The sequence below is a fragment of the Acidobacteriota bacterium genome, assembly GCA_029861955.1.
Classification (GTDB): domain Bacteria; phylum Acidobacteriota; class Polarisedimenticolia; order Polarisedimenticolales; family Polarisedimenticolaceae; genus JAOTYK01.
Genome location: JAOTYK010000005.1, coordinates 1 through 115,343, shown reverse-complemented (window position 1 = coordinate 115,343; position 115,343 = coordinate 1). Strand labels below are relative to the sequence as shown.

The window sequence follows — 115,343 nt, the reverse complement described above, 5'->3', positions numbered from 1 at the left end:
ACCGCTATTTCGCAGGCATTGACCTCTTTCTTTGTGTACCTGCCCAACCTGATCGCCGCGCTGTTGTTGATCGTGATCGGCAGCGCCGCAGGTCAGTTTGTAGGAGAAATGATTGCCCGGGCAGGCGAGGAGGCCGGTCTGGAATTTGGGCGTCAACTGGGACGGTTGGTCTCCGCCCTGATCATCTTCATCGTGGGCATCATGGCTCTCGGCCAGCTCAAGATGGAAACGGAGATGATTCACCTGGTGGCCAGCATCGTGCTGGGTGGGATCGTCATCGCCTTCGCCCTGTCCTTTGGGCTTGGTGCACGGGACGTAACGCGCAACCTACTTGCGGGCTTTTACGCGCGTAAGGTGTTGCAAGTGGGCAACCAGCTTGAGATCTCCGGCCAGCGCGGTGTGCTCAAGGCTGTCACTCCCACACATACGTTGATCGAGAATGGGAACCGCACGATCAGTGTGTCCAACACTCGATTCATCGACGAGATTATGACCCAGGAGCCGCCCGACTCCTGATATTCGCAACGTCACTCGCCGACGCGAGGTGCCTAAAACTCGTGGCGGGCCGTGTCGGTCCCGTAGACCGTTGGTTCGCGACGAACGTCACATCGGGGGTTCTAGCCAATCTGGATGTGACTTTGGCGGCCGTTCCTTGTCCATAAAAACGGGAGCGGTGTGATTGACGCAGCCCCATTCGATAGAAAAACCACCCTCGCCCAGGCGTGGGGAACCTTAAGGAGGGGTACTGGTATGAAGAACGGAAAGCTCTTGATCGCGGCGATAGCCATAAGCGTGCTTGTCGCCAGCGGCTGCAGCACTCGAAAAGACGTCAGTTCGACGGCGGACCTTCAGCAGCAACTTGAGATGCGAGAGGTTGAAATCAAGGATCTGCAGTCCTCGATGGGCAAGATGGAAGCCGACCTCGACGAGAAGGACGCTCAGATTCAGGCCAAGCTCGTGGCGGCCGAAGAGGCGAAGCGCATGGCCAACGATGCCGAGGCGCGTGCCCGCGCGGCGGAGCAGTCCGGCTCAACGCCTTCCTCGGCGGCGGCCAGTGTTGCGGGTACCGAGCTACTACCACCCAACGCAAAGGCCGGTGAGTGCTACGCGCGGGTTTTCCTCCCGCCGACCTATAGCACCAAAACCGAGAGAGTTCTCGAGCGCGAGGCCTCCGAGCGGATCGAGGTGATCCCGGCGAAGCACCAGATAGTCGAGGAAACCGTCGAGACGAAAGCCGCGTCCGAACGAGCCGAAATCGTACCCGCCGAGTACAAATGGGTCGAGGAGAAGGTCCTCGTCAAGGAGGCCAGCAGCCGCATGGAAGCTGTCGCCGCTGAGTACAAATGGGTCGAGGAAAAGATCCTCGTCAAGCAGGCTCACACGACCTGGAAGGAGGGTCGCGGACCGGTCGAGAAGGTGGACAACGCAACCGGCGAGATCATGTGCCTGGTTGAAGTGCCTGCGCAGTACGAGACGGTGAAGAAAAAGACGCTCGTGAAACCGGCGACGACCCGTCAGGTGGACATTCCCGCCGAGTACAAGACCGTAAAGCGCCGCGTGATGACCAAAGCTCCGACCGTCAGGACGATCGCGATCCCGGCCGAGTACACGACCGTCAAGGTCGACAAGCAGGTCTCGCCGCCGCAAGAGAGGCGAATCGAAATCCCCGCTGAGTACAAGACCGTGCCGAGGACCGAGAAGTTAACCGACGGTGAGATCGCATGGCGCGAGGTTCTGTGCGAGACGAACATGACCCGCACGACGGTCACCGACATCCAGCGAGCTTTGCAGCGAGCCGGTCACAATCCCGGGCCGATCGATGGAGTCTACGGTACACGCACCAACGCGGCCGTCCGCTCGTTCCAGAGAGCAAACTCGATCCCGACGGGTGGGCTGACGATCAAGACGATCGAGAAGCTCGGTGTCGACCTCTAGAAATCTCTCTGTCGTCATCGTTTTCGTCTGTTAGAAGGTCCCGTCGCGGTTCTGCGACGGGGCCTTTCTTCGTGCCCGATCCGTCGCGGTGGCCGCCGCCTTGACAGGCGGCTCAGCGATCTTAAAGATGGTTCAAGACCCGGAAAGGGGGCGAACTGGATTCGACGGGGAGTGTATTGGCGGGAGTAGCACGTCGAGTTCCGTTAACTCGTTAAACAAGCGGAACACTTTAGTTGACAACAACAACTACGCACTCGCAGCTTAATTGACTGTGACGTCTACCAGGTGGCCCGCCCGAGGCGATTTGGATAGGCGCTATTAATTCGGGATAGTCCGGTGACGATGCCTGTGGTCACCGGGCGAAAATTACAGGCTGGCGCCATGTAGCCTGAAACTCGGCGACGGACGCGTGAGATTAAACGAGTTATCTAAACGTGTAGAAGCTTTCGTACTTTCCTTCTCGGACGCGGGTTCGATTCCCGCCGCCTCCACCAAAAGGGGACAGATCTATTTTTCTGTTCCCCGAAAATCGGCCACGGTCTACCGGATTGTTACTTTGCAGGAGTAAGCGGTCTGTACCTCAGGACTACCCCTGAGGAGACCGTCATGACGATCCGCGCCCTGATCCTGATTCTGCTGCTGACCCCCGTCGCTTTTTCCGCAGACGACGGAATCGAACTCGAGATGACCGCCACCGGCAGCATCTTAGGTGGCAGCGGCGCCAACCTGACCTGGACCGGCGGCAGCCCGCAGTACGAGGTGCGGCGCTCCGCTGATCCGAACACACTCGGCGCGATCTCCTCCCTGCAGTCGCTGACCTACGGCCAACAGTGGAACGACTTCCAGGTCGGCACCGGCGACCTGGTGTTCTACAACGTCGTCAGCCGCTCCAACTGCTTCGACGCCACCGCCGACGCCTACGTCAGCGCCTTCTACCCCAACGACAACTTCGGCAACGAGGATGCCCTCGAGCTGGACGGATCGCCGACGAAGATCAGCTACGTCCAGTTCCCGGTGCGGGATGCCCTGCCGCCGCGTGCGGTCATCAACTCGGCGACGCTGCGCATGGGCGAGCTCTACGCGACCGACGACTCGGAGATCCAGGTGCGACGGGTCGGAGAACCCTGGAGCGAGGATACGATCACCTTCAACAACCGGCCATTCACCACCGCCAACTACGGGATCGTGCTGCACACCGGCAACCCCGACTGGCGCACCTGGAACGTGACCAATCTCGTCAGAGATTGGATCGGCGGCACGCAGCCCACGTTCGGGATCGAGTTGTATCCGTACGGCGAGGACGACTTCGTCGGTTACGCGGCGCGTGAAGATGTCCCGCCGCAGCTCTGTATCGACTGGGAAAGCCCGTTCAACGATGCCTGGTTCCAGTTGCAGGCGGCCTCGGCCACGCCACCGACGATCGAATCCGAGAACGGCGTGATGCTGTCGCTGACCGCCGACGTTTCGGTGGTCCGCTTCGATCCGGTCTCCGCGGCACTCGCGTTTCTCGACAGCTACAAGGCGCTGTTCGCCCTCGACGACGTCTGGGCCCAGACCTGGCTCGATCGCATCGTCACCGACGACGTCGGCATCACCAGCGTCACCTTCGGACTGCGCAAGGACGGCATCCGCTACCGCTCGGACCGCGTCTCGGTTCGCATCGCGCCGGGCACCCCGCCGTTCGTCCCGTATCGGGTGGTCAGCGCGTCCAACTGGCATCGCGACCACGGCTTCGAGCAGAACACCGACATCGTGGTGACCGAGCAGATCGCACGGCTGATCGCCGACGCCGAATTCGGCGAGACGGGAGTGAGGATTCTGGGCGAGCCGTACCTGCAGTGGCACAACCCGAACCCATGGATCGAGCAGACCGACCCTCATCGTCCCGTCTGGCGTGTGGCCGCACAGGTTCAGGATGCCGGCAGCGGAGTCTGGAACGACTGGCTGATCCACATCGATGCCGAGGATGGATCGATCGAATCGAACACCGTCACCGACGAGACGGTTGGCGATCGACCGGGGGAAGAGATCCGGGTCTATTCGGTCAACCTGACGCGAGAAGGCAACTGCTGGGACGACTCGCCGAACCGGGATCTGTGGTTCACCACGCTGGGATTCACGACGGAGTACGCCAACCTGCCGGCCGGGTCGGACACGTTTGCTGACGGTATCGATGCCTGGAATGGATACCACGGCACCTACCACTACTTTTACGACGTATTTAGTCGCGAGAGCATGGATGGCTCCGGCGTCCTACTCGAGACGCTGGTCGATGTCGCGTCGCGAACGGGGAACGCCGACTGGAACAACGCGTCGTTCAACCGCAACTGCAATCACATGCGCTTCGGTGACGGCTGGGCCGTCCCGGACATCATCGCCCACGAGTTCACCCACGGCGTCGATCGCTTCAGCAACCAGCTGATCTACGCCAATCAGTCGGGAGCCCTGGACGAGAGCTATGCCGATTACTTCGCAGCGATGGTCGACGGCAACTGGACGATCGGCGAGGCGCGGGAAGACGGAACACGCAATCCGATCCGCGACATGTCCAATCCTCCGATGCGCGGCGACCCCGATCACCGTGATCCGGCACGTAGTGGCGACGGGACCGGTCTGCGACCCGCCGTCGCTGTCCCGGCGGGCGGAACCGGTGGCAACGACTGGGGGGCGGTGCACACCAACAGTGGTATCCCGAACAAGGTCGGTTTCCTGATCACCGATGGCGGCCAGCACAACGGCTTGACGATCGCCGGTCTGGAACAGGCCAAGGCCGAGCGACTGCAGTACATGGTCTTCACGACCAAGCTGACCAGCTCGTCCAACTTCCAGCACGCCCGCGACATGACCGTCGAACACGCGCAGACGTACGTGTCGGGCGGCCATCACGACTTCACGTCGCTGGACGTCTGCGACGTGATCAACGCCTGGGCGTCGGTGGGCTACGGCGATCCGGATCTCGACTGCAACGGCGTCGTGGATTCCCCGGGCGGCGACGCCGACTTCGACGGCATCCCCAACGATCGCGACAACTGCCCGCTGGCCCGCAACATCGGCCAGCGCGATCTGGACGGCGACCTGACCGGCGACGACTGCGATCCGGACGTCGACGGCGACCTGTTCTTCGACACGGAGGACAACTGCCCGCGTACGGCCAATCCCAACCAGGCCGACACCGACGCCGACGGCTTCGGCGATCTCTGCGACGACGACGACGGCGACGGCGTGCTCGACCTGAACGACAACTGCCCGCTAACGCCCAACGAGGACCAGCGTGACCGCGACGGTGATTCGCAGGGCGATGTCTGCGACAACGATGCCGACAACGACGGCCTGGACAACAACGTCGACAACTGCCCGCTGGACGCCAACGCCAGCCAGTACGATCCCGACAGCGACGGCGTCGGCTTCCAGTGCGACAACTGCCAGTTCGACCCCAACCCCGGCCAGGAGAACCTGGACGGCGACGGCCAGGGCGACGTCTGCGACAGCGACGACGACGGCGACGACTTCGAGGACGGCAGCGACAACTGTCCGCTGTACTACAACCCGCGCCAGATCGACAACGACGGCAACGGGACGGGCCTGTACTGCGACGCCGGCGAGAAGTTTCAGTTGACCGCCTTCGCCGACCTGGTCGAGCTGGACATCTTCGTACAGAACACCGACCTGACGAAGCCGGTCGTGTTCCCGCTCTACCCCTGCGGCCAGGACACGACCTGTCCCAACTTCCTACCCGAGGGCTTCATGATGACCGTCGAGGTCGACACCGTACCGGCCTACCGGGCGCGTATCGTCGATGACCGCGGTTGGGGCGTGACCACGGCACTCGACGACCCGTCGGGCAGCTACACGATGCAGTTCGAGGTCGACGCCGAGTACTTCTATGGCGACAACGTCCAGACGCCGGAGTTCCGTGGTCGCAAGTACTTCCTCGAGTTGATGCCGGCCGCCGGCGCGTCGCCGGGAACGCTCAGCGGGGCGATCCGCGTCAGTGCGGAAGTGCCGGCGCCGTAACAATCCGGCGGGAGGTCGATCGCAAAGACCAACAGATTCAACAAACAGGTGTGCGCTACTCCGCTATCCGCCCTAGCCCGTACAGGTGACTACGCGTACGGACGTAGATCGTATCTTCGACGATCGCCGGCGTGGCGTCGATGACGCCGTCCAGTTTGTTGACGGCCAGCACCTTCATCTCGGCGCCTTGTTCGAACACGACAGCGGTGCCGTCGCGATCGAACACGTAGACGCGCCCAGCCGCGCCGACCGGCGAAGCCCAGATCGACCCCAGCGCCTCCAGCCGCTCGGGCGGCCGCCGCGGCTTGCCGCTGTCGGCATCGAGCACCGACAAGATGTTCTTGAAATGCTTGATGAAATACAGCGTGTCGTCGTACAGCAACAACGAGGGCACGTACGGTGTATCCCGGTCGTGCACCCAGCGCAGCGCGTCGCTCTCCTCCAATTCGCCCGAAGCCTGCGCCAGGTCAACCGCCTGCAGCATGGTGCCGCGATAGCCGCTGGCGAGATAGACCAGCCCGTTTCGGTGCACCGCCGTCGGGATCGTGTTGACCGTCATGCCCGAGATGCTCCAAAGCTCGCGACCCGTGGCGAGATCGTAGCCGCGGCTGCGGCCGGTTGCCGGAATCACGATCTGTGGTTTGCCGTCGTGCTCGACGATCAACGGTGTGGCCCATGACGTGACCTCGTCGGGCCGCGCTGTGCGCCAGCGCTCCTTGCCGGTCGCGGCGTCCAGCGCTACCAGAAATGAGTCGCCCTCGTGGTCCCAATTGATCACCAGGGTGTCTTTGTGCAGAGCCGGCGAGCTTCCCTCGCCGAAACCACGGCGCGTCGTCATGTCGCCGAGGTCGATCTGCCACAGCAACTGGCCGTTCATGTCGTACGCATAGGTCCCGTTGGACCCGAAGTGCGCATAGACGCGTTTGCCGTCGGTGACCGGTGAAGCGCAGGACCATGCCGAGTCGATGTAGTGGCTTTCGTGGGGCACCTGCTGCACGGCTGCGCGCTGCCAGATCAGCGTCCCGTCCACGCGCGAGTAGGCCATCACGAGAAAACGCTGTTCGACCGGTGGGACCTCGGGAGGCCACTCGTTACGCTCCAGCACCTCTGCGGCCGCCTTTTGCGATGCGGCGTAGGCTGCCGAATCAATCGACATCGAGCTCATCACGAAGATTCGGTCGCCCCAGACCACCGGGGACGACAGCGCGCGGCCAGGTACCTCGACCTTGAACCGGACGTTCCGGGTCTCGCTCCACTCAACCGGCGGATCTCCGTCGGGGCTGACTCCAGAGTGCAGCGGCCCACGCCAGTTGGGCCAGTTCGTCGGTTCATCTGCCTGGGCGGGTAGCCCTGAGACGACAACGAAGACCAGCAAGGCCGAAACGACGAAGTCGACGGTATGGATTCGGGGAGTCATGATCATCACCGAAGTATATCGCGGACGGATCTTCGTCAGCAGCAAAGTGGAAACCTTAGCCGGCGAGGTGTCAGGACAGGACTAGACCCCTTGCTACGGGCGTTCGTCGTAGCGCTTCGAGAACTCGGCACACTGTTCGCTGCCGCCTTCCGCATCGGCCCACGCTGCAATCCGCTCGATGTCGATCGGCTGGGAACGCGCGACGAGAAGCGCTTGCTCGAGGGATTCCGTGTCACTCCAATGGATGTAGGCCGCCATCCGGTCCAGCACGCAGTCCGTTGGATGCAGCAATCGTAGAAGGCCGAAGCGAGTCTTCCTCTCGGCGAAGTCGGTCACGAGCATCTCGCCGATCTGAACGGGGCCTGCGGGAAACTCGACCTTTAGGTCCGCACAACAGACTTAACCCAGAGCCACACCCCATGCGACGATGAGGATTCCAGCGGCTAACCCGAGGGCGACGAGTTGCAGTGCAGTGTTTTCCAGTTGTTCTCTGGGTATAAACCCGCACCCCACACCCACCACGAGGCCGGAGACCAGTCCCATCACATGGGCCAGAACATCGGTCCGCTCTCCACCCATGCCGGTCCATGCCAACAACAGCGCACCCGCTACGAGCGGTCCCAGCTTCCACGCACCTATCCTGCGGTGGCGCGCGTGCAAGAGGGCCAGGGTGACAAGCAAGCCGAGGGCGGCGAAGACGGCTGTCGAGGCACCCACTGACGAGTGCGTCGCGGGTTGCAGCAGCGCGTTTGCAATGTTGCCCAGAATCCCACCGACCAGAATGGCCAACCAGGTCACGCCCACACCCAGAGCCTGGGTTGCCAACAGTCCCAGTATCGATCCGAAGAGGACATTTCCAAGCAAGTGCCTGGCATCTATATGTAGCGTGAGAGCGGTGACGGCCCGCCACCCCTCACCCGAAAGCATCGAACCGGCCTGCGTTCGACCCCGATCAAACCAGTCGGCACCCAGTGCGTGTCGTTCGGCGAGGTACGCCACGGCAACGAGAAACGCCGAGTAGGCGAGGACTCCGATCCATCCTCCTGGCAACGGCGGCGGGATGGATTCCACCCGGGTTGAAACGGATTCCAACCGGTATTCGTCCAGTTCGCTAATTGCTCGCTCGCGATCGCTCTCCTCCACCAGTAGAACGAATTCCCCCGATCGGCTGCGAACCTCCGCAGGTATTCCGGCGGCGTCAAGGACTGCCCATAACTCCTGACTGCGCACACGATTCCGCGTCTGAAGCAGGACGATGCGAGTCTCGGTGGCGATAAGAAGTCTTCCTTTAGAGTTCGGGAACTCCCGGGTGCCGTAAGCTTACGCTCAGGAGGATCGCGATGGAACCCACTCCCGTTGAGACGCGGGTTCGATTCCCGCCGCCTCCACCAGTCTGCGACAAGCGCCAAGCGAGGGAGAGCTCTCCTGCTCACTCGAAGGCCGTCAGGTCTTCGCCCGGTTTGACGCCGCTGCGGGAGCGGGTAAGAAGAACAAAGGCTCTTTTGGGAAACCCAGGGAGTACGGTAGAGGGCAGGGTCCGATAATCTGCCCTTACGTGAACCTGTCGCGCAAGCGCTACACGGTTCGCACCTTCGAGGAAGAGCGCGAACGGATCCGCAGTTACGTCGGCGAGGCGAAGATCGCCACCGACGAGACGTTCGTACCCGCGGTGGACTACGTCGCCGGACAAGCTGCGTCACAAGATCGGTCGTGCGACGCGCAACGTGACCGACAAGGTGTTCCAGAAGCGTGCGGAGCGGCGCGACGAGAAGAACGCGTCAGAAGGCCGAGGGACGTACGCTCGTCTTCCGTTCCACGACCGAGGTCGTCCGTGTCGCGTCGTCGGCGCAGGGGCTGACGCGGCTGGCAGGGTACAAAGAAAAGTAGGGCCTTCTTGCGTCATAGAGAACCCATTATTCTTTGAATTCCCGTTGACATTTGCGACTGGAAGACTGCGAAAAGCGTTTTGAAACGCTGACCGATTCGCTCCGTGCTGGGTATATTGCGTGCATACCCGATCAGGAGAAATACGATGCCCGCACGCACCCTCGTTTCATTATTGTGTCTTGCTCTGCTGATCACGGCGACCGTCGCCGTCGCCGGCTCGACGACTCGTACTCTCGATCGCCGTCTGCCGCTGCAGGCGTGCGTGTTCCCACGGGTCGACTGCGCCGAACGGACGCCGATCTGTAGCGACGACTGTACCGTAACGGTACCGACGTGCGGCAGCGAAGAACCGGATGAACTGTGTTGTATCGCCTACGGCGATTCGATCCTCGGTAACGAGGCGATGGGGGAGGACTGCGCGACCGCGGAGTCGACCGACCTGACGTTCGATCTCTCCGATACGGTCGTGATCGAGATCTCACGCAATCCCGACGCGGACGAGGTCGTCGCGCGGCAAGAGCTGGGCTATCTGCTCATGGTCCGCGAGTCGGACTACCAGGCCGCGTTCGCCACGGAGCTGGCCCACGATAATTTCGGCGCGGAGATCGCCGCCGCCGACGCTTGCGACACCGATGGCGCCACCTGTTGCGCCCGCGAGGTCGAGGACGGCTGTTACGTCGGCGACGGACGACCGACGCTGCCGCTGGACGGCGATCTGATCGCGATGGCCGGCGGGAATCACGGCTTCGAAGAGCGCTTCGGTGCCGCCGCCGGGGCCGAGGGTGCCTGTTACTTCACGATTTCTGAAGATCCGCTGGCGCCGCGTTCGGCGACCTGGGAATTCGAAGGCGGTGCGGAGATCGAGACCTCCGAGAATTTCGCCGACCTGCTCGGCGAGCCGGTCATGCGTCAGGTGCTGGCGTTCCCGGAGGGTGCCAACGATGCGGTCGCCCGCCTGATCGTGCGCGGCGTCGATGCCGATCGTTACGTCCTGCACGGCTACTGGTTCAGTGCCTCCGGCGAGGAGTCGCCGGACCCGCTGGCCGACAGTTCCGGTGCGATCGACGTCACGGTGATCTACGGCGACGAGGCCGAGGCGTTTGACGCCGACGTCGACGGAATCCTCGACGGCTGCGACAACTGCCCCGACGTTCCCAACGGCAACTGCGACCAGGATCTGTCCTTCTGCGACTGGAACGGCGACGGCATGCTGAACGACGTCGAGACTTCGCGCGGCTTCCAGGCCGACTCGGACGGCGACGGTGAGGGCGATGCCTGCGAGGATCGCACCCCGCCGGTGACCACCGCGATCGCCGATCCCGCGGCCAACGAAAACGGCTGGAACAATACCGACGTCCTCGTCACGCTCTCCGCGCTGGACGAGGAAGGCGGCACCGGCGTGGTCGCGTTGACCTACGAACTGGTCGGCGCCCAGATCGAGGGTCCGACGACGGTCGACTCGGACATGGCGATGGTCACTATCGTCGAAGAGGGCGAGACCACCGTCCTGTTCTACGCCGCCGACTTCGCGGGCAACGTCGAGGAGACCCAGGAGTTGGTGATTCGTATTGACAAGACGGCGCCGGAGCTGACCTGCTCGGTGACGCCGGAGCAGATCTGGCCGCCGAACGGCAAGATGGTTGACGTCGTCGCCACGGTCGAAGCGACCGACGACGGCGCGGGTACTCCGGGCTTCGTGCTGGACTGGGTCTCGATGGACGAGTCGCTGCGGATGACGATGCGCTCGGACAACCGACCCTACATGGACGGTTGGGAACTGGGGACGGCCGACACCGAAGGCCAGGTGCGCGCCCGTCGTTCCGGTCGCGCCAAGTCCGGTCGTGTCTACGCGCTGGACTACTCCGCCACCGACCTGGCCGGCAACGTCGGCAGCTGCACCCTCGAGGTGCTGGTGCCCCACGACCAGCGACCCGGCGGTGACGAGGTGCGTGGGCGCTCGGTGCGCGGCATGCAGGGCAATGGGCGAGGCGAGGAGATGCGGCGGCGCCGGTAAGAAGAACAAAGGCCCTTTTGGGAAACCCAGGGAGTACGGTAGAGGGCAGGGTCCGATAATAGGCCCTTACGTCAACACCGAGAACTCACCAGGGGGCTGAAATCGGCCCGCGGCGCCCCCAGAGGGCGTTACCAGGTTGTTCGGCGTCACGGCCTTGCCCGCATCGATCTGCAACAGGCCGAAAGCGAGCTGGAGGTCGCGCGTCACCGACTGGCCACCAGCTGGGGCGGCAGCATTCCGCACTTCGACGCGGTGCAGGGCGACCTGGAGAGCTGTGGCTCGCTCCCCGAACTGGAGCAGGTGACGAGCGACGCGAAGCAGGGTCCGCTGGCCGCGCTCTACCGCGCTCAGTTGCAGGCGGAGGACGGCGCGCTGCGTTTGGCGCGCGCCAGCCGCGTCCCGGACTTCACCTACGGAGTCGGAACGCGACGCCACGAGTTGCAGCGCGGGGACGCGCGTTTTCGTTGCCCGGATCGCTCCGGCCCGGGTCGGACATCCGGTTCCTTTCACCCACAAGTTGCGTTAGTCTCAAGAGGTCTCTCATGCCCAGCCGATCCCATCAACACGGGCCCGACCCGTTCCCGGACGCCCGTCGCAAGGTCCACGCGCCATGACGGCGTCTCCGGATCGCCTGCTTCCGGTGCATCGCGCCGTCTATCTCTCTTCTTTCTCGCTGTCGTTGGCGTTGGTCGCGCTCGTGCTACCGAGCGACGTTCGCTGGGGATGGCTGCTCCTGCCGCTGCTGGGCGTCTCCGTCGTCGGCACGGTCTGGATGGGCCGGCGCCACCGACGTGGACGCAGCGTCGGACCGTTCCTGATGCTGGCCATGCTCAACCTGATGCTGGTGGTCCCCGAGCTGGCACTACGGGTCGGCGGGTTTCGCTACGAGTCCGGAATCCAGTTCGGTTACCCGCGCCCCACAGACATGGTGCGCCTGCTTCCCGACAAGCGATTGTTCTGGAGACTGCCCAGCACGCGTTCCGACGTCAACTCGCTCGGTTTCCCAGGAGACGAACCTCGCATTCCGAAGCCGGAAGGGGCGTTTCGCATCGTGTTTCTCGGCGACTCGTGCACCTACCAGGGCTATCCGACCTTCGTGGGAGGGTTGCTCAACGAGCGTCGCCTCGGCGATCTGGAGATCGACATCGTCAACCTCTCCGTCTCCGGCTACTCGTCGCACCAGGGCCGGATCCTGGCAGACACGCTGGTACCGCGGCTCGAGCCGGACCTCGTGTTCGTCTACTACGGCTGGAACGACCACTGGCGGGCCTACGGCGACATCGACGCGGACAAGGTCGTCGATGTTCCACGCGGCCTGCGTGCGACACGGGGCTACCGAAAACTCTCGAACCTGCGACTGGCGCAATTCATCCGTTGGCTCGGCGCCACGCTACGGAGTCGACCGGACGCGTCTGCGGGCCGGGTTCGTGTTCCTGCGGATCACTACCGTGCCAACCTGACCGCGATCGCGAACGCGATGGCTGAGCTGGGCACGCCGACGGTGTTCGTCACGGCCCCGACGACGCACTACCGGCTCGGCGTTCCGCAGCCGCTGATCGACCGCGGCTTCGGCAGCGACGCCGACTCGATCGTGGATCTGCATCGCCGCTACAACGACATCGTGCGTACCGTGACCGACCGCGAGGGGGTTGCGCTGTTCGACCTCGAGCGACGGGTCATCGACTCGCCCGAACTCGACCGGCACTTCCTACGGGACGGGATCCACTTCTCGGATCCCGGAATGCAAGCGATGGCCGTTCTGTTCGCCGACCGGATCGAGGAGCTCGTTTCGGTCGGCGCGCGGCTAGCTGAACCCGAGTAGCCGGCCGCCCTGATAGACGACGAAGCTCATCACCCAGGCGAGGGTCGTCATGTAGGCCAGCAGGAATTCAGGCATCCTCCAGCTGCGGGTAAGCGGAACAAGCGCCCTTTTTCGAAACTCACGGAGTACGGGCACAGCGCCAGAGTCCGATAATAGGCCCTTACGTCAACACCGAGAACTCACCAGGGGGCTGAAATCGGCCCGCGGCGCCCCCAGAGGCGGGGCAGATAAGCGCGGTGCACAGGCGGCGGACACAACTCCCCGTGCGCGCCAACTAAAACGGCCGGAAGTGCCGTGTTGCCGGTACATTGTAAGGGCCTGTCGGCTCGGCTGACGGGAACCATGAGACTATCGATGATCCTGATCTTGGGACTGCTGGTTCTTGGCCCGGTCTGGGCGGGCACCCCGGATGGTTCGACACCACCAAACGAAGGCGTCTGCGATGTTCTCGCATACCACACGCCCGGCTTGTACGGCCTGTGCATTGCCTACTGCGAAGCCCACGATGCGGATCTTATTTCGCCCAATGGCGACCTCGAAAACCTCAACGTGCCGAACCGCAAGATTCTAGAAAACTATCGCAAGAAGATGAAAACGGGCGATCCGGACATGCCATGCGTCCAGACCCCGTGTCCCTGCTGGTCCGCCGAGGAATTAGCCGGGTTGCGCAGGCCGTCGAAGACCGACTCGGTTTTTTTCCAGAAGGATGCTGAGGCGCCGAATAATCTAACGAACATAGATGGATGGAAAATACAGTCTACGGAAGACTATCTTACGCGGGTTATTAGTGTCGGAGCCTTCGTCTCCCAACCAGCCTGTCAACTCCGAGATATTTGCGCCGACGGGAATTGTTTGAACGTCATTCGTTTGTTTTCGATCACACCAGAAGAGTTTGAGACGTGCGAATCCCAGGTCGCTTCATCGGCAGCCGATCGAGGGCTTGATCTAACCCAGCCAGATTGCGGGATTTAGTTCGACAAGCCCCATTACTAACCGTCCAGTCTGTCACGGCCCCGGCGGGCGATTTACGAGTCATGAGATCCCGGAGCTATGTCACCCGCGGCGCCCCTCGGGCGGGTGGATCGTGGCCAGCACCCGCATCGGCCCCTGGCACGCCGGGCATTCAAGCGCGTCCACCGCGAACATTCGCCGCGTCAACTCGGCCCAGGAGTAATTGCGGGTTCGATCCCCGCCGCCTCCACCAACGGTCGCCCTAGGGCTGCGGCAACTCACCACCCTCCAGCCACGGCGCGCCTGCGTCGACCAGCGCGCGGCCGAAGGCTTCGACGTCACGGGCGACCTGCTCGACCTCGCCGTGTAACTCACCGATCTCCCGTTGTGCGATCTCGAGGCTCTTGCGGATCGTCGGCGTCGGACCGTAGGTCGAGCGTTCGACGCCCAGTTGGACACTGAACAGCCGTGCGTTGATCGTCGGTTTCACCTTTTCGCCGGGCTCCTGTCGTGCGCGACTCCCGTTGAGGCGCGCGTCGAGGGTGTGCAGGCGCCCGCGTAGCTCGTGGTAGCGCATCTCGAGTTGAGGGTTCGCCTGGGACCACGCCAGCACGTCGGCCATGCGCTTGGTCTTCGCGAGCTGCCCTTTTAGATCGACCTGCATCGCCGTGAACAGGCGATAGCCCGACTCGAGCTCGCGCCAGAACTGGGCGACCTGCTGCGGGTCGGCTCCCTTCAGAGCCCCCTCGCGCAGCGGAACCACTTCAAACGTACGAGGCTCCGAAAGTTCGGTGACCTCACCGCCGACCTGGCGGGTCAATGTGACCGTGAAGGTGCCGGGCGCCACCATCAGGCCCCGCGGCGGCAGGCCCCACATCGGCGGCGGCGGCTCGACTTGCAGCATCGCTTTGGGACGCGGGTAGCGCAGATCCCAGGCCACACGATGGAAACCCTTCTTGGTCGGACCTTCGACACGTCGCACGATCTCGCCGGCAGCGTCGCGCACCGTGAGCCAGATCTTCGGCTGCGGCTCCCGGTGTTCGGCCTCGACCGCGTCCCAGCCCGGGAACGCCACGGCCGTCTTCTCCTCGACGGCGGTCTTCTCTGTCTCCTGGCGGGTAGCCTTCGCCGTCTTCAGATCTTCTTTCAGGTAGTAGGTGAACACGGAACCAAACGGCGGGTTCGGCGCGAGAAAGTGCGAGGCGCCCTGGTCGCCCTTGCCGGGGTCGAAACCGAGTGCCGAGCGAGGCACGTACCACCATGCCTTGCGGGTGCCGAACAACGTCGCCGGTTGCTCGAGCTGTTCGACCGAGACCTCTCGCAGCGGCGCGATGTCGTCGAGCACGTAGAATCCGCGGCCGAAGGAAGCGCCGACCAGGTCGTCTTCCCGGCGCTGGATGGCCAGGTCGCGGAACGAGATCGTCGGCACCCCGCCCTTGAGGCGCAGCCAACGAGTACCGCCGTCGACGGTGAAGTAGATGCCGAACTCCGTCCCCGCGAACAGCAACTCCCTGCGCTCGTGGTCCTGCACCACACGCCAGACCAGCGTGCGGTCGGGTAGATCGCCGCGAATCGACTTCCAGCTCTTGCCGTTGTCCGTCGACTTCAGCAGGTACGGCGTGTAGTCGCCGTACTTGTGGTTGTCCAGGGCCACAAACACCGTCTGCGCTTCGTAAAGCGAGGCCTTGATGTCGTTGACGAACGCCGTGTCGGGAACGCCCGGAAGGTCGCCGGCCTCGATCAGGCGCCAGTTCTCACCGCCGTCGGTCGTCACGTGGAGCCGGCCGTCGTCGGTGCCGGCCCACAGCAGACCCTCTTGCATCGGCGACTCGGCCAACGATGTGATCGTGTTGTAGTTCGACATCGCCAGGACGTCCCAGGCGTTGTCCCAGCTCTGCGTCGCGCCCATGATCGGCAACTCGAAGCGATCCTGGTCGCGCGTCAGGTCGCCCGACACCGCGCGCCACGAGTCCCCGCGGTCGTCGCTGCGCCACACACGCTGGGAAGCGAAGTACAACCGCGTCGGCTTGTGCGGACTGACCAGGATCGGCGCATCCCAGTTGAAACGCTCGTGATCCTCGCCTTCACCAGCCTGCGGCTGGACGTGCACGACCTCACCCGTGGTCAGGTCGACCCGCGAGAGGAAGCCTTCCTGGCGTTCGGCGTAAAGGATGTCCGGGTTGCCCGGCTCGGTGGCGGGCTGGTGGCCGTCCCAATCGAGCACGACCCGCCAGTCGGAGTTCTGGATGCCTTGCACGTTGTCGGTGCGCGATGGGCCGCCCTCGGTGCTGTTGTCCTGCGTGCCGCCGTAGATGTTGTAGAACGGCTCCGCGTCATCGAGGGCCAGCTTGTAGAACTGGGTTACCGGCAGGTTCTCCATGAACCGCCAGTTCTCAGCGAGGTCGAAACTCTCGTACAGCCCGCCGTCGCTTCCCATCAGCAAGTAGTCCGGATCGCTCGGTCGGAACGCCAGGGCGTGATTGTCTGAGTGCTTGTAGACCTCCTTGACGCGACGGAACGTCTTGCCGCCGTCGTCCGACACCTGCATGCGCACGCCTGCCAGGTAGAGGCGGTCGAAAGCGTGCGGCGAGGCGTAGAGTTCCTGGTAGTAATGCGGGCCCGTACCGCCGGCGACGGCCTCGGACATCTTGCTCCAGGTCGAACCGCGATCCGCCGAGCGGTAGACCGCACCCTTGCGACGGTCGAGCTCGATCGCCGCATACAGCACGTCGGGCTGCTGGGGCGAGATCGCCAGGCCGATCTTGCCCATGCGAGACTCCGGCAGGCCCTCGCTGAGAAGCTCCCAGGTCTCGCCGCCGTCGACGCTGCGGTGCAACCCCGTTCCCGGGCCGCCGCCCATGTAGCTGGCCACCGTGCGGTGACGCTGCCAGCTTGCGGCGTACAGGCGGTTCGGGTCGCGGGGGTCGATCACGATCTCGGTCGCTCCGACCCACGCGTCGTCACCGAGGGTGCGCTTCCAGCTCTCACCGCCGTCGGTCGTCTTGTAGACGCCGCGTTCGCCGCCCTTCGACCACAGCGGGCCCTGGGCGGCGACCCAGACCACGTCGGGATTCTCCGGGTGCACGACGATGCGCGAGATGTGTTCGGATTCCTTCAGGCCCTTGTTGGCCCAGTTCTTTCCACCGTCATGGCTGACGTAGATGCCGTCGCCGTAACCCACGTGTCGGCCGCCGACATTCTCACCCGTGCCGACCCACACGCGGTGCGGGTTCGACGGGTCGACCGTCACGCAGCCGATCGAGTACGACGACTGATCGTCGAACACCGGCGTGAACGTCACGCCCGCATTGACCGTCTTCCACACGCCGCCGGAACCGACGGCGACGTACCACAGGTTCTCGTCTTCGGGGTGGATCGCGACGTCCGCGATCCGTCCCGACATGAAGCCTGGCCCGAGGCTGCGAAGTTCGAGTCCCTCGAATGTTTTGGTCGACCAGACCGCGTCCTTCTTCGCCTCCGCGGCGAAACTCGTCACGAACGACGCGGCGACGAACGCCAGCACCAAGCCCAGTCTTACTTTTCGCTTCATATCGTTGAGTCTCCCGTTCGTAGATCAGGGAGTATAGCGAACCGCTGCCGACCGAAGTGTGAAGCGTGACGATCTACATCGATGGAGCGTTCTCCTCGTCTCCGGATCACGCCGGCGCCACGAGGCCGAAACGGCACCTGAAGTTCCGCGCCCGCCTCGCCGCACGCGCGCGACGGGGCGGAAATGGCGCCGTTATCAGCGCCGAGGTCTAGGACTTGCAGCGGCGGATCCGGCGACCGATGTTGTCCGAATGGGTCGCGTCATCATCGCCTGCTTCTTCGGTCTCGTGCTGCTCGCGGGCGGCCTCGTCGTCCGGCACTACCACGACTCGTATACGCCGACCCTGCGCCCTCGCGCCGAGGGCTGGCCACACATGCCGGCGCGGCATTACGAAGAGGAGCTGGGCGAGGCGGCCACCATGGTCCGCGACTACGTCTACTTCGGCGCACGACCGGGTGTGTCGGCCTCGGTGTTGACCGAGACCGATCCGCTCTTCTCGAAGCTGACGGCGACCCAGTTCCGCGACGTCTACAAGCAAACGATGACCGAGGCCTTCCCGGGCTCGAAGTTCGGCGACTGCCACGACGTCGAGACCGAGGACATCTTCTGGACCTGCATGGAACTCAACGACCACTCGGTCGACCCGGGCCGCAGGCAGCGGGCGTACTTCACTCGGCGCGGCAACAGCAACGTCCTGGTGCTGTTCACGTCGACGCCGCCGCAGAATTTCCGCTCGTTCGGCAGTACGAAGCGCTGGCTGGAAGACCTGGAGTGGAACGGGCCGGGGCTGACGCACGCATTCTGAGCGCCTGACGCGCTACAACGGACGGCCAAGCAATTCTATCCGCAACTCCAAGACTTCGCGATGAGGCTGAATTGGGCCCCGGGCGGTGCACTCGGCGGAATCGTCGGCCACGCCGTCAGTTGTGCTGTCCATAGCCCCCCGGCAGTCGAGCACCACTCGTTCGGGCGTTGTGGAGCTTCGGGACGGTCGATGTGATTACATCGTGCCGATCAAGTTAATGAACGCCCCATTGTGATCATAGTCGAGGTCGGTCAAATCGTCCGAGAAGTCGGTGAAGTTGTAGCCGGCCCCGACCTTGAAATGCTTGCCGAACGAACGGTAGATCGCCCCCAGCGCGCCGCTGCGCTGCTGGTCGATGTCCGGAAGGCTCAACGAGCGCAGCTCGAAAAGCGTCTCCCACTTCTCCAGGAAAGCGAAGTCGGCCCGCAGGACGATTAGCTGAGCGGAGTTGTCGAAGAACTCGCGGTTCACGCGGTCGAGGCTGACCTGGCCCAGCCGGTACGCGACCTTGCCGCCGAGTGACCAGCGCGCCGTCAGATCGTAGGTCACGTCGAGCGCGGCGATGTGACTTTTCTGGATGTACTCGACCGAAGTGCTGGAGAATGTCACCTGGTCCGACGTCGGAACGTTGTAGAAGTAGGTGTACTTGGCCAGCGCGCTCAGCCGGTCGTTCGCGACGGGCCGGTAGGCCCAGCCGAACACGAACTCGGTGTAACCGCCGTCGAAGAACGAGCCCTCGGAGCTGTCGCTCGTCGAGTGGTCGAGCTTGCCGAGCAGACGCCAGTCGTCGGATACTTGGTACTTGACGTTGTTGCGGAACAGCCAGACCGAACGCTCGGTCAGCGTCGCGTCGGGCCGTTGTGCCTCGTCGTTGCGGTACTCGACGGTGCTCGCGAATTGCACGTTCTCGAGTCCGTAGCCGACGCGGATGCCGGCTGCGTGGCGCTCGGTCTCGGCGGCGGTGCGTGCATCGAACAGCGAGCCGACCTCGGCATTCGCGCCAAGCGTCCAGCGCTCGGTCGCGCCGTAGCGGATCCCCGCCGCGTGCGTCAGGCCGGTCAGGGTCCCGCCGTTACGGTAGCGTTGCTCGACGTAAACGCTCGAGCTGTCGGAAAGACGGTTCTTCACGCCCGAGACCAGCGTGCCGCGACGGGCGCGACGCCCGTTGTCGGTCCGCTCGTTCTCGAGCGAGTAGTTCAGGTAGAGGCGAGTCGCTTCGGTGTAGAGCAAGCCCGTGCCGACCCGAATCCCGGGGCCAAGGTCGCCGCCGGACAGTTCGCCGTCGATCTTGAGACGATCGCTTAAGCGGTACGTGCCGCCCACGCCGACGCGGTTGTTGTCCTCGCGTCCGCCCTCGGCGTCGAGAGTGCCCTGCGCGAAGCCATAGACGCGCCACGTCGCCTGCGGGTCGTAGCTCAATTGCACGACCGCATCGGTTCGCTCGCCGAGTTCCTGGGTCGCGACGGGGATGGGCGAGGCATCCTCGCGCAGGTCGTTGCGAATGCCGCCGCGCAGTTTCCACGCGTCGCTCAGGTCGAAGCCGAGGTTCACCTCTACCGCGCGGGTTTCGACACCCTCCGTCTCCGTACGCCGGTCCGCCTTGGCCGCCAGGCTCAGTCGGTCCGAGATTCGCATGCCGAACGTGCCGCCGATCTGCTCGGTATCGCGTAGCGCGGCTTGTCCGGGGGCGGAGTACCCGGCGTCCATGGTCTGCGCATAAAGCGTGAGGCGGCCGTTTGCGTTCTCGAAAACTTCGCCGAGTCCGATGCTGACGTCGGCGCGATACGCGGTCGCGTCGGCGTCGACGAACGTGGTGTCGGCCGGGCCAGCGAACTCGAATCCGCCGTCGTTCGAGTCGAGCAGGCGAGTGACGAGACCCTCGCTGCGGCTCGCCTGGAGCTTCAGCCAGCTATCGGTGCTCGCCCGCACGATCAGATCGGCTGCGCCGAGGTTACTGTCGGCGTCGTCCTCCTCGTTGACGTTCGCCGTCGCGCCGAGTCGGACGTGGTCGTTGAACCAATAGTGCGCCTGGCCACCGACGGCGACCGCGTCGAGCTCATCGAAGCCGGGGGTGTACTCGTAGCGCGCAACGAGGTGCGCCTCGTCTCCGCTCAGGCCGCTTGCGCGGACGAGCAGATTGTCCTCGGCAGTCGACGAGAGTGGCTCGGTCAGTAGCACGCGGCCCTGGAGGTAGTCGATGTCGTAGTCGGTGCCGGGACGCAGATCGACGACGCCGTTGACGAGTCCCGATGCCTTGTCGCGTAGCTCGATGCGCAGGCGCTCCGAGCCCACCAGGATATCTTGATGGCGCAGCCAGTACAGCGACCCTCCGGTTCCGCGGAAGCGCTCGTGGCTACCGATCGTCCCCGGTTCGGCCGCGAACGCGTCAACGGCCAGTGTCTTCTCTCCGAAGCTCGTCGTTGTGTCGGACTCGTAGTGACCGTTCGCTCCGTAGAGCCCGCGATCGACGTGGGCCAGTTCGTTGCCGAGGTAGTCGACCTCGAAGTTGCCCCAGACGCCGTAGTTCTCGCCGCGGCTCATCTTGACGTAGAGCTTGCCCTGTGTAGGTGCGGTCTCCTCGACGACGCTGTCGTCGCCAAAGGTCGGGTAGTGGTCTTCCGGGTCGAGGCGTCGGAACAGCGCGTCAGGCGACTTGTCGAGGAAGTTGCTGAACAGCTCATCGACCGGTCCCTCGCGCGTGTCTGCGCTTGCCGTCAGGCGCCAGCGGTTCTTTAGCTCGCCGTCGACATAGAACGCCAGGCGGCCGTCGAAGGACGAATCGGCCGGTTGGGTTGCGTTATTGCCTTCGAGCAGTTCGGCGGGGCCGCTCGAGCTCGACGCGGACAGCGTGAGATCCGCCATCCCGACCATGAACAAGTCGCGACCGCCGAACTCGAGGTCGCGCAGGTAGAGACTGCCGTTCCCGTCAGCGTCGAGCACCGCAACTTCGACCGTGTGGGCACCGGGCGGGAGGATCTCCTCGGCAATGAACGCGCCGCTGTCATCAACCGGTACTTGACGGCCCGCGACCCAGACTGTGTGGCCCGCGGGGATCGCGCCACCGCGCACGGTGACGGTGCCGCCTTCGACCGGAATCTTCCCACGAACCAGTGCGGACTCGCCGTAGGCGGTCGAATCCGAGGCCGGGTTCGGCATCGCCTCGGCCCCCGCGTAGAGCCACAGCGGGCGGGGCTCCGTTTCGTCGTACCGACCCCTGGAGTCGTATACGCGCAGAACGTAACGCAACTCGCGCACGGGTCCCGCGGTCGGCTCGAGGGACACCGGCCACTCGGCGCGACCCGTTTCGTCAACGACGGCGATCGCAATCGGCGACGCACTCGGAGACTGTCCCGGCTCGAGGATGCGTACTTCGGCACGCTCGATGAAGCTGGAGTAGTTGTCGTACGCGCGGAATCGAACGACCGGGGCATACGCACCGTGAAACGCGATCGACGACGGCGTCGCCGCGACGGCCAGCCGGCGACGCGATTCGAGGTTGTCGAAGCGGAAGCTTATGTCAACCGAGTCGAGTGCCACGTCGGTGCAGCGCTGAACATCGGACGAGCTGCGTTGGGGATCGTCGATCGGGTCGCCGTCGACCGTGATTCGCATGACGTTCAGTTCGTAGGGACTCTTCGGAGTCAGTTCGCGCGTTATCGGCGTCACGTCCACGCCATCCCAGTCGTCGATCGGTTGCGGCTCGTCGTAAACGACCTGGACACGTACGAACGAACTCTCGCCCTGGATGAAGCCGGCGTTGACGACATCGTCAGACTGCACGTAGCCACGACCCTCGTGCTCGCCGTTCGCGCCGGTCAGAAGCGGGTGTTGCATCACGATCTCGCGTGCACGTCGTGCTCGGGCCGCGGACAGGCCGATATCGTCACCGTAGACCGACGCCGTGCGCCGGTCGAGGTGCGCGTTCTCCGTGTAACCGACGAATCGCACCCGCGGATTGTCGCGGTCGGCGACATCCCCCAGCGCACGCTGGAGGGTCGACGCGAGCCCGACAGGCACCGTCGGTTGACCGTTCTCGAGCTCGAGCGTATCGATCCGGCCCCACGGCGGATCGTAGACCCTCGTGACGAACTCGTCACCGGAGTCATCGGGGCAGGGGCCGGGTTCTTCGGGCAACTCCTGGAGCGGGTCGTCGTACCAGAACTCCACTTCTACGCGGCGGTTGAGCGCTTGCCCGTGGGCAGTCGCGTTCGACGCGATCGGGCGTGCCGCTCCTCGACCGTCGCTTTCGACCCTGGCACTCGGAAGCGCCAACGCCTCTTGCATCGCAAGTGCGACGCGGAGAGCCCGCGACTTCGATAGCGACAGGTGATCGCCGTAGATGCGTTCCACGCGGCCCGTAAGCGGGGCATCGTCGGTGTAACCGATAAAGCGCGCGGCAACATTCGTCTTGCCACGGAGGTTGTCGAGCACCTGGCTGACCTGGCGGACAAACTCTGTGGGGATCGGCGTGCTTTCGTCGACGAAGCGGAGCGGGACCACGAGATTGCGAACCCGCGCTCGTCGCGCGTGGCCTTCGAGGTAGCGCAACTTACAGACGGTCTCCATCCGGCAGACCTTGACGCGCCGTATATCGTCCGAGACGACGATCTCCTCGTCTCGCTTTGCATCGCGGGCCTCGTCGTACCAGAGTTCGACCTCGACGCGACGATTCTGCGCGCGGCCCGACTCGTTCAGATTGGACGCGATCGGATCCGTGTCGCCCAACCACTCGTAGCTGATGGCTTCGGGGGCCAGATCGAGGATGTTCTTGAAGTGCTCGGCGACCTCTCCTGCGCGTTCGCGCGACAGGCCCGCATTGTCTCCGAACACACGCACGAGCGAGTCCGAAAGCGGTTGCGAATCGGCGTGGCCGACGAAGTGCACCCGCACGTTGCGGCGGTGGCGCATGCCGTCGAGCAGGCGATTCAGCTTGTCCACGTAGTTCGGGGGGATGTCGGCGACGCCGGACTCGAACCGGATCGGCGGCATCACGTTCTTCAGCTTGACTGTCTCGAACGCTTCTGCATCGACCTGCCGGGTCTCGAGCCGGTCACCGCGCTCGACATCTAGCAGAGTGGGATCGTGAGACCAACGGCGGAACGTCTGATCGACCGACAGATGGCGTTCGACGGATTCGCCCGGCGACGCCGTATCGACAGACTCCGCGAACGCAGGCATCACAGCGGCGAGAATAGCGAGCAACAGGAACGGCGAGGTGTACTTCATGTCGTCACCTCCCGCCCTTCGAACGCACGACAGACCGTTCGGGTGGCCCGCCGAGGCGCCAGAAGATTTCGGGCTCGATCGTCAGCGGGTACGGTGTCCCGGACGCCTCCCAGGCCTCGGTGACGCGGCGGTGAATCGCCTCCATCCGCCGCTCGACAAGCCTGAGTTCTTCCGTGTCTGCGACGTACGACAGGCGCAACAGCGACGGCGCCTTTCGCAACTCGTCGAGCAGCCGTTCGATGCGCGGCCGCCACTGGACGCGTACCTCGGTCGCATCGGGCTCGAACGCGGCGTCCGATAGGTCGATGCCGACCACACGATGGATCGTCGCGCCGAATGCGATGCGCAGCGCCTTGCCGCGTGTCGCGCGCTTTACCTGTACCGCATCGGTAGTTAAGCGGAATCCGCTCGGCAGCGTGCGATCGTCCAGCTTGAGAACGAATGTGCTGCCGCGGTTCTCGTTGGGCACGATCGCGCAGGTTATATGGTAGCGGCCGTGCTCGTCCGTCGTCGCGCGCAGTCCACGCGGGGTGACGACGCGCACGCCGGCAATACCGAGCTCGCCTTCGTCCTGAATCCCGTTGCGATCGACATCGTCGAAGACGCGGCCGATCACATCGGTGCAATCGAACGTCGGGTCCGGAACGACCCGCACGGTCGCGGTCGCCTCGCCCGAGATCTGGGTGCCGCTGAAGGCGTTGACGACGGTCACACGGTTGACGAACGATCCGTCGCCGACGCCGGCGCCGACCGTCAGCAATAGGTCGAAGGTGCGCGTCTCGAGACCCGCGATCGTCAGGCCGTTCCAGCGCAGTTCGCGTCCAAGCACCGTCGGCTCGGCCGGAACGCCGTCCAGTAGCGCCGAGCCCTCGACGTAGACGAAGCCCGGAGGGATCGTATCGACGACATCGGCGTCGGTCAGTAGTGAGCCGGAGAGGTTGTTCAAGACGATGCGATACGGCACTTGCTGGCCGCGTGTCACGGTTCGCAGCGGTGAGGTCTTCGTCAGCGCCAGCGTCCCGCCCAGCACCGGATCGACCGGCACGTGATTGTTGAAGATCTGGCTGGATCCCGGTGCACGTGTGCCGTCGAACATCAGGCGCAGGTGATAGTTCGTCCCGGTCGTTCGCGGCGGCACCGCGGCACCGGGCGCAAACTCGGACGGCTGCACCTCGCAGAACTGGGCGGTCGCCGGAACCGTATCGTCGATGGAGCCCGGGCAGGTCGGCACCACGAACGCCGCAGTCGCCGCTCCACTCGTCGGCGGGATGATCTGCGAGGCTCCCACGAACGTCCCGGAGCTCGCCGGCGCCCGAACATCGAGGAGGTATTCCGCGCCGCTCGGGCAGGCCGAGTCGCCGAAGTTGAGGTCGAACTTGTAGTACCCGTCCGGCAGCGTCACTTGTCCCTGCTGCGCGGGGTCGTCGAAGCAGGCGCCGGGCAGCGGGGTCCCGCTGCCGGCATCGAGCAGCGTCAAGGTGACGCCGGGGACCGGCACCCGCGAGAGTGAGTTGTAGACCACGCCGTTGGGATCGATCGGCAGGTTCAGACCCTGCAGTGTGGCGTCGGGCGGGACGACGATGTCGGATATGCGGTGCATCCCGTCGGTAAACGCCGAGTCGGCGTCGCCCAACGCTGCCGAGGACGGTCCAGCGCCGGGCGCCAGGAAGCGAACCTCGTAGGCGATCCCGGTACCCTGATTCGGATCGAGGCCGACGATTCGCCAATCGCCGTCGACATCGGTCGGTACCGTCAGAACTCGCACGCCGTCGCGGTAGAGCTCGACAGACCAGCCGCCGAGACGTCGCTCGCCGGCGTCGCGGACATCGTCGAAGTTGGCGTCGTGCCACACGCTGCCGTTGACGGTCGATACTCCCGGAATGCCGCCGACGACGAACGAGACGCTCGCACTGGCGTTGCGGATCGGGTTGTTCCAGGTGACGACACCGGTATTCGTCACGGTCGTGCCCTGCACGAGACCCGGGTCGAGAATCGTCCGGAAGCGGAGGGTTACCACCTCGCCCGGCGCCAGCTCGCCACGGGCCGACGCGTAATCGGCCGTGATCGTCGAGCCGCTGAAGCTCACACCCGCTGTCGCTCCGTTCATGGTCGCGCTGCCCGGTACGTAGGCAAGCTGTCCCGGTTGTGGAGCGTCGAGGTCGTCGGTGATCACAACGCCTAATGCCGGGACCGCGCCGATATTGGTGACGCGTACGAGATATTCGAGTTCTGCGCCCGGGACGGCCGGCCCGCCGCCGACCACTGCGACCTGTTTCGTGATGGCCAATTGCTGCACGTCGCCGACCACCACGACCGTCGGCTCGGGGCCGGTGGTCGGGTCGCCGTCGCCGTCGGTGAGCACGTCGGGAAGCTCGGTGCTCGAGACCGTCGCCTGGTTGCTGATCACGGTCCCGGTCGGCGTGCCCGCGGCGACCCGTAGGTCGAACTGCACGGTGGCGGCCGAGTTCGCGGCGAGCGTGCCGATCGACACCCCGGCAATAAGCGGGAAGACCCCACCGTCCGGTTGGCCGTACGGCGTGCCGTCGAGCAATGTCGTGTCGGCGACGTAGGACGTGTCCGCAGGCACGTTGTCGGTGAGCACGATGCCGGTCGCGTCGATCGCCGCAGAGTTCTGAACGACGATCGTGTAGCGCAGCACGTCTCCGGGGTCAACGATTCCCGGTGTGCCGAGATCGCCGAACAGCTGGACACTCTTCTCGGCATAGATCAGCGGCAGGTTGCCGACGACGTCTTGCGTCGGGTCGTCGGCGATCGGGGTCGTTGGATCATCCGACGGCTGGTCGACGACACCACCTTGCACGGCGCTGACGAATCCCTGGTTCGAGATGATCGTGCCGTCCAGGACTCCGGGGTCGACGATCACGTCGAACGTGATCGTGGCGACCGCAGCCGGGTCGGCCGGCATCGTTCCCGGCGTCGGGTCGGCCGGTGTGTTGATCGGCATCCCGTTGACCAGCGGCGACAGGCCGCCGATGTCGGCAACCGGCGCTCCGTTCAATGTTGTGCTGCCCGGGACGTAGGACGTGTTGACCGGCACCGCGTCACGCAGCACGGCATCCACGGCTTCGGCGTCGCCGACGTTGCGGACGGTGATCGTGTACCGCAGCGTCTCGCCGGCCAGCAGGACCGCGGGATCGCCGGTGAGATCCGCCGAGATCTTCTGCACCTCGAACGCCGGAGACGACACGATCGTGATCCGCGTCGGGTCCTCGTCTCCCGCAACGTCCGGTGACGCCGCGCCGTTGACGAACGGGTCGTCGCTGGGCGCGACGAGCGAGCCGCCCGAGTCGAATAGCGACGCCTGGTTCGTTGCGATCGTTCCGTCGGGAATCGTCGCGGCCAGTGTGATGTCGAACTCGATGACCACCTCGCCGCCCGTCGGCGTCGACAGGTTTCGGACGTCGATCACGCCGGTCCCTGCGGCGCCACCGATGGCGGAGGTGCCGCTGGTGTCGGCGCCCGCGGGGACGGTGACGAGCGACAGCGTGCCGGGGACGAACACCGGCGATACGTTGAGCGCGTCGGGTTCGTCGACGATCGAGAAGTTCGTAAGCGAGTCGTCGGTCGTGCGGAAGCGCAGCGTGTAGCGCAGTGTGTCGCCGGGCGCGGCGGTCGTGGCGGGGTTGGCCCCCGACGCGAGGTTGGCAACCGTCTTCTCGAAGAAGAAGCCGGTCAGGTCGGCGTTGACGGTGTGCGCGTCCTGGTGATCCGCCGTCCCGACGGTGCCGTCAGTCAGCACGCGGTCGTAGACGATGCGGTCGCTGACCCCGTCGTCGCCATTGAACCAGCGGATGGCGCCGGCGACGTTGGTCAGCGGGACGCCGTCCTGGGTGTCGCCGTCGAGTTGAGTACGGTAGCGGATGACCATTCGCTCGTCCGCTTCGATGGAGGCATTCGCGGTCGTCGTGACGATCTCGAGTCGGCAGGTGGGGGCGCCCGCCCAGGTCACTGTGTAGTCCGCACCCTCGACGAGCGGTCCCTTGCCCGGGACCGGGGTGACGCCGTCGGCGGCGAACACACGCGCGCTCAGGATCTCCGGCGCGAGATCGCACATCCCGCCGGTCGGACCGTCGGGCAGCAGGTCGCGCAGGGTGGTGTCCCAGGCTTCGGACAGCCCGGCATTGTGGACATCGAGCACGAACTCGCCCCACTCGGCGAGGTTCATCGTGGCGGGGCCGGTCTTGGTGACGACCAACTCGGGTGCGGCGATCGTCAGCGGCTCGGAGATGCCCCATTCGCCGGGGAGCGGCTCGTAGAAGATGCCCTCGATCAGGCGGCCGAAGCTCCAGCGTGCGGTGTTGACGAACTGCGTGCCGGATGCGTTGGTCGGCGTGTCTTCAAGGACCACCGTCAGTTCGACGACGAACTGCCGCCCGGCATCGACGATGGGGATGTTGTCGAAGGTCAGCACGCCGCCGACGTTCGAGAACGTGAGGGGCACGGGCGTGTTGTCGTCAAGCCAGTAGGCGACATGGCCGAGATAGGTCAGATCGACACCGGTTTCGTTCAGGTCGTCGACGACCGTGATGCCGTGGAGGTCGTTGGGCGATCCGTCGAGCTGGATGACTGTTTCGGTCGCGGGGTCGAACAGGACCGGGATCGTAAGCGTCCATGTGAAGGGGACGCCAACGGAGACAACCGGCGGCCCCGGCGGATTGTCCTTCTCGATCTTTTCGACGGGGATCAGGAGGTTTTGACAGTCCTCCTGGATCGTCGTTGACGAGCCGTTCGTAAACCAGATCTTGTGGCCCAACACCGAGTTGCAGGACATCTGGCCGGTGTGGACGACGTTGTCGAAGACGATCAGCCAGCGTTCCTGGGTCTGGCCGGGCTGCGTGAAGAAGCTGAAGTTGGTCGTCAGCGGGTTGGAGGCCGGGAAGTTTCGGATCGTGCAGTTGCCGTCGATCTGGACCTGGGACGGAGGGATCGGGTCGACGAAGCCGTCGATCACTCCGCCGAATGCCTGGCACGCAGAGACGTCGAGCGACGAACCCGCCATGACGGCGAAGAGCGCCAGCGACAGGAGAATCGCTCTCCTGCCGTCCCATCTCCTTCGATCATGAACACTGCTAGTCATTGATGTCCTCGAGCCGCTCGCCGCGCGATGGGATCGCCGGGACACGACACCGAGGCATCCAGGACGCTCGGTGGCTGATTCCGGCGGTCCCGCTGTCCTAAGGCCTGCTCGAGGCCCGTTAGACCGGTGACTTTGCGTCCCCGCCTTTCGACGGGTTTGCCCTTGTCAAAATCGCTCGCTTGTCAGCGGATCAGATAGTCCTCTCCATCGTTGGTTTGTTCTCGCTTCATGCTTTCGGCAAGAAATCGATCGGGTAGACGATTGTCATTGCATCGACGCCTTCCTTCGCGCCGAAGTTGATCATTCGGACGCGGTTCACGACCTGCGTGGCCAGGTCCGATGCGTTGATCGTGGTGGACTCGAGATCGCACATCGAAACGCTGCCGTCGGGCTCGATCGTCAATCGCAGAACCATCTGTCCTCGCAGCGTCGGGTCGTTCCGCAGCTCGCGATTGTAAAGACGATAGAATGCTGCCTTGTAGCGGTCGAAGACTATCTGGATCTCCTCGTCGGTGCGGGTCGAGCCATGGCCGCCACCCGCACGCGGACGGTCGCCGCCCCCTCCGCCGATCGAATCGATCGAACTGCTCTGTCGCCCGATCTGCACACCGTGCATGCCGCCGCCGCCTCCCGGGCCACCACCACCCCCACCGCCGACATTCCGACTGAGGGACGAAATGTTGATCCCGCCACTCGACCCGGGCGCGTTCGTCGTCAACATCGAACGCGACGGCGCCTCCGCGGCGCTCGAATCGCTGGCGATGCCGTAGCGTGCATCGGCGCCGAGTTTCGGTGCGACCTTGTCCTTCGCGAGGCCCGCAAACTTGTCTTTGAAGGCGAGGATGCCTGCCGTTCGCACCTGCGTCCGGGGGCCCGGCGCAGCGACGGACGGCTTGGCTGGCGCCAGCTCGTCGGTCTTCGTCGACGGTTCCGGCAGCGCCTGCGCGATCGCGTCGGGTTCGTTGGGTTGCTCGCTCGGCTCGGGTGGCTCTTCCGGTTTCGGTTTCTCGGCCTCGTCGCGTTGCTCCGGCTTATCGATCGGCGCCGGCGGCGGCGGCGCGAGGCGCGCCTTCTCCTCGCGGACGAGTTGCGCGAGCCGCCGAGGGATGTCCTCGGGCACGAATCTCTCCGGGATCGGCAGCGGGATCCACGGGAGCAGCGCCCCGAGCAGCATGCTGGTCATCAGCGCACCGCCGAGCGAGCGGCGGAAGCGCCGGTCGTCTTCGCCGCCCCGGGCCCACGGCATCCGCGACTTGCGGGCCGGCAGTGGATTTACTTCACGTTCGATGACCCATTCGTTCTTACGCCGCTCTTCCTCTTTCCGGAGGTAGTAGAGATCCGCGCCGAGCATCTCGAGGTCCTGCTCTTCGCCGGCGATTCCGTCGAGGATCTCGCGGCGCTGGTCGTCCAGCGCGTCGACCCGTTCGCGGAACGCAGCGATGCGGCCGCGGGCCTCGCGCAATCGGTTGGATACGCCGTCGCGGTCGAAGTCTTCGCCCCAGAACAGGGCGGCCACCCCACAATCGCCTAGTTTCTCAAGGGACGAGCACGCCTTTTCCAGCAGCTCGTGGTGCATCCGTTGCGGCGCGAGTGCATCGACGTTCTCGTCGACGACGCGCAGGTCGTCGGTCAGCGTCTGCACCCGGCTGCGAACTTCTTCGGCGCGTGCGCGTAACTCGTGATGGTCGTTAGAGTTCATCAATTACACCTGATCGGAGGGGCCCGTCGGGGGTTCCTCGGACTTCTGCGTCACGGCCAGCGAAACGCGTGTGTAACCCTCGGCCGTGCAAGTAGCCATGATCTTCTTCAGCACACGGAACGGAATCGTCCGATCCGCGAGCACCGTCACCTCCTGACTCTCGGCAACGGCCCGGGTGCTCAGCCCGATCACGCTCTCGCTCAGTTCCGCAAGTCGGGCACGGATCGGCTCGACGCCGGCACCGGTGTCCGAATCGATTTCGGCGACGAGCGCGACGGGATCTCCCTGCACCAAGACGGTCTCGGTGCCGACGAAGATCACCACCGTCTCTCGCGGCTTGGCATCGACGATCGACTCCGGCAGGGTGATCTGCTTTGGTTGTTGCAGTGTCTCGACGGACGCTGAGTTGATCATCAGGAAGAACACGAGGACCGTGAAAACGTCCATCAATGAAGTCAGGTTCAACTTCGGCAGGCCGCGCTTGTTGCGCTTCATCCGTCTGAGGCGTCGTGAGCTCTTCACGGTGCGTCTCCTATGGAAATGGCCGTGAACAGTTCCGCGCGGACGGGGTGTTCGCTGTCCTCCAGCTCGACGGTGCGCACGACATCCATCACCTGAATCAGGTGGTCGTACTCGATGTCGGGCTCGAGAAGAACTGAGGCGTCTTCTTTATCGGGATACTGGCGCTTGATCTCGACGAGATAGTCGGAGAGCGTCGGCAGATCGTAGCGGTCGCCAATGTTGGGAATCGCGGCGATGACCTGCATTCCGTCCATGATCTCGAGTCCCTCGTGGCGAACGACAACCTCGACCCGAAAGGTCGGTGCGGAGGCGTCGTTACTCTTCGCGCTGGGAAGGTCGAGCTCGACGATTGTGATCCGCGAGAAGACCGCTGTGATCAGCAAGAACGGCACGAGCACGACCATCAGGTTCATGAACGTCGTCATGTCGAGCTCGGGCACCTCTTTCTGGCGCCGCCGGTAGTGGTGTGCTCTAGCCATGTCGTTACGCCGTGGCCTGACGCTTGGCCATCGACGTGATGACGTTCAGCGCCTTGATGGAAGCCATTTCGAGGCTGTCGACAATCTCGCTGGTCTTGGTCGTCAGTACGGTGTGTACGACCAGCAGCGGAATCGCGGTGATCAGCCCGAACGCCGTCGTGTTCATCGCGACCGAGATGCTGGCCGACAACAGGTCCGCCTTTTCGGCCGGGTTGGCACCGGCCACCGCCGTGAAGGCATGGATCAAGCCGATAATCGTGCCGAGCAAACCGAGTAGCGTTGCGATGCTGGCGCCGAGTGCGACGTAGGCCGTTCGCTTCTCGAGCTGAGGGATGATCTCCATCATTCCCTCCTCCATCGCGATCTCGATGTCCTCACGGTGACGGACGGCGCCCTGTCTTGCCAGGCCCAACGACAGGAGGCGCGAGACGGTGGAATCGTCCTTGCTCGTCATCTCGCGCGCCTTGTCGAACTCACCCTTCGCCAGGGCCGGTTGCAGGCGGCTCCACATGCCGGCATTGCGCTTCTTGATGCCATTGAGCGTGATGAAACGCTCGACTGCGATCGCGACGCCGACCGAGAACACGATCAGGATGGGGTACATAAACGGTCCCCCGGAAACGAAAAATCTCACCACGGAGTACAAGCCATCCATCGTCACACCTCCTGCAGTACGCCGGTCACCGGCTGTCGGAATTAGTAGTCTCGGTACGAATCTCGTAGTAGCTAAGGGCACGTAGGAAAACGTCGCGGTCGACCGGTCGCCGCGAGTCGTCGAGCAGCGTCGAGATGCCGATCGCAGTGCCTGGGGCGGAGCTCTGCCACGGCACGATCACCAGCGACTTCGGCGCCTCCTGGTTGCCCAGGATTGACATGCCGGACAGCGCCTTCGGGGCTCCGTCAGCCGCGGCGGGCTTCGAGGTCGGCGTTTCCGTGGACGACGCGTCCGTCAGCGGCTCTTCGGCCGCGGCGGTCGTCGCCACGAGCAGCAATATCGCCGTCCTGGCGAATCTCTTCATGGGGTCTCCTTGACCGCGATGCGATTGCGCAGGTCCGCGATCCATTTGTCGACCTCGGCGTCCTCCGGCACGACACGGCGGTACGCCTTGTAGTGCTCGAGAGCGCACGCTGCGTCGCCGAGGTACAGGTCGCAGAGGATCGCCAGGTTCCGGTGCGCATGATGGAAGTCCGCGAACTTCGACAGCGCCGCCTCGTAGCTCGCGCGCGAGTCTGCGAATTCGCCCTTTCGCCGCTGCACGAGTCCCAACTCGGTGAGCGCCGCAGGGTGATCCGGGTTGCGCTCGAGCGCAGTCAACAGGCTGACCTCCGCGCTCTCCAGGTCGTCCGTGCGAGCGTATGCAACGCCCAGCGCGAGGTGCGCTGCCGTTGCGTCGGGGGACTCCTCGGTTACCACCTTCAGGCGATCGATAGCGCCCGTGTAATTCCCTTGCTCCATCAGCTCGATGGCCGCGTCGAAGCTCGCTCGCACGTCGTCGCTCGCGGCGACCGGCTGGGAGATCGTGAAGCCTGAGGGATCCCGATCGACCGCGACGTTCGTCGCCTTCGAACCGCCGGGCACCGTCTTGGGTCCTGCCTTCCGCGCCCCGTCCGTTGCGCAGCCAGCCGCGAGTAACAGGGCAGCGCAGGACGCCACGATACGGATCGCTTTACGGCATCGCACGGGTCACCTCCTCGTCTTCCGCGGCAGGCGGGGCGGCCACGGGCGTCTCGAACGTCCCCTGGCGTGGGCCGACGAACCGGGAAGCCGGCGACCGATAGACGTAGCGATCGAGGGTGTCCGGATCTTCGGGGATCGACTCACTCTTGGCGTAGCGGCCCGGCACCATCTCGCCGAGCTTGCGGAGGCTGTTCTCCGTCCAGTCATTGAACACGCCGGCCTGGAGCAGCTCGAGATTCTCCTCGTGCAACTCGATGGCGCGTTCCTCGAACGGAAATGCCTCTTCCTCGAGCACCAGTTCGTACTCTGCGAGTTCGGTGGGCTCCAGGTCGGTCGGCCGCTCCGATTCGAATAGCGCGCGACTGAACTCGAGGTAGGTCTCGGCCATGTAGAAGGTGGCGGCCGCAGTGACGTCCGCAATCTCGTAGCTCACCAGGTTCTCCATCGCGCCGATAACCTCGTCCATCCGCCGCTGTTTCTCGGCGAGACTTTCCTCGAACGGCTGCAGCAGCTCGATCGCCTCGAAGCCGTCGTAGAGCGGTTCGGTCAGCACCAGCGCGGCTCGTGCGGCAAGAGTGCGTGTCCGGGGAGTGCGCGCATCGCCCGCCTCGGCGTCGGCGCGCACGATGTCGGAGAGAGTTTCGCGGTACAGCACGCTGCGGCCCGCGGTCTTGTGGATCCGCGCAATCTTCTGGCGCACTTCGACGGCGGGCTCGACAGGGCGCGGAAAGAGACCGACGTAGCGCGCGTAGACCTCGAGGGCTCGGTCGAACGCGTCGGTACTCTCCCACAGGTCACCCGCGACGAGTAGGGCCTCGCCCTGCAATTGCGGGTCGTCGGCCTCGGCGGCGACACGTTCGTACTCGACGGCCGCACGCGACGGGTCGTCGCTCTCGCGGTAAGCATTCGCGATCTGTTGGGTCGCCTCGTGGCGCAACTCGTGATCAGGGTAAGTGTTGCGAAAGTCCTCGAGCACACCGGCAGCTTCGGTCCAGGCCTCGAGCCTTTGCAGCGCCACGCCCGCGTCGTATTCTGCGGTGGGACGCAGCGTCGACGTCGGCGCCGAGAGACGAACCCGAAGGAAGTGATCGGCCGCCGCTCGATAGTCCTCGGCGGCGTTGGCCAACTCGCCCTGCTTGTAGATCGACGCCGCGAGGTTATCGACGAAGTTCGCGTGCGTCTCGTCGCTCTGAGGCGTCATCGTCAGTACCTGTGTGTAGGCGATCTCGGCGTCGGGGTAGCTCTCGAGGTCGAACGAGCCGTGTGCGACGACGGTCCAAGCGGAGCGCCGGATGCTGTCCTCGGCCTCCGCATAGCCGTCAAGGAGCTGGCGCGCAGTAGCGATGGCAACCCCGTGCGCGCCGAGTTCGTACAGGTCGTCTGCCGCCGCTCCCAGGACAGGCGCTGCGTGTTCGTGGTCGGGAAAGGCGTCGGAGAAGCGCAAAGAACTGTCCACCGTCGCACGGGTCACCACATCTCGATCGGACGCGTCGTCGGCCAGCGCGTCGAGTTGTCGTCGGTATGCATAGACCGCCGCGTAGCCTGCCGCAGCGGACTGTTCGTGTGGCGGGTAGTCGTAGGCTGTGCTCTCGTACGCAAGCGCGGCCTCGCCGTGGTTTCCGTGCTCGAGCAAGAGATCAGCCAGGCGGTAGTGGACGGCCGGCGTGTTCGGGTCGGTGGGGAACGCGGTAAGGTAGTCGCCGTACCAACGACTCGCCTCCCGGAATCCGATCGCACGGTCCTCGTTGTCGTCGACCTCCTCGGCGTTCTGGAACAAGGCGTGGTAGTGCGTTGCAAGGTCCTCGAGGTTCGACTTGAGGTAGGCCACCACCTCCGGAGAATCGGTGGGGTCGAACCGCGTCCAGTACTCGGCTTGCAGACCGTAGCGCGAGGCGAAATCGCGTTTCGACTCGAGGACAAGCTGCGGGAAACTGCCGGCGGTGAACGTCTCGATGACGCGCATGTTGAACTGCGGCGCCGACCGGTGGAAGGGGTACAGATCGACGAACGCGTTCAAGCTCTGCGCCGCGTCGGCGTAGCGCAGTTTCTCGAGGTAGTGCTCGCCCAGGTTGCGGTAGACACGGTCCTCGTAGTCACGATGGCCGAATGCCGCAAAATATTCGGGAGCCGCGGTCGGTCCGCCGAGATTGTTCAGGCTGAGACTTACGACGCGGAATGTGTCCTCGACCCGGCGCGCTTCGTCCTCCGCGTGCTCTCCGTCGAAGTCGTAACCGGTCGAGACCTTGTGGTCCAGGAGCGCGATATAGCGGTGGAGCGCCTGTTCATAGAACTCTTGCTTGTACAACGTCCACCCGAGCTTGTACAAAGCGAGTTCGTAGTACGTAGAGGCGTCGCCGAGATCGATGACGGCGCCGTAGGCCTGTTCGGCATCACGGAACTGTCGCCGGGTGAAGAAGTATTCGCCGCGGCGGAACTGGATCTCGTCAACGTGCACGGAGTGCGGATTCGTCTGTATCAGGCCATCCATGGTGGCGATCGCGTCGTCTGTGCGGCCGAGTTCGTCGTAGGCTCGCGCCTTCTGGTAGAGCACTTTGTCACGGTGCTCGTAGTTCGGGTACTCTGCGAGCAACTCGTCGTAAAGGGCGATCGCTTCGAGCGGGCCCTCGGCATCGACCTCGTCGAGCGTGTCGCTCGCCAGAACGTCCGCCGCGGTGGTCGTGCGCTGCTCGAACTCGCGTTCCGATTCGACCGACCCCGGAAGGTCAGTGGGCAGCAGCGCGGCCTCCGTTGACTCGGGAGTGGGTCCGGGCTTCGGCGCCTCGAACGGCTTCGGCGCGGCGAGGTCCGTGCGCACCCCGAATTGCGTCTCGAGCTGGAGATCCGCGAGGCGCCGCATCGCCTCGGGACGCATCGTCGTCTCGGGCGACTCTTCGAGGAACTCCCGGTAGTGCTGCATCGCCTGTTCAAGTCCGTGCTCGACGTCGATCTCTTCGATGTCGGGTTCCACCTCGCGCAGCTCGGCGAGGGTCCCCATCGTCGACTCGTTCTGACGGGAGGCACACCCGACGAGGACCATCGATGCGACCGTCATCGCAATGGCAGCGGGACGCGTCATGGCTGATCGCCCTCCACCTGCGACTCGGCCTGCAATTCGGTCGCCAACGCTGCCGACGGTCCGGCGCGCAGCCCTGCGGCGCGGTCGTAACTGTCGGCGACGGCGTACCGTGCTTCGGTCTGCTGGGCGACCAGTCGCTCACGGCGAGCATTCAGGCGGGCGATGGCGACGGTCTCGATCATGCGGCCCTGGCGCGTCATCAGCATGTCGATGCGCTCGGTCGCCTCGCGCACGCGAGTGCTCAGGCGGTCGATTTGCGTGTCGTAGCCGACGAAGCTGTGTGCCGCCGCCTGTCGCGTGCGCACGAATGCGTCGTAGCGCACCCGCAGCGAAGCGACATCGACATTCAGTGCGATTAGCCGTTCGTGCGCGCGTGTGAGGCGCTCGTGGTACTCGGTTTCAAGCGTCCAGGTCAACACGCCGCGCAGGCGTTTGGCTCGCTGGCGGGTCGCGTCGTCCAGGCTGCTCTCCATTGCGTCGAGCCGCTCGAGCGCGATTCGCTCGTCGGTGTCGGCAAGGTGTTCGGGGCGTGGTGCCGTCAGCATCGCCTGGAGTTTGTCGGCGACGTGCTCCCGTTGCTCGAGACGCAGGCGGATGCGCGAGTCCAGCTCGCGAAAATCGGCGTCAAGGTCCGGTAACAGTGGCTCGTAGTTTGAGCCGCGGAGACCGATGAGATCCTCGAAAGCAACCAGACTCGTCGCCGATGCGTCGAGCGTCGCCCGCAGATCCTCGAGATCGAGGTAGTTGGCCAGCGCGGTCTGGAACTCGTGCGAAGCCATCAGCTGTATCAGGTAGAACGTCTCCGGTGTCGCCGGGAGGTCACGCAGCCGGATGACCCAGCCGTCGTCCTGGCGGCTTTCCTCCCGGATCAGCGCCTCGAGAAAACCCCCTTGACGGATGCTCTCGATCGAGTCGTCGATGCGGTCGATCTGCAGGCTGAACTGCTCCAGCGCCCGTCCGTAAAGAACCGCAGCGCGGCCGTGCAGCTCGAGATTGGCGTAAGCGTTCGGTGCCGCCAGCAAGACTTCTTGCACGGCGGTGTCGGTGGGGTCGCGAGAAGCCAGTACGTTCCACGGAACCAGCGCGCGGTTGTGCCGCCCGGCCGTCGCCTCGGCCCATCCCGCGCGCAACAGTGCCTGGTTCGAGAAGGGGCCATCGAGCCGCACTCGTTCGAGCGTGTTGCGAGCACGGTCGAAATCGGATGCCTCGAACAACAGAGTGCCCAGCACCAGGTTGGCCTTGTCGCGGATCGCGAAATCGGCTCCGTTCCCAGCAGGAAGCCGTCCGGCGCTGTCGAGTTGTTCGATCGCTCTCGACTCTTGCCCGTCCTGCATCAGCGCAATGCCGAGGTTGTAGGCGGCGAATCCTGCGAGGTCGGGCCCCGCCGTGACCTGGTCGAGAGTCTCGATGGCCTCGCCCGGACGGCCGGTGGCCATGAAGATGGTTGCCCGAAGGAATTCGACGTCGTCGCGGATATCGACCGGGATGTCTCCCTCGATTCGCGAGAGAGCGTGCAGTGCTTCGTCGAGCTGGTTCTTCTGAAAATGAATGCGTGCGAGTCGATAGGCGGCTTCGTTGCGAACCGTCTCGTCGACCGCGCCCTCGAGCACCGCACGGATCGCGCGACCCGCTCGATGATGCATGCGATAGTGCAGCTCGAAATCGCCTACCGAGAATTCAGCGTCGTCAATGTGAGCGTGCAGCGTGTCCAGAGCTGGCTCGTCCAGCCCGTGGTACTGCGCCAGCTCGCCATCGAGCCGACACAGCGCGTCGAAGAACCGACCCTGGTGGGCATAAAACAGCGCCTCGCCGAAATACAGGTCCTTCAGCTCAGAAGCCGACGCGGGCGCGCCTGCCAGGCAGAGCGCCAACAGGACTCCGAGTACGGGACGCGGAACACGCATCGAACTACCAGTCCTCTAATCGGATCGCAGGATCGCGGGCACCTGGCGCCGCGAGCGCCATCCCGACCAGTTTCGGGCCTACACCCTTATCGACCGTGAAGCGTTGAGTGCTGTTGAAGTCCTCGCCATCCGTCAGTTTCCCGTCAACGACGATCTCGATGTCGTGCGTGCCGGTGGCGACGTTGCCGACCCAGAGGCGCTGCACGCCGCCCTTGCGCATCGCCTCGAGTTCGCGGGCGCTGTAGAGGTAATGGGCGACAAGTCGACCGTCGACCTGCAGTCGGACCGCATCGACCCGCGCCGTGTTGTCCTCGGTCAGCCGGACGAAGAACGCGACCTGCGTTCCCGACGGGTAGAGCAGCTTCTCCTCGAGTCGCGACAGTTCCTCGGTGATCTCGAGGACGTCGGACTTGATCTCCTGTACTTGCTCGTCGAGACCCTTCATCTGCCGGCGTTCTTCTGACGCAGGATCGGCCTGGACGCCGCCCACGATCAACAGCGTCGCCGAGACGACAACCCAGGAAAGCAAGCGGGAGATCGCCGATTGCGCGTGTTCCGACATGTACCCCTCCGTTCGTCGGCCTCATGACCGAACGCGCCGCGAACGCCCCAACACCGCGTTCGGCGTGGCGTTTCGGTCGCCGGCAGCCGGGAGGGCTGCAAACGGGATGCCATGGAAAGTCGTGGGACTTTCCGGAATGTCGGCCCTGTTGGCGTTACGATATCGTCACGCCGAGTACGATTCCGTCGTGGACCCCTGCGTTACGGACTACTCCGCTCGAGTCAGTCGCAACAACGCGATCGGGCCGGCGGCAGGCTCGAAATCCCCGGGCGTCTTCCGCGCTTTCCCGATCACTGCACCGGGGGCCGGGTGGCCTCGTCACAATGCCTCATTTTGTAGGGTGCTCGGTTTCGCCGGGATCCCCAACCCGTTGTTCGCGATGGAAAACACGATGATGTCTTTCTCCGACGGCAAGGCCGCCGTGCAGGACAGGATCAACGCGGTGAAGGAGAATGAGTAACCTCCGCACGAGGCATCAAACAGCAGCGTCCGTGAGTGAGTCCTTCCAGGTCGCGAAAGCCCGCTTCCAGTCCGACCCGGTGGCGAGGAACTGCACTCCCATCCCGTACTCCAGGAACTCTGTCTGGTGCTCCGAAACCTGGATCGCCCACATCACCTCGCCGGTCAGGTGGATCTCCTTACCGCCTAGTTCGAGCGCGAGTTGGATCCGGGTACCGGTTTTGAGCACATCATTCGTTTGGATGCACAGGCCGCCGTCGGAGAGGTTCGCGACGGGCGACTGCCGGTCGAGACCCCGCTCCCCGAAACGAACCTGGAGTTGTGTCGCGTAGCGGACGCTCTCGCGACGTTCATCGTGAGGCGGGTGCCTGGGTGTGTGCGAATCCACGTTCAGGTTAATCTCGCGCCCCGAGACCGGAAGGGCAAGCAGCGAACGAAATCCCTGGGCGATGTTCGAATAATTCAGTGCTGCGAGGGTCTTCGCACCTCGGAGCTTAACCCCTCAGGGCTCAAACCGCAGCGGAAATCACGAATTCGGATTCCAGACGATCACAGCTGAATTGGGCCCCGGGCGGTGCCCTTGAAGGTAGGCCAAGGCAGTCCAGAATGGCGCGGGTCGCCTAGGGTGGGTGAATCGCGGCAACCGGGATAGTGGACATCGGAACGTCGCGACCTATCTTTGCAAAAATGCCCACTCCCAGGAGGTAACCCCGATGAGCAAGCCCAAGAGCGGCGTCTTCGCGATCGTCCTGTCGGCGTTCTGGACCGGTCTCGGTCAACTGTACGTCGGGCGGGCCGCGCGGGGTGTCTTGATGATGCTCGCCACGCCGGTGCTGTGGATGATCTCGTTCGGCGCCGCGTTCGTTACCGCCTTCATGTTCGCCGGTGTACGCAACGGCGTCACGCCCATCGATCCTGCGAGTCACCCGACGAGCAGCGGGTCGATCGCAGTCTCGGTCCTCTCGGTAGTACTCTACTTGCTACCGATCGTCTGGTGGGTCTGGGGCATGGGCGACGCGAAGCGGCAGTGCGACGCCATGAATCGACTTCAGGCGTAGAACTCTCTGGACGCCATTACGAGCGACGCGTCGGGGCAAATCAACGATCAGCCCTTGGTCAACCGCAGCACCCACTCCTTGTGTTGACCTTATTGCCCCAGTTTAGAGACCGTTAGTGCCGTGTCACGATCCTGAATGTGATGGTTCGTTGTTCGTGGAGAGTAACTGGGGGAGTCGTCCTAAATTGAGATAGAATGACCGCAACGGCAAGGAGGAACCCATGAAAAAGATGATTTTCGGCGGAATGATGATCCTCGCCCTCGCGGTGATGGTGATCCTCGGGACGGTGGCCCTGTCCACGAGTCCGGTCGAGGCGAAGGGAGGCTGGATCGCCTGTCCGAGCCCGCCCTGCGCGGCGCCCTGCGTGCTCGGAGGCGAGCCGACGGTGCTGTGCAAATCACGCGGCAGCGCTCCGCAGGCGACGACCTACGCCTGCTGTTGTTGCGGAGGCTCTGGCAATCGGTACAAACCACTCTGAACGGAGCCCTTACGGCGACGCCAGTTGGCACGATGTAGCGACCGTCTCTCGACGGCGTACTACGAGAAGTGAAGGGGACAGATCCATTCTAAAAATAGATCTGTCCCCATTAGGGTCGCGCTCGTGGACTAGATGTCGAGTTCGAATTCATCGCGCCGGACGACGCCGTCGCGGAGCGTTGCAGCAAGCATCGTGTACTCCGGCACCTCAAGCCACGTGGCTCGGTCCTCCGACAGCGGCTCCGATGACACGATGATCGAGGATGCGTCGGACGGTCCGCCGATCATCTTCCATTCGCCATCGTGCAGCCCGTAATTTCGCCCGCAGGTGTACCACAGACTCATGAAGTTCAGCATCGCCTCGCTGATCGCGCCCCCTTCCGTGGAGTAGCAGCCGAAGTCGAACGCGAAGCGTACCGCCACGATCGCGACTCCATCGGAGATGAACAGGTTGATCGGGGAATAGGTCGTGATTCCGAGACGAGCGCGGGTCGCGCGGAGGATGCGTAACGTTCCCTCGACGGCTCGGGCGATCTCGTCCGGAGTCGCGCGTGCCGAAGGATCCCCGAGCTGCGACAGGAACAGCGCGTAGATCCACTCGGAATCGCTGTTGCCCAGAATCTGCTGGCGCCACACGGGCCGGATGTGCTCGACGAGGTCGTAGCGCATCTCGTCGAACTGCTCCAGTTGCCCGTTGTGAGCCATCGCCAGCCGTGTGCCCTCGTACTGGAACGGGTGCAGATTCTGTTCATTGACGGTTACGTGTGTGTGATACGGAACACCGCGCACGTGGGCAAGGAACGCCCCAGGACGGAGCTTCTCTGCCAGCCGCTCGAGGTTTCGATCAAAAACGGGCACGGCGGTCGTCCGGTAGGTGAATGGGACGGAAGGGTTATGCGAGTCGCTGTCCCAGGCAATCAGGCCGAAACCCGCCAGGTTCAACATGGCCGCCATGCGCGGCGCATACGTCTGTTGGATCAGCGAGCTGTCGGGTCGGAACAACAGTTGGTCGAGTACGACCGGTTCACCGAGGTAGGCGAGGACACGACACATACGGGCTAGCCCTCGCTCTTGCCGTCGGGGATTCGCATCGCGCCCAGGTCGGTCTCGACCTCGTTTGGCAACACGAACCAGCGCAGCCGCTCGAACTCCGGCGCGACCTGGATTTCGGGGATCGGACCGGCGGCGGCGGCCAGGTCGGCCGCATCGGCGAAGATCCGTCGAGCCTTGTCCAGGTATGACGGAAGGACGGACTCAGGCTCGGTCGGGCGGTGTGCCCGGTAATGCATGTGGCCGTGGGTGTAGGACACGTCGTGCAGGCTGAGGATCGAAGGCGCTAGACCGTCGCGGTGCTTCCACAGCCCGGAATGCGGGCTGAAATCGTACAGCGGCAACAGCTTCCATCCCTCGTCGGCGACCATGTGCACCGCCTGCACGATGTAATCGAACGCCGTCTCGCTGATGAAGTAGTTGAAGTTGATCCGGAACCAGCCGGGCTTGAGCCCCTCGTACCCTGCGACCGTCTGCGTCTCGAAAAGGCACGACTGTTCCTCGCCGATGGCGAACAGCGAGTGGCCGTACGGCCCGGCGCAGGAGCAGCCGCCGCGGGCCTGGATCCCGAACAGATCGTTGAGCAATGCGACGACGAAGTTCCAGTGAAGGAACCGCTCGCCACGTCGAATGCACATCGAGATGATCGACAATCGATCCAACTCGGGGTTCCCCAGGATCCAGATCCTCGGGTTCGCCTTCCACGACGCGGTGGCCCTCTCGGTGAAGCGGTCCTCGTGGGCCCGAATCGTCTCTACACCGACCGAAGCCTTGAGCTGAAACACCAGGCCGGCGCGGATCGATCCGATGATGCCCGGAGTGCCGCCTTCCTCTCGTTGCACCGGATCGTCGAGGTACCGCACTTTCCACGGGCTGACGTACGACACGGTGCCGCCGCCGGGCACTACCGGCACGGTGTTATCGAACAATGTGCGCTTGGCGACGAGCACGCCCGGCGTGTCCGGGCCACCGATGAACTTGTGCGGCGACAGGAACACCGCGTCCTTCCGCGCGAGGGCCGGGTCGCACCCCTCGTCCGTCGGGTTCATCCTCACGTCGAGATATGGCCCGGCCGCGGCGAAGTCCCAGAAGGACAAAGCCCCGTGCCGATGAAGCAGCGTCGTGATCGCGATGTCGTCGGAGATGATTCCGGTGACGTTCGAGGCCGCCGAGAAGCTGCCTATCTTCAGCGTCCGATCGCGATACTGCACGAGCTTGGCTTCGAGGTCGGCCAGATCGATGCGGCCGTCGTCGTCTTCCTGGATCATCACCACTTCGGCGATCGTCTCGCGCCACTGCACGTCGTTGGAATGATGCTCGTAGGGTCCGACGAACACGACGGGGCGCTCTTCGGCCGGGATGTGCTCCAGTAATCCATAACGTCCGTCAAGGTCGTTCGGAATCCGCAAGTTCATGACGTGGATCAGTCGGTCGATGGCGCCGGTAGCCCCCGTGCCGACGAAGATGACCAGATCGTCGTCGTCGCCCCCCACGGCGTCGTGGATGATGCACCTCGCATCCTCACGGAGCCGCGATGTCTGCAGCCCCGTGCCTGACGACTCGGTGTGCGTATTCGCGTAGAGCGGCAGGACCTCGTCCCGGATGAAGTCCTCGATGATGCGCAGCGACCGGCCCGACGCCGTGTAGTCGGCATACACCACCCGTCGGGGACCGAACGGGGCCTCGACGACAACGTCGTCGCCGACGATCGAGTCACGGATCCGCTCCAGAAGCGCCTCCGTGTCGTGATCCCGGCGACGCCGTGCCTGTTCTTCGGACACGCGGGGGGCCGCCGCCAGACCCGTCAGCTCGTCGACGGCCTGGAATGGCGCCTCATCGCCGGGCTCACCGGCGTCCGCAGCCATCCGGGCGGACGATCGTCGGATCGCGGTGATCAGCGAGCGGTTGATCGCCATGAGCAGTTTCATCCCGACCGCGGAACGCTCGTCCATCAGACGGGTGAACGTCGTGGCATCCAGCTCGAGCAGGATCGCGTTTTCACGCGCGGTGCAAGTGGCACTGCGTGGCACGCCGTCGAGCAGAGCGACCTCGCCGAAGACCCGACCCGGGCCGACCACCGCCAACCGATGGCGACGCGCGCCGACCTGCATCGCGACCTCTATCGCTCCGCGGACGAGGACGTAGCACGAATCGCCGGGGGCGCCCTGAGAGAACACCGTCCGTCCGCGGGGGACTGTCCATTCGCGCATCGTACCCGCGATCTGTGTCACCTCGTCGTCGGTGAACTCACTGAAGAACGGAAGCATGCCGACGACCCGGCACGTCTCGGCAGACGGCGGAGCCGGTGGCTTGGCCGCATCGGGCCGCAGGACTGTCTGCGACTCCGGAATTTTCACCGAGCTGTCGACCGTCAGCCGCTCCGCGTCGGCGCGGTTCAGCGCACGGAGCTTGCGGCACAGTTGCTGTGCGACCGTGCGCAGGAGGTCGAATGCTGCGCCGTGGGCAAGTAACACCATTCCGTTGAACTCGGACGTGTCGAGTCGGTAACCGCGAACCTCGTCAATTGCGATCGCCGACGCGGCGCGTGGGTGACCGCTGACCATGCCGAACTCGCCGAACACCGACGCTGGGCCTACTCGCTCCAGCACGACCCGCCGGTCGCCGAGGCTCTGCTGTACCAGCTCGATCGAGCCCGATTCGATGATGAACGTCGCGGTCGGAGAGTCACCCTGCCGGAAGAGGCACGCTCCGGCCTCGACCACGAATGGCTTCAGCCGAAGCGCGATCTCCCGCGTTTCCTCTTCGGTGAGCGAGCCGAAGGCACCCGTGCGTGCCAGCAGATGGTGAAGCGGATTCACGTGGACTCCCGTTCGATCGTGACGATGCCGACACCCGTGTCAACGGACCCCTGCAGACTCACTCTACAATACGTGAACTGAGCAAGAGTCGGAGGTGGTTTTTGACCTTCAGATCGATCGGTGCCTTCTAGCCGATTCCAATCTCGGGCTGTATTCTCTTTCGTGGGGGCGGTGTACTTCGGGGGGGCGGCCCCAGAGGCCAAGAAGACGCGGATCGAGAAGATCATAAATCTGGTCGACTGCATCCTGCCCGCGCTCTTCGTCGCCACGACACATCATTAGTAGTTTGCAGCGGCCCTCGTTCGGTCTAATCTTCCCACGATGGCTTCATCCGGAAAGTTCAAGACCACTCGCTGGACGGTGATCCGCGCCGCCCGCGCCAAGGGCGAGCCCGGCTCGGCCGAGGCGCTGGCCGGTCTGTGCGAGGCCTACTGGTATCCGCTTTACGTCTTTGTGCGCCGCAGTGGACACGCTGTTGATGCCGCCCGCGATCTGACGCAGGGTTACTTTCTGAAGCTGCTGGAAAAGGACTACCTGGATGACGTGCGGCCCGAGGCGGGCAAGTTTCGTTCGTTCCTGCTGGTGTCGATGAAGCACTTTCTGGCCAACACGAGACGCGACGCGGCGGCTCTCAAGCGCGGTGGCGGACAACCGATAGTGCCGCTCGACATCGACATGGCCGAGGGGCGTTACCGTCACGAGCCGGTGGACGACGGGAGTCCCGAGCGCGCCTATGAACGACAGTGGGCCCAGGCCGTGATCGAGCGCGCGCGCGTGCGGCTTCGCAGCGAGTTTGAACAGGCGGGGAAGCTTCGAGCCTACGAATTCCTTTCAGGACACCTGACCGGGGCGGGGCGGGCCAAGCCGTACCGGGAGATCGCAGCGGAACTCGAAACCAGCGAGGCCGCGGTCAAGATGAGCGTCTCGCGCATGCGCCGCCAGTTCGGCAAGGCACTGCGCGAGGAGGTCGGCGATACGATCGACGAACCCGCAGACGTGGACGTCGAGGTCAAGTACCTGCTGACGATTCTCTGATCAGACCCAGCAGGCGTTCGAGTTCACGCTTCATCAATGCGCTTGTTTCGTGGTCGGACCCCAGCGAAGCCTCTGTCACACGAAGCCCCTCGCGCAGTAGCGCCTCGGCCTCGTCGAGTCGTCCGAGATCCGTCAGCACGTAGGCCAGCTCGGCCTTGGAATCGCCGACGTCCGGGTGCTCCTCGCCGTGGATGTCGGTGGAAATGTCGATTGCCTCCAGCAGGTTTTTCTCCGCCTCGGCCGCCCGCCCGGTCAGGCGCTGTAACTTGCCGAGGTTGTGCAGCGCAGTCGCGGTCACGCCGTGCTCGCGACCGAAGGCCTTCATGTTGATCTCGAGCACGCGCAACAGCAGGGGTTCGGCCTCGCTATACCGTTTCTGCTCTCGGCGGACGAGAGCCAGGTTGGCCATGACGATCCCGGTGTCGGCGTTGTCCGGACCGACCGCGACCATGGCGATGTCCAGTGCACGCTGGATCACGGCCGCCGCGTCGTCATGCCGGCCGGCGGCCAGGTAGGCCAGGCCAAGGTTGTCCAGCGTCCAGGCCAGCATCGGATGGTTCTCGGGCAGCGACGCTTCGCGGATCGCGATCGCCGTGCGGTACTGCTCGATTGCCTCGTCGTGACGACCCATGCGCTTGTACACAAGTCCGAGATTATTGAAAGCGAACGCCCGTGTCGGGTTGTCTTCCGCGTAGATGCGCGATTCGAGATCCTGGATATCGAGAAACATCGTCTCCGCTTCCTCGTACCGCGCCGCGTGCCGATAAAGCTCGGCCAGGTTCAGCTTGGTCTTCGCGATGGCCGGATGCTCCTCGTCATAGAAGACCTCTTGAATGTCGACAACCCTCTTGTAGAGGTCTTCGGCCTCGTCGATGCGGTCCATCGCCATGTTGACGGTAGCCAGGGAACGGATCGCGACCGCCGCTTCCTCGCTGACTTCCCCGTGGGCCGCAATGGACGCATCCACCAACCGTTGGGCGATCGGTAGCGACTGATCGTAGTCGCGTAACAACCAGTACAGCGTTTGCAGGACATGCAAGGGCCCCAGTGAGGCCCGCGTGGGGTCATCGGCCCGTTGCGCAATCGCCAGCGCCCGACGCGCGTTCTCTTCGGCCTCCTCGTACCTGGCCAACGTGGTCTGGGTCCCGGCGAACGTCGCCAGGCTCTCGGCCACCGTTTCGTGATCCGGTCCAAACAGCGCTTCCCGCCGCTCGACCGAGTTTTGCATCAACTCGAGCGCCTGATCGAGCAAGCCCAGGCTGCGGTACACACGACCCATCGTGAGCATCAGCGTGGCCTGAACTTCGGGTTCGTCGGCGAGATCGCCTCCGATACGGTCCGCGGCGTTGTCGAGGAGTTCCCGCGCGGTCGCCTCGTTCCCGCGCGCCTCGCTCGGATCGGAGACCTGGAATACACCGACCAGGAAATCGGAAACCTGCTGCGCCTCGGACTCCGCCTGCACGGCACGTTGCAGGTTGATCTGGGCGTTGCGGTACAAGAGCCCCATCCCGATCACGGTAGCGACCGCCGCAACGAAGATGCCGATGATCAGGGCAGCCGGCAGCTTGTTCCGCGAGATCAGCTTGCTCAACTGATACGCGGCACTCGGCGGTCGAGCCAGTACCGGCTCGTTGGCCAGGTGGCGCCGAATGTCGTCGGCCAGTTCGACCGGCGAGCTGTAGCGCCGGTCGCGTTCCTTTTCCAGCGCCTTCATCGTGATCAGGTCGAGATCGCCGGACAACCGCCGTGTCAACGTCGAGATATCCGCGCGGCGGGACTGCGCCAGGGCGCCGGCCCGCTTGCCGAGCTCGCTGATGCGCGTACTCGGCCTGGAAGGACGCACCTCCTTGATCTGGCGGCGGACCTCGTCGAACGCGGCCTTGCGTAAAGCACCCGCGTCGTACGGTAGCGCACCGGTGAGCAACTCGTACAGCACCACGCCCAGCGAGTACACGTCGGTGCGTGTATCGACATCGAGTGGGTTCAGATCGGCCTGTTCCGGGCTCATGTACTCGGGGGTTCCGAGCAGCACGCCCAGTGCGGTCATCGCGGAGTGGTCGGTGAGCGACTGTTCGGTCGCCTTGGCCACGCCGAAGTCGATGATCTTGGGCTGCGAGCCGGCATCGGAATCCGTGACCAGGATGTTGGAGGGCTTGATGTCGCGGTGGATGATCCCGCGCTGGTGCGCGTGCTGTAGGCCTTCGCAGATCCGTGTGAACAACTCGAGTCGACCGGCGGTATCCAGCCGCTGCCGGTCGCAGAATGCGGTGACCGGTTCGCCGTCGATGAACTCCATCGCAAAGTACGGCCGGCCGGCATCGGTTTCGCCGGCTTCATACACACGCGCGATCGACGCATGGTCCATCAGCGCCAGCGCCTGGCGCTCGGCCTCGAAGCGCTTGACCACCCGGCGCGTGTCCATCCCGTGTTTGACGACCTTCAGGGCGACGCGGCGTTTGAGCGGCTCGCTCTGCTCGGCCAGGTAGACCACACCCATCCCCCCCTCACCCAGTTCACGCACGATCGTGTACGGACCGACCCGCGAACCCACGGTTAGCCGATGGCGGTCGTCGCCGGCCCCATCGTGGGGCGTTTCGTGATCGTCCCCGGCGGACGTCTCCAGTGCCAGGTTGAGCAGGCATCCGGGGCAGTCGGAGCCGTCCACGGGCAGGGGTTTCCCACAATTCGGGCAAGGCATGGCTTCGGGCATCGAATCCTCCTGGTTCTTTCTTACCCGTCTGCTTGGCGGGTTAACAAGTGTCCTGCAAAAAAAAGGCACCAGGCTCGTTACCTTCCTCTGATCTCTGTTCTAGAACCCCTGAAACCGGCCAATTCGGGTCCTAGGGAGTTCCGCCATGAGTCAGTCCAGCTACCGATCGATCCTGCTTTTCACCCTATTGAGTCTCCTCGCCGGGCCACCGGCTATCGCTCAGTCGCCGGAAATCGCCCCGGTGGTCGACCGTGACTCGGAGGTCGAGCCGGGCGAACGGGCGATCAACGGCACCGGAACGTCCGACGCGGTGATCCACCTGGAGCAGTCCCTGGCGACGTTCCAGAACACGATCACGACGGAAACGGGCAACGGCAACCAGCTCGTCGACATCGAGGTGCTGACCAGCGCCGGGCCGATTACCAACTTCAGCGGCGTGTTCTACCCGGTGGCGGGAACCGTGTACACGTTGATCCACGAAGACGAACTGGTCTGGGACGCGTTCCTCGCCAGCATGAACCTACTCGACGGCCGCTGGCTGGATATCGAGGTCGGGTTCCACGGCGGGGCGTCGCGCAAGTACTCGGCGATCTTCCTGGAGGACGGCAACGACCACAATTACCTGATCGACACCGATATGTCCGAAACAACGCTTCAGGCGACCCTGGAGGCGCAGCTTCGAGCGGGCTTCGCCCTGGTCGATTTCGAAGCCCACACCAACCCCACCTCCGGCGAAACGCGGTTCGATGCGATCTGGACCAAGGACGAACGACAACCGATGACGCATCTCTACTATGACCTGGAGAGCGCCGACGTGACCGACCTGCTCAACCCGCTGGCCGGTCGGGTGATCGATCTCGAGCGTTACCACAGCTCGTTCTTCGGCGAGGAGCGCTTCGCCATCGTCTTGGCCAACTACCCGGGCGGTAACTGGAGTTTCGATCGATACATGGACCAACCCGACCTCCTCTCGCTCAACGGGAGTTACTCGGACAGCGATACGCATCTGATCGACCTCGACGTGTTCCTTGATTCCAGCAGTAACGTCCGCTTCAGCGGCGTCTGGGGCGACAATTGGAAATCGCTCAACGAAGTCGCCGAGATCCCGACCGACGGCAACCCGGTCGCGTTGACGACCGGGTTGAACAACCTGATCAACGCGTTCGAGGTCACCAAGCCCAACGGTGTGGAAGGGATCGTCGGGTTTCACGCCCGGAATCTACGCACGAATCAGACCGTAAGTTACCGCGCGGACGAGCCGTTCTACGTGGCCAGCGCGGCCAAGCTCGCCCCGCACATCCGTTTCTGGATGCAGGTGGAGGCTGGGCACTTCGCCCCACTCAACGAGGGCACGATGCTGGCCTACAGCAACAACAGCCAGACCGGTGCGCCGTGGTACGTCGATGACCGGGACAACCCCGGGTTTTCCAGCGGAAGTCCGGGACAAGAAAACAATCTTGGGGACTCCTTCACCCTTGACCGATTCGACGAAGGCATGATGAGCGAAAGCGACAACGCCGCGACTTCGGCGTTGATCGACGATGCCGGAATCGGCCTGGCACACGACACGACCAACCTCAACGAGTGGCTCTCCGGGATCGACGGCGTGGGCAAGGGCTGGGGCATCGTCACCAGCATCCACGACGTCGATCGCTTGATCTTCTGGAACGGCCAACACACCGACGACAAGAAAACCGATCCGTCCTATTTCCTGGCGCCGGGGCACACCTTTGGGCCGCGGCGACGCGGCAACGCCTACAACGCCTGTGTGGTCGGGGGCGCGGAACCCGCGACCTGCGTGCCCGACACCACGTGCGACCGCTGCAACGATGTCTCGGACTGTGACACCGGTGAGACGTGCCAGCGGATAGAGGACCCCTGGGGCGACCTACGCATCTTCTTCGGTTTGTCGAGCACTGAAGACATACCGGACTTCGACCGCATCGGTTACGCGCGTGCCTTCGCCGCGGGACCCAACTCGGCTACTCCGCGCGCCTATGCCAACCTGCTGGAGAAGTTCTGGGACGGCGAGTTTCTTACCACCAAACAGACGAATGCGTTGGACAACATGAACGAGGGTACGAGGCTGGACGACAACCTGTGTCGCGCCGACTTCGACAATGATGGCTGCAAGAACGGCGAGGGCTACAACATCTGGACGAAGGGCGGCTCCAAGGGCTCGAGTTCGATGTCCTCCGTCGCGTGTACGTCGACGGCGATCCTCCAGATGACGGATCCACAGAGTAGCCTTGCGGAAGACGAGGTCTTCGTCTTGACGTGGTTCACGCGAGACAACGGGCGAAGCTGCAGCAATCCGACGAACCCGCCTTCCATCGGTATCGGAAACCTCTACACGGCCGCCTTCGCGACCGAGATCCTGCAAGCGGTAGCGGTGGACCTGGCATTTGACAACGGGAGCTTCACACCCACGACGCTGATCGAGGACGGCGAGCTGCGGGTCGATGTCAGCCTCGACAACCTGGGAGGCGCGTTCACCAACACTCAGTTCACCGTCGAACTGTGGGCGTCGACGAACCTCATTCTCGATACCACCAGCGGGCTGGACATCCAGATCGCCTCGCTGAACCTCAACGGGATTTCCAGCTTCGGTGGAGCCGGTGTCGGCAACTACCCGGTGCAAACGAGCCTGGCACCGCTCCCGCCCGACACCTACAACATCTTCTACATCATCGACCCGGCGACGGGTCCGGAACCCTCCGGTCAGATCCCCGAACTGGACGAGTCCGACGCATCCAACCGCGGTCTCTTGACGACCCAGCAACTGACGATCCTGCCACCGTGCCCCGACGTCGACGCCGACGGCTACGCCGATTGCGACCCCGGCTGCCTGCCCGGCGCGTTGCTCTGCGACGACTGCGACGACGCGGTCGACACCACGTATCCCGGCGCGATCGAGCAGTGCAACGGCGTGGACGACGACTGCGACCTGGTGATCGACAACGACATCCCCACCCCGACCTACGCGCGGCGCGTGCAGCACGAGGACCCGCAGGCGGCGGACCGTTTTGGCAGCGATGTGGCCAACGTGGGCGACGTCGACGGCGACGGATTCGACGACCTGGCCATTGGCATGCGCGGCGAAAATCTCGCCTCGGGGGTCAACCTCGGTTTGGTGCGGGTCGTGTCCAGCGCGGACTTCAGCACGATCTGCGAGGCGACGCTTCCCACGCCAACAAGCCAGGACAATCTCGGCTGGTCGGTTGCCGCCGCAAACGGCGATCTGAACGGCAACGCCACCGACGACTTCGTGGTCGGGATTCCGTACTACAACAATCCGCCATTCAGCAACAGTGGTGCGGTCGCGGCGTTTAACCTACCTGACTGCGCGTTCATTCGCCTGATGGTCGACCCGCTGCTGGACAGCTCCGACCAGCTAGGGGTCAGCATTGCCTCGCTCGGTGACGTTAACAACGACAGCGTCCCGGACATCGCCGCCGGTTCGACACGCGCTAGCCTCTCCGGAGGATTCACCGGCGGGATCAGCGTGTTCTCGGGGGCCGACGGGAGCAAGCTCTACAACGCCTTCGATCCCGCCGGTGTGGCCGAGGGACTCGGCACGTCGCTTGCCGGGCCCGGCGACCTGACCGGCGACAGCATCCCGGACATCGTTTCCGGCGCTCCCGATACGGATACCGTCCACGGCGGCTATCGAGGCGCGGTGTACGTCTTCTCCGGGGCCGACGGTTCGTTCCACGCGCAGTGGGTCGATGCGGATGGCGATGGTTTCGATGACTTCGGCATTTCGGTCGCCGCGATCGGCGATATCACCGCCGACGGAGTCTCCGAAATCGCGGTGGGATCCCCCGACGACGTCATCGGAGGCTTCCGCATCGGGTCGGTGCCGATCCTCGACGGGGCGACCGGAGTGATCCTTCGCCGCCTGATTGACCCCACCGCAACCACCAATACAGGTTTCGGAAACAGCGTGGCCGCGATCGAGGACCTCAGCGGCGACGGCCTGCCCGATGTGATCGTCGGTGCGGACCTCGCCGACAATGTCGGAATGGACACCGGTGCGGTGTTCCTGTTCGATTCCAGCAACACCGCGGTTTTGCATCACTTGTTCGATACGAATCCGCGCGACGGTGACGAACTGGGGAGCCGCGTCGTCTCGCTGGGCGATCTGTCCGGCGACGGGGTTTCCGAGTTTGCGGCCAGCGCGATGGAAGCCGACGACCTGGAAGGAGCCCAGGCCGGCCACGTGATCGTGTTCTCTATCGAAGAAGACTGCGACGCCGACGGCATCAGTCCCTATGAGGGGGACTGCGACGATGCCGAGACCGCGATCTCCCCCGACGCGATGGAACTGTGCGACGGAGTCGACAACAACTGCAACGGCGTCAACAATGAGGACGTCGACGGCGACGGCTTCGGCGTTTGTGCCGACTGCAACGACCAGGATCCCCGCGTCAACCCGGACGCCGTGGAGATCTGCAACGGCGTCGATGACGACTGCGTGGGTGGCATCGATTTCACGCCCGGCATGACCGACAGCGACGGCGACGGCGTCGACCCGCCGTGCGATTGTGACGACACCAACGCCCTGATCGAGCCGGGCAACCCCGAGACCTGCGATCACATCGACAACGACTGCAGCGGCATCCCCGACGACGGCTTTACGATGCTGGTCTCGGAGCGCGTCTCCGAGCTGACGGACGGCGTCTACCAGGACACACTCGCCACAAGCATCGCCTCGCTCGGCGACGTCAACTTCGACGGCATCGACGATTACGCGGCGGGCGTTCCCGGGAGCGACCTGGTCGGCAACGGTAGCGGCGCGGCTACGGTGTTCGACGGTGCGACCGGACTGGTGCACTGCGTGGCCACGCCGACGAGCGAGAATTTTGCCGCTGCGGGCACTTCGGTCGCCGGGATCGGCGACGTCAACGCCGACGGCGCAGGCGACCTGGCGATTGGCGCTCCGTTCAACGACACCACCGCGAGCGATGCGGGGTCCGTGTTTGTCGTCTCTGGCGCCGATTGCTCGACCATTCGCGAGCTGAACGACAGCACTGGCGCTGCGGGCGATCGACTCGGCACGAGTGTGGCCGCGATCGGCGACCTGACCGGTGACGGGATCGGCGAGATCGCCGCCGGTGCCTCACAGGTCGACACCGCCCAGGATAACAGCGCGGGTGCGGTGATGGTCTGGGACGGTGCCACCGGGGCTGAGCTCTTCAGAATGATGGACGATGTCTCCGGCGGCAGCCGTGTCGGCGAGTCCGTCGCGGGCATCGACGACGTCAACGCCGACGGCGTCCCCGACATCCTCGCCGGCGCCCCGTTCGACGACGGGCTGCTCGGCTCGGACATCGGTAGCGTGCTCGTGTTCTCCGGCGCCGACGGCTCGGTGATCCGCAAGATCTTCGATCCGGCCGGCACCGGCGGCGATGACCTGGGCACCTCTGTGGCGGGCATCGGCGACCTGAACGGCGACGGTATCCCCGAGATCCTCGCCGGCGCACCCGACGAGGATACCGGCGGTAGCAACAACGGCGCGGTGCTGGTGTTCTCGGGCGCGGACGGCTCATTGATCCTGCGTGTCCCGCTGGCCGACACCTCGCTGAATCGCAGCTTCGGAACGTCCGTCACAGCGTTGCCCGACCTGAACGGCGACGGGTTCCCCGAGTTTGCGGGCGGCGCCCCGGACGACGACGACGTAATCACCAACGGCGGGCGCGTATTGATCATCAGCGGCGCGACGTTTGCGGTGCTGCACGACATCAGCGTCGCGGATAGCTCCGAGGGCTCCAATCTGGGCGCCTCCCTGGCGGCGATCGGAGATCTCTCGGGCGACGGCTACCCGGAGATCCTCATCGGGCAACCGGGACAGAACACGGGACAGGACAACGACGTCGGCCGCATCGTGGTTGTCGGATTCGAGAGCGACTGCGACGCGGATGGTGTCGGCCTTCTCGAAGACGACTGCGACGATCAGGACGGCCTGCGTGCGCCGGGCATGCTCGAGGTCTGCGACGGTGTCGACAACGATTGCGACACGGCGATCGACGAGGACGAGGACGGCGACGGTGCGGATGCCTGTGCCGATTGCGCGCCGGCTGTGCCGACGATCTTTCCCGGTATGTTCGAGGTGTGTAACGCGATCGACGACAACTGCAACATGCAGGTCGATGAGGGTGTGGACGTCGACGGCGACACGTACACCACGCCCTGCGACTGCGACGACACCGACATGAGCGTCAACGCGGGGATCATCGAGGCCTGTAACGCGATCGACGACAACTGCGACGGCCAGGTCGACGAGGGCTTCGGCTCGCCGCTGGATCAGGTGCGCATCGAGGATCCCGAAGCCGCGGCGAACTACGGCCTGGGGACCTCGTTGGCCAGCGTCGGCGACGTCAACAATGACGGCTTCGTCGACCTTGTCGCCGGAGTTCCCGGGGACGGCACGGGCGCGCCGAGCGGTGGTGCGGCGCTGCTGATCTCCGGTGCATCGCGCACGGTGATCTGCCGCATGATCGATCCGTCGGCGGCAAGCTCGAATCAAATGGGCGGCGCCGTGGCAGGGATCGGCGACGTCACCGGGGACGGTATCCCGGATGTTGCCGTCGGTGCGGAGTTCGACAATCCCGCGGGCAACGCGAGCGGTTCCGTGCAGGTGTTCTCAGGTGCCGATTGCGCCTGGGTGCGGGAGTTGCTCGATCCGACCGGTGCCACTCAGGACCGGTTCGGCGCCTCGATCGCCGGCATCGGCGATGTCAACGACGACGGGATCGGCGAGATCGGCGTCGGCGTACCGCGGGACGACGAGAACGGGTTGAACGATACCGGAAGCGTTGTGGTCTTTGACGGGGCTTCCGGCGCCTGGCTCTATACGGCCGTCGATCTGCACGCGCGAGCCTCGGACTGGTTGGGCACCTCGGTGTCGGCACTCGGCGACGTGGACTTCGACGGTGTGCCCGACTTCGCCTCCGGCGCAACCGAGAACGCGATCGGTAGTTCCCATAATGCCGGCGCGGTCAGCGTGTTTAGCGGCGTGGACGGCCAGTGGATCCGCAGCTTCACTCATCCGTCGGCGGCGAGCTCCGACGAGATGGGGCGGTCAATTTTCGCGGCCGGTGACATGAACGGTGACGGCGTGCCCGATCTACTCGCTGGAGTCGAAAACGATGACGGCCCCACCAACTCCGGTTCCGTGCTGGCGTTCTCCGGCGCCGACGGCAGCCTGATCCGCACGTTCCAGGACAGCGCTCCGCTCAGCAACGCCAACCTGGGCTACTCCGTGGCTGCGGCCGGGGACCTCAACGGCGACGGCGTCACCGAGGTAGTTGCAGGCGCGCACGATTCATCACGCAGCGGCACCAGCGCGGGCGAAGTTGTGTTGTTCGACGGCGCGACGGGTGGGGTGTTGCACCGCTTCGTCGACCTGAACCCTGCGTCCGACGACGACCTGGGCGCGACGGTGCTGGTCGCCGGGGACCTGACCGGCGGTGGCGGGTTCGAAATTCTCGCCGGCGCCCCGAAGGCGGATCCGGGCGGCCAGAGCAGCGCGGGTTACATCGCGGTGTTCTCGATCGAGCCCGACTGCGATGGCGACGGGCTGTCGCCGCTGTTCGACTGCGACGACGCCGACATCGATAGCCAGGGCGGACCGGGACCGATCCAGTCGCTGGTGTTCGACTCGAATTCCGCGATGAGCTGGACGCCCCCGGGCAACCCCGGCGGATCGCCGGCAACACTGTCCTACGACGTCGTGCGCTCGGACAACGCCGCGGACTTCACCACGGCAACCCTCTGCGTCGAGTCGGATGACGATACGGACACCGCGGCGACGGACAGCGGCGAACCGATGCCGGGCAACATCTACGTGTACCTGGTGCGTGTACAGAACCGCTGCGGCGATGCTGTGGAGGACAGCACGAGCGGCTCGCGCACGGTGGCCGAGTGTCCTTGAGCGATCGGTAAGCGGTTGCGAAGTCGGCGCGGGTCACGCGCAAGACAAAGAAAAACGTGGCGACTACCTAATCACTCCCGCGGGCCTTTGTTCCGACGACGTAGATGTCGGAGCACAGCGTGGGTCGGATGCGCAGCGGGAGGTCTGAGATTTTACTGGCCAAGCGAATCACCGGGTTCAGCGAAGCAAGCCCAACCCAGTTACGACCGAACACTCGGCAATCCTCTAGCCCCATATCCTGAGTAATGTAAAGCAAGTCGTCCACGTCAGGTTCGCGAACATGACCTCGGAATCGCTCCGCTTCATACCAATCCTCAAGTTTGCTCCACTTTCCGTAACCCATTGGGACGGTAATACGCTTTCGCATGTTTACGCAGTTGGGCGTACCAAGCACAAACTGTCCACCAGGCGTAATGCGGTCATACACCTGTTGAAACAATCGCTTGGGGGAAGCGTGCCAATGTTCCATGCTGTCAAATGACGTTACGACATCGAAGTCACCATCGACCGCCCCATCAATTCCGCTACCAACAACATCTAGAGAGACGACTTCGACACCTTGACCCCGATGTAGATCGAGGGCTGATTCACCGAGCTGCGAGTTGATCGAATCACTGAAATCGTCGACGAGGACGACGCGTTTGAAACCGACCGCCTTACACCCAACAGAGAACAACCCCAATCCGCCGCCGAGATCGCAAACACTCAAATCCGCAGGATCGTTTTCACCCATCGCAAGACTGATATGAAAAGCAATGCGCTCTACATCCGCCAACTGATCGGCCACGAGCTCCGCTGGATATGTGTTTGCCACGCGTACTAGCGAGTTCGCAATCTGCTTGAGGTCCAAGTACATCATCGCCCGCTCCATCGTAACCAAAGGGGAAGAGTCTACCGGTTCGTGAATCGCATCGTCAACTTCACGCCCTATATCACCGAGTCGACAAAACCCACAGCTTGTCGAAGTAAGATACGGCGAGCCGGAGGCGAGCCCTGGTTCGTTCGTGCGTCATTCTTTACATACCTGTTTTATCGAGCCGCCGAAAAGTTGTTGCCGCAGCGGTTGAACAGAATGCTCAGAAAAGAAACGATCTCGAAAGCGGTATGTTTTGTGGATAGGTGCTTATGTAAACTACCTCTGCTGAGACAGAACCAGATTCGTCTGATTTGGGGATTCACGAAGCATCCCTAACGCCGAGTCCGCACCAGGCAGGTGCGAGACCCGGGCGGGAAATGCGAAGCTTAATGCCAGAATGTTGTGGAGCCGGTCACTTGGCAGATAGCATAGATGGCGGCATTGGAGAAGGCTCCGTCGCCGGCACGCCATGACATTCATTCGAACCAAACGCGAGGCTTTCGGCCACCCCGGCATCAAGCCGAAGTGGACCCGCGGCGGCAAGGACGCCGTTGGGACAGCCTACACCCGGGCCAGTCGCGTCTGGTATACGAGCGCCGCGGGTGTTCTCACCGAGGCCTACTTCCCGACGATCGACCAGCCGCAGATCCGCGACCTTCAGTTTCTGGTCAGCGACGGCAGCACGTTCTTCCACGACGAACGCCGGGACATGGACTACACGATCGAACGCACGTCCGAGAGTTCGGCTGGTATCCGTCTGGTCAACGAAGACCGTCAAGGGCGTTATCGGATCGTCAAGAAGATTATTTCCAATCCTGTCGAGCCGGTCATTCTGATCGAGACGACTTTCGAAGTGCTGGAGGCGTCCCTCGCTGACAAGCTGCGCCTGTACGTCCTCCTCGCCCCGCATCTCGCTGACGCGGGCCGCAGCAACACGGCGAACATCGCCGAGATCGACGGGCGCAACGTCCTGACGGCAAATCGTCACGGAACCTGGCTCTCCTGTGCCGCGACTGTCCCGTTTCTCAAGGCCTCGTGCGGCTTTGTCGGTAAGTCCGACGGCTGGACCGATCTCAATGCGCATCACGAGATGACGTGGGAGTTCGACGTCGCCGCGGAGGGGAATGTAGCGCTGACCGCAGAGCTCGACCTTTCGCAAACACGACGCTTTACCCTGGGGCTGGCGTTCGGCAATCACCTCCACGACGCCGCGACGTCCTTGTTTCACAGCCTCGGGGTTCCGTTTGCGGAGCACGAGACCGTTTTCAACGAACAGTGGGACGTCGAAACCCAACGAACATTGCCCCTCGAAGGCGTCTCGCACGATCGCGGGGAGTTGTACCGCAGTAGCCATCTGGTCTTGCGTGCTCACGAAGACAAGATCTACTCGGGTGCGATGATTGCGTCGCTCAGCATCCCGTGGGGCGACCAGAAGGGCGAGGAAGACCTGGGCGGCTACCACCTCGTCTGGCCGCGAGACATGGTCAACACAACGACGGCCCTGTTGTCCGCGGGCGACAAGACCACACCGCTGCGCGCCCTGATCTACCTGGCCGTCGCGCAGCGAGCGGACGGTGGCTTCTACCAGAACTTCTGGCTTGACGGTCGACCCTACTGGCAAGGAGTACAACTCGACGAGGTGGCGTTTCCGATCCTGCTGGCCTGGAAACTGCATCGTCAGGGCGCGTTGGCCGACTACGACCCGTACCCGATGGTGCGCGATGCGGCGGGCTACCTGGTTCGGCATGGACCGGCGACCCAACAAGAGCGCTGGGAGGAAAACTCCGGCTACTCGCCGTCGACGTTGGCGGTCAATATCGCCGCGCTGGTCTGCGCGGCGCTGTTCGCGCGTGAGCGTGGCGAGCACGAAACCTCGCAGTACCTCTTGGACTACGCCGATTTTCTGGAATGCCACGTCGAGCAGTGGACGGTGACCCAGCAGGGAACGCTGCATCCCGACGTACCGCGGCACTACATCCGGATCCATCCCGCCGACCTCGCCGACCCGGTTCCCAATGAAAATCCCGAGTACGGGGAACTGGTGATCAAGAATCGAATGCCCGGAGAGCGTTATCGGTTCCCCGCGAGAGAGATCGTCGATGCGGGGTTCCTCGAACTCGTGCGTTACGGGGTTCGCGCCGCGAACGATCCGTTGATCGAAGACTCCCTGCGGGTTGTCGATGCCCAGCTGAAGGTGGACACGCCTTCCGGACCGGTCTGGCGGCGCTACAATCACGACGGCTACGGCGAGGATGCACAGGGCCGGGCTTATCAAGGGTCGGGGGTCGGGCGCGCGTGGCCCTTGCTGACCGGCGAGCGCGGTCACTACGAACTGGCCGCCGGTCGTGACCCGGGGCCGTACATCCGCACGCTCGAGAACTTTGCCTCCGGATGCGGGCTGTTACCCGAGCAGGTCTGGGACCAACCGGACATCCCGGAGAAATTCCTGGTCTTCGGCAAGGCCACCGGCGCGGTGAGGCCGTTGTGCTGGGCCCACGCGGAGTACATCAAGCTGCTGCGTTCCACAAGGGACGGCCGCATCTTCGACCGCGTGCAGGCGGTGGAGGATCGCTATATCGGATCGCGTCCCGACTGCAGCAAGCTCGAAGTCTGGAAGTTCAATCGCCAGGTCGCGACCGTCCGCGCCGGCTTCACCTTGCGTGTGCAGGCGCCTATGCCGTTTACGTTGAAGTGGACCCGTGGTGAATGGGACAAGGCAACTCTGAGCGACGCGAAGGCAACGGCAATCGGCATCCACTTCTTCGACATCGCCGTGACCGACTCCGTCGCACCGCTACGCTTCGTATTTCATCGATCCGGGGCCTGGGAAGATCGCGAATACCAGGTCGAGGTAGTTTGACATGACAGCCAGATCCAAGATCCCGCGTGTGTTGGTCATCGATGTCGGCGGCACGAGCATCAAGTCGCTCGTCGTCAACCACACCGAACGCTCGCGGCTGCCCTCCGGTTCCGACCTGACCCCCGGCGAGATGGCCGAACGGGTTCGCGCCGTGACCGCCGACGCGGACTATGACGTCGTCTCGATCGGTTATCCGGGACCGGTCGAGGGGAATCAGATCCTGGCCGAGCCCAAGAACCTCGGCGTCGGTTGGGTCGGGTTCGACTTTGCTCAAGCCTTCGGCAAACCGGTAAAGATCGTCAACGATGCAGCCATGCAGGCGATCGGTAGCTATGCAGGCGATGAGATGCTGTTTCTCGGCCTCGGTACCGGGCTCGGCTCGGCCTTGATCAGCCACGGCACCTTGCAGCCACTCGAACTCGCGCACCTTCCGTACAACAAGGGCCGAACCTACGAGGACTATCTCGGCAAACGCGGACTGAAGAAACGCGGTAAGAAGGCGTGGCGCAAGAAGGTGTTCGAGATCGTTCCCGCGCTTCGCGTGGCGTTCCAGGTCGACTACGTCGTGCTCGGCGGTGGCAACGCGAAGCTACTCGACGAACTACCCGAACACGCCCGTCGCGGCGCCAACGACCTCGCGTTCGCCGGCGGTCAGCGATTATGGGATCAGGATTCGCCGATCCGTGTTGATTAAGAAAAGGGGACAGATTTATTTTCTGATCGCCGATCAGAAAATAAATCTGTCCCCTTTTCTCCTTTCCTCAATCGAGGGTGGACTCGTTGGCGCAGACATCGACCGTCGTCACCCGATAGGAAAACGACTCGGTCGCGGACACCGCCCCGGTATGGACGAATGACTTCGTGTCGCTCGTTCCGATGGCGATCGCGTCGGCAAACGTCGGACCACTGAGTCTGTATACGACGTAGCGCGTCCCTGAAACAGGATCCGCAGACCAATCGAGGACCACGTCGTCACCACTTCGATCGACCGAAATCGTTCCCACGATCTGAACCGGCAGCGAGCAGCCGCCGCAGCCCTGCCCCCGGTCGACGAGTTCGAAGTCGTCGATTCCTGCCTCAACGAGGGACCCACCGACGCCAAGATCGCTCGCCGTGAAGCGGAACAGGACTTGCGAGCCGGGAGCAATGAAGCCGGAGAGGGGAGTCGCCACGTCGGTCCACGCGGTCGGGCCACCGGTAGCCCGGTCGATGGTTGTCCAGCCCGTGCCGTCGTTCACGTCGACGTCGAGGAAGTCTTCACCCGGATTACCACCCTGGTCGTTGGTGAACCAACGGGCGTAGCGCAATTCGGGATCGACGGCCGTCGCGAGGTTGTACGATCTCGAAAGTAGCGTGGTGGTCCCGCCGTCAACGTCGTTGTTGCCACCGCCGACGCTGGCGAGGATCCCGGTGACCCAGGCATTGACCCCGGGGGCAGCCGTGTTGTCGTCTTCGGGGTTGGCGGCGTCCCCCTCGGGATCGCCCCATTCCCAGTTGCCCGACGTCGCGTCGTTGGGCGCGATCACGGTCCAGCCCCCATCGGAGGCCTCGAAGTCGCCCGAGAAGAGTGTCAGATCGAGTAGACCGGCGTCGGCGGTCAGCCGCACATCGTTGCTGTCCTCATTCCCTTGCTGGTCAACCGCGCGAACGACATAGGTGAGGCTCTCTCCCGGAGCCAATGCCGCATCCGTGAACTCATCGCTCAGCGTCGAGCCGACCAGCGTCGCTGCCCCCGGGATGAAGAGCGGATCGTTCGAGCGATAGACGTTGAAGGCGACGGGTCCGCTACAGCTCTCCTGAGCCATCGACCAATCGAGCACCGTCTCGCCGCACTCGCTTCCGGTTATCAGCGTTTCAAGACCGGCAAAAATCGGCGGACTGTCATCCGGCGCCGTCTGGACCGTTGCGGCGAGTTCGATCGTGTTGCCGTCTTCGCCGGAACGCGAATCGAAGGCACGCACCACGTAGTGATAGCTGGCTCCGGGGACCAGTTGCACGTCTCCGAAATTCGTCGCGGTCATGCCGCCGGCCAGCAACGTCGCCGGGCCCGGTACGAACCCGGGCGTCGTGGAGCGATAGACGTTGTAGCTCAGTGTCGCGTTGGTGCAGTTGGACGTCGCCGCCGACCAACTCAGATCGACCTCTCCGCAAGACGAACCGGCGGTGGCCGTCTGGAGGCCCGCAAAGGTCGGCTCGACAAAACATGCGGGTGTCGCGTCACAGACCGGTTCGTCGATCCGAAACTCGTCCACGGCGGCCTCGATCAGGTTTCCGGTGGCGATCCCGTCGGCAACCTGGAATCGAATCTGGACGGTGGTGGTGAGGGCGATCGCGTCGTGCAAAGCGAATTCACGGCGAACCCAGGCCGCCGCACTCTGGTTCGAGCCGAGGGTTTCGAGGTTGACCCATCCGGTCCCATCGTTAACGTCGACGGCGAAGAAGTCGCCGGCGTCCTCGCCCAGGTCGCGATTGGCAAACCAGCGGTAGTAAGAGAAGATCGCTTTGGACTGCCCCGAGAGATCGAACACGGGAGATACCAGGATCGACACGCCGTTGTCGACATCGTCGACACCGATTCCGCCGAGGTTGGGCGCAGTGAACCATGCTTGCGTCCCCGCCACGGTCACATCGTCTTCGGGCTGAAACGTCGTCCCGTCGGGGTCACCGAGAGTCCAGGTTCCCGAAGTTGCCGTCGAGTTGACCGCGTCGTGCATCCAACCCAGATCGGCCTCGAAATCGTCCTGCAACGTGATGACTCGGTCGCCGAGGGACAGTTCGAAGAACGACGTCTCGGAGACGCAGAGCGACGCGTCGCTTGGAGAAACCTCGAAGGAGACCGTGTCACCGCACTCGAGTAGTTGGTCGTCGGTCTCGAATCGCAGCACGCCGGTATTGTCGGCCTGTGCACCCACAGCGATGGCCGGCCATCCGTCGGCCCCCTCGAGAATCGTCACACCGGGTGTGCTCGAAACGAGGCTTCCTGCGATCGATGTCGAGCCCACAGCCCCCACGTTATTAAGCGTCACGATCAGGTCGACCGCCTCGCCGGGGTCGGCAAAACCGGAGCGGTTGCCCTGGGGTTCGTCTGTCGCGACGACCGAGGTCACATCGAGAACCGGTTGGCCGATCAACTCCGCGAGTACGGGACTCTCGATCGTCGACTCGCAACCGTCGGGGTTCGTCGACATCACGACATAGTGGTAATCGATACCTGGTGCGACTTCCGTGTCAACGTACGTCGTCTCCAACGAAGTCAGATCGGCCACGTGGTAGAACGAGCGATCGACCAGCAGCTCACTCCTGAATACGGTGTACCCAGAGATTCCGGCGATCGCATCCCAGGACAGATCGACCTGGTCGCAGGAAGGGGTCGCGATCACGTTTGGCTGTGCCGGACGGACACAGGCCGCAGACCCACCGACGGGTGCACCGGCGATCCCATGATCATTGAAAGCACCAAAGATCGCGACGCCGTTTGGCGTCCCGTTGGCCAGGTTGCCGTCATCGTCATCGGCGTTCACATAGGCGTCGTAGATCGGAAAGCTTCCGGTCGCGAGCTGGGATCCCGCATCCGGGAGTCCATTGAAGAAGATCCGTTCCGACTCGCGCCAGCCCGTGTGCTGGCCGTATCGCGCGACGAGGGACTGAGAAAGATCCCACGCGGCTTGACCGTAGATCTCGCCCTCACAGTGGACCTCGTAGCCCAGCGGACCGAGACTGCCGATCACGGGGCACTTCGTCGAGATGTTGGCGACCGACAGGAGACCCTTGGATGTCGTGAACTGGTTGATGTCCCGAACCGGCGAGCCATTCGTCCGAAAATGCGGCCCGATCAACGAGCTATGCGTGATGTGGATCGAAACCACATCGGCCGTCGCCTCTCCACTGGCGCCGTCCCCACCGCGGGTGTTGCCATCCAGCCCATGCCCCCACTCGTGGTACATGACATCGCTCACTTCACCGGTGTTGTTGCAACCTCCACCCGAACGGAAGAAGTTCGCCGCACCGGTCCATACCGCGTTGCAGGTGTCCTGGATGTTGACGTTGACCGTGATGTTCGAATCAAGCCAGCCGATGTTGAGCCATTTCTTCGCAACGCGACGTGCCTGGTTCAGGTGATAGAACGCGTTTCGTTCCGCGGTCGTCGAAAACCCGTTGGCGATCTCATCAACGCCGCCAAGACCGAAATCGAGTCGGCCGCTCCCGAGCCCGACGGTGGAGAACGCCTGGGACGGTCCGGAACACGCCTCGCAGCTGGTGCTGAAAAACGGTCCATCCAGACCTGACGAGATGGATCCGCCGGTGTAGCTGAACGCACCCGAGTTGTCGGTCGTCGCAGAGACATCTCCGTCGATGCTGACCTGTGGCATCGGCACGCTGACTTCGGCGTCGATCACGGTTCGCGGGTAGACCCCACCGGTGGCGCGACCGTATTGGTTGGTGTCGCGGAACGCAACGACCTGGCCGCTTTGGGCGTCGATGCGGCCTTCCCACGTCTGAATCTGTCCGGGAACCGTGTAGGTCACGATCCATACCAGACGGTAGGTAAGACGGTCGTCGTCCTCCTCCGGTTGGATCGTCAGACGCGGCTGTTCCTTGAGACGGGCGATCTCCTCGTCGCCGGACCATTTCAGAAGCCGGCTCTTGGCTTGAAGCCCGGTGAGGTTCGGTTCGGGATCGACGTCGGCGAAGCCAACCAGTGGCGCACCGAACTGGGTGATGTTGCCGTTGTTGATCCGGACGAAGACACGCGCTTCGTCGACGGGTACGTCACCGATCCACCACGAGAAGTACAGGCTGTGAAGTCGTCCCTTTTGCCGCGAGACACTCGTCTCGACGTCGAGCTCGAGACGACCGTTTCGTGGAGTGAGCAAGCTCGGATGAGTGTCGATGAACTCCCGCACCAGCGGCTCGAGGGCGGCGATGTCGATATCGCCATCCGGCTGCGCCAACCGTGTCATCGACTCGCCGTTCAGCGTGTTTCCCGTTCCCGGGATGAGCGGGATGCCGGATCCCTGCACCAGGGTCGCCAGACCGGTTCGCGGGTCCACGTCGAAACGCCAGTCTCCTCCACGGAGATCGAGGAACTGTTGTGCCGCAAATCGTTCCGGTGTCGCCCTCTCCGGATCGATCCGTTCCGACTTCGCGCTGGCGGAAACAGGCGCGATCGTTCGCGGGTCCAACGCCCCGGGGCGATCGACGGCGTGGGCCGAGAATGCCAACAAAGCGATCGCGACACAACTGACCCAGAAACGACCTGCGAACATGAATGCCCCTCCCCGGTAACGACCGGTATCGTGAGTCGTGATTTACGTCTATTCCGGAGGTCAGGCCAGCCCCAATGGGGCCGTTCGCTGCTCGATATCCGTCCCGAGGGGGCAGTTCCGAGGGGCGGACGCCGAGGCGGGTTCGAGGGTCCGTCGATCAATCCCGCTTCGAAGTAGCCTCAAGGGCGTCCAGCCGTCGTTCGATGCTCTGCAGCAGGTGGATGATATAGACGTGGGTCTTCTTGGCGTCGATTCCGACGGGACTGTCGTCACTGTTGATTAGGTCCGCGATCCGGTCGTATTCCTGACGATCGATCTTCATGAGACGCTCCTTCATCCTGCTTGCCGGTTGCCTATAATCCGGGAGGATAGCTCGCACGCTCGGGATCAGCGAGAGCGAAGTTCCTGTTGCAAGGTGGCCAGCCCATCGGCAGCCGCGACGTTCTCCTGCAGCAGGTACTGGGCGACGAGCCAATCCAGACGTTCGGCCAATGCTCGATCCAGCGGCACAAATCCCACGGCGAACACACGCCACGGTGCTTCTTCGAGTTCGGTGGTCGTGATCCGGCCTCGGATCCGTTCATGGATCCAGCCCAACCGGGTGGTGTAGGCACCGATACCGGAGCGGCAGTCCTCACGGATCACCGCATGGTTCGTCTCGTCGAGTTCCCGCAACGGTTCGCCCTGGGGGCCGGTGGCCAGCAACATCTCCGCGATGGCGGCCCCTTCCATCCGTTCGGCCAGTTCGAAGTCCTTCAACTCGAAGGCGATTCGACCCAACTCGTCCAGCGTCTCCGCGAAGCGCCAGTCCCGAGCATCGAACCTGCGCGCGGCCTGCAGCGCCTGGCACATCGCGATCTCGGCGGCGTGGTAGTCACCGCCCTCGATCGCCAGGAGCGCCTTGCGGTAGGCGCTATTCCAGTCGCCGTCGACGGCCGGTTGCGATCCGCAATGCACAGGCGCCCAGCGCTGGGGAGTCCCCGCAGCGGCGCCAGGACCGAAAAGGGAGAGGAGAGCCAGGGTAAGGATCGAAATTCGCATACCTACTAATATAGGTCCGCGATCGCTGCGGTGCGCGATTCGACGGAAATGACCTTATCGGAACATTTGTACGTTTCCACTCGGACGCGGGTTCAGGGTCCGATATCATGCCCTTCCGTTAACCCCAGGACTTGCCGAAGGGGCTGGATTAGGCATTGGCGAGAGCCAGCGAGGGAGAGTTCCATGAGCGTTCGGGTCGCGATCAACGGGTTCGGTCGTATCGGCCGCAATGTGTTCCGTGCCATCTACCTACGAGACGACATCGATGTTGTCGCGATCAATGACATCGCCGATCCCCAGGCGATGGAATACCTGCTTCGCTTCGACTCGATCCATGGTCCTTTTAATGAGTCGGCCCGTCTGATGGAAGGGCACTTGTTCTGCAAGGGTCGCAAGATTCCCGTGCTCCATGGCCGCGAGCCGGGTGACGTTCCGTGGTACGACCACGGTGTCGACGTCGTGGTCGAGGCCACCGGAATCTACCGCAGTCGTCGGCAGCTCCAATCCCACCTGGACGCAGGCGCGGATCGGGTCGTCTTGACGGTGCCGCCCGCCGATGAGATCGACGCCGTCCACTTACCGGGGATCACCGAACAGCCCCTCGATCGGCGCCATCGCATCATTTCCTGTGGGACCAGCACGGCGAACTGCACGGCCGCGATGATCCGGGTCCTGAACGACGCCTTCGGCGTCGAAAGCGGCTTCTTCACCTCCGTCCACGCATACACCACAGAGCAGAGCCTGATTGACACGCCCAGCGAGTTGGATCTGCGGCTGTCCCGGGCTGCGGTCGAGAACATCGTGCCGGTGCGTAGCTGGACCCAGCACGCGATCGAGGCCGAGTTTCCCCACCTGGAGGGCCGTTTCGGCGGTCACAAGGTCAACGTCCCGGTTCCCGACGTCTCCTGTGTCGATCTGGTCACGACCCACCCGGTCCAGGTCTCCGTCGCGGACGTGCAAGAGGTGTTTCGCAGCGCCGCGGCCAGCACGCTGAAAGGCGTGTTGCGGTTCATCGAGGAGCCGATCGTTTCCTCGGACATCGCCGGAAGCACGGCTTCCTGCTGTTTCGACTCGCTGGCGGCGATGGTCGTCGGCGAGCAGATGGTCAAGACCCTCGGCTGGTACGAGCAGGGAGGGGGGCTGACCCACCGCATTATCGAAGTAATCGCGCAGATGCAGCGCAAGGCGGCACGATGATCAAGATTGCCATCAATGGATTCGGTCGGATCGGCCGAGCCGTGTTTCGTATCCTGGCCGACCACCCGGAGATGCAGGTCGTCGGCATCAACGACATCTCGCCGGCCAAGTCGCTGGTTTACCTGCTGAAGTACGACACGGTCATGGGTCGCTTCGCGCAAGACGTCGCTCTGGACGGCGACCAAGTGACCTGCGACGGAAAGGCAACCCGCATCAGCCAGATCCGCTCGCCGGCGGAACTGCCGTGGGGTGAACTGGGAGTCGACATCGTCATCGAGGCCACCGGGCGCTTCCGTCAGCGTCAGGAGATCGAGCAGCATCTGAAGGCAGGCGCACAGCGGGTTATCCTGACGGTGCCGGCCAAGGATCGCCTGGACGCGACCATCGTACTGGGAGTCAACGACGACGAGTTGAAGCCGGAGCACCGCCTTCTGTCCAACGCCTCCTGTACGACAAATTGCCTGGCGCCGTTGGCCAAGGTGCTCGATGACCGGTTCGGTATCGAAAAGGGCCTGATCACGACGGTCCATGCCTATACCAACGATCAACGGCTGGCCGACTGGTACCACGCGGATCCGCGCCGCTCCCGCGCCGCAGGCGAAAACACGATTCCCACGACGACGGGCGCTGCCCGGGCCGTGGGCCAGGTGTTGCCACAGTTGGCCGGCAAGCTCGACGGCATGGCGATGCGGGTCCCGGTACCCGACGGGTCGATCGTCGATCTGGTCGTTCAGCTACGAAAACCTGCCGACTCCGAGACGGTCAATGCCGCGCTTCGGGAAGCCGCGGACGGCCCGATGCAGGGGATCCTTCAGTATTCGACCGAGGCACTCGTGTCGACGGATATCGTCGGCAACCCACACTCCTGCATCTTCGATGCGCCGCTGACCCAGGCGCTGTCCAACGGAATGCTCAAGGTGTTCGCCTGGTACGACAACGAATGGGGCTACGCCAATCGAGTCGTCGATCTGGCCCAGCGAGCCGCGACTCTCTGAGGCGGTTATTGCGATTGCAGCGTCCATCCGGCACGCCGACGTTGCTCGCGTGGCTTTGCGTACTTGCCGCCTGCACTCCGGGTGGGCCGGCGCCGGTGGAGGTCGACCTCAGAGGGACCAGTGCCGAAGCGGCTGCGCTGATTCGCGACCTGCGGCGTACTGCCGTGGCCGAACCGCAGGACGCCGACAAGCGCGGTGAATTCGGTTTCGCGCTCGAGGCCAACGGGATGCCCAGGGCCGCGGTTCAGACCTACCTCCAGGCGGAAGATCTGGCGACGACAGACCCGCAATGGAGCTACCTCGCAGCGGTTGTCCTGGCGCAACTCGGCCAGCTCGACACCGCCCTTGCCGCGCTCGATCGGTCGGTGGCGATCGACCCCTCTTACGTGTCCGCCTACCTCTACCGCGGCGCGTGGCTGCTCGACCTGGGGCGGGTCGACGAGGCGCAGGCGGCGTACGAGCATGCAACCCGATTGCAGACGGATAACACGGCCGCCTGGTACGGACGGGCTCGCGCCCACCTACGCCGGCACGAAGGCGCCGAGGCGCTGGCGATCCTCGAACGACTCGCGATCGGACGCGAACAGGTTCCCTACCTGCAACAGTTGCTCGGCTTGGCCTACCGCGAGACCGGCGATCTCGACCGGGCGCGCGAGGCGCTGGCGGTTGGCCGGGGAGGCTTGCAGCCTCCGTTGTGGCCCGATCCGCGGCGTCGGCCGCTCTCCGGCTACGCGCGGGGCTACGCGGCCGAGAAGCGACGCGGCGATGCGTTCATCGAGGTTGAACGCTGGCAGGACGCCGCGGCAACGCTGGAGCCGCTGCGCGAGCGCAACCCGACGGACCCCGACCTTCTGACGAATCTTGCGCTCGCGTACCGCAATCTGGGACGCGTCGATGATTCGGTTCGTCTGCTCGAGTTCGGTCTGGAGCATCACCCGGATCACGTTCACTTGCACGTCAACCTCGGCGTAGCTTACGAGCAGCGCGGCGAGTTCGAGCAGGCGCTGCAGCAGTTCGATCGGGCGATCGAGCTCAACCCGAAGCTGGGTTTCGTCTACCAGCGCAAGGGCCTGATTCTACTGTTCCGGCTGCGTCGCATCGACGAGTCGGTGACCGCTTTCGAGCAGGCTGTCACCTACGACTCTCAAGATCTGAGCGCACACGTCTATCTCGGGTTTGCACTCGTCGAGGCGAAACGTTGGAGTGAGGCCGCCGAGCGGCTGGCGCTGGCGCTGTCGCTCGACCCAACGAGCCGCGATGCGATGCTGGCGCTGGCGATCGCCCGCAGCGAGCTCGGGGAACTCGATCGCGCCGAGGCCTTACTGGCGCGCATCGAGCAGCTCTCTCCCGGCTCGCCGCAGGTCTCCCGCCTGCGTGAGCGGCTTGAGCAGAAACGGGAGGAAACCCGATGACCCGGCACGATCCACGCCACGGCCCTCGCAGCTCGTGGTGGGCGCTAGTCGCCGGCATCGTCCTGCTGGCGTCTGCGAGCTGCGCATCGCCTCCCGACAAGCCGCCCACCGGACCGCCCTGGTTCGAGGAGGTGGCGCGGGAGCGCGGCCTCCGGTTCGAGCACCGCTCGGGGCACGCCGAGCGTCACATCTTCCCCGAGATCATCGGAGGCGGCGCTGCGCTGTTCGACATGGACGGCGACGGAGATCTGGACGCCTACCTGGTGCAGAGCGGAAACCTCATCGATCCCGGGGCGCAGGGCGGCGTCAACCGCCTCTTCGAAAACGACGGTGCGGGACACTTTCGCGACGTCACCGAGGGCAGCGGGGCCGACGATGACGGCTATGGCATGGGGGTCGCCGCCGGCGACTACGACGACGACGGCGATGTGGACCTCTACGTCACAAACTATGGGCCGAACGTTCTGCTGCGCAATGAGGGGGGCGGTCGATTCGCGGACGTCACGGTGGCCGCAGGCGTCGGTCACCGGGGCTGGGGCACGAGCGCCGCGTTCGTTGATTACGATGCTGACGGCGATCTGGACCTGTTCTTCACGAACTACGTCAACTGGTCGCTCACCGACGAACGGGACTGTTACAACACGGCGTGGCAGCTCGACTACTGCTTACCGACGAATTACAAATCACCGGCCACCGACGTGCTCTACCGAAACGACGGCGTCGGACGCTTCACCGACGTAACGGTCGAGTCCAATCTGAACACCAGCTTCGGCAATGGTCTGGGGGTCGTCTGCGCCGACTACGACGGCGATGGCGCCATCGACATCTTCGTCGCCAACGACGCGATGCTCAACCAACTCTGGCTGAACAGACAGGACGGCACCTTCGTCGACGAGTCGTTGCTGCGCGGCTGCGCGCTGGATGAGCACGGCATGACGAAGTCCGGCATGGGCGTTGCCGCAGAGGACTACGACGACGACGGCGACCCGGACCTGATCGTCGTCAATCTCGAGACCCAGACCGATTCGTTTTTCCTCAACGAGGACGGTTTCTTCCGCGACCACACCGGCGAAGTCGGGCTTGGCGCGACGAGTCGGGTGCACACGCGCTTCGGGATCGGGTTGGTTGACTTCGATAACGATGGGTTTCTCGACCTGTACCACGCCAACGGCAGGGTGACGAAAACCGCCGAGCCGCTAACCGGCGATCCGTACGCGGAGCCGAACATGCTGTTCGCCGGCGCCGATAACGGCCGCTTCGAACCGGTCAGTCCGCAAGGCGGCACGCTCGAGACGTTGGTGGCCACCAGCCGTGCGGCGGCTTTTGGCGACGTCGACGGTGACGGAGGCCTGGACGTCGTGGTGGTCAATCGAGACGCGGCGGCCTACCTGCTCATCAACGTCGTGCCGAATCGCGGTCACTGGATCCGATTCCGTGTGCTCGGGCCCAGTGGGCGAGACGCGATCGGATCGACCGTCCAGGTGGTGTTCGACGGGCGGACCAAGACGCGCGGCGTGCGTAGCGCCTACAGCTACAACTCGGCAAGTGAGTCGGTCGCGCACTTCGGTTTGGGCGACGCGACGCGCGTCGACCAGGTGACCGTACTCTGGCCCGACGGGACGCGTGAGATCTTCGGCGAACTCGAGGCCGACCAGTCCGTGACCCTGCGCCGCGGCGCAGGCAGCCAGGCCGTCGCCGGGAGGCGCGACTAAGGAGCCCGTTGGCTCCTACAGTTGAACCCGCACGGTTTGAAGTGAGTTCGCCGGAAGCATGACCTCCGCGTAGCGGCCGGAGATCTGCAGCTTGAAGGGGATCGGCTCCTTCGTCGTATTCAGCAGTTGGACGCTCAAGAGCTTGTCTTCGTTGATCGTCGCAGAGGCATGCAGGGCGTCGGAGTCCAGCCCGTCGAGTGAACGCTGGGTTCGTACGGCCTTGTCGCCGGGACGGATGGTCCGACTGAACTGCGCGAGGACGTAGTAGATCGGCGTGTAATAGACCTGCCGCGTCGTCGTGTCGATCATGATCGGTGCGCCGCAATAATTCCCCACGTGGTTGGGTCCGCCTTCCTGGTCCAGGACGACGTTCCAGTCCACCCAGCCGCTGACCCAATGATCCAGGCTGACGATGATGTTGCGTGCATAGCGATGCACGGGGGTGTAGACGGGATGATCTGCAGACGCCTTCCCCGCCCAGGTAGCACTGTAGGCCCAGTCCGTCGCGTTGGCGTTCCACCAGAACGAATCGTTGTCGAACCAGCCCGATTCCTTGAAGCCCTCGGGATCCTCGATCCCGCCGGGCGCGTCGATTCCCAGATTATCGATGCACCCCTCTGTATGCACGATGCTGCAATCCGGGAACTTGGCGTGCACTCGATCGAACGTGTCTTCGTAGACCTTGAAAGTACTCGAGTACCAATGAACGGCTGCGCCGTAAACATGTTTCGCAGATTCCGGATCCCCGAAGATCACGTCGGTCCACTCTTCGAGGCCATCCCGATTCTGATCGTAGATGAGCAGTCGGGTCGCCGCATGCGAACTCGCTTGTAGACGAGGCCCCAGGTGCTGCTTGATGAAATCGTTCTGCGACTCCGGAGAGAAGTGCATGCTCTCCCACTGCCCGCCGTTGCCGTGCGGTTCGTTGACCGGCGTCAGACCCCACATTTCTACGCCTGCGCTCTTGTAGGCGTCGAGGTATTTGACGAGGTAGTCGGCGTAAGTCGAAAGGTACTTCGGCTCAAGCCAACCGCCGTCGCCCTGCCAGTCGTTCTCCGCGGAAAGTGGGATGTACCAGGTATCGATCGTCTTCATCCACGGCGGTGCAGTCCAGGCGGAGGCGATAATGCGCAGGTCTTGGTCCTGTTGTCCGCGTTTGATCTCGAGCGCCTCCTGGATCATGGGCAGTAGGTCGTAATCGGGATCCCGGATGCCCGGATAGTTCGCGGGGTCGAATCCCTCTAAGTCCGGTGCGATGCTGAACGCCGTCAATTCCGTGTCATCGGCTTTCTCCGCGTAGGAGTACTTGCCCTCCACGCTGAAATCGCAGGATCCGATATGCGTGCGGGTCAGCGTGAAGTCGGCACCGGACTCGCCGTAGATGCGCCGCATGACCTCCCGGCGCCGCTCCGGTTCCAGGTGCGCCAGCACAAAAGCGGAGGATTCCGTAAACGAAGAGCCGATTCCGTCGATGGTCTGTTTGGTCTCGTCCGGATACACGGAGATGACCGTGCCGTCTGCCCGGCCCGGTCGGAAGGGGACCCCGTCCATTGAGGCCAGTTTGTGTCCCGACTCCGAGGTGAGCAGGATCTCGACCATGCGGATCGCTGATGTGCCCGATTCATTCGTACCCGTGCAGGCCACGGTCGCAAGGGCGATCCAGGCCACGAGCAGTCGGTGATGCGATATCCGGATCTTCATCGGCACCAGTCTAGACCGGAGCGGCCCGAGTGACCGCTCCCGGGTGTCGCGTCTCGCGACGACGTGTCGGATTCTCCGACCGGCTTGATCCCCCTGATTCCGTGGGTTCGTTGGGGTCTTCCCAACAGTCCCCAGAACGTGTCGCGAATCGCGACACGGATTACAGATTCCAGTTCTTGGCTCTTGTGGCTGTAAGCCCTTGCAATTAAGTGAGTTGGATCGATTGAGATCTGCGGCGTGGATCTTGCAAACCAGGGTGCAGGTATTCCAATCCGGAGGCACCCATGAATGTGAAAAGAATGAGATGGCTCGTCTGGCTGTTTGCCGTCGCGCTCATCACCGGCGGCGCGCTCGCCGCACCCGGTCCCAATACGGGAACGGAGAAGAACAAGGAAAAGGTCGATGTGATCTTGACCTTCGACCGAGCGGTCGGTCCCGACGATCTGGACAAGAGTCTCGAGGCGAAGGTCAATCGTCGCTTCGATAACTTGCCGATGATCGCCATCAACATCCCGGCCCATCGACTCGAGCAAGCCGCTCGTGGCAACGGAGTTCGGTTCATGGCTCTCGACGCGCCGATCGAGGCCGCGTCCAGCGCCGGTCGCTCCACCGCCAACACGCCGGCCCTCGGGTCGTACTACGACAACGTCTACAACGGCGCCGGTCTCAGCGTGGCGGTGATCGACTCGGGTGTCGCACCCCATCCGGACCTGTGGATCCGAACCCAGCGGGACTTCGTCGACAACGTTTCGCACTTTCCCAACGACCCCTACGGTCATGGCACCCATGTCGCCGGCATCATCGCCGGTGTAGGCTCGGCTTCCGGCTTCGTGCACTGGGGACAGGCATGGAACGCGGGAATCGTCTCGCTGCGGGTCCTGGACGAGGGTGGCGCAGGCCAGGTCTCGGGCCTGCTGGCCGCCATCGACTGGCTGTTGACCCACGGGGACACTTACTCCGTCAAGGTTGTCAACCTGTCCGTCGGAAAATCGATCCAGGAGAAAGCCGCCAACGACCCGCTGGTCCTGGCGGTTGAGTTGTTGTGGGATGCCGGCTACACCGTCGTCTGTTCTTCGGGCAACTTCGGCACCTCCGGCTACGGAACGATCACCAGCCCCGGTAACTCGCCCAAGGTGATCACCGTCGGTTCGTGGACCGACAAGGGCACCGCGGGGATGCGCGACGACTTCCTGTCGACGTTTTCCTCCAAGGGCCCCACGCTGTTCGACTACTTCGTCAAACCGGATCTCGTGGCCCCGGGCAACCGGGTGGTCTCGACGATGGGCGCCTCTTCGGCGATGAAAACCCAAATGTCCGACAGGGTCGCCGACTGTGGTCTGGCGGCCTGCAACGCCGACTATCTCGAGCTCTCCGGTACCAGCATGGCGGCCCCGATGGTCGCCGGTGCTGCGATCCGCATGATCGGCCGGGAGCCGACCCTCAACCCGGCTTCCGTGAAGGCGCGATTGATGTCGTCTGCACGCTCGCTCCCCGGCGAGGCCCTCGCCGTCGGCGCCGGTCTCCTCGATGTCAGAGCGGCGCTGGATGCCACCGGCATCGCCACCGTGGCTCCCTCGCCTCGTATTGGCATGATCGAGAGCAACAGCAAGGTCGTCATCGAGAACGTCGCGTCCACGTGGGGCAGCCCCTGGACGTCCGCCGTCCTGTGGGACGACGCGGTCATGTGGTCCGATGCGGTCCTGTGGGACGACGCCGTGATGTGGTCCGACGCCGTGATGTGGTCCGACGCCGTGATGTGGTCCGACGCCGTGATGTGGTCCGACGCGGTCTTATGGTCCGACGCCGTGATGTGGTCCGACGCGGTCTTATGGTCCGACGCCGTTCTCTGGAGCGATGTCGTACCCAGTTCCAATAAAGGTGTGCTGAGCGATTCCGCCGATGCCATGTCTTGTTCCGACGACGCCGGAAGTAGCGCCCCTGCTGCTCCATCTGCCGATCGCTGATCTCTTAACTCTACCTGACTAACTGGAGCATCGGATGTCCACACTCACTCAACGGGAAAACGAAGCACGCGCAAGCGCTGCTCCGTCTAGCCGCGGAGCGGGATTGGTAGTGTTTTCAGGTACGGTCGTGTTGGCGGTTGCCACGATTTGTGGATTCCTTCCACCCACGGGCGTCCGGACGGAGTGGCCTGTGTTGCTGACCCTCATTGGACTGGCGGCCTTCGTGGGCTCCCGCTCGGTGAAGGTGCCGGCGTTAAAAATCGAAGTCACTGCTGGTGACGCGTTCACGTTCCTTGGGTTGCTGGCGGTCGGACCGCTGGCTGCACCGATCGTCGCCCTGGCGGGCACGGCAAGTGCGGTCATCGCCTCTGATCATTTCAAGCGGCGACGTCTTAAGGCCATCTTCAATATGGCCTCTGTGACGCTCTCCGCAGCAGCCTCGGCATGGGCGCATCAAGCGATACTGGCCGGCGAACAACTCGGCAGCTACACGTATGCTGTCGCAGTCGTCGTCGCCGGTGTCACGTTTGGCCTCGTCAACACCCTATTGGTGGCGCTGGTCATGCGTATTGCAACAGGAACGTCTGTCGTTTCGAACTGGTTAGGTTTCGGTCCCTGGGCCGTGGGCTCCTCCATGGGTAGCCTCCTGATCGCCCTCGGTTTGCTCTCGCTCATTCCCTCGGTGGGATTTGCAGGGCTGGTCCTTGGACTCTTTGGGACCCGACTCGTCACCACTTCGATCCAGGCTTTCCGCGACAGTACAGGAGATGTTTCCGATCTCACCGTGAGTTGATCAGTTACTATTTCCCACACGGGCCCGGCGGATAGCCAGCCGCCGGGCCTTTTTCTTTTCTCGGCATCGAGAACCTGCGCGTCACTGCGGTCCCGAATTGTCATCCACCGTCCGGCCGCCGGACCTCGATGAATTGATCGACGTCGACGTCCGCCAGCGTCGTCTGTTGTCCGTCGGGCCAGTCGACCACCAGTCGCTCGACCCTGGTCGCGTCTCCGAGCCCGACATGCAAGCGCGGGTCGTGGGACGAGAGATAGGAATCGCCGCTGGCGAGATCGCGGATGAACGTGCGCCCCGACGCCTGCACGCTCAGTCGGGCGCCGATCTCCGGCCCGTCACCGGGACTGGAAGGCAGGATGACGGTGAGCCAGTGCCCCTGGGCCGACTCGTTGCGCAATAACGACGGAGGACGATCGAGGTGGGTGAACAGCAGGTCCAGGTCACCATCGTCATCGTAGTCGCCGACAGCCAGCCCGCGGCTGGAGCGTTGCAGCGCGAAACCGGGCCCCGCTGATTCGGTCACCTCGCGAAAGGTACCGTCACCGAGATTCTCGAGCAGCTGGTTCCGCTGCTCGTAGCGCATACCGAACTCCGGATGCTCGTCGACCTGCGGGTAGATGTGACCGTTGGCGATCACAAGATCCAGGTCTCCGTCACTATCCAGATCCGCCAGCGCGGTGCCCCACGAAAGCGGCAAACGGGTCGCGGCGCCGACCCCGGAAGCATCGCTGGCGTCGCTGAACAGGCCGGTTCCATCCCCGAGGTACAGCGTGCTGAAGTCCTCGGAGAAGTTCGTCACCACGAGGTCGATCGTACCGTTCCCGTCGACATCCCCGGCCGCAACGCCCATGCCTGCCTGGGCCGCACCACCGACGTCGAACGCGGCTCCGGACCACAGCCCGGTCTCGCGGAACACTCCCTCGCCTTCATTGCGGTACAGGAAGTTGGCATCGGAATCGTTGGCCACATACATATCGATGTCGCCGTCGTCATCCACGTCAATGGCGCGGGTTCCCAGACCATAGCCTAGGGCGTGGTCGGTCAGACCGGCGCTGCCGGTGGCAACATCGAATCGGCCCTCGCCGCGGTTCAGCAGGAAGTGATCCGGAGCGCCGGGCATGCCGAACGGACCTGCCGCGACGGTGTCGACACCCTTCCAGTCCAGCGTGCGACGCGCCACCAGCACTTCGTCCAATGACTGCTCAATGTAGGCCGCGATGTACAGGTCGAGATCGCCGTCGCCGTCGGCGTCAAAGAAGCTGGCGCCGCTGTTCCAACCGGGGATCTCGACGCCGGCCTCCTTGCTCACATCCTTGAAGCCCCCGTCTCCGCGGTTGTGGTAGAGGACGTTGGCGCCGAAGTTGGTGACGAGCAGGTCTGGCCTGCCGTCGTCGTCGTAGTCCGCGACGGCCACGCCACAACCCCAGTGCTCGGCGTCCGCGACACCCGCCCGGTCGGTCACGTCCTCGAATCGGCCGTCGCCGAGTCCACGGTACAGCGCGTTGCGCCCATGTTCGGCGATACGGCCGTCTTCGATGCGATGCGCGTTGACCAGATACAGGTCAAGCCGACCGTCCCCGTCGAAGTCCAGCCAGGCGGCTCCGCTGCCCGCACTGTCCAGCAGGTGATCTTTCCCCGGTCGCCCGGCGTGGATCACGCGGTCCAGGCCCGCATCGGCTGCGACGTCGACGAACTGAAAGCCAGCGCGTAGCTTCGACGCCGCGCGATCCGCCTCACCGCCCCCGCAGCCGACCGCCGCCCAGGACAGAACAACAACGCCGATCCACTCGACGATGCGGGTCAGTGCTGCACGCCGTCGTGGAGCGAACCGAACGCGGACTGAACGGTCTTCCACTGGGCTTCCAGCGCGGCAGCATCCTTGCCGCGGGCCAGTCCACCGATGGCCTTCGCCGCGTCGAGCAACGTCTTCTTGGTGGCGCGGTCGATGATCACGAAGCCCGGGTCGTACTTGCCGTCGTCGCCGTCGTCGGCGTGATGGTGGTGTCCGCCGTCGATCAGACGCTTGCGCACCGCAGCCACTGCCGCGTCTCCCTCGTTGCCGAGCTGCGCCACCAGGGTTGCCAGGTTTTCGATTTCGCTCCGCGCGTCTTCACCGTCTGCGAGCTTGGCCTGTGCCTTGGCGTGCACCCCCTCGGCATGTCCGAAGGTCGTGGCCAGGATCGAGTGCACCAGGTTCCATTCCGTCTGCTTGGCTCCCAGGATCACATCGGCCAGGCTGGAATACGAGTCGACGATCGGTCGCGGTGTTGCGGTAGCGTCGTGCTTCGGCATCTGCGCGAAGACCGGAGAGATCAGCGTGGCACAAACGAGCACGGATAGCATGACAAATATTCGGCGTTCCATGAGGTTCTCCATTTTCTTGTGCCGAACGGACCGGCGTCGGTGGCAGCCGCGGCATGACGCCGGGGCACAGGGATGGTAGCGACTGATGGCCGGGGTCACGGGGGGGCTATGGGACCCGAACGGTCCATATAACGACAAGATCAGACGGCACGATCCGCCCGTTGACGGTAACTTCCGACCATGTGGCGCCTAATATTGATCGGATTGTTACTCCTGCCCTGGCCGGCGAGCGCCGGCGAGGTCGTGCGCATCGAGGCCGACCGCGACGCGACGCTGATCGAGTCGGCGGACGGGTCGCTGGCAAACGGGTCCGGCCCGTCCGTGTTCATCGGCCGCACGTCCCAGAGTGTCGATTCTCGCCGACGTGCGCTCCTGCGTTTCGACGTCGCCGGCACGCTACCGCGGGATGCGGTGATCGACTCGGTGACGCTAACCGTGTTCGTCAACCCCAGCAATTCGCAGCCGTCCACGGTGACCGTGCATCGTCTGCTGTCGGACTGGAGCGAGGGCCCGAGTAGCGCCAGCGGCGGCGGCGGTCGCCCGGCCGAGCCGGGTGACGTGACCTGGATCCATACGGACTACGATGACGCGCGCTGGCCGCGGCCGGGTGGCCACTTCGTCCCGCACGCGAGCGCGAGCGCGACGCTGAGCATCGCCGCACTCTATTCGTTTCAGACTCACGAACTGGCCCGGGACGTTCGTCGCTGGCTGGTGGCACCGCACCGCAACTTCGGCTGGTTGCTGATCGGCGACGAATCCCAACCGCAGACCGCGAAGAACCTGGCCAGCCGCGAGTCCGCCGATCCATCGCGGCGGCCGGTTCTCGAGATCCGTTACAGAGTGGCTGCCGCTACGGACAGGCGCTGATCCCTCCATCCCGGTTCGCGCTACCGTAACTGCCGCCGTCGGTCCGAAGGAGGTACCAGTGTCCCTCGCCCGGCGTCGGAGTGACGACGCGGATGTCGAGGTAAGTCTCGGTCTCGTTGTTCGCCACGCAGATCTGGGTTCCCCCGACGAACCCTCCCATGGCCTGCAGATTGGAGAGCGTGCCACGGGCGACGTCGTAACCACCGCCGGCCGCCTCGACGTTGCCCCACCATAACTGGGTGCGATTGACGGCCAGTTGCAAGACGTCGCTCAGGCCCCCGTCGCGGATGTCGACACTCTCGATGTCGCCGGTCGTCACCAGTCGGTCACCGACCACCGTGGCGCTAATCCCGAGCGACTGCAGAGTCGAGTCCGCATTAATCGCCGCCGCCAGCGCCTGCACGATCTGGGCTGCCGTCATGCCGGTGGTATTGCTGGCCCGGATCAACTGCCCGTTGACGATCAGGTCGACGCGGCCGCCGCCCTGACCGGTACCGACCCCGCTCAACTCGAAGTACTCCTCGATCGAATCGCAGTCCGCGGCGCAGCCGTCCAGATCCTGCCCCAGTCCGTCGTCGCACGACTCGGCGGGCGCGTCGAGTTCGCCGTCGCCGCAACGCACCGTCTGGAACTGGCGCATCATCTCGTGATCCTCGTGCTCGAGGATATGGCAGTGATAGGCGTACTTGCCTTTGTAGTCCTCGAAACGCGCGATCACCCGCAGGATCTCGTTTGGACCGACCATCGCCGTGTCCTTCCAACCGCTCTCCTCGGGTAGCGGCGGCTGTGGGTTGCCGTCGGGGATGATCTCTCCGCCCGCCCCGGTCGTGAAGCCGTCCCGGTCGAGGATCTGAAAGAACACCAGATGCATGTGCATCGGATGGGAGACGCCGGAATCGTTGATGAAGCGCCAGATCTCGGTGGTATCGAGTTCCGGGTACTCCGTGATGTCGTCCCAATGCAGGTCGTTGATCTCCCAGATCGAACGGCCGCAATCGTCCACACCCGAACGCTTGAGGTTGAAGTCGCGGCTCAGGATCGCTTCCCCCTCCGGGATGCGATCGATCGGTCGTAGCGTGGGAGGAACCGGGTCGGTGTCGCCAATCGAACTGCCGACCACGAACTTCATTACGTCGCTGATGTCGTTCGCCCCGTTCGGGAAGGGGGCAGCGGCGCTGTTCTCCAGCAGGATCTCGTCGCCGGCGTTGTAGCCGGCGAAATCGACGATCACGTCATAGCGTTCGCCGGGACCGATCGTCAGTTGACCGACCCCGGGCACCGGAGTCTCAAGCAACCCGCCCTCGTTGCCGATCACGGTGAACGTCAGCAGCCCGCTGGGCGGATTCAGCGAAAGCGTATAGACCCGCGATCCGGAGCCGCCAAGCAGGCGCAGTCGGTACTTGCCCTGATCGACGTCGAGGTACGGCCAGACCTTGCCGTTGACCATCACCTTGTCGCCGAAGAACATGTCCTGCCATTCGGATGGGTAGTAGTAGGTTCCGTCGGGATTGAACATCCGGTCCTGGATCACCACGGGCACTTCATAGGGCCCGGTGGGGATGTTGATCGCGTCCTCGACCGCGTCGCGCATCAGGTAGGCGCCGGCCAGACCCATGTAGACGTTGAGCCGGGTGATGCCGAGGGCGTGGTCGTGGAACCAGAGGGGGGCCGCCTGCTGACCGTTCGGGTAGACGTAGGTGACCGGAGGGGCCCCGGGTAGGAACGTATCCTCGGGGTAGCCGTCGACCGCAGCCGGAACGTGTCCACCGTGCAGATGGACGACCGTCTTGGCGACGTCCTCCGCGCCATGGATACAGACGTTGCCGAATCCGTCATCCTGGATGTCGACGTCGAGATAATGGTTGTCGGTCCGCAGGATGTTCGTGTCGAAGTCACGGATGTCGTTAATCCAGTTGACGGTGACCGGCATATTCTCCCGCGCGATGATGATCGGTCCGGGGGTCTGCGGCGGCGAGGTGCCGTCGGTGTAGCCCCAGACCCGCGCCGGTCCAGGCAGCTCGCTGTGGGCCTGCTGCTCGAACTCGACCATGGAAATCGAGTACTCGGCGATCCCGCCGATCGAGCCGCTGTCCGGCACCGCGATCGGCGGCAACGGCAACGGATCGACGAACGGGGTCAGCGCGATGGGGCACTGGGCCAGTAGGCAGGTCGAACCATCGCCCTGGTAGACGCTGCCTACGGTCATTTCGCAGTCGGCCTGGGTCCCCTCGGTGCAGGTGCCGTCGGTCGCGCAACAGGCACCCAGCGCTGGGCCGGTGCAGGGGTTGGGGGTGCAGGTCGTCCCATCGCCCTGATAGGTCCCGGTGCAGGCACCGATCCCGGCAACGATCGAACAGCTGTCGCCATCGCAACAGGCACCGGTCGGCCCCCCTGACGGCGTGTAGTCGATAAACAGCGAGGGGCGATCCGCGCCGCCGTTGTCGGTGTTGTTGACGCTGGCGAAGCGCTTCGCCGTTTCGATCTGGCTCTCGTCGACGATCAGGATCCAGCCGAAGTTCTGCGTCGGGACGTCGAGCCAACCCTGGACATCGCTGACCATCGTGGAGGTCGAACCCCAGCTGTAACTTCCGTTGCCACCGACCGTCGTGGTGCCGCTGATCGTCGCCGAGAAGTCGCCTCCAGGGGTGCCCCAGATCTGGGACGAATAGAACGTGTGCTGCCATGTCGGGTCGTTGGTCGTCGGCGTGTCGCCGCGCCCCTGCTGGGAGTTGCCGGTGTTGGAGGTTCCCTGCCCCCAGTCGGACTGCAGCCGGTGCAGCGGCGCGTTGAACCCGGTGTTCTGCTTGACGCGGTTGGCGACGAGGGTCAGCTGGACCGCGTTGATCGTCGCCCCGGGGGGCACGGCACCGGCAACGTCGAAGTAGAGCACGGCACGCCGCACGGCGACCTGACCGCTGTTGTTCAGCGCGTCCTTGACCTTGCCACTGAACAGGTTGGGTCCGAGCGCATTGCTCGTGTCCTGAAAACCAACCTGACTGACCGGTTCGTAGAGCGTGTTGTCCCGGGTCGGGGCGATCTGGACGCTGTCGGCCCAGGTGACCCCTCCGACCAGAATCAAGGAGAGGAAGAAGACGAGAGAGAGCGATCGAAGTCTCATGGCAAACCCCCTGAGACCATTTCCTCTGTTTAATAGGGTGCAGTCAATCGGGTCCAGGGACCTTTCGACGCGATAAGTCCACTTGATAGCGCAATTCTCGAGCGAATCTCGACCTCATCGGATGCCGCCCGCGATCGATTCCCACCGCCTCCATTGACAGTTTCTTCGGTAGGCGCTACTTTTAATGCAGGTTCCCGGTCGCAACCAATCGTACAGAAACGACTTTTTGCCGTGCCGAAGCCCGGCCGATGTGTGTTAGACGTCGGCACTGATCCCGCCTCCTTTCCGGAGTCACGGGCCGGGAATCCGAGTCATGCTCTCGAGAAGGAGAGCGAGGAGTTTGAGATATGGGAACGAGATTGTATGTGGGGAACCTCCCCTTTAGCGCCGACGATTCTCAGGTGCGGTCGCTCTTTGAGCAGAATGGTCGCCAGGTTGAGGAAGTCCACCTGGTCACCGACCGAGAGTCCGGGCGCCCCCGCGGTTTCGGGTTTGTCGAGATGGCAAACAGCGAGCACGCCGACCAGGCCATCCAGGAGCTGAACGGTCACTCGATGGACGGACGTCAGCTGAACGTCAACGAAGCGCGTGAGCGTGGCAGTGGCGGCGGCGGCGGCGGTGGTGGACGCTACTAGTTAGCGTTGAACACATCGATTAAATTGCAGGGGCGTCCTTCGGGACGCCCCTTTTTTTGTTGGGTGGAGGCATCCGCTTAGGTTACGGCGGGATGGGACGCTAGACTGGCGACCAGCCATGAACAAAGCCCTTCTCTCCGTCCTCGTCCTCTTTTTCGCCGCCGGCTGCGGCGGCCGGAACGAAGACGGTCGCCAACTCGTGTCGGCACAACGGATGCTGATGGGCACCTCGTTCCGGATCGAGGTCGTCACGACCGATTCGGAAGGCGGGCGGGCCGCCGCCGAGGCGGCCCTGGACGAGGTCGCCCGGGTCGAAGAGCGACTCAGCGAGTGGAAGACGACCAGCGAGATCAGTGCGGTCAATCGGGCCGCCGGCGAGAGCGTCGCCGTCGAGGTCGGCGAGGAGTTGTACGAGGTCGTTGAACGGGCGCTGCAGATCTCGGAGATGACCGACGGCGCCTTCGACATCACCTATGCCGCGTGTGGGCATCTATGGTCGTTTCGCGAGCCGCGCATCCCGACCGACGCACAGCTAGCGGCCTGCTTGCCCTCCGTAGGCTCCGAGCGGGTCGAACTCACCGCCGCAAACCGTGCCATCCGACTCCCTGACCCGGCGATGAAGATCGGCATCTCCGGCATCGGCAAGGGGTACGGCGTCGATCGGGCGGCGGCGGTGCTCGAGAGCCACGGGATCTTCGATTACACCATCGACGGCGGTGGCGATCTCCGTGTCCGGGGCGGCAACGTCGATCGGCCCTGGCAAGTGGGGCTGGCCGACCCGCGCCGGGAGGGGTCGTTGTCCGGTGCGATCGAGCTGGACCGCGGTGCCATCGTCACCTCCGGCGACTACCATCTGTTCTTCGAGCGGGACGGCACGCGATATCACCACATCCTGGACCCCCGCACCGGCCGGCCGGCGCCGGATTCCATCGCGGTGACGGTGATCGCCCGCAACGCCATGGACGCCGATGCCCTGGCCACGGGCCTGTTCGTGCTGGGCCCGCTGCAGGCGCTGGAGCGGGTCGAGGCGCTCGCCGGCGTCGAGGCCCTGATCACCGATCCGGAGGGGGTCCGGCACGCCTCCTCGGGCTTTCCTATAAGTGGTCACAGCGGCTCGACAATCCGCGTTGACGCTGCCTCGCACGGCAAGTAATTTCGAGTTATATTCAGTGTGATTCCGCCGTTGGAGCGTCCTTGCATGGTCGATGAGCAACACCCCGGAGCGAAGAAACGCGGCGCCCTCGACCACACGCTGGACGAGCACCGGGAGTGCGACCGCTGGGTCGCCAAGCTGGAAGATTGCCTCGATAGCCACCCCGACAGCTCGGGTCAGTGGGTCGGCCGTTTACTCGAACATCTCCCCGGACTCGCACGCACCCTCCGCGAGCACTTCGTCACCGAGGAACAGGGGCCGCTCTACGCCGACCTGCCGACCCGTCGTCCCCGGATCGCCAGTCGCGTCGAAGCCCTGAAACTCGAACATCCGGGGATGCTCGTCGAGATCGACCAGATCATCGACGCCACCGGTGGCCTGCGGGAGGCCGAGCTCTACGAACTTCGTGAGCTGAACGCCCGCATCCAGCTGTTCGTCGCCCGGCTTCGACGCCACGAGGCGGCAGAGAACGAGCTGATCTTCGAGGCGTACTGGGACGACATCGGTGTGGGCGACTGATCGAGTCGTGGTTGTATTCCTCGTCTAATGATCCGCTGGAGGTTGCATCCATGAGTCTACGAATGGCCCGTACGGATACCGATGCGTCGCCGCGCCCCGCCTCCCGGGTCGAGGAAGTCGACCAGGCCATCGTCGAGTTCGTCTCGGACTCCGGCGAAGGGGCCCAGACCGCAGGCCAGATGTTCGGCACCGTGAGCGCCCAGATGGGTAACGGTGTCTGGACCGTCGAGATCATCCCCGCAGAGATCGAACCGCCCCCTCGCTCCAAGGAGAGCGCCAGCGGCAACCGGATCCGAATCGCCGGGGCCCCGGTGACCAACATGGGCGAGACCGCCGACGTGGTGGTCGCCTTCAACGAGCAGGTTCTCTACAACCGCATCACGGACGATGCGTTGCGCGAGGGAACGATCGTCTTCCTCGAAAATATGTGGGGTGACTCTCCCGACGAGGGGATCCGCAAGCAGTACGCCGAGGCGTTGGCGGACTTCAAACGGCGAGGCTACGTCGTCGTCGAGGTTCCGATGGACGTCGAGTGCCGCAAGATCGTCCCCGACCCCCGGCGGGGCAAGAACATGTGGGCCCTCGGCATGGTCTCTGCGATCTACGAGCGGGACCTGGACAAGCTTCGATCGCTGATTGAACTCCGTCTCGGAAAGAAGGGCGAGAAGGTCGTCTCGGCGAACCAGTCCCTGATCCAGGCGGGCTACGAATGGGCACAGCAGAACGTCGACTTTCGTTTCCGCGTCTCCGTCCATCCCTCGACGGAGGAGCGGGTCGTCATGAACGGCAACCAGGCGCTGGCGCTCGGCATCATGTCGGCCGGTATCGAGGTCTGCTCGATGTATCCGATCACGCCGGCGACGTCGGTGTCCCACTACCTGGCAGACGCGCTCCAGAAGGTCGGCGGTTTCGTCCATCAGGCCGAGGACGAGATCGCAGCCATCGGTTTCGCGTTGGGAGCGACCTACGCCGGCAAGACCGCCGTGACGGTGACCTCCGGACCGGGTCTGGCGTTGAAGACCGAGTTCATCGGACTGGCCGTGATGGCGGAACTGCCGCTGGTCATCATCGATGTCCAGCGTGGCAGCCCCTCGACCGGACTCCCGACCAGGGTCGAGCAGGCCGACCTGATGGCGGCGATCTACGGCGCACCGGGAGACGCGCCGAAGATCGTGATCGCCCCGTCTTCCATCGAGGAGTGTTTCCACTTCGTGATCACGGCCAGGAAACTGGCCGAGACCTTCCGCGGACCGGTCCTCGTGCTGACCGACGCCAACCTGGCCACCGGCCAGACGTCGTTCAAGCGACCCGTGGTCGAGGAAGAATGGCTGGCCCCACCGATCGACCAATCGGCCTGGGACAAGGAGGTTCCGCCCTACGCCTGGGATCCCGAGACCGGTCTGTCGCAACGACCCGTACCGGGCCAACGGGGCGGCGAATACGTCCTGACCGGGCTGGCCCACAGCGAGAAGAGCAAGGTGGCCTACGACGCGGCGACGAACCAGCGCTCGATGGCGGCCCGCAGCCGCAAGCTGGCCACGCTGCAACGCTCCCTCAAGCCACCGGTGATCCACGGCGATGACGAGGGCGACCTCCTGATCGTCGGTTGGGGTTCGACCCGTGGCGCCATCGAGGAGGCCGTCGACAAGTTGCGGGAGGCCGGCAATAAGGTCTCCTGCCTGACCCTGCGCTTCCTCTCGCCCCTCGAGCCGGGTCTCAAGGAGATCTTCTCGCGATTCAGAAAGATCAAGACCATCGAGTTGAACTACAGCGACGATCTCGACGACCCGAAGATCCGACCGGAGAATCGACGCTACTCGGAACTGGCGTTGTTGTTGCGGGCCTGGACCCTTTGCGACGTCGGCTGCTGGTCCAAGGTTTCGGGGATCCCGTTGCCTCCGGACGAGATCGGGCGGGTGATTCAGGCGGAGTTGGATAAACTCGGCCGGGACTGACGGAGGAAACGATGTACGGCTTGAAACAGGACTGGGAGATCGAACCGAAGGCCACGCACCACGTCCTCGAGGACTACTCCGGGACCGTGCCGCGCTGGTGCTCGGGCTGCGGCGATTTTGCCGTGCTCAACGCGATCCAGCGTCTGGCCCGGGACGAGCAGTTGCCTCCCGAGAAGACGGTGATGGTTTCCGGTATCGGCTGCTCAAGCCGTCTCCCGCACTACATGAGTACCTACGGCTTCCACGGTCTCCACGGCCGGGCCCTCCCGATCGCCTGCGGCATCCGCTCTCGCCGGCCCGACCTCCACATCTTCGTTGTCACCGGCGACGGTGACTGCTGCGCCATCGGTACGGCACACTGGATCCACGCGATCCGCTACAACATGAACATGACCGTCTTGATGTTGGACAACAACATTTACGGCCTGACGAAGATGCAGAGTTCGCCGACGACACCCCAGGGCAAGAAATCGAACACCCATCCCCGTGGCGTGGTGCTGCCGCCGCTCAACCCGCTCAGCGTCACCCTCGGCATTACCAACGCGTCGTTCGTGGCCCAGACGGTGGACTGGAACGCCGCTCACGTTTTCGCCACCATCGCCGCCGCCCACAAACACCGTGGGTTGTCGTTCGTGCGGATCCTGCAGCGTTGCCCACACTTCATGGCCGATGAATTCACGCCTCTGCAGGACGACCCCTCTAAAATGATGCTGCTCAAACACGCCGACGGCATCGCCGTCGACCCGATGATCGAGAAGCTGTTCAAGACTCAGCAGGCGCACGACCCCGCCGACCTTAGCGCCGCTCGCGATCATGTCGCACGGGAGGACGTCGTCCCGGTCGGCCTGCTCTATCGCAATCCGGACAATCCGTGTTACGACCACGAGTCGGCGGAGGGTCTCGGCATGAGTCGTTCCAGCAGGCTTGAAGGGCTGCAGGCCCAGATCGATCAACACCTGATCTAGTTCGCAGCGGTCAGAGGGCAGCCATGGCTCGTGCCGGTACAGGAACCGAACAGACACCGAAGCGGGCAGACGCTCGAGGTCGCCTGGTGGCTCGAACGGCCCTCGATGCGATCAACGAGACCGAACGGCTCGTCTGCGGAACGGGCGCGGTCTTGCGTCCCGCCATCGCCGAGGGGCTGGCCCTGGAGGGGCGGCCGGCGGCGACGCTGCTGGCGACCGGAGACCACGGCGGCGACTGCGCCTTCACCTGTGCGCCGTGGGTTCACCATCGTCTACGCTCGGGACCAAGCAGCGGCTTCGCGTTTGAACTGACGGCGTCGGTCTCCCAGGATGCCGTCGATCATTGCCTGGTGGCGCACGAACTGGCGCGGCGGATCGGCGCCCCCGGAATCTGTACGTTCGATCCGCCCCCGGCCGGGCCGCTGGAGTTGCTCCGGCTCCCCCATGATGCCCTGGTCCGCGAGCTGACCGACGAACCGGTCATGGATGTCGGGTCGGTGGCCAACGAGGCCACCCGGGCCTTCCGGCGGGTCGCCGGTCTCACCGGGCGGCCCCTGGCAGCGGTCACCTGCGACGGCCCGCAAGGGGCCGAGTACGGCCTCGTCACCGGCGGAGCCTCCCGGGCGGCGACCCGACGACTGGCCCTTGCGCTAGAAGCCGGCGGACTGCCGTGCCGGGTCATCTGCATCCACCTCATTCGCCCGTTTCCGGTCTTCGCTCTGGCGGAGGCGGTGTCGGGCCTCGCGGGAGTCCTGCTGATCCCCGGTGTCGATCATGTCGTCGAGGCAACCCGCCGGGCCTGCATCGAAGGCGGGCATCCTCAACCGCCGGTGCTCCTCGACCCACTCGACCCACGGGACGTCGACGACACCTCCGCTGCCGCCCGGCTGGCCCTGGGCCTGAAGCCGGCCCGCCATCGTGAAGCCTCGCCGCCGGTCGGCGTCCCACCGATCGTTCTGACCGCCCGACCACCCGGTGGTTGGGCCGAGAGTTTCCTGCTGGATCTGGCGGCCCGGCTCGGGTCCATCGAAGAGGTCCCGTTCCGTCGTGTGGGCTCGAACCTGCGGGTCGGGGAAGGGGACCCGGAAACGGGAACGGCGGCCCCCGCCGATCTCGCGCTCTGCGCCCACCGCTCCTGTCTGGACCGCCGAAGCCTGCCGGCCGCGATGGCCCGGGGGGGAACCCTGGTCATCGTCTCGCGGAGCCCGGTCCCGACCGATTGGTGGAACGGGCTGCGCCCCGAGGTTCGCTACGAGATCCTGCAACGTGAGCTGCGATTGAACTGGCTCGATTTGGGCAACACGCCGCAGTTGGAGCTGGCGGATCCTGCGGCCGTACGCTCGATCGTGCTGGACGGATTCCTGGCGGCCGCGGCGCCGAGCCTCGACCGGGTCCTTGCGCGGGAGATCGGCTCGCGTCTGGCGCCTGCCGCGCTGACCGTCCTCGACCCGACGGCCCTCGAAGCGGAACGGTCTGCAGCGGAGGCCGACTTCATCTCGCCACCCGATTCGCTGCCGACGATGCCGCCGACGCCCTCCCTTCCCAACGAGGAGGCATCGGGCGACGCCGACGAGTGGCGGGTGGCCACCCGTCGATTCCACCTCACCGGCGAGGGTGCCCACTCCGCCATGGAACCGACCGGAGCCGAGCCGCTTCACCCGTTGGTTCTGGAGGCACTCGACCTGCCGCAACGGAAAGGGGCGAGCTACCCGATGCTCGTCTTCGGTGATCCTGCGGAGGAGATCGCGGAGCCGTTCGAGAGACGTGTCGCCGCGATCTTCCGGGAGATGGCGTCTCAGGGTGAAGCCGCCGCGGTCCTTCCCGAACATCTGCCGCAGCTCTCCGCCGCCGCCGCCCGGGTGGTCGCGCGAGGCACGACACCGACGGAGCTTGGTCTGCAGGTCACGGAGACGCTGGACGAACTTCGTCAACGGTTCGACCTGAGCGAGGCCGCCGCGACGGCCCTGCGATCGGAGGGCGAGCAACTGCGGGACCGCCTGAAGTCCTGCGCTCCCGGCGGGACGCTGGTCGGGCTGGACGCGGCAACACTGCCCGCGCTTTACGCAGCGGCGGTGGCCAACGTCCGTCGACGACGCAGGGTGCAGCTGCTGGAGGAGATCGACACCCTCGTGCAACGGTTGGAGGAACTCCTCAAGATCGACGACGGCCACACCCCCCAGCAGTGGACCGCAGGGGAGTTTGTTGACCCGCAGAAGCTGGCGGCCAACCTGCCCCGCCATCGCGGTCCGGTCCGACTGGGTGAGAGTCGCCGACTGCGGATCGAACGGACGCTGACGACGCTGCGCGGAGCCCGGGACGACGGTGGGGACTTCGATCTGATCGTCGTCCAACCGGACTCCGGCATGGCCGGCGACGAGCTGCCCCGTGCACGGGTCGTCGTGCATCCCGCCGGCCTGGAGACCGCGATCGGACTGTTCGACGGACTGGCGGCACAGAGCGTGGAGCTGTTCCGCGCCATCCGCGTGGCGCGCCTCGAAGTCGACGGTGCCTACGATCCGTCGACTCACGACGAACCGCTGGCACGCTTCGATTGGCAGGCGCTGACCGACGACGAGTTGCTCTCGCTACCGCGGTTGGTGGTGCTGGAGACGGATGCCCGCCTCCACGGGCCGGCCCTCGGTGCGTTCTCGGAGTTACTGCGATCCGGCCGGCCGCTCCATGTGCTGGTCGCCCAGAGTACGTCGGAACTTCGCGCAACCGAGAGCTGGCAAGGGCTGGCCGGCTTCCACCCGGGAATGGGCTACGTGGCCGTCGCCCACCGCGAGGCCTTCGTGGTCGAGTCGTCGCTGGTCTGTCCGCGCCGGCTGGTGGAGGACCTGCAGAAGATGGCGGGTTCTCTCCGTCCCGGTGTGGCCCTGGTGGCGGTCCCGGCCTGGGACGCACCGCTTCCGGCCTGGATCCAGCTCCAGGCGGCGCAACAAGCCCGGGCGATCCCGGTCTTCACCTACGATCCCGAAGCCGGCTCCAGCTGGGCCGACCGTTTCGATCTACACGGCAATCCCCAGCCCGGGCGCCCTTGGCCCCTGCACACGGTTCGTTACCGGGACGCCGACGGCGTCGAGGTCACTCTCGAACAAGCCTTCACCTTCGCCCACGGGGTGGCCCTCGATCCGGCGTATCGCAATCACTTCCGCATCCTCCCCGTCGAGGCCTGGGGGCCGGAACAGATGGAACTGGCGGACTACCTGGCTGCACCGACAGGGGCCGTCGCGCGGAAGTTGCCGTTCATCTGGGTCGTCACCGACGACGGCCGGCTGGCACGGGCAGGGGTCACCCGGGAGTTGGCCTACGCCTGTCACGATCGGGTCCGCGCGTGGCGGATCCTGCAGGAGCTGGCGGGAACCGACAACGAATATGCCCATCGCGCCGCCGCCGCCGCTCGTATGGAGAGCCGCGCCGAGGCCCAGCTCGCACGGGAGGCGTCGGACGCCCAACATGCGGCCGAGATCGAGAGGGTCCGTACGGAGACCGCCGGCGAGGCGATGGATCGGCTGGCCCGCGTGCTGATGGATCTGGACGCCACGCCCCCCACGACCCGGCCCGCGGCGATGAAGACGGAGGTGCCCGAGGAGCCGGTCGTCGAGGAAACACCGGAGGAAGCCGAGGGCGTAGTCGACGATGAAGAAGACGACTCCGACGTCTCGTTCAACGACCCGTATATCGACTCGGCACTCTGCACGTCATGTCGAGAGTGTATCGACGTCAACTCACGTTTGTTCAAGTACGACTCGAACAAACAGGCCTTCATCACCGACCCGGCCAACGGGACGTACGAGGAATTGGTCAAGTCTGCGGAGACCTGTCCCGCACGCTGTATCCATCCGGGGTTGCCAAGCGCCGGTGACGAGACCGTCAACGACGGTCTGCTCGCACGCGCGGCCAAGTTCAACTAGGAGCCCGAGGCATGACGCAGACGATCATCCTCGCAGGCGGCATCATGTTAGGCATCGGCGCCTTCTTCGGCACGTTGCTGGCCCTCGCCGATCGGTTCCTGAAAGTCTACGAAGATCCGCGAATCGACGCTCTCGAGGAGATGTTGCCCGGAACCAACTGTGGTGCCTGCGGCCAACCCGGCTGCCGGGGATTCGCGGTCTCCCTCGTGGCGGAGGAATCGGCTCCCGGTCAATGCACCGTCTCGTCTCCGGAAGGCATCGAGACCGTTGCGTCGTTTCTGGGCGTCGAGGCCGGATTCCAGGAGAAGGTCGTCGCACGGTTGCACTGCGCCGGCGGAACGTCCGCCGTCAAACAACTGGCGGACTACCACGGCATGAGCAGCTGTCGCGCCGCGTTCGTGGTCAACGGTGGCGGTAAGGCCTGCCCCTGGGGCTGCCTCGGTCTCGGTGATTGCGACCGGGCCTGCGACTTCGACGCGATCCATATGAACGACGAGTCGCTCCCCGTCGTCAGTGTCGAGAAGTGCACGGCGTGCAACGACTGTGTCGAGATCTGCCCGCTGGACCTGTTCGCACTCCACCCCGTGTCCGATAAGGCCATCGTGCAGTGCAGTTCGCCGCTGACCGGTGATGCAGCCAGGGCCATCTGCCGCGTCACCTGCGACGGCTGTGGCCTGTGTGCCGCCGATGCAGAGCCCGGAGCGATCGAGATGACGGGCGGGCTGCCGGTGATCAACAACCCCCAGGGTGCGCGCAAGGACTGCACGCTGCGTTGCCCGACGGAGGCGATCCGGTGGGTCGAGGGCGACCAGTTCGACTCGGAAACCGACCGTCATGCCTGAACGCGGCACATCGTGGCTGCAACGGCTGCGGGCACGGCTGGCAGGCGACAACGAGGAAGCGCCACAACGGCCCGGCCGTCGTGTCACGCGGTCCGGTCGCCAGGCCGTGATCGAGATGCAGGCCGCAATCGGTCAGGCCCTCTGTTGCACCGCAGAATGGTCTCCTACGCCCGCCGACCCGTCCCAGTCCGGTCTCTCCCTCTTCGACTCCGACATCTCGGCGATCTCGGCGGCGGCCGGTGTGGCGATGACCGGCTTGCGGGTCAGCGCCTGTGTCTCGACCGCGGGACTGATGAACGCCGGCGACGTGATCCGTGGGGCGGCCCTGCGCCGGGCACCCTTCGTGATTCATGCCGCCGCTGCGCGAGGGGGGCACGGGGGTCTGCGCGCGGTGACGGGGAGTGGCTGCCTGACGCTCGTCGCGCGGGACGCCCAACACGCGCTCGATCTGGGTCTGGTCGCACGGTTGATCGCCGAACAGGCGCTCGTCCCGGTCGTGATCGCGGTCGACGGTCCGGAGACACTGGACCCGACCGCAGACCTCTTGCTTCCTGACGAAGCGTTGCTGGTCGATCTTCTCGGGAGTCCGACCGATGAGATCGATTGTCCGACGGCCAGTCAGCGGATGTTGTTCGGCGAACAGCGTCGCCGGGTGCCGCGCTGGTTCGATCCGGACCGGCCGGTTGCGCTGGGTGTGGAACCGGGCGCGGGCGAATACGATGCCGCGGCCGCAGGTCGGCGGTTGTTCTTCACGGAGCACCTGCTGGAGATCGCGGAACCGGCGCTGGAACTCCTCGGACAGCTGACGGGGCGTCCGCTGGCAGCACTGACGCGCTTCCAACTCGACCGCCCGCGGCACATCATCGTGACTCAGGGTTCGGCCGTCGCTGCCGCCGAGCGCGTGGTCGCCCGCAAGCCCCGTGAGCGTGTCGGTGTGGTCGGTCTTGTCCGCACCCGTCCTTTCCCCGAGGCCGAACTGCGCGACGCGCTGGCCGGCGCGGAGACGGTTACCGTGCTGGAGCGTGTGGACGACTCGGAGACCGACCGTCCGCCGCTGCTAAGAGACGTTCGCCCCGCGATCGAAGCCGGTTCGTGCCGATTGTTGTCGGCCACGTTCGATCATCTCGATGATTCCCGAATGGAAGCCTTGCTGACGAATCTGCGCCGGGGCGATGCGGCCCGCGCGTCGGTTCGTCTTGGACTTGCCTCACCTCGGCGACATTCGGACTACCCACGACGGCAGGTGCTGCTGGACACGATCGCTCGGGACTATCCCGAACTCGACGCACGCACCCTCCCGGATCCCGACGCGGACCGGCAAGCAGCCGGCCCGGCCAACGCAAGCACGCAACTGCCCTCGGTCGTGCGACGTTTCGATCAGGTCGCAGCGACCTACGACAGCGTCCCTCGGTTTTGGGGCGAGTTCATCGAACCACGAGCCGGGGGAGGGGAGCGCTCGGTTCCCGATCCGTACCTGGCGGTCGGTGTGCTACCCGCCTGCACGGCGACGTTTAACGATCGTGCCGAGGAACGTGAGTCGGCCCCTAGCATCGACCCGGCCCGTTGTACCGCGTGCGGCAAGTGCTGGACCGCCTGCCCCGACTCTTCCCTCAACCCACTGGTGCTGGGCAGCGAGACCTTCCTCAACGAGGCTCACGACGCCACCGTCGGCGATCTGGCCGACGATCCCGTCGCGATGAAACTCAGGCGAGCCCACAAGCAACTGGCCTCGCGGATCGACGGACAGCTGGTCAAGCAGCCTGCATCCCGCCTGACGATCGCGGAGTTGGACGCCGGTTTCGATTGGCTGGCCGACAAGCTGGGATTTCAGGGTGCTGAGCGTGAGACGGCGCAACGGATCTTCGCAGGCACACGGGACTTCCTCGACGCACTGGGGTTGGGCGCGACCGAACTCCTGTTCCATGAAGCGCACCGCCGGCAGAAGGGGTCGGGCAGCCTACTCATGCTCTCGCTCGATCCCCGGAGCTGTCAGGGCTGCGGGGTCTGTGCGGAAGTCTGCACCGATGCGGCGATTGAGATCCTCCCACAGACCGAGGACACCGTCGCCGGGATGCGGAAGCGTCGAGAGGCCTGGGAGCGACTCCCCGACACCCCGGGAGCGACGATCCAGCGTCTGTCGACCGCACCCGAACCGGGAGAGCTGGCTGCCGTGCTGATGTCTCGCCACTGTTCGATGGCGGTGACGGGAGCCGACGGCGCCGAGCCCGGTTCCGGTGGACGACTGGCCACACGACAGATCGTCGCCGTCGTCGAGTACACGATGCAGCAGCGACTCCAGCAACACGCCACGGAACTCGACGAGCTCACCGGAAAGCTGCGCGAAGCGATCGCGTCTGCGCTGGAACGAAAACTACCCGACGACGATCAGGAACTGCTCGATCAACTCGACGAACTCGCGGGTCCGCTGAAGGTCGATCGGCCACGGATTCGCGAATTGGCGGAGGCCGCCCGGGCCATCGAGCGGGTTCGCTGGCGCCTGACCGAGGGGCGGCAGGGGTTGGGACGTTCGCGCTACGGCCTGGCGATCATGGGGCGCACGACGGCCGAGTGGGCTATCCCGTACCCGCACAACCCGTTCAGCGTACCGGTGATCGTGGACACGACGGGTGAGGGGCCGGAACTTGCCTTCGGTGTCGCCGAGGGAATGCTGGCCGAGATGACCGAGGACTTCCGCCAGGTACGGGACGCCCGGCGGGTCCTGCAGGATTCAGCGAGTGCACCTCAGGGGCTCGCGCGGTCCGAACTGACCGCCGAAGAACGCGCCCTCTGCCCGCCGCTGTTGATTCTTATCGATCCCGAGACGCTGGCCTCGGCCCACGTCGCCGGACTGGCCCGGCTCCTCAACAGCGATCTTCCGGTGAAGGTGATCCTGCTCGATGGCCGGGATCTGTTGGCCGGCGGCGCCGATCCTGCGCTCCTGGCGCTGGCCCATCGCCAGGCCTTCGTCCTGTCGTCGTCGATCGCTCACCCCGGACATCTGTTTCCCGGTCTTCGTGCGGCGTTGGCCTTCACGGGCACCGCACTGATCCACATCCACACCCCGACACCGCGCGCCCACGGATTCGAGCCGAATCAGATGATCGCCCGGGCCCGTCTGGCGGTGGAGTCACGGGTGCATCCGCTTCTGCGCTACGACCCTTCGCTTCCCGGAGTCTTCGGGCGCCGCCTGAGCCTCGACGGGAACCCGGAGAGTGTCTCCGACCCCGCCGCCTGGGCCGCCGGCGAGTCTCGTTACAGCGACACACCGAAGCAGACCCTGGACGAATTCGTCGCCCGGCGCCAGGATCACTGGGCCGTGTTGCAGGAATTGGCCGGCGTCGTGACGCCGTTCACGGAGACGATCCGCGAGGATCTGGAGCAGGAACTTCGTGGCGAGCAGGACGTCGCCATCGAATCGCTGACACGGGAACATCGGGCGAAGCTCGACGATCTCGAGGACACGCAACGCACACGGCAGGCGGAACAACTACGGGATCGTTTGCTCCAACTCGCGGGCTACCGGGACGACCCGCCGTCATGAGTGACCTCACCATCAGCCGTCGTGCGACGTTCAAGCACGGGATCCATCCGGACGAACTCAAGCAGGCCACCAACGCCCTCCCCATCGAGCGCATGCCGTTCGTCAAGGAGTACGTCCTTCCCTTGTCGATGCACATCGGCGCACCCTCACGACCGTTGGTCGAGGTGGGACAACGGGTCGAACGGGGCGAATGTATTGCCGCCGCCGAGGGCTACATCTCCACCGCGTCACACGCGCCGGTTACGGGAACCGTGAGCGCGATCGAACCCCGCCCCCATCCGTCCGGTGCGCGGCTTCCGGCCATCGTGATCCGAACCGATCTGTTCTCCAGCCAACGACTCGGCGAGCGGATTCATCCACTTCCCGGCGGCCTCTCGGCGGCAGAGTTGATCGGGCAGGTCCAGGCGGCAGGCCTCGTCGGACTCGGCGGCGCGGCCTTCCCGAGCCACGTCAAGCTGCAGGTCCCCGAGGGCAAGCGAGCGAAGTTCGTCATTCTCAACGGCTGCGAGTGCGAGCCCTACCTGACCTGCGATCACCGTCTGATGTTGGAGCGCGCCGAGGCAGTCCTGCATGGGCTGACGATCATCCGTGAAATGGTCGGTGCGGAACGCAGTTACATCGGCGTCGAGAACAACAAGCCCGACGCGATCGCGGCCTTGCGTCGGGCCGGCGCAGACGATCCCGGACTCACGATCGTGCCGCTCGAGGTCAAGTATCCCCAGGGTGCGGAGAAGATGCTCATCGACGCCATCTTCGCGCTCGAGATTCCCAGCGGCCGGCTCCCGCTCGATCTGGAGATGCTCGTCAACAACGTCGGCACCGCCGCGGCGTTGAGCGATCTGGTTCGCACGGGACTGCCCCTGATCGAACGTGTCGTCACGGTAAGCGGCACCGGTATCCGGCGACCGGCCAATGTGCTGGTGCCGATCGGAACCCCGCTCAAAGATCTCGTCGAGTACTGCGGGGGGCTGTTGCCGCGTGTAAGGCAGGTGATCCTCGGCGGTCCCATGATGGGACAGGCTCAGAAAAACCTCGACGTTCCCGTCGTCAAGGGGTCCTCCGGTGTGCTGGTGTTTACGCATGCCGTGCCGGTTATCGAGGAACAACCCTGTATTCGTTGCGGACGTTGTCTCGAGGCCTGTGCGATGTTCCTCAACCCGTCACGGCTGGCCCTGATGGTTCGCGCGGACGACGTCGAGGGATTGAAGCAGTACAACATGCCGGACTGCTTCGAGTGTGCCGCCTGCTCCTACACCTGTCCGTCGTCGATCCCGCTGGTTCAGCTGATGCGGGTGGGCAAGGCGATGGTGCGGCAGGACAAGTCATGACGATCCGTCTGGACATCGCCTCGGCGCCCTACATGCACCGCGGTCTCAACACCCGTCGACTGATGTTCGAAGTCCTCGGGTCGCTCGCCTTCGTCGTCGCGGCTGCGGTCTATTTCTTCGGTCTCTCCGCCCTGCTGGTGGTGCTGGCCTCGGTCCTGGGCGCCGTCGGGACCGAGTGGCTGCTGCGACCGCGTGGCACGGCTCACACGCTGGGTGACGGTAGCGCCGTGCTGACCGGTGTTCTGCTTGCGTTGACGCTGCCACCGGCTCTGCCGTTGTGGATGGCCGCGCTGGGCGGCGCCGTCGGTGTGGCGCTGGGCAAGACGATCTGGGGTGGACTCGGTCAGAATCTCTTCAACCCCGCGCTGGTCGGGCGGGCGTTCCTGCAGGCGGCGTTCCCGGTTCCCCTGACGACGTGGGTCGCACCGCAGCAGGGCTTCTTCTCACTCTCTTCCAGCACTCTGGCCTTCCCCGGTGGGCAGGCACCGGTCGACGTGACGACGATGGCCACCCCGCTGGGCCTGGCGAAGTTCGAGGGCACGCTGACCGCGCTTCGCCCCTTACTACTCGGGAGCACGGCAGGCTCCCTCGGTGAGACGGCGGCGTGGATCCTGGTTGCGTGCGGGCTGTACCTCGGCCTGCGTCGTGTCTTCGACTGGCGGCTGGTCATCTCTACGCTGCTGGCGGTCGTCGCGTTCAGCGGCGTGATGCACTGGATCGATCCACAACACAACCCGGGACCGCTGTTCATGATCTTCTCCGGTGGGTTCCTGTTCGCCGTCGTGTTCATGGTGACCGACCCCGTTACCTCGCCGATCACGGTCCGAGGTGCCTGGATCTTCGGCGCCGGCGTGGGAATCCTGGTGGTGCTGATCCGGCTCTATGGCGGACTCCCCGAGGGAGTGATGTACGCCATCCTGCTGATGAACGCGGCGACGCCGTTGATCAATCGATTCACGCAGCCGCGTCGGTTCGGGGGGTAGAGCGATGCCTAGACCGGCGGAGGCTTCCTCGTTGCGACTGGTGACGAGTCTCGCCCTCACCGGGCTGCTCTCCGGCCTGGTTCTGGTAGGGGTCTACCTGCTGACCGCCCCGCGGATCGAAAGGAATCGGGCCGAGGCGCTCAACGCGGCGATCTTCCGGGTGCTCCCCGGCACGACCGAGGTGACGGCCTACGTCGTCGAAGACGAAACCCCACGGCCGTTCGTCGCGATCGATGGCTCGTTGCCGCATGGTGAGGCCGTCTTCGTCGGTCGCGCCGACGACGGGCGCCTGATCGGATTCGCCATTCCCGCCAGCGGCGCGGGCTTTCAGGACACGATCGGCCTGATCTACGGCTACGACCCGCAGCGAAAGGTCATCATCGGCATGGAAGTGCTGGATAGCCGCGAGACACCCGGGCTGGGCGACAAGATCATCGTCGATGCCGACTTTCTTGCCAACTTCCAGGCCCTCGAGGTCTTGCCGGAGATCGTGGCCGTCAAGAAAGGCGCCAAGAGCGATCCCAACCAGGTCGATTGCATCACCGGAGCGACGATTTCGTCGGAGGCGGTGGTCCAGATCCTCAACGACAGTTCCCGGCGCTGGCTGCCGTTGCTCGAGACGATCCGCGGCATCGAAAGTGCACGTTCCAGGGAGGGCGGCGATGAGCCCCACGGCGGTGGATAGCTCCCCCTCGGCGGAGTTCCTCAAGGGCATCTGGCGCGAGAACCCGGTGTTCATCGCGGTGCTGGGGTTGTGCCCGGCGATGGCCGTCACCAATTCCCTGCTCAACGGACTGATCATGGGCCTCGCCACGACGTTCGTTCTGATCGGATCGAGCACCCTGGTTTCGCTGTTCCGCAACATCATCCCGCGTCAGGTCCGCATCTCGATCTACATCATCATCATCGCGACCTTCGTCACGACCGTTGACTTCACCCTGGCAGCGCTGATGCCCGACGCCCACAAGCAGCTCGGCGCGTTCATCTCGTTGATCGTCGTCAACTGTCTGATCCTGGGTCGGCAAGAGGCCTTCGCGTCGAAGCAACGGCTCTTGCCCGCAGTGGCCGACGCCGCAGGGATGTCGCTGGGCTTCACGCTGGCCCTGGCGCTGGTCGGTGGAATCCGCGAGATCCTGGGAGCCGGCTCGCTGTTCGGCTACTCGCTGTTCGGCAGTAACTTCGAGCCGTGGGTGATCATGATTCTGCCGCCCGGCGGGTTCCTGGTCATGGGCGTGCTGCTCTGGCTGCTGGCGGAGTTTCGGCAACGGGCCGGGAAGGCGGCGTGATGGGCGAACTGGTCTGGATCTTCATGTCGGCCTGCTTGATCAACAACTTCACGCTGGCTTATTTCCTCGGGCTCTGTCCATTCTTCGGCGTGACCGGTCGCCTGGTCACCGCGTTCCGCCTCGGACTGGCCAACATCTTCGTCATGCTGATCACCTCCCTGGCGGCATGGCTCCTCAATAACTTCGTGCTGCCCCACGCACCGTACCTGCGACTGATCACCTACATCGTCGTCATCGCCAGCACGGTGCAGTTCGTCGAGATGGCGATCAAGAAACTGAGCCCGGCGTTGTTTCGTGCCCTGGGGATCTTTCTCCCTTTGATCACGACCAACTGCGCGATCCTGGGACTGGCGTTGTTCTCCACGAATCGTGGTTACGGGTTGGTACAGGGGCTGGTCTACGCCCTCGGCGCCGGCGCAGGTCTCACACTGGCGCTGGTGTTGATGGCCGGCATCCGCGAGGACAACGAGTTGGCCGCGATCCCACGGACGATCAAGGGGGCCGCGATGAGCTTCTTCATCGCCGGCATTCTTTCCATGGCGTTCATGGGTTTCGCCGGCCTGTTTCACGGGTAGGACCATGAGCATCTGGACACATGTCGTCGCGGTGCTGGGTCTGGCGATGCTCTGCGGGCTGTGGGTCGTCCTGCAACGGATGAACGGACCCGCTGCAGAGGACGCCGGATCGTGCGGCGCCTGCGATTGCGACAAAAAACGAGACGCCCACGTGCTGGAGTAATCGCCGGTCGCGTCGGCGCCTAGTTCGCTTGCACCGCTTCTCGGCCGCGGGCGAAGGCTTGCTCGTTCACGGGGATCAGGGAACTCTTGTCCTTCAGGTTCCGCCGGATCGCCGTGAGCAGCGAGTCTTCGTCGAGGATGTTCGTGGCGGCCTGCAACGCACCCAGCGCCACGATGTTCTTCACGATCGGCTGCCCGAGTTCGTGTGCGATTTCGGTGCAGGGCACGGGGTGGACCGTCACACCGGACTTGAAGGCCGGCGTATCGGAGATGGCGCTGGAGTCGTAGATGACCACGCCGCCTTCCGCCACGGTCTCGCCGAACTTCACCAGACTCGGTGCATTGAACGCCAGCAAGATCTGCGGATGGGGTGCGCCCGGTGAGAGCACCTCGTCCCGCGCGACATGCACATCGGCAAACGAGGTGCCGCCGCGAGACTCCGGTCCGTAGCTGGGAATGTGGGTGGCGTCGAACCCCTCGTTGATGGCCGACTTGGCCAGGATCAGGGCTGCGGTCTGGGCGCCGTCGCCGCCGGCTCCGGCCAGCTTGACGGAAACGTCGTTGGGATCCAGGTGCTCGGGGAAGCCGTCGGTGAACTTCTCCGGCAGGTCAGCGGTCGCTCCCAACACATCCAGCATCTTGTCTGCGGTGAAGTCCGGCTTCTCGGGATGGAACCAGGACTCCGCCGCTTCGTCCTTGAATACCGCCAGGGGGTAGGTCTTCACGAACGTGTCTCGCACCCAGTTCTCGGCCTCGATCGGCGAGAGGCCCCAATGGGTCGGGCACTCGGAGAGGATCTCGACGAACGAGAAGCCACGACCCTCGATCTGGAGTTGGAGCGCCTTCTTGATCGCCTTCAGCGTGCGCTTGCGACTCTTCTGATCGAACAGCGCGGTGCGTTCGACGTAGACCGGTCCATCCAGCGCGGCGATCATCTCCGAGACCTTGAGCGGGAGTCCTTCCATGCGACTCCGCCCATACGGCGTGGTCGTGGACTTCTGCCCGGGGAGCGTGGTGGGCGCCATCTGCCCACCCGTCATTCCGTAGATCCCGTTGTTGATGAAGATCACACTGATCGGGATGCCGACCTGGGCCGCGTGCATGATCTCGGCCAGGCCGATCGAGGCCAGGTCGCCGTCTCCCTGGTAGCTGATGACGACCGACTCCGGATTGGCCAGCTTGTGCCCGATGGCCACCGCCGGTGCGCGCCCGTGGGCCGCCTGCGTATTGCCCACATCGAAGTAGTAGTAGAGAAAGACCGCGCAGCCCACCGGCGAGATCGCAATCGTCCGATCCTGGATCCCCAGCTCGACGATCGCGTTCGACAGAAACTTGTGGGCCAGCCCGTGGCCACAGCCCGGGCAGTAGTGTGTGGCAGCGCCCTTCAGTCCCTTGCCGTGGGCGTGGCGGTCAAAGTGTTCGAAGAATGCGCTCGTCGTGGTCATTGGCAGACCCCCATGACGTTCCGGACCGTCTCGACAACTTCGTGCCCCTCGGGCAGGATCCCACCCATGTGGCGGACGTGGTGAAATTCGATTCCGTGGGTGTCGTTGTGACTCAGTGCAAGTCGCAGCTCGTCCTCGAGTTGGCCGTCGCTGGCTTCGACCACGACGACCTGCTTCGCGTGTTCGAGTAACGGCGACAATGTGTCGATCGGAAACGGCCACAGCGTGATCGGCTGGAACAGTCCGACCGGGATTCCCTCACCGCGAAGCTGTTCCACGGCGGCCTTCGCCGTGCGGGCCGGTGTGTTGGCCGCCACGACCAGGATCGATGCGTCATCCGTTCGGAACAGGTTGGCGCGTTGCTCGTCCCGTTGCATATCGCGGTACTTCGCGCTGAGCATCTCGTTGTGTGCTTCCAACTCTGCCCAGTCCTGGAAGATCGACGCGATGAGGTTGTCACGATGGTCGGCGTCTCCCCAGACGGCCCAGTCGGGAAGGCCCGGTTCGATCATGTGATCCGGCAGATTGACCCGGCCGGTGATCTGTCCCAGGTAGCCGTCTGCCGCGATGATGACCGGGTTGCGGTACTTGAAGCTGAGGGCGAAGGCCTCGACCGTGTAGTCCAGCATCTCCTGCGGACTGGAGGGCGCCAGCACGATCGCGTGGGTGTTGCCGTGACCCAGGCCGCGACAGACTAGCTTGATATCCGATTGCTCCGGACCGATGAAGCCCAGTCCCGGACCGGGGCGCATCACGTTCAGGATCACGCCGGGAACCTGCGATCCAATCATGTAGGAGATGCCCTCGAGCATCAGGCTAAACCCCGGGGAACTGGTGAAGGTCATCGTCGGCAGACCGGCGCCGCCACAACCGTAGAGATGGTTGATCGTTGCCACCTCGCTGATGGCCTGGACGAACGTCCCCTCGAGTTGCGGCAGCAGCCTCGCCATCAACTCGGCCCCCTCCGTCGACGGAGTGATCGGATAGCCGTAGACGTGGCGGCAGCCGGCGAGAAGCGCGCCGACTGCGCAGGCGTAGTTACCCTTGAGGACCAGCGGTCCGACCTCGGGTAGTGGAACCCGGGTGGGTTCGATCGTCGTGGCATGACGACGCTCGGCCTTTCTTGGGCCGAAGAGATGCTCCGGGTCTTCCAGCTCGTACTGTTCCGTGCTGATCCCGAACGGTTCGGGGCACGCCGTGACACACAGGCCACAGTGATTGCACACGTCGTAGTCGATGGACACCGGAACGAAGCCGGAAGCTTGCTCGATGTCGGTGCCGAAGCTGATGGCGTCCTTGGGGCAGGACTCGATACAACGGCCACAACCCTTACAGAGCTGTGGAACCAGGGTGACATCGGGTCGTTTGGGTCTATTGGACATGGCTTACCACCCCTTTGTATTTATGGACATCGTAGCAAGAATTGCGAGGTGAAAAGTCGACCCGCAGGGTCGTAAGAGAGTGCTCAAAGTTGACTAAGCTGGGGGCTTACAAGGAGCACGGAAACATGACGGAATCCAAGGCCATTCCGGTAATCATCATGGGCGCGGCAGGCCGCGATTTTCACGACTTTAACGTGAGTCTTCGCGACGATCCACGTTACCGCGTCGTCGCGTTCACGGCGGCGCAGATACCGGACATCGATGGCCGGGTCTACCCCGCGGAGTTGGCCGGTCCCCGATATCCGCAGGGCGTGCCGATCGTCGCCGAGGAACAACTGACGGATCTGATCGCTCAGCACGGTGTGCGCGAGTGCGTGCTCTCGTTCTCCGACTTGTCCTACGCCGACGTGATGCATCGGGCGGCCACCGTGGGCGCTGCCGGGGCGGATTTCCGCATCCTCGGGCCGGACTCCACGATGCTCCGCTCTACGAAGCCGGTCGTGGCGGTCTGCGCCGTACGAACCGGCTGCGGGAAGAGTCAGGTCTCTCGCAGGATTTGTGAAATCCTCAAAGAACAATCCAGGCGTGTCGCCGTGGTGCGGCATCCCATGCCCTACGGCGATCTCGCCCGCCAGGCTTGCCAGCGATTCGAGACCTACGACGATCTGGCGGCCCACGAGTGCACGATCGAAGAGCGCGAAGAATACGAGCCACACATCGAGCGTGGAACGGTCGTCTTCGCCGGCGTCGACTACGAACGTATCTTGCGTGAAGCCGAGAAGGAGGCCGACGTCATCGTCTGGGACGGTGGCAACAACGATCTACCGTTCTATCGACCCGACGTGTTTATCGTCGTCGCGGATCCTCTTCGCCCGGGCCACGAGTTGAGTTACTTCCCTGGAGAAACCAACGCACGCATGGCCCAGGTTGTCCTGATCAACAAGGTCGGGATCGCGTCGGCAGAGGACGTCGCGACCGTCGAGGGCAACATTGGCGCGATCAATCCCGATGCGCTCATCCTGAAGGCCGAGTCTCCCGTGACGGTGGCCGATCCCGACGCCGTCCGCGGAAAACGCGTGCTGGTCGTCGAGGACGGTCCCACCTTGACCCACGGGGGGATGAGCTTCGGTGCCGGCCATGTCGCGGCCCGGCAATACGGGGCGACGATCGTCGATCCGCGTCCGTTTGCCGTCGGATCGATCCTGGATACGTACGCCAAGTATCCTCACCTGAGTGACGTGTTGCCGGCCATGGGTTACGGCGAACAGCAGATGGCGGAGCTCCAGCAGACGATCCGAGACGCCCCCGTGGACGCGGTGTTGATCGGGACGCCGATCGATCTGGGCCGACTCCTGGAGTTCGACCAACCGGCCGTGCGTGTGCGCTATGGGCTCGACCAGGCCAGCACCGAATCGCTGCGCTCGGTTCTGGGGTCGATCTGACCCACGCGGGTCCGTTGACGGCTACGGGGCTGTGCTAGCTTTAAATAAGGGAAACCCTTCGCGGTCCGGCCCGCTGGATAGCGCGCGATGATTCAAACGACGCTCAGGCGCAGGCTGTTGTGGCTGCTTCTGCAGTCATTGGTTCTCTCACTCGCGGTCGTCGTCATCCTGGCAGTTATCGCGAACAGCGCCCTGCATCGCGAGACCGAGCGACAGCGAATCGACACGGCGCGAATCATGGCCCTGGCCATCGACCGGGAGTTCTCCGACGCGGCACAGGGGCTGGCCCGGCTGGCCGACGAAATCGGCGAGCCCGGCCGCTCTTCCTCCGGTCGGCTTCGTCAGTACCGCTTCCATTCGCCGTTCCGGGCTGCCGTATCGCTGCTCGACAGCGCCGGCGGTGTACTCGTCTCGGATCCGCCGGACTATCCGCCGCCACCGGCCGAACTGATCTCTGCAGCCGGTGGCGTGACCGGGCTGTACGGAGCGGGGGATTCCCGAAGGCCGATCTCAATCGCCCTGGTGCATCCGATCCGCAAGGGATCCGACGTTCGTTACCTGATCGCCGAGATGGCCGTCCGGGATTCCGTGTTCAGTGAGCGGATGCGGGAGATGTCCGGTGGTGAAGAACGGCATGTGGCACTCGTTGATCGAACGGCCCGGATCCTCGCGGTCAGCCACGACGCCTACCTGCTGCAGCAATTGAGTCACGACGACGACATCGCCCGAGCGCTTGACGGTCAACGACCGACAGTCTGGAATGCGGTGCGGAGTCCCATGTGTCCTGACGAACCGAGGCCGGTACTGACCGCACTGGTACCGCTCGAGGGGCCTCCCTGGGGGCTGGTCCTTCAGGAACACCGGGTCACCGCGTACGCCGCCACCGACTGGCTCCAGCGTGGGGTGCTGGCGACGGGGCTGGCGTTGGTCCTGGGAGGCTTGCTGCTGGCAATCACGCTCTCGCGTTCGATCATCTCCCCACTCAACAAACTCTCCGCTCACGCGTCGCGAATGAGAGACCAGGACTTGTCGATACCGGTACCGATCTCCGGCGATCACGAGATACGTCTTCTCGGCGAAACACTGGAGGCGATGCGAAAACGGTTGCGCAACTCGCTCGAGCGACTCTCGGCGTTCAACGAATCCCTGGAGGCGGAAGTCAAGAGTCGAACTCGTCGACTTGCGGAGCGTGACGCTGAACGGCGAGTCCTCGTGCGGCGGTTGTTGAGTGCCGGGGAGGACGAGCGATGCCGTATCGCGCGGGAGTTGCATGATGAGACGGCGCAGATGTTGACCGCCGTGCAACTCACCCTCGACGAGGAGCCAGCTCCCAACCTCGACAAGGCACGCAACATGCTGGTGGAGACCCAGCGCGAGATTCATCGTGTTATCCACGATCTGCGGCCGTCGCTGCTGGACGACCTGGGCCTTCGCGCGGCCATCCGCTCCCACACGGAAACCTACCTGAAACCCGGCGGGATGGAAGTCAGTCTCGAGATCGAAGACCTGCCGTCACTCGATCCGGCGATCGAGATCTCGATCTTCCGCGTCTATCAGGAGCTGGCAACCAACATCCTCCGTCATGCCGGCGCCGAACACGTTTCCATCGAACTGTTCACCCGCGCCGAATCGTTGGTGCTGGCCGTCGAGGACGATGGGGTAGGCTTCAATGCCAAGGAGCGACGGGCCGGGGCCGGAATCACCGGAATGCGCGAGCGCGTAGGGCTCGTCGGTGGAACGATGGTCATAGATAGCGAGGTGGGCATGGGTACCCACGTCGTGGTGGAGGTCCCACTCCAGACATGATTCGAATCCTCATCGTTGATGATCACGATCTCGTTCGCGAGGGAGTTCGCGCACTGCTCGAACGTGATCCGTCCTTCGAGGTCGTGGGAGAGACCGGAGACGGTCACGAAGCCATCAAACTCGCCGGTCGATTAGAGCCAGACGTGGTGCTGATGGATATCAGCCTACCGGGCGGCATCGGAGGTCTGGAGGCTGCGGAGGCGGTCCTTGCGGAGTGCCCACGAACGCACGTCGTGATGCTGACCCAGTACGAGAACAAGGAATACGTTCGTCGTGCGATTCGGATCGGTGTCCACGGATACCTACTCAAGTCGAGCCTGTCGGGCCAACTTCGCGAGGCGATCCTCGCCGTCAGCCGAGGTCAGCGTTACCTGCACCCAACGGTTGCCGGCGAGCTGGCGGCGTTGTTGCAAAGCGGCGAGGGCCTCGAGTCCGAAGATGACTACGAACGACTGAGCAAACGCGAGAAGCAGGTGCTGACGCTGCTGGCCGACGGCAAGACGAGCCGCGAGATCGCGAAATATCTGAACATCAGTATCAAGACCGCCATGACCCATCGTGCCCACGTGATGGATAAGCTGAATCTGCACTCACGCGCCGCACTGATCAAATACGCGTTTCGCAAGAAGATCATTCCGCTGGAGGGCGAGTAGTTCCGGGTCTGAGCGTCGCCACGACACGCCCCAGGTCTTCGATAGCCAGGTCCGTGGCGATCTCGATCCGCAGATCCCCACGCATTGCGACGGCATGTAGGAAGTCCGGACCCTCCCACCAGACATCCCCACGGCCACCCGGCAGCGGACTCGCGCCCGGGGGGGATACGTCGTTCGGGGACGACGGCTCTTCGCGGATCATCATCTTCGACTCGCCGTCCCAGACGATTGAGATCCGTGCACGAGGTCGCCGTATCGCCGTCAGTTGCGGTGGCGCACCCAGTTTCTGTGGGACGTAAAACGGAAGCCAGGGTTCGAAGCCGGCGCGTTCCGTCGCCAGTTGCAGATCGGTTGTGTGAAGGGGGCGCGGATCACCCGGGGCATAGACCATCGGCGCGACCACGTGGACGGCGCGCATCGCCAGCAAGAGGCCGACCAGGATCAACAGAAAGCTGGTGAACGACTTCAGACTAACCACGGCAACGTCACCGACAGCAAGGAAATGGCCAGCAGCTCGACCGCCGGATTCAGGATCAGCGTGTCATACGGCCGGCGACCGAGGAGAAGATCAACCCGCTTACGCAACGCACCCAATGACCCATCTCGCGGGTCGGCGGTCTCGTAGACCGCCAGCAACGCAGTTGCGAGCGAACGATTGTCGTAACCAGCCACGGCGTCCGCGTCGCAGAGGATTTCGACCTCGACGCAGTACTCGCGAAAACACCACAATGCGAACGGGTTGAAGATCTGAATCGTTCGCAACGCGAACAGCAAATGCACGACCCACCAGCGCCCGTTGCGACGGTGGGCGTTTTCATGACGGAGGACGGCGTCGATCTGGTCAGACTGCAGGTGCTCGAGCGATCCACGGGAAAAGATCGCCCGGGGACTCCATGGCGGCCCATCGGTGGCGATCAGGATCTCGTCCGATGGCGTGACGACGACACGGCACGCGCTCCATCCCGGCAACACCCTCGCCCGACGCACGAGTTCGGCCGGAGCGTCTTCGGTCTCGAGGCGAGTGTGCCGGAGGGCGGGCAAGAACTCCTGCCACACGGTGGCAACCACGCTCAGCAAACCGATGGCCACCACGACATGATTCAGGTGGACACCCGCATAGAGCGGAAGTGACAGCACGCGTCCCCCATCGAACCAGGCCATCGATCCACGAAACTCGATTCCGGACCGACCGGGAACCAGCGCGGTCAACATCGGCAACACGAGTGCCGCGGCAAGCAGGTGGCGACGGGTCCGACCCGACGGAAGCCCCAACCATCGGGTCCACCCGTAGAAGACGACGCTACAGACAAAGGAGTGCAGGATGACTTGCCACATCCAGGCCAAGATGGCGTTCAGGACTAAGGTCGTGGTCACGGCTCTTTGAAGCGTTCGTCGTACTCGAGCCTGTGCTCGTGCTTTAGCCGCTTCTTCGAGATCTTGCCCGTAAAGATGCTGGTGTCCAGCGGGAAGACCTCGGGGTTGAGGATCGCACCGTACATGTGCCAGACAAGGATAATCAGGAACGCGAGCAACGCCTCGTTGCTGTGCATCACCTTGGCGGCGGGGATCAGATCGGCGGGCAAGAGTCGTGCGGTGACGATGGGAAACAGAAGGACGAATCCGGTGACCAGCATGATGGCGGACCCGAACAGCATGCCCCAGTATTCGAATTTCTGTCGAAAGTCGAAGCGACCGAACCGCGGCTGAGACTCTGCGCGACCCAGGTAATAGCGCATCGTTTGGATCGCGTCCTTGAAGTCATCGATACTGAAGAACATCGTCGGCTGGCCGCGACGCCTGGCCAGTGTCATCACCGCGCCTACGACATGAGCGACGACCAGCACGCCGAACACGATTCCGGCGGCCCTGTGCAACCAACGCACGAGGAAGACGCCACCCAGCATATCGACGACCCACCGACTCATCTCGACGTACGGCCACTTCTGCGGGAGGCCCGTCAGCAGCAGCAGACCGAACAACACGATGACCAGAGAGTGTTGAAGTCGCGTCCACTTCGAGAAGCGAACGACGAAGCCCGACTCGGTTTTTTCCGGCATGATCGTCGTTCTCCCTTCAGCGCCCGGTGGCCAGGCGGAAGAGATGCAGAAGCACCTGCAAAGCCAGCCCCACGATGATGAACGGGATAAAGATCCGATAGAACAGATCGACAAGGTAGACCAGCGGGGCGTGGGAGAGGGAAGGCCGATAGTGGGATAGCCAGGCGGCGGGGAAGTCGACGGACGCGTCCTCGTGGCACGATGCACAGGTCGCGGCCACTTTCTCCTTCATCTTCTCGTCGCCGACGATCGCCGGTGACGGCATGTCATGCGCACCGTGACAGTCGACACAGGTCACCACGACCTGACGGGGATCCCCCTCCTCCAACCGACTGAGGGAAGCCGTCACTCCGTGAAAATCACTGAGGTAGGTAGTGGCGACATCGGTGGGAATGCCGTAAGGCGCCATCAACTCGGCATCGCCGTGACAACCGACACAGATCTCCGGCGAGGCGACATGGAATCGCGCCGTGGTCGGATCCCGAATAGTGTGCGCCGTGTGGCAATCGGTGCAGGCCGGGACGTCCTGGTTGTCGTTTCGCACCAGAGCACTGCCGTGGACACTCGAAGCATAGGTCTCGTAGATCTCGGTATGGCAGGACGCGCAACTTCTCGAGATCATCGCCTGCTTGCGGTGTGGGTTGGCGATCTCGTGCGCGCCGTGACAGTCGGTGCAGACCGGTGCCATCTCCAACCCGTCACGGAGCAGTTCGTAGTGCACACTCTCCAACGTGCGTGTGTAGGTGTCGAAATGACAGGCCTTACACGTCTCGTAGGATTGCAGGGAATAGTCTCGGTTGTTGGCGAACGAGCGGCCCATCGGGTGGTCGTCGTCATACGCCTCGTGACAGTCCGTACAGATCAACTGCTCGGCGTGCACCGATTCGGCCCAGGTCTCTCCGTCGACGAACAGCGGGAGTTCCGAACCGTCCCCGAGTTCCAGCACCAGGTCCGGATCCTCGTGGCACATCAGGCAATCGCTGACACTTTCCGGGAGTTCGACGGCGATCGCGGTCCCCGCGGCAAGAGCCAGAACCGCGATCGTAATTCGAAGAGATGACGAGAGATGCATACCGGACCTCCGGGGGACCCGGTCCCGCCGTTCGGTCATTGGCATCATGCCGCATGCGTGTCGTCGTCCGCCATTTCCTTCTTGACCTCTTCGGACCATTGGTCGTGGTTCCGCGGATGCCGCCGACGGGCCTTACGCGACCGTTCGAAGAATGCGGCTAATGGACGCCAGCTGGGTCGCAGGACCCGGGCGAATGCGGTGCCGACTTCGGTGGTCCAGCGCGCCAGCTTCTGCACGACGAATCCGGCGAACATCGCGAGACTGATGAACGGTAGGAAGACGAGGTAGACCAGCCCGATCAGCGGTCCGGCCACCAGCAGGAGCAACAGCGGGACGCGATAGTAGCGATCGTCGGCGGCCCCCGGCAGCGTGCCCGGCTCGTCCATCGAGCGGAAACGAAGATGACGCAGGTTGAAGTAGATCCCTGGTTCTACGGTGGTGCGGGTGTCGAAATGTCTCATGGCGTGCCTCCTTGATCCTTACACTGACAATTTACGATTCGCGAGAGTCCGCCGGTATCGGTCGAATGACCGATATCCCGGGTTCGCGTGACCGATTTGTGGGATGAAACGCGCTCTGGCGCGGCCAGGAAGCTACGACTTTGCGGGGGCGACGGGATCGGCGAGGGTGTCATGGATCAGCGGAATCGCCACCTTGCACAGGATGGTGAACACCATGAACCCAATGGAGAAGATCCCTGCACCGACACGGATCTCGATCCAGGTCGGGATGTACTCGTAGATCTCCCCCAGCGTGTCCGGGGTCATTCCGGGGATCACCAGGGCCAGCCCCTTCTCGATGTAGACCCCGGTATAGATCAGCAGGCAACCCAGATTCAGGGTCACCATGTTCGAGCGGGTCTTCGGAACGAGGAAAAGAATGAACGCCACCACGCTGCAGATCAGCGACACCCAGGCGAACGGCACCAACGCGGTATGGCCGTGAAGGCCGCTGTAGAGATACTTGGTGTGCGCCAGATGAGCGGTGTCGGAATAGTATTCCTTGAAAATCTCCACGCCGAACAGGAACAGATTCAGGAACATGGCATACGCCATGAGCTCGGCGATCTTCGAGATCGCTTCCTTACGAATTCGGATGTGGGTCGTCTTCCTGAGGATCTGGAACAGGATCAGCATCACCGCCGGCCCGGAGCACAGCGCCGAGGCGATAAAGCGAGGAGCCAGAATCGACGCGTTCCAGAACGGACGGGCCGCCATCCCGTTGTACACGAAGGCGGTTACCGTATGGATCGAGATCGCCGCCGGGATGGACAGCAGCAAGAGCGGCACCACGAAGTTCTTGTTGTACGGCTTCTTGACGTACGCCTTGAAGAGAAAATGCCCGACGATCATCACGTTCAGGACCAGATAACCGTTCAGCACCAGCACGTCCCAGCCCAGGAGTGAGCTGGGGACATTCAGGGATCCGACGAACGGCAATAACTCAAGCACGCGGCCCGGCTGACCGATGTCCACCGTAACGAACAGCAGACACATGACGATGGCGCTGATCGCAAGCAGTTCACCGAAGATCGCGATCTCCCGGATCGGTTTCCAGTTGTAGACGTAGGCCGGAATCACCAGCAGCACGGCGGCCGCCGCCACACCGACGAGGAACGTAAAGTTCCCGATGTAGAACGCCCAGGAGACCTGGTCCCGCATGTTGGTGACGGCGAGTCCCTCGGTGAACTGCCGATAGTAGGCGAGGCCGCCGGACAGAATCAGAACCGCGAGCAGCGCCATCCAGAGGTAGTAGGTCCGGTTGCCCTTGAGGGTCAACTTGAAGGAACTGACGACGAACTCCCAGACCTGCTTGATCATGACCTTACGTCGCGTAGAAGTAGTAGAACTTCGGTTGGGTGTTCAGGTCTTCTTTCAAGACGAACACGCGTTTTTCCCGCATCAGGACCCGCATCTCGCTCTCCTCGTCCAGCAAGTTGCCGAACTTCCTGGCCCCGACCGGACAGATTTCGACACAGGCCGGGTACCTTCCCTTACGCACACGCTGGATGCAGAAAGTGCACTTCTCGACCACTCCCTTCGGCCTGGGACGGTTGCCGAGGTAGTGCATGTCGGGGTTGACCTCTTCCGCCGCCAACTCCGGCTCTGCCCAGTTGAAGTGTCTGGCACCGTAGGGACAGGCCGCCATACAACAACGGCAGCCGATACAGTGGTCGTAGTCTACGACCACGATCCCGTCGGGTTCCTGCCAGGTCGCTTCCACGGGGCAGACCTTGACGCATGGCGCGTTCTGGCACTGCTGGCAGGCCACCGGCATGTAGAAGGCGTCTTCCTCCGGAACCGTCTCCGGGTTGTAGTAAGGGTCCGACTCCTCCAGATGGATGCCCTTGCTCTTGTCCATCTTCAGTACCCGGATCCAGTGAACCTGAGGATCTCGAGACTGATTGTTCTCGTTGACGCAGCCGTAGACGCAACGACGACAGCCGACGCAGCGAGAGAGGTCAAGGCCGTATCCGTACAGCACGCCGGGCAGCGCCCCGGCGGTGGAGACGGTCACCTGTTTTCCATATTTCGCGGTGTAATCGTCTTCCATCTCACGAACGATTCGCTGCAGCCTATCGGGGGAGATCTCTTTGAAGTTCCTGTGCAGCAGGTCCTGGATGAACCCGGAGGAGGCACCGGTCACTCCGGCGGCGATGGCCGCCATGGCGGTGGTTCCCCCCGCCAGAAACGTCCGGCGGTCGATACCCGGTCTGTTGTCGTCGTCTTGCTTCATTTTTCCTGTGATCCTCCGGCCTCGGGCTCTTCCGATCCTGGTCTCGACGCCCGGGTCAGGTATTGCGGCCGGACGGGCGGCGGCATCGGTGCAATCGGTTGATACTCAGGATCGTGGGGATTGTGGCAGTGGGCGCACAGGAGGTATTCCTTGGCGCCATCCCAGTAGCCTCGGCGGCGACCGTGGATCCCTGCGCGCCAGTCACGGTAGATCGTCCCATGACACTGTCCGCATAGTTTGTAGGATTCTTCGAAGGGAACCGAGGTTCCGTCGACCAGGCGGAGGTAGTCACGGTCGTCCGTGTTGTGACAGTCGAGGCACCAACGCTCCGGCGGGCCATGGTTAAGAACGACCTCGTCGTGCATGTCGAGTTCGCGCCGCTCAGTGTTGATGTCCAGGTCCGCATGACAGTCGGAGCACGGGAAGATGTACTCATCGGAAAACGGCGGAGGGGGGACGGTGAATTCTCCGGTCCCCGCCCGACCGGCAGACGCCTCGACCTCGGGCTGCAGTTTCATTTCGAAATCGATTTCCGGAAAGTCCGCCGGTCCGTAGGCGATCCGGCCGTGAGCTTCGGGATCGATGGCGTCGTCCTCGCCACTGAGGAGCGTCATCACGGTGATCACCGACAGAGCTCCGAAGATCGTCAACATGACAACCAGGGCCGACCACCCCGGCAGCAGATCCTGTCCCAGCTCCTGTCTCGCTTCGTCCTCTTTCATGGGAACTCCCAGATGCGACGTAGGTTAGCCGAACTACGGCAGTTTTAGGGCAGGCGACGGGTAAGCGAATACCGAGACACGGCCCCGTTTCAGGGGATAGGTTTCGGGATTCACTTACTCTTGTCGCAACGCCTCGACGAATTCCACCAGCGCCGGGTAGGCGTTCAGCACCGGGGGGACCACGATCTTCACCGGTGGCGGCATTCGGAAGATGCGGTTGCGATGGGCCAGCAGCACGAGCAGGCGGTGACGCGTCTCGTCGGACAGGACGATGCCCGTCGCTTCCTGCGCCTTTCCCCGTGAACGGAAACAGGCGGCGGCCCGGTCCTCCCAGCCTCGATGAAGCTGTGGTCAGACACAGTTCAGCTCTCGATCGCTGAGCATGTCCAACGCGTGGGAGAACTGGAGCGTGGCGGGAACGTGGATGGCATCCCGCTCCACGTCGACTTCGAGCGGTGGCTCCTCCAGCAGGGTCTCGATCGTCGCCGGAAAGCGGCTGCGGATCGGCCGGAGCTTGTGGTGAACCAGGATCTCGGCAGCGCGGATCCCCAGGCCCAGGGCTTCGCTCAGGGAAGCCAAACTGTCAGGTGCACGGGTATAGGCCTTCCGCGCGCCGGCCCACAGCCTCCGGGATTCCTCGATCGAACCGAGGGTGATGTCTTCGGATAGCGTGCTCATGGCTGCGCCTCCCCGGGAAGGACCTACCGGTTAGCGTGCTCACCGGCATCGGACATCGCACTGGGGGGTTTCCGAATGCCGGTCCGGCCGGCGCTGCACGAACCGACGCTCGCGGTGAAGCGGGCGATGAAGCACAATGGGGCGGAGGAGGGACGCTCATGAAATCGGTATTGTCAGTATTCATTCTTGCCCTGGTCGCCATGCCGTTCGCGGCGGCCGAGGAGCACGCGTACGTTGGCACCAAGAACTGCAAGAAGTGCCACATCAAGGAATGGAAATCCTGGTCCTTGACGCAGATGGCCAAGGCCCACGACTCGCTGCTTCCGGGAGTGGCCGTGGATGCCAAGAAGTCGGCCGGGCTCGACCCCGACGTCGACTACTCGAAGGACGAGAATTGCGTCAAATGCCACGTGACCGGTTTCGGCAAGCCCGGAGGGTTCGTGGACATGGAGTCCACGCCGGATCTTGCGGGAGTCGGCTGCGAGAGCTGTCACGGGCCGGGCGGTACTTACGTCCAGGACCAGCACATGAGCTTGAAGAACAAGGAATACAAGAAGTCGGAGTTGGTGGCGGTGGGTCTTGTCGACAAAGTTAGCGCCGCGCAATGCGTGGATTGTCACAACTCGGAGAGCCCGTTCGTGGCAGAGGGCTACAAGTTCGACTTCGAGGCCATGCAGGGCAAGGGTACCCACGAGAGCTTCCCGCTCAAGTACCCTCACTGAGCGGTTACGAAGTCGCGGGAACAGCCCGTCGAAGATAGACTCTGTTCCATGCAAGAACTCGAGCGGCTGATCAAGTCCTGGGATGGCCTGGCCGTCCTGACGAAGTTCGACAAACCCACCGGGACGTGGATCTTCATCTGTATCCATGACGACACCCTCGGGATGTCAACCGGTGGAACTCGGATCGTGACCTATCCCAACCCGGCCGACGGCCTGCGCGACGCGATGCGTCTTAGCGAGGGCATGACCCACAAGTGGGCGGCGGTGGATATGGGTTTCGGTGGCGCGAAGGCGGTGCTCGCGATGCCCCACCCGCTGACCGGCGAAGAGCGCCGCGGGCTTCTCGAGCGGTACGCAGGGATGATCAATCTCCTCGGAGGCAAATTCCTGACCGGAGAGGACATGGGAATCACTCCGGAAGATATGGATTACCTTGCCCG

Annotated in this window: 79 protein-coding genes, 1 other RNA gene, 2 pseudogenes and 1 riboswitch (1 of these 83 running past the window's edge); of the genes and pseudogenes, 42 read left to right on the top strand and 40 right to left on the bottom strand. The window is 64.0% G+C overall.

The window, feature by feature from the left end:
- The 4 genes from OES25_03665 to OES25_03650 all read left to right on the top strand — a co-directional run.
- Positions 1-516: the 3' portion of a mechanosensitive ion channel gene (locus tag OES25_03665; GenBank protein ID MDH3626734.1), read on the top strand. Its footprint begins 303 nt before the window's first position; only the last 516 of its 819 coding nucleotides appear in the window; the start codon falls outside the window, past its left edge; the stop codon is at positions 514-516.
- 234 nt (positions 517-750) lie between these two features.
- Positions 751-1,935, top strand: coding sequence for a peptidoglycan-binding protein (locus OES25_03660; GenBank protein ID MDH3626733.1), 1,185 nt, complete (start codon positions 751-753; stop codon positions 1,933-1,935).
- A gap of 146 nt (positions 1,936-2,081) precedes the next feature.
- Positions 2,082-2,429, top strand: a transfer-messenger RNA (tmRNA) gene (ssrA, locus tag OES25_03655).
- Between the two features lie 112 nt (positions 2,430-2,541).
- Positions 2,542-5,949, top strand: coding sequence for a thrombospondin type 3 repeat-containing protein (locus OES25_03650; GenBank protein MDH3626732.1), 3,408 nt, complete (start codon positions 2,542-2,544; stop codon positions 5,947-5,949).
- A gap of 55 nt (positions 5,950-6,004) precedes the next feature.
- Here OES25_03650 and OES25_03645 read toward each other — a convergent pair whose 3' ends face one another.
- From OES25_03645 to OES25_03635, 3 genes are all read right to left on the bottom strand, one after another.
- On the bottom strand, positions 6,005-7,372 hold the full coding sequence (locus OES25_03645) for a PQQ-like beta-propeller repeat protein (GenBank protein ID MDH3626731.1): 1,368 nt from the start codon (positions 7,370-7,372) through the stop codon (positions 6,005-6,007).
- A gap of 87 nt (positions 7,373-7,459) precedes the next feature.
- Positions 7,460-7,708 (bottom strand): hypothetical protein, encoded by a 249-nt coding sequence (locus tag OES25_03640; GenBank protein MDH3626730.1) that lies wholly within the window; start codon positions 7,706-7,708, stop codon positions 7,460-7,462.
- A 57-nt stretch (positions 7,709-7,765) separates the two neighbouring features.
- A complete protein-coding gene (locus tag OES25_03635) occupies positions 7,766-8,437 on the bottom strand; it encodes a rhomboid family intramembrane serine protease (GenBank protein MDH3626729.1) in 672 nt (223 codons plus the stop codon).
- A gap of 961 nt (positions 8,438-9,398) precedes the next feature.
- On the opposite strand from OES25_03635, the gene OES25_03630 reads away from it, so the two are divergent.
- Positions 9,399-11,267: a hypothetical protein gene (locus OES25_03630; protein MDH3626728.1), complete on the top strand. Its 1,869-nt coding sequence runs from the start codon at positions 9,399-9,401 to the stop codon at positions 11,265-11,267.
- A gap of 66 nt (positions 11,268-11,333) precedes the next feature.
- Here OES25_03630 and OES25_03625 read toward each other — a convergent pair whose 3' ends face one another.
- Positions 11,334-11,474: a hypothetical protein gene (locus OES25_03625; GenBank protein ID MDH3626727.1), complete on the bottom strand. Its 141-nt coding sequence runs from the start codon at positions 11,472-11,474 to the stop codon at positions 11,334-11,336.
- Positions 11,475-11,877: 403 nt separating this feature from the next.
- On the opposite strand from OES25_03625, the gene OES25_03620 reads away from it, so the two are divergent.
- Both OES25_03620 and OES25_03615 read left to right on the top strand, forming a co-directional pair.
- Positions 11,878-13,089 (top strand): GDSL-type esterase/lipase family protein, encoded by a 1,212-nt coding sequence (locus OES25_03620; protein ID MDH3626726.1) that lies wholly within the window; start codon positions 11,878-11,880, stop codon positions 13,087-13,089.
- A 354-nt stretch (positions 13,090-13,443) separates the two neighbouring features.
- The gene (locus tag OES25_03615) at positions 13,444-14,061 is read left to right on the top strand and encodes a hypothetical protein (GenBank protein MDH3626725.1); all 618 of its coding nucleotides are present in this window, start codon (positions 13,444-13,446) and stop codon (positions 14,059-14,061) included.
- A gap of 241 nt (positions 14,062-14,302) precedes the next feature.
- Here the strand turns inward: OES25_03615 and OES25_03610 are convergent, their stop codons facing one another.
- Positions 14,303-17,590 (bottom strand): glycosyl hydrolase, encoded by a 3,288-nt coding sequence (locus OES25_03610; GenBank protein ID MDH3626724.1) that lies wholly within the window; start codon positions 17,588-17,590, stop codon positions 14,303-14,305.
- 65 nt (positions 17,591-17,655) lie between these two features.
- Between OES25_03610 and OES25_03605 the strand changes: the two genes are divergently transcribed.
- Together OES25_03605 and OES25_03600 are read left to right on the top strand one after the other, a co-directional pair.
- Positions 17,656-17,802, top strand: coding sequence for a hypothetical protein (locus OES25_03605; GenBank protein ID MDH3626723.1), 147 nt, complete (start codon positions 17,656-17,658; stop codon positions 17,800-17,802).
- Positions 17,803-17,840: 38 nt separating this feature from the next.
- Complete coding sequence (locus OES25_03600; GenBank protein MDH3626722.1) at positions 17,841-18,395, top strand: hypothetical protein; 555 nt, start codon at positions 17,841-17,843, stop codon at positions 18,393-18,395.
- Between the two features lie 195 nt (positions 18,396-18,590).
- Here OES25_03600 and OES25_03595 read toward each other — a convergent pair whose 3' ends face one another.
- From OES25_03595 to OES25_03545, 11 genes are all read right to left on the bottom strand, one after another.
- Positions 18,591-23,621: an OmpA family protein gene (locus OES25_03595; GenBank protein MDH3626721.1), complete on the bottom strand. Its 5,031-nt coding sequence runs from the start codon at positions 23,619-23,621 to the stop codon at positions 18,591-18,593.
- Positions 23,622-23,625: 4 nt separating this feature from the next.
- A complete protein-coding gene (locus tag OES25_03590; GenBank protein MDH3626720.1) occupies positions 23,626-28,719 on the bottom strand; it encodes a hypothetical protein in 5,094 nt (1,697 codons plus the stop codon).
- Between the two features lie 79 nt (positions 28,720-28,798).
- A riboswitch (cyclic di-GMP riboswitch) is annotated at positions 28,799-28,890 on the bottom strand.
- Positions 28,891-28,945: 55 nt separating this feature from the next.
- Positions 28,946-30,418: an AgmX/PglI C-terminal domain-containing protein gene (locus tag OES25_03585; protein MDH3626719.1), complete on the bottom strand. Its 1,473-nt coding sequence runs from the start codon at positions 30,416-30,418 to the stop codon at positions 28,946-28,948.
- A gap of 3 nt (positions 30,419-30,421) precedes the next feature.
- Positions 30,422-30,940, bottom strand: a complete 519-nt coding sequence (locus OES25_03580) for a biopolymer transporter ExbD (protein MDH3626718.1) — start codon at positions 30,938-30,940, stop codon at positions 30,422-30,424.
- Complete coding sequence (locus OES25_03575) at positions 30,937-31,419, bottom strand: biopolymer transporter ExbD (protein ID MDH3626717.1); 483 nt, start codon at positions 31,417-31,419, stop codon at positions 30,937-30,939. Before OES25_03575 ends, OES25_03580 begins: the two co-directional genes overlap by 4 nt.
- 4 nt (positions 31,420-31,423) lie before the next feature.
- Positions 31,424-32,074, bottom strand: a complete 651-nt coding sequence (locus OES25_03570; protein MDH3626716.1) for a MotA/TolQ/ExbB proton channel family protein — start codon at positions 32,072-32,074, stop codon at positions 31,424-31,426.
- 25 nt (positions 32,075-32,099) lie between these two features.
- Entirely contained in the window at positions 32,100-32,438 is a 339-nt protein-coding gene (locus tag OES25_03565; GenBank protein ID MDH3626715.1) for a hypothetical protein, read from the bottom strand.
- Positions 32,435-33,100, bottom strand: a complete 666-nt coding sequence (locus tag OES25_03560) for a tetratricopeptide repeat protein (protein MDH3626714.1) — start codon at positions 33,098-33,100, stop codon at positions 32,435-32,437. Before OES25_03560 ends, OES25_03565 begins: the two co-directional genes overlap by 4 nt.
- On the bottom strand, positions 33,087-36,173 hold the full coding sequence (locus tag OES25_03555) for a tetratricopeptide repeat protein (protein ID MDH3626713.1): 3,087 nt from the start codon (positions 36,171-36,173) through the stop codon (positions 33,087-33,089). The genes OES25_03560 and OES25_03555 overlap by 14 nt, the downstream gene beginning before the upstream one ends.
- Positions 36,170-38,077 carry a tetratricopeptide repeat protein gene (locus tag OES25_03550; GenBank protein MDH3626712.1) on the bottom strand — a complete coding sequence of 636 codons (1,908 nt, stop codon included), beginning with the start codon at positions 38,075-38,077 and terminating at the stop codon, positions 36,170-36,172. Before OES25_03550 ends, OES25_03555 begins: the two co-directional genes overlap by 4 nt.
- 4 nt (positions 38,078-38,081) lie before the next feature.
- The gene (locus OES25_03545; GenBank protein MDH3626711.1) at positions 38,082-38,639 is read right to left on the bottom strand and encodes a hypothetical protein; all 558 of its coding nucleotides are present in this window, start codon (positions 38,637-38,639) and stop codon (positions 38,082-38,084) included.
- A gap of 346 nt (positions 38,640-38,985) precedes the next feature.
- Between OES25_03545 and OES25_03540 the strand changes: the two are divergent.
- Positions 38,986-39,099: pseudogene (locus tag OES25_03540) on the top strand (NAD(P)(+) transhydrogenase (Re/Si-specific) subunit beta).
- A 15-nt stretch (positions 39,100-39,114) separates the two neighbouring features.
- Here the strand turns inward: OES25_03540 and OES25_03535 are convergent.
- Positions 39,115-39,486, bottom strand: coding sequence for a PilZ domain-containing protein (locus tag OES25_03535; protein ID MDH3626710.1), 372 nt, complete (start codon positions 39,484-39,486; stop codon positions 39,115-39,117).
- 325 nt (positions 39,487-39,811) lie between these two features.
- Between OES25_03535 and OES25_03530 the strand changes: the two genes are divergently transcribed.
- Positions 39,812-40,156, top strand: a complete 345-nt coding sequence (locus OES25_03530) for a hypothetical protein (GenBank protein ID MDH3626709.1) — start codon at positions 39,812-39,814, stop codon at positions 40,154-40,156.
- Positions 40,157-40,376: 220 nt separating this feature from the next.
- Positions 40,377-40,634, top strand: coding sequence for a hypothetical protein (locus OES25_03525; GenBank protein ID MDH3626708.1), 258 nt, complete (start codon positions 40,377-40,379; stop codon positions 40,632-40,634).
- 128 nt (positions 40,635-40,762) lie between these two features.
- Here the strand turns inward: OES25_03525 and OES25_03520 are convergent, their stop codons facing one another.
- From OES25_03520 to OES25_03510, 3 genes and pseudogenes are all read right to left on the bottom strand, one after another.
- Positions 40,763-41,686: a class II glutamine amidotransferase gene (locus OES25_03520; GenBank protein MDH3626707.1), complete on the bottom strand. Its 924-nt coding sequence runs from the start codon at positions 41,684-41,686 to the stop codon at positions 40,763-40,765.
- Positions 41,687-41,691: 5 nt separating this feature from the next.
- A complete protein-coding gene (locus OES25_03515; GenBank protein ID MDH3626706.1) occupies positions 41,692-43,464 on the bottom strand; it encodes an aminotransferase class V-fold PLP-dependent enzyme in 1,773 nt (590 codons plus the stop codon).
- Between the two features lie 174 nt (positions 43,465-43,638).
- A pseudogene (locus OES25_03510) lies at positions 43,639-44,406 on the bottom strand (cyclic nucleotide-binding domain-containing protein).
- Between the two features lie 417 nt (positions 44,407-44,823).
- Between OES25_03510 and OES25_03505 the strand changes: the two are divergent.
- Positions 44,824-45,537 (top strand): sigma-70 family RNA polymerase sigma factor, encoded by a 714-nt coding sequence (locus OES25_03505; GenBank protein MDH3626705.1) that lies wholly within the window; start codon positions 44,824-44,826, stop codon positions 45,535-45,537.
- On the opposite strand, the gene OES25_03500 is transcribed toward OES25_03505, so the two are convergent.
- Positions 45,512-48,247: a serine/threonine-protein kinase gene (locus OES25_03500; protein MDH3626704.1), complete on the bottom strand. Its 2,736-nt coding sequence runs from the start codon at positions 48,245-48,247 to the stop codon at positions 45,512-45,514. The genes OES25_03505 and OES25_03500 overlap by 26 nt on opposite strands.
- A 145-nt stretch (positions 48,248-48,392) precedes the next feature.
- Here OES25_03500 and OES25_03495 point away from each other — a divergent pair, with 145 nt between their 5' ends.
- Entirely contained in the window at positions 48,393-56,183 is a 7,791-nt protein-coding gene (locus tag OES25_03495) for a MopE-related protein (GenBank protein ID MDH3626703.1), read from the top strand.
- Between the two features lie 67 nt (positions 56,184-56,250).
- Here the strand turns inward: OES25_03495 and OES25_03490 are convergent, their stop codons facing one another.
- The gene (locus OES25_03490; protein MDH3626702.1) at positions 56,251-57,042 is read right to left on the bottom strand and encodes a class I SAM-dependent methyltransferase; all 792 of its coding nucleotides are present in this window, start codon (positions 57,040-57,042) and stop codon (positions 56,251-56,253) included.
- A gap of 466 nt (positions 57,043-57,508) precedes the next feature.
- Between OES25_03490 and OES25_03485 the strand changes: the two genes are divergently transcribed.
- Together OES25_03485 and OES25_03480 are read left to right on the top strand one after the other, a co-directional pair.
- On the top strand, positions 57,509-59,899 hold the full coding sequence (locus tag OES25_03485; protein ID MDH3626701.1) for a glycoside hydrolase family 15 protein: 2,391 nt from the start codon (positions 57,509-57,511) through the stop codon (positions 59,897-59,899).
- Between the two features lies 1 nt (position 59,900).
- Positions 59,901-60,593, top strand: coding sequence for an ROK family protein (locus tag OES25_03480; protein MDH3626700.1), 693 nt, complete (start codon positions 59,901-59,903; stop codon positions 60,591-60,593).
- A gap of 67 nt (positions 60,594-60,660) precedes the next feature.
- On the opposite strand, the gene OES25_03475 is transcribed toward OES25_03480, so the two are convergent.
- The 3 genes from OES25_03475 to OES25_03465 all read right to left on the bottom strand — a co-directional run bounded on the left by OES25_03475 (position 60,661) and on the right by OES25_03465 (position 66,207).
- Positions 60,661-65,166, bottom strand: coding sequence for a hypothetical protein (locus OES25_03475; GenBank protein MDH3626699.1), 4,506 nt, complete (start codon positions 65,164-65,166; stop codon positions 60,661-60,663).
- A gap of 157 nt (positions 65,167-65,323) precedes the next feature.
- Positions 65,324-65,488, bottom strand: coding sequence for a hypothetical protein (locus OES25_03470; GenBank protein ID MDH3626698.1), 165 nt, complete (start codon positions 65,486-65,488; stop codon positions 65,324-65,326).
- Between the two features lie 65 nt (positions 65,489-65,553).
- Positions 65,554-66,207, bottom strand: coding sequence for a hypothetical protein (locus tag OES25_03465; GenBank protein ID MDH3626697.1), 654 nt, complete (start codon positions 66,205-66,207; stop codon positions 65,554-65,556).
- 183 nt (positions 66,208-66,390) lie between these two features.
- Between OES25_03465 and OES25_03460 the strand changes: the two genes are divergently transcribed.
- Genes OES25_03460 through OES25_03445 form a run of 4 tightly spaced genes read left to right on the top strand, consistent with a single transcriptional unit; the run spans position 66,391 to position 71,523 of the window.
- Entirely contained in the window at positions 66,391-67,404 is a 1,014-nt protein-coding gene (locus OES25_03460) for a glyceraldehyde-3-phosphate dehydrogenase (protein MDH3626696.1), read from the top strand.
- Positions 67,401-68,399, top strand: a complete 999-nt coding sequence (gene gap, locus OES25_03455) for a type I glyceraldehyde-3-phosphate dehydrogenase (GenBank protein MDH3626695.1) — start codon at positions 67,401-67,403, stop codon at positions 68,397-68,399. Before OES25_03460 ends, gap begins: the two co-directional genes overlap by 4 nt.
- A gap of 14 nt (positions 68,400-68,413) precedes the next feature.
- Positions 68,414-69,811: a tetratricopeptide repeat protein gene (locus tag OES25_03450; protein MDH3626694.1), complete on the top strand. Its 1,398-nt coding sequence runs from the start codon at positions 68,414-68,416 to the stop codon at positions 69,809-69,811.
- Complete coding sequence (locus OES25_03445; protein MDH3626693.1) at positions 69,808-71,523, top strand: CRTAC1 family protein; 1,716 nt, start codon at positions 69,808-69,810, stop codon at positions 71,521-71,523. The genes OES25_03450 and OES25_03445 overlap by 4 nt, the downstream gene beginning before the upstream one ends.
- Positions 71,524-71,538: 15 nt before the next feature.
- On the opposite strand, the gene OES25_03440 is transcribed toward OES25_03445, so the two are convergent.
- Positions 71,539-73,224 (bottom strand): glycosyl hydrolase, encoded by a 1,686-nt coding sequence (locus OES25_03440; protein MDH3626692.1) that lies wholly within the window; start codon positions 73,222-73,224, stop codon positions 71,539-71,541.
- 284 nt (positions 73,225-73,508) lie between these two features.
- Between OES25_03440 and OES25_03435 the strand changes: the two genes are divergently transcribed.
- A complete protein-coding gene (locus tag OES25_03435; protein MDH3626691.1) occupies positions 73,509-75,188 on the top strand; it encodes a S8 family peptidase in 1,680 nt (559 codons plus the stop codon).
- A gap of 193 nt (positions 75,189-75,381) precedes the next feature.
- A complete protein-coding gene (locus tag OES25_03430; protein ID MDH3626690.1) occupies positions 75,382-75,981 on the top strand; it encodes a hypothetical protein in 600 nt (199 codons plus the stop codon).
- A gap of 100 nt (positions 75,982-76,081) precedes the next feature.
- On the opposite strand, the gene OES25_03425 is transcribed toward OES25_03430, so the two are convergent.
- Together OES25_03425 and OES25_03420 are read right to left on the bottom strand one after the other, a co-directional pair.
- Positions 76,082-77,836 (bottom strand): CRTAC1 family protein, encoded by a 1,755-nt coding sequence (locus OES25_03425; GenBank protein ID MDH3626689.1) that lies wholly within the window; start codon positions 77,834-77,836, stop codon positions 76,082-76,084.
- Positions 77,782-78,345: a hypothetical protein gene (locus OES25_03420; protein MDH3626688.1), complete on the bottom strand. Its 564-nt coding sequence runs from the start codon at positions 78,343-78,345 to the stop codon at positions 77,782-77,784. Before OES25_03420 ends, OES25_03425 begins: the two co-directional genes overlap by 55 nt.
- A 180-nt stretch (positions 78,346-78,525) precedes the next feature.
- Between OES25_03420 and OES25_03415 the strand changes: the two genes are divergently transcribed.
- On the top strand, positions 78,526-79,212 hold the full coding sequence (locus OES25_03415) for a DNRLRE domain-containing protein (protein ID MDH3626687.1): 687 nt from the start codon (positions 78,526-78,528) through the stop codon (positions 79,210-79,212).
- Here OES25_03415 and OES25_03410 read toward each other — a convergent pair.
- Positions 79,196-82,330, bottom strand: coding sequence for a multicopper oxidase domain-containing protein (locus OES25_03410; GenBank protein ID MDH3626686.1), 3,135 nt, complete (start codon positions 82,328-82,330; stop codon positions 79,196-79,198). The two genes, OES25_03415 and OES25_03410, sit on opposite strands and share 17 nt — an antisense overlap.
- 347 nt (positions 82,331-82,677) lie before the next feature.
- Between OES25_03410 and OES25_03405 the strand changes: the two genes are divergently transcribed.
- From OES25_03405 to OES25_03340, 14 genes are all read left to right on the top strand, one after another.
- Positions 82,678-82,965, top strand: coding sequence for an RNA-binding protein (locus OES25_03405; protein ID MDH3626685.1), 288 nt, complete (start codon positions 82,678-82,680; stop codon positions 82,963-82,965).
- Positions 82,966-83,083: 118 nt separating this feature from the next.
- Positions 83,084-84,118 (top strand): FAD:protein FMN transferase, encoded by a 1,035-nt coding sequence (locus OES25_03400; protein ID MDH3626684.1) that lies wholly within the window; start codon positions 83,084-83,086, stop codon positions 84,116-84,118.
- A 45-nt stretch (positions 84,119-84,163) separates the two neighbouring features.
- Positions 84,164-84,637: a hemerythrin domain-containing protein gene (locus tag OES25_03395; GenBank protein ID MDH3626683.1), complete on the top strand. Its 474-nt coding sequence runs from the start codon at positions 84,164-84,166 to the stop codon at positions 84,635-84,637.
- A 50-nt stretch (positions 84,638-84,687) separates the two neighbouring features.
- Entirely contained in the window at positions 84,688-86,592 is a 1,905-nt protein-coding gene (locus OES25_03390) for a 2-oxoacid:acceptor oxidoreductase subunit alpha (protein MDH3626682.1), read from the top strand.
- A gap of 11 nt (positions 86,593-86,603) precedes the next feature.
- Complete coding sequence (locus OES25_03385; protein ID MDH3626681.1) at positions 86,604-87,557, top strand: thiamine pyrophosphate-dependent enzyme; 954 nt, start codon at positions 86,604-86,606, stop codon at positions 87,555-87,557.
- Between the two features lie 23 nt (positions 87,558-87,580).
- A complete protein-coding gene (locus tag OES25_03380; GenBank protein ID MDH3626680.1) occupies positions 87,581-91,471 on the top strand; it encodes a ferredoxin in 3,891 nt (1,296 codons plus the stop codon).
- Between the two features lie 11 nt (positions 91,472-91,482).
- Positions 91,483-92,313: an RnfABCDGE type electron transport complex subunit B gene (locus OES25_03375; GenBank protein MDH3626679.1), complete on the top strand. Its 831-nt coding sequence runs from the start codon at positions 91,483-91,485 to the stop codon at positions 92,311-92,313.
- Positions 92,306-95,854 carry a 4Fe-4S binding protein gene (locus OES25_03370; GenBank protein MDH3626678.1) on the top strand — a complete coding sequence of 1,183 codons (3,549 nt, stop codon included), beginning with the start codon at positions 92,306-92,308 and terminating at the stop codon, positions 95,852-95,854. The genes OES25_03375 and OES25_03370 overlap by 8 nt, the downstream gene beginning before the upstream one ends.
- Positions 95,851-97,182, top strand: coding sequence for an electron transport complex subunit RsxC (gene rsxC, locus OES25_03365; protein ID MDH3626677.1), 1,332 nt, complete (start codon positions 95,851-95,853; stop codon positions 97,180-97,182). The genes OES25_03370 and rsxC overlap by 4 nt, the downstream gene beginning before the upstream one ends.
- Entirely contained in the window at positions 97,179-98,165 is a 987-nt protein-coding gene (locus OES25_03360) for an RnfABCDGE type electron transport complex subunit D (protein ID MDH3626676.1), read from the top strand. The genes rsxC and OES25_03360 overlap by 4 nt, the downstream gene beginning before the upstream one ends.
- Before the next feature lie 4 nt (positions 98,166-98,169).
- Complete coding sequence (locus OES25_03355; protein MDH3626675.1) at positions 98,170-98,850, top strand: FMN-binding protein; 681 nt, start codon at positions 98,170-98,172, stop codon at positions 98,848-98,850.
- The gene (gene rsxE / locus OES25_03350) at positions 98,828-99,451 is read left to right on the top strand and encodes an electron transport complex subunit RsxE (protein ID MDH3626674.1); all 624 of its coding nucleotides are present in this window, start codon (positions 98,828-98,830) and stop codon (positions 99,449-99,451) included. The genes OES25_03355 and rsxE overlap by 23 nt, the downstream gene beginning before the upstream one ends.
- Entirely contained in the window at positions 99,451-100,026 is a 576-nt protein-coding gene (locus tag OES25_03345; protein MDH3626673.1) for an electron transport complex subunit RsxA, read from the top strand. Before rsxE ends, OES25_03345 begins: the two co-directional genes overlap by 1 nt.
- A gap of 4 nt (positions 100,027-100,030) precedes the next feature.
- Positions 100,031-100,189, top strand: a complete 159-nt coding sequence (locus tag OES25_03340) for a hypothetical protein (protein ID MDH3626672.1) — start codon at positions 100,031-100,033, stop codon at positions 100,187-100,189.
- Between the two features lie 19 nt (positions 100,190-100,208).
- Here OES25_03340 and OES25_03335 read toward each other — a convergent pair whose 3' ends face one another.
- Positions 100,209-101,633, bottom strand: a complete 1,425-nt coding sequence (locus tag OES25_03335; protein ID MDH3626671.1) for a 2-oxoacid:acceptor oxidoreductase family protein — start codon at positions 101,631-101,633, stop codon at positions 100,209-100,211.
- Entirely contained in the window at positions 101,630-103,015 is a 1,386-nt protein-coding gene (locus OES25_03330; protein ID MDH3626670.1) for a 4Fe-4S binding protein, read from the bottom strand. The genes OES25_03335 and OES25_03330 overlap by 4 nt, the downstream gene beginning before the upstream one ends.
- A 125-nt stretch (positions 103,016-103,140) precedes the next feature.
- Here OES25_03330 and OES25_03325 point away from each other — a divergent pair, with 125 nt between their 5' ends.
- From OES25_03325 to OES25_03315, 3 genes are all read left to right on the top strand, one after another.
- On the top strand, positions 103,141-104,457 hold the full coding sequence (locus tag OES25_03325; GenBank protein MDH3626669.1) for a cyclic 2,3-diphosphoglycerate synthase: 1,317 nt from the start codon (positions 103,141-103,143) through the stop codon (positions 104,455-104,457).
- Positions 104,458-104,544: 87 nt separating this feature from the next.
- On the top strand, positions 104,545-106,263 hold the full coding sequence (locus OES25_03320; protein MDH3626668.1) for a HAMP domain-containing protein: 1,719 nt from the start codon (positions 104,545-104,547) through the stop codon (positions 106,261-106,263).
- Entirely contained in the window at positions 106,260-106,916 is a 657-nt protein-coding gene (locus tag OES25_03315; GenBank protein MDH3626667.1) for a response regulator transcription factor, read from the top strand. Before OES25_03320 ends, OES25_03315 begins: the two co-directional genes overlap by 4 nt.
- Here the strand turns inward: OES25_03315 and OES25_03310 are convergent.
- The 9 genes from OES25_03310 to OES25_03270 form a co-directional block, all read right to left on the bottom strand.
- Positions 106,894-107,394, bottom strand: coding sequence for a hypothetical protein (locus OES25_03310; GenBank protein MDH3626666.1), 501 nt, complete (start codon positions 107,392-107,394; stop codon positions 106,894-106,896). The genes OES25_03315 and OES25_03310 overlap by 23 nt on opposite strands.
- Positions 107,382-108,251 (bottom strand): hypothetical protein, encoded by an 870-nt coding sequence (locus OES25_03305; GenBank protein ID MDH3626665.1) that lies wholly within the window; start codon positions 108,249-108,251, stop codon positions 107,382-107,384. Before OES25_03305 ends, OES25_03310 begins: the two co-directional genes overlap by 13 nt.
- A gap of 35 nt (positions 108,252-108,286) precedes the next feature.
- The gene (locus OES25_03300) at positions 108,287-108,973 is read right to left on the bottom strand and encodes a cytochrome b/b6 domain-containing protein (protein ID MDH3626664.1); all 687 of its coding nucleotides are present in this window, start codon (positions 108,971-108,973) and stop codon (positions 108,287-108,289) included.
- A 16-nt stretch (positions 108,974-108,989) separates the two neighbouring features.
- Positions 108,990-110,045: a cytochrome c3 family protein gene (locus OES25_03295; GenBank protein ID MDH3626663.1), complete on the bottom strand. Its 1,056-nt coding sequence runs from the start codon at positions 110,043-110,045 to the stop codon at positions 108,990-108,992.
- A 44-nt stretch (positions 110,046-110,089) separates the two neighbouring features.
- Positions 110,090-110,506 (bottom strand): hypothetical protein, encoded by a 417-nt coding sequence (locus OES25_03290; protein MDH3626662.1) that lies wholly within the window; start codon positions 110,504-110,506, stop codon positions 110,090-110,092.
- 132 nt (positions 110,507-110,638) lie between these two features.
- Positions 110,639-111,865, bottom strand: coding sequence for a polysulfide reductase NrfD (nrfD, locus tag OES25_03285; protein ID MDH3626661.1), 1,227 nt, complete (start codon positions 111,863-111,865; stop codon positions 110,639-110,641).
- A gap of 4 nt (positions 111,866-111,869) precedes the next feature.
- Positions 111,870-112,781 carry a 4Fe-4S dicluster domain-containing protein gene (locus OES25_03280; GenBank protein ID MDH3626660.1) on the bottom strand — a complete coding sequence of 304 codons (912 nt, stop codon included), beginning with the start codon at positions 112,779-112,781 and terminating at the stop codon, positions 111,870-111,872.
- Positions 112,778-113,503, bottom strand: coding sequence for a hypothetical protein (locus OES25_03275; protein ID MDH3626659.1), 726 nt, complete (start codon positions 113,501-113,503; stop codon positions 112,778-112,780). Before OES25_03275 ends, OES25_03280 begins: the two co-directional genes overlap by 4 nt.
- 351 nt (positions 113,504-113,854) lie before the next feature.
- The gene (locus OES25_03270; protein MDH3626658.1) at positions 113,855-114,181 is read right to left on the bottom strand and encodes a hypothetical protein; all 327 of its coding nucleotides are present in this window, start codon (positions 114,179-114,181) and stop codon (positions 113,855-113,857) included.
- Positions 114,182-114,339: 158 nt separating this feature from the next.
- On the opposite strand from OES25_03270, the gene OES25_03265 reads away from it, so the two are divergent.
- Positions 114,340-114,903, top strand: coding sequence for a cytochrome c family protein (locus OES25_03265; GenBank protein ID MDH3626657.1), 564 nt, complete (start codon positions 114,340-114,342; stop codon positions 114,901-114,903).
- Positions 114,904-114,951: 48 nt separating this feature from the next.
- On the top strand, positions 114,952-115,343 hold a 392-nt coding region (locus OES25_03260), incomplete at its 3' end, for a phenylalanine dehydrogenase (GenBank protein ID MDH3626656.1).

Coding starts and splice junctions, on each gene's coding strand:
- nrfD (MDH3626661.1), bottom strand. CDS start 111,865: ATGATCAAGCAGGTCTGGGAGTTCGTCGTCAGTTCCTTCAAGTTGACC.
- OES25_03555 (MDH3626713.1), bottom strand. CDS start 36,173: ATGACGCGTCCCGCTGCCATTGCGATGACGGTCGCATCGATGGTCCTC.
- OES25_03315 (MDH3626667.1), top strand. CDS start 106,260: ATGATTCGAATCCTCATCGTTGATGATCACGATCTCGTTCGCGAGGGA.
- OES25_03545 (MDH3626711.1), bottom strand. CDS start 38,639: ATGTCGGAACACGCGCAATCGGCGATCTCCCGCTTGCTTTCCTGGGTT.
- OES25_03325 (MDH3626669.1), top strand. CDS start 103,141: ATGACGGAATCCAAGGCCATTCCGGTAATCATCATGGGCGCGGCAGGC.
- OES25_03270 (MDH3626658.1), bottom strand. CDS start 114,181: ATGAGCACGCTATCCGAAGACATCACCCTCGGTTCGATCGAGGAATCC.
- OES25_03280 (MDH3626660.1), bottom strand. CDS start 112,781: ATGAAGCAAGACGACGACAACAGACCGGGTATCGACCGCCGGACGTTT.
- OES25_03355 (MDH3626675.1), top strand. CDS start 98,170: ATGCCTAGACCGGCGGAGGCTTCCTCGTTGCGACTGGTGACGAGTCTC.
- OES25_03390 (MDH3626682.1), top strand. CDS start 84,688: ATGAGTCTACGAATGGCCCGTACGGATACCGATGCGTCGCCGCGCCCC.
- OES25_03360 (MDH3626676.1), top strand. CDS start 97,179: ATGACGATCCGTCTGGACATCGCCTCGGCGCCCTACATGCACCGCGGT.
- OES25_03465 (MDH3626697.1), bottom strand. CDS start 66,207: ATGCGAATTTCGATCCTTACCCTGGCTCTCCTCTCCCTTTTCGGTCCT.
- OES25_03395 (MDH3626683.1), top strand. CDS start 84,164: ATGGTCGATGAGCAACACCCCGGAGCGAAGAAACGCGGCGCCCTCGAC.
- OES25_03600 (MDH3626722.1), top strand. CDS start 17,841: ATGGGTCGCGTCATCATCGCCTGCTTCTTCGGTCTCGTGCTGCTCGCG.
- OES25_03505 (MDH3626705.1), top strand. CDS start 44,824: ATGGCTTCATCCGGAAAGTTCAAGACCACTCGCTGGACGGTGATCCGC.
- OES25_03265 (MDH3626657.1), top strand. CDS start 114,340: ATGAAATCGGTATTGTCAGTATTCATTCTTGCCCTGGTCGCCATGCCG.
- gap (MDH3626695.1), top strand. CDS start 67,401: ATGATCAAGATTGCCATCAATGGATTCGGTCGGATCGGCCGAGCCGTG.
- OES25_03410 (MDH3626686.1), bottom strand. CDS start 82,330: ATGAGACTTCGATCGCTCTCTCTCGTCTTCTTCCTCTCCTTGATTCTG.
- OES25_03490 (MDH3626702.1), bottom strand. CDS start 57,042: ATGATGTACTTGGACCTCAAGCAGATTGCGAACTCGCTAGTACGCGTG.
- OES25_03300 (MDH3626664.1), bottom strand. CDS start 108,973: ATGCCGGAAAAAACCGAGTCGGGCTTCGTCGTTCGCTTCTCGAAGTGG.
- OES25_03415 (MDH3626687.1), top strand. CDS start 78,526: ATGTGGCGCCTAATATTGATCGGATTGTTACTCCTGCCCTGGCCGGCG.
- OES25_03330 (MDH3626670.1), bottom strand. CDS start 103,015: ATGTCCAATAGACCCAAACGACCCGATGTCACCCTGGTTCCACAGCTC.
- OES25_03420 (MDH3626688.1), bottom strand. CDS start 78,345: ATGGAACGCCGAATATTTGTCATGCTATCCGTGCTCGTTTGTGCCACG.
- OES25_03595 (MDH3626721.1), bottom strand. CDS start 23,621: ATGAAGTACACCTCGCCGTTCCTGTTGCTCGCTATTCTCGCCGCTGTG.
- OES25_03640 (MDH3626730.1), bottom strand. CDS start 7,708: ATGCTCGTGACCGACTTCGCCGAGAGGAAGACTCGCTTCGGCCTTCTA.
- OES25_03475 (MDH3626699.1), bottom strand. CDS start 65,166: ATGTTCGCAGGTCGTTTCTGGGTCAGTTGTGTCGCGATCGCTTTGTTG.
- OES25_03320 (MDH3626668.1), top strand. CDS start 104,545: ATGATTCAAACGACGCTCAGGCGCAGGCTGTTGTGGCTGCTTCTGCAG.
- OES25_03345 (MDH3626673.1), top strand. CDS start 99,451: ATGGGCGAACTGGTCTGGATCTTCATGTCGGCCTGCTTGATCAACAAC.
- rsxC (MDH3626677.1), top strand. CDS start 95,851: ATGAGTGACCTCACCATCAGCCGTCGTGCGACGTTCAAGCACGGGATC.
- OES25_03620 (MDH3626726.1), top strand. CDS start 11,878: ATGACGGCGTCTCCGGATCGCCTGCTTCCGGTGCATCGCGCCGTCTAT.
- OES25_03570 (MDH3626716.1), bottom strand. CDS start 32,074: ATGGATGGCTTGTACTCCGTGGTGAGATTTTTCGTTTCCGGGGGACCG.
- OES25_03375 (MDH3626679.1), top strand. CDS start 91,483: ATGACGCAGACGATCATCCTCGCAGGCGGCATCATGTTAGGCATCGGC.
- OES25_03340 (MDH3626672.1), top strand. CDS start 100,031: ATGAGCATCTGGACACATGTCGTCGCGGTGCTGGGTCTGGCGATGCTC.
- OES25_03525 (MDH3626708.1), top strand. CDS start 40,377: ATGAAAAAGATGATTTTCGGCGGAATGATGATCCTCGCCCTCGCGGTG.
- OES25_03445 (MDH3626693.1), top strand. CDS start 69,808: ATGACCCGGCACGATCCACGCCACGGCCCTCGCAGCTCGTGGTGGGCG.
- OES25_03335 (MDH3626671.1), bottom strand. CDS start 101,633: ATGACCACGACGAGCGCATTCTTCGAACACTTTGACCGCCACGCCCAC.
- OES25_03660 (MDH3626733.1), top strand. CDS start 751: ATGAAGAACGGAAAGCTCTTGATCGCGGCGATAGCCATAAGCGTGCTT.
- OES25_03650 (MDH3626732.1), top strand. CDS start 2,542: ATGACGATCCGCGCCCTGATCCTGATTCTGCTGCTGACCCCCGTCGCT.
- OES25_03275 (MDH3626659.1), bottom strand. CDS start 113,503: ATGAAAGAGGACGAAGCGAGACAGGAGCTGGGACAGGATCTGCTGCCG.
- OES25_03400 (MDH3626684.1), top strand. CDS start 83,084: ATGAACAAAGCCCTTCTCTCCGTCCTCGTCCTCTTTTTCGCCGCCGGC.
- OES25_03480 (MDH3626700.1), top strand. CDS start 59,901: ATGACAGCCAGATCCAAGATCCCGCGTGTGTTGGTCATCGATGTCGGC.
- OES25_03405 (MDH3626685.1), top strand. CDS start 82,678: ATGGGAACGAGATTGTATGTGGGGAACCTCCCCTTTAGCGCCGACGAT.
- OES25_03305 (MDH3626665.1), bottom strand. CDS start 108,251: ATGTGGCAAGTCATCCTGCACTCCTTTGTCTGTAGCGTCGTCTTCTAC.
- OES25_03440 (MDH3626692.1), bottom strand. CDS start 73,224: ATGAAGATCCGGATATCGCATCACCGACTGCTCGTGGCCTGGATCGCC.
- OES25_03295 (MDH3626663.1), bottom strand. CDS start 110,045: ATGCATCTCTCGTCATCTCTTCGAATTACGATCGCGGTTCTGGCTCTT.
- OES25_03435 (MDH3626691.1), top strand. CDS start 73,509: ATGAATGTGAAAAGAATGAGATGGCTCGTCTGGCTGTTTGCCGTCGCG.
- OES25_03530 (MDH3626709.1), top strand. CDS start 39,812: ATGAGCAAGCCCAAGAGCGGCGTCTTCGCGATCGTCCTGTCGGCGTTC.
- rsxE (MDH3626674.1), top strand. CDS start 98,828: ATGAGCCCCACGGCGGTGGATAGCTCCCCCTCGGCGGAGTTCCTCAAG.
- OES25_03550 (MDH3626712.1), bottom strand. CDS start 38,077: ATGCGTGTTCCGCGTCCCGTACTCGGAGTCCTGTTGGCGCTCTGCCTG.
- OES25_03585 (MDH3626719.1), bottom strand. CDS start 30,418: ATGAACTCTAACGACCATCACGAGTTACGCGCACGCGCCGAAGAAGTT.
- OES25_03290 (MDH3626662.1), bottom strand. CDS start 110,506: ATGAGACATTTCGACACCCGCACCACCGTAGAACCAGGGATCTACTTC.
- OES25_03380 (MDH3626680.1), top strand. CDS start 87,581: ATGGCTCGTGCCGGTACAGGAACCGAACAGACACCGAAGCGGGCAGAC.
- OES25_03495 (MDH3626703.1), top strand. CDS start 48,393: ATGAGTCAGTCCAGCTACCGATCGATCCTGCTTTTCACCCTATTGAGT.
- OES25_03590 (MDH3626720.1), bottom strand. CDS start 28,719: ATGACTAGCAGTGTTCATGATCGAAGGAGATGGGACGGCAGGAGAGCG.
- OES25_03470 (MDH3626698.1), bottom strand. CDS start 65,488: ATGAAGATCGATCGTCAGGAATACGACCGGATCGCGGACCTAATCAAC.
- OES25_03500 (MDH3626704.1), bottom strand. CDS start 48,247: ATGCCCGAAGCCATGCCTTGCCCGAATTGTGGGAAACCCCTGCCCGTG.
- OES25_03460 (MDH3626696.1), top strand. CDS start 66,391: ATGAGCGTTCGGGTCGCGATCAACGGGTTCGGTCGTATCGGCCGCAAT.
- OES25_03485 (MDH3626701.1), top strand. CDS start 57,509: ATGACATTCATTCGAACCAAACGCGAGGCTTTCGGCCACCCCGGCATC.
- OES25_03385 (MDH3626681.1), top strand. CDS start 86,604: ATGTACGGCTTGAAACAGGACTGGGAGATCGAACCGAAGGCCACGCAC.
- OES25_03610 (MDH3626724.1), bottom strand. CDS start 17,590: ATGAAGCGAAAAGTAAGACTGGGCTTGGTGCTGGCGTTCGTCGCCGCG.
- OES25_03630 (MDH3626728.1), top strand. CDS start 9,399: ATGCCCGCACGCACCCTCGTTTCATTATTGTGTCTTGCTCTGCTGATC.
- OES25_03575 (MDH3626717.1), bottom strand. CDS start 31,419: ATGGCTAGAGCACACCACTACCGGCGGCGCCAGAAAGAGGTGCCCGAG.
- OES25_03615 (MDH3626725.1), top strand. CDS start 13,444: ATGATCCTGATCTTGGGACTGCTGGTTCTTGGCCCGGTCTGGGCGGGC.
- OES25_03645 (MDH3626731.1), bottom strand. CDS start 7,372: ATGATCATGACTCCCCGAATCCATACCGTCGACTTCGTCGTTTCGGCC.
- OES25_03565 (MDH3626715.1), bottom strand. CDS start 32,438: ATGAAGAGATTCGCCAGGACGGCGATATTGCTGCTCGTGGCGACGACC.
- OES25_03370 (MDH3626678.1), top strand. CDS start 92,306: ATGCCTGAACGCGGCACATCGTGGCTGCAACGGCTGCGGGCACGGCTG.
- OES25_03520 (MDH3626707.1), bottom strand. CDS start 41,686: ATGTGTCGTGTCCTCGCCTACCTCGGTGAACCGGTCGTACTCGACCAA.